96 protein-coding genes, 1 tRNA gene and 1 other RNA gene (2 of these 98 running past the window's edge) are annotated in these 115343 nt (G+C 50.7%); 48 read left to right on the top strand and 50 right to left on the bottom strand.

Features of this window, described 5'->3' with window-relative positions; translation table 11 throughout:
* The 4 genes from ACYVAM_RS01065 to metF all read left to right on the top strand — a co-directional run.
* Positions 1–309, top strand: the 3' portion of a protein-coding gene (locus ACYVAM_RS01065; protein ID WP_461063044.1) for a hypothetical protein. Its footprint begins 222 nt before the window's first position; only the last 309 of its 531 coding nucleotides appear in the window; the start codon falls outside the window, past its left edge; the stop codon is at positions 307–309.
* Between the two features lie 110 nt (positions 310–419).
* A complete protein-coding gene (locus ACYVAM_RS01060; protein WP_461063042.1) occupies positions 420–3764 on the top strand; it encodes a UvrD-helicase domain-containing protein in 3345 nt (1114 codons plus the stop codon).
* Between the two features lie 20 nt (positions 3765–3784).
* On the top strand, positions 3785–4645 hold the full coding sequence (locus tag ACYVAM_RS01055) for a phosphatase PAP2 family protein (RefSeq protein ID WP_461063040.1): 861 nt from the start codon (positions 3785–3787) through the stop codon (positions 4643–4645).
* 50 nt (positions 4646–4695) lie between these two features.
* On the top strand, positions 4696–5655 hold the full coding sequence (metF, locus tag ACYVAM_RS01050; protein WP_461063038.1) for a methylenetetrahydrofolate reductase [NAD(P)H]: 960 nt from the start codon (positions 4696–4698) through the stop codon (positions 5653–5655).
* Between the two features lie 80 nt (positions 5656–5735).
* Here the strand turns inward: metF and rhaT are convergent, their stop codons facing one another.
* Complete coding sequence (gene rhaT / locus ACYVAM_RS01045; RefSeq protein WP_461063036.1) at positions 5736–6773, bottom strand: L-rhamnose/proton symporter RhaT; 1038 nt, start codon at positions 6771–6773, stop codon at positions 5736–5738.
* A gap of 202 nt (positions 6774–6975) precedes the next feature.
* On the opposite strand from rhaT, the gene ACYVAM_RS01040 reads away from it, so the two are divergent.
* Positions 6976–9081, top strand: a complete 2106-nt coding sequence (locus ACYVAM_RS01040) for a bifunctional aldolase/short-chain dehydrogenase (RefSeq protein ID WP_461063034.1) — start codon at positions 6976–6978, stop codon at positions 9079–9081.
* 156 nt (positions 9082–9237) lie between these two features.
* On the opposite strand, the gene ACYVAM_RS01035 is transcribed toward ACYVAM_RS01040, so the two are convergent.
* Complete coding sequence (locus ACYVAM_RS01035) at positions 9238–9468, bottom strand: transposase (RefSeq protein ID WP_461063032.1); 231 nt, start codon at positions 9466–9468, stop codon at positions 9238–9240.
* A 26-nt stretch (positions 9469–9494) separates the two neighbouring features.
* Positions 9495–9677, bottom strand: a complete 183-nt coding sequence (locus tag ACYVAM_RS01030; RefSeq protein WP_461063030.1) for a transposase — start codon at positions 9675–9677, stop codon at positions 9495–9497.
* A 134-nt stretch (positions 9678–9811) separates the two neighbouring features.
* Between ACYVAM_RS01030 and ACYVAM_RS01025 the strand changes: the two genes are divergently transcribed.
* The 5 genes from ACYVAM_RS01025 (at position 9812) to ACYVAM_RS01005 (ending at position 15372) form a co-directional block, all read left to right on the top strand.
* Positions 9812–11086, top strand: coding sequence for a sugar isomerase (locus ACYVAM_RS01025; protein WP_461063029.1), 1275 nt, complete (start codon positions 9812–9814; stop codon positions 11084–11086).
* A gap of 77 nt (positions 11087–11163) precedes the next feature.
* Positions 11164–12588: an FGGY-family carbohydrate kinase gene (locus ACYVAM_RS01020; RefSeq protein ID WP_461063027.1), complete on the top strand. Its 1425-nt coding sequence runs from the start codon at positions 11164–11166 to the stop codon at positions 12586–12588.
* A 21-nt stretch (positions 12589–12609) separates the two neighbouring features.
* Positions 12610–13746, top strand: coding sequence for a glycoside hydrolase family 88/105 protein (locus ACYVAM_RS01015; protein WP_461063025.1), 1137 nt, complete (start codon positions 12610–12612; stop codon positions 13744–13746).
* A gap of 88 nt (positions 13747–13834) precedes the next feature.
* Positions 13835–14149: an L-rhamnose mutarotase gene (gene rhaM, locus ACYVAM_RS01010; RefSeq protein ID WP_461063023.1), complete on the top strand. Its 315-nt coding sequence runs from the start codon at positions 13835–13837 to the stop codon at positions 14147–14149.
* 179 nt (positions 14150–14328) lie between these two features.
* The gene (locus tag ACYVAM_RS01005; RefSeq protein WP_461063021.1) at positions 14329–15372 is read left to right on the top strand and encodes a sialidase family protein; all 1044 of its coding nucleotides are present in this window, start codon (positions 14329–14331) and stop codon (positions 15370–15372) included.
* 63 nt (positions 15373–15435) lie between these two features.
* Here ACYVAM_RS01005 and ACYVAM_RS01000 read toward each other — a convergent pair whose 3' ends face one another.
* Positions 15436–16380 (bottom strand): YihY/virulence factor BrkB family protein, encoded by a 945-nt coding sequence (locus ACYVAM_RS01000; RefSeq protein ID WP_461063019.1) that lies wholly within the window; start codon positions 16378–16380, stop codon positions 15436–15438.
* 218 nt (positions 16381–16598) lie between these two features.
* On the opposite strand from ACYVAM_RS01000, the gene ACYVAM_RS00995 reads away from it, so the two are divergent.
* Genes ACYVAM_RS00995 through ACYVAM_RS00985 form a run of 3 tightly spaced genes read left to right on the top strand, consistent with a single transcriptional unit; the run spans position 16599 to position 20412 of the window.
* Positions 16599–17138, top strand: coding sequence for a (2Fe-2S)-binding protein (locus tag ACYVAM_RS00995; protein WP_461063017.1), 540 nt, complete (start codon positions 16599–16601; stop codon positions 17136–17138).
* Positions 17135–18166: an FAD binding domain-containing protein gene (locus ACYVAM_RS00990; protein WP_461063015.1), complete on the top strand. Its 1032-nt coding sequence runs from the start codon at positions 17135–17137 to the stop codon at positions 18164–18166. The genes ACYVAM_RS00995 and ACYVAM_RS00990 overlap by 4 nt, the downstream gene beginning before the upstream one ends.
* Positions 18163–20412, top strand: coding sequence for a xanthine dehydrogenase family protein molybdopterin-binding subunit (locus tag ACYVAM_RS00985; protein ID WP_461063013.1), 2250 nt, complete (start codon positions 18163–18165; stop codon positions 20410–20412). The genes ACYVAM_RS00990 and ACYVAM_RS00985 overlap by 4 nt, the downstream gene beginning before the upstream one ends.
* A 79-nt stretch (positions 20413–20491) precedes the next feature.
* On the opposite strand, the gene ACYVAM_RS00980 is transcribed toward ACYVAM_RS00985, so the two are convergent.
* Positions 20492–22084, bottom strand: coding sequence for a serine hydrolase domain-containing protein (locus ACYVAM_RS00980; protein WP_461063012.1), 1593 nt, complete (start codon positions 22082–22084; stop codon positions 20492–20494).
* Between the two features lie 176 nt (positions 22085–22260).
* On the opposite strand from ACYVAM_RS00980, the gene ACYVAM_RS00975 reads away from it, so the two are divergent.
* A complete protein-coding gene (locus ACYVAM_RS00975; protein WP_461063011.1) occupies positions 22261–22761 on the top strand; it encodes a YybH family protein in 501 nt (166 codons plus the stop codon).
* Positions 22762–22933: 172 nt separating this feature from the next.
* On the opposite strand, the gene ACYVAM_RS00970 is transcribed toward ACYVAM_RS00975, so the two are convergent.
* Positions 22934–24661 carry a glutamine--tRNA ligase/YqeY domain fusion protein gene (locus ACYVAM_RS00970; protein WP_461063010.1) on the bottom strand — a complete coding sequence of 576 codons (1728 nt, stop codon included), beginning with the start codon at positions 24659–24661 and terminating at the stop codon, positions 22934–22936.
* 376 nt (positions 24662–25037) lie between these two features.
* Between ACYVAM_RS00970 and ACYVAM_RS00965 the strand changes: the two genes are divergently transcribed.
* From ACYVAM_RS00965 to ACYVAM_RS00930, 8 genes are all read left to right on the top strand, one after another.
* The gene (locus tag ACYVAM_RS00965; RefSeq protein ID WP_461063009.1) at positions 25038–26384 is read left to right on the top strand and encodes a TolC family protein; all 1347 of its coding nucleotides are present in this window, start codon (positions 25038–25040) and stop codon (positions 26382–26384) included.
* 113 nt (positions 26385–26497) lie between these two features.
* The gene (locus ACYVAM_RS00960; protein WP_461063008.1) at positions 26498–27661 is read left to right on the top strand and encodes an efflux RND transporter periplasmic adaptor subunit; all 1164 of its coding nucleotides are present in this window, start codon (positions 26498–26500) and stop codon (positions 27659–27661) included.
* A 90-nt stretch (positions 27662–27751) separates the two neighbouring features.
* Positions 27752–30973: an efflux RND transporter permease subunit gene (locus ACYVAM_RS00955; protein WP_461063006.1), complete on the top strand. Its 3222-nt coding sequence runs from the start codon at positions 27752–27754 to the stop codon at positions 30971–30973.
* 193 nt (positions 30974–31166) lie between these two features.
* Positions 31167–31502: a PadR family transcriptional regulator gene (locus ACYVAM_RS00950; RefSeq protein ID WP_461063004.1), complete on the top strand. Its 336-nt coding sequence runs from the start codon at positions 31167–31169 to the stop codon at positions 31500–31502.
* A gap of 12 nt (positions 31503–31514) precedes the next feature.
* Entirely contained in the window at positions 31515–34130 is a 2616-nt protein-coding gene (locus tag ACYVAM_RS00945; RefSeq protein WP_461063002.1) for an ABC transporter permease, read from the top strand.
* A gap of 12 nt (positions 34131–34142) precedes the next feature.
* Positions 34143–36872: an ABC transporter permease gene (locus ACYVAM_RS00940; protein ID WP_461063000.1), complete on the top strand. Its 2730-nt coding sequence runs from the start codon at positions 34143–34145 to the stop codon at positions 36870–36872.
* A gap of 168 nt (positions 36873–37040) precedes the next feature.
* Positions 37041–37454: a hypothetical protein gene (locus tag ACYVAM_RS00935; RefSeq protein WP_461062998.1), complete on the top strand. Its 414-nt coding sequence runs from the start codon at positions 37041–37043 to the stop codon at positions 37452–37454.
* 112 nt (positions 37455–37566) lie between these two features.
* The gene (locus ACYVAM_RS00930) at positions 37567–38490 is read left to right on the top strand and encodes a winged helix-turn-helix domain-containing protein (protein WP_461062996.1); all 924 of its coding nucleotides are present in this window, start codon (positions 37567–37569) and stop codon (positions 38488–38490) included.
* Between the two features lie 16 nt (positions 38491–38506).
* Here the strand turns inward: ACYVAM_RS00930 and ACYVAM_RS00925 are convergent, their stop codons facing one another.
* Genes ACYVAM_RS00925 through ACYVAM_RS00915 form a run of 3 tightly spaced genes read right to left on the bottom strand, consistent with a single transcriptional unit; the run spans position 38507 to position 41156 of the window.
* Complete coding sequence (locus tag ACYVAM_RS00925) at positions 38507–39643, bottom strand: hypothetical protein (RefSeq protein ID WP_461062994.1); 1137 nt, start codon at positions 39641–39643, stop codon at positions 38507–38509.
* Entirely contained in the window at positions 39640–40305 is a 666-nt protein-coding gene (locus ACYVAM_RS00920; RefSeq protein ID WP_461062992.1) for a hypothetical protein, read from the bottom strand. Before ACYVAM_RS00920 ends, ACYVAM_RS00925 begins: the two co-directional genes overlap by 4 nt.
* 11 nt (positions 40306–40316) lie before the next feature.
* Positions 40317–41156: an alpha/beta fold hydrolase gene (locus ACYVAM_RS00915; RefSeq protein WP_461062990.1), complete on the bottom strand. Its 840-nt coding sequence runs from the start codon at positions 41154–41156 to the stop codon at positions 40317–40319.
* A 136-nt stretch (positions 41157–41292) separates the two neighbouring features.
* Here ACYVAM_RS00915 and ACYVAM_RS00910 point away from each other — a divergent pair, with 136 nt between their 5' ends.
* Genes ACYVAM_RS00910 through ACYVAM_RS00900 form a run of 3 tightly spaced genes read left to right on the top strand, consistent with a single transcriptional unit; the run spans position 41293 to position 44780 of the window.
* On the top strand, positions 41293–42627 hold the full coding sequence (locus ACYVAM_RS00910; RefSeq protein ID WP_461062988.1) for a hypothetical protein: 1335 nt from the start codon (positions 41293–41295) through the stop codon (positions 42625–42627).
* A 30-nt stretch (positions 42628–42657) separates the two neighbouring features.
* On the top strand, positions 42658–43647 hold the full coding sequence (locus tag ACYVAM_RS00905) for an NADPH:quinone oxidoreductase family protein (RefSeq protein ID WP_461062986.1): 990 nt from the start codon (positions 42658–42660) through the stop codon (positions 43645–43647).
* 29 nt (positions 43648–43676) lie between these two features.
* Entirely contained in the window at positions 43677–44780 is a 1104-nt protein-coding gene (locus ACYVAM_RS00900; RefSeq protein WP_461062984.1) for a DUF4421 family protein, read from the top strand.
* A 40-nt stretch (positions 44781–44820) separates the two neighbouring features.
* Here ACYVAM_RS00900 and ACYVAM_RS00895 read toward each other — a convergent pair whose 3' ends face one another.
* The gene (locus ACYVAM_RS00895) at positions 44821–47106 is read right to left on the bottom strand and encodes a GH92 family glycosyl hydrolase (RefSeq protein WP_461064194.1); all 2286 of its coding nucleotides are present in this window, start codon (positions 47104–47106) and stop codon (positions 44821–44823) included.
* A 415-nt stretch (positions 47107–47521) separates the two neighbouring features.
* On the opposite strand from ACYVAM_RS00895, the gene ACYVAM_RS00890 reads away from it, so the two are divergent.
* From ACYVAM_RS00890 to ACYVAM_RS00855, 8 genes are all read left to right on the top strand, one after another.
* Positions 47522–48781: an efflux RND transporter periplasmic adaptor subunit gene (locus ACYVAM_RS00890; protein WP_461064192.1), complete on the top strand. Its 1260-nt coding sequence runs from the start codon at positions 47522–47524 to the stop codon at positions 48779–48781.
* A 12-nt stretch (positions 48782–48793) separates the two neighbouring features.
* The gene (locus tag ACYVAM_RS00885) at positions 48794–50260 is read left to right on the top strand and encodes a TolC family protein (RefSeq protein WP_461062982.1); all 1467 of its coding nucleotides are present in this window, start codon (positions 48794–48796) and stop codon (positions 50258–50260) included.
* Between the two features lie 2 nt (positions 50261–50262).
* The gene (locus ACYVAM_RS00880) at positions 50263–50925 is read left to right on the top strand and encodes an ABC transporter ATP-binding protein (RefSeq protein WP_461062980.1); all 663 of its coding nucleotides are present in this window, start codon (positions 50263–50265) and stop codon (positions 50923–50925) included.
* Positions 50926–51013: 88 nt separating this feature from the next.
* Positions 51014–52261 carry an ABC transporter permease gene (locus ACYVAM_RS00875; RefSeq protein WP_461062978.1) on the top strand — a complete coding sequence of 416 codons (1248 nt, stop codon included), beginning with the start codon at positions 51014–51016 and terminating at the stop codon, positions 52259–52261.
* Positions 52262–52356: 95 nt separating this feature from the next.
* Positions 52357–53511 carry an ABC transporter permease gene (locus tag ACYVAM_RS00870; protein WP_461062976.1) on the top strand — a complete coding sequence of 385 codons (1155 nt, stop codon included), beginning with the start codon at positions 52357–52359 and terminating at the stop codon, positions 53509–53511.
* 143 nt (positions 53512–53654) lie between these two features.
* On the top strand, positions 53655–55031 hold the full coding sequence (locus ACYVAM_RS00865) for a sigma-54-dependent transcriptional regulator (RefSeq protein ID WP_461062974.1): 1377 nt from the start codon (positions 53655–53657) through the stop codon (positions 55029–55031).
* Positions 55028–56308 (top strand): sensor histidine kinase, encoded by a 1281-nt coding sequence (locus ACYVAM_RS00860; protein ID WP_461062972.1) that lies wholly within the window; start codon positions 55028–55030, stop codon positions 56306–56308. The genes ACYVAM_RS00865 and ACYVAM_RS00860 overlap by 4 nt, the downstream gene beginning before the upstream one ends.
* Before the next feature lie 169 nt (positions 56309–56477).
* Positions 56478–57530, top strand: a complete 1053-nt coding sequence (locus ACYVAM_RS00855; protein WP_461062970.1) for a spore photoproduct lyase family protein — start codon at positions 56478–56480, stop codon at positions 57528–57530.
* Positions 57531–57767: 237 nt separating this feature from the next.
* On the opposite strand, the gene ACYVAM_RS00850 is transcribed toward ACYVAM_RS00855, so the two are convergent.
* The 5 genes from ACYVAM_RS00850 to ACYVAM_RS00830 form a co-directional block, all read right to left on the bottom strand.
* On the bottom strand, positions 57768–57962 hold the full coding sequence (locus tag ACYVAM_RS00850) for a hypothetical protein (protein WP_461062968.1): 195 nt from the start codon (positions 57960–57962) through the stop codon (positions 57768–57770).
* A 37-nt stretch (positions 57963–57999) separates the two neighbouring features.
* Positions 58000–58434, bottom strand: a complete 435-nt coding sequence (locus ACYVAM_RS00845; protein ID WP_461062966.1) for a DoxX family protein — start codon at positions 58432–58434, stop codon at positions 58000–58002.
* A gap of 189 nt (positions 58435–58623) precedes the next feature.
* Positions 58624–59019 carry a DUF779 domain-containing protein gene (locus tag ACYVAM_RS00840; RefSeq protein WP_461062964.1) on the bottom strand — a complete coding sequence of 132 codons (396 nt, stop codon included), beginning with the start codon at positions 59017–59019 and terminating at the stop codon, positions 58624–58626.
* Positions 59020–59042: 23 nt separating this feature from the next.
* On the bottom strand, positions 59043–59348 hold the full coding sequence (locus ACYVAM_RS00835) for an EthD family reductase (RefSeq protein ID WP_461062962.1): 306 nt from the start codon (positions 59346–59348) through the stop codon (positions 59043–59045).
* 144 nt (positions 59349–59492) lie between these two features.
* A complete protein-coding gene (locus ACYVAM_RS00830) occupies positions 59493–61007 on the bottom strand; it encodes an aldehyde dehydrogenase family protein (protein ID WP_461062960.1) in 1515 nt (504 codons plus the stop codon).
* 116 nt (positions 61008–61123) lie between these two features.
* Here ACYVAM_RS00830 and ACYVAM_RS00825 point away from each other — a divergent pair, with 116 nt between their 5' ends.
* From ACYVAM_RS00825 to ACYVAM_RS00815, 3 genes are all read left to right on the top strand, one after another.
* Positions 61124–62059, top strand: a complete 936-nt coding sequence (locus ACYVAM_RS00825) for a helix-turn-helix domain-containing protein (RefSeq protein WP_461062958.1) — start codon at positions 61124–61126, stop codon at positions 62057–62059.
* 123 nt (positions 62060–62182) lie between these two features.
* Positions 62183–62893, top strand: coding sequence for a DUF2461 domain-containing protein (locus ACYVAM_RS00820; RefSeq protein WP_461062956.1), 711 nt, complete (start codon positions 62183–62185; stop codon positions 62891–62893).
* 151 nt (positions 62894–63044) lie between these two features.
* Positions 63045–63335, top strand: a complete 291-nt coding sequence (locus ACYVAM_RS00815) for a hypothetical protein (RefSeq protein WP_461062954.1) — start codon at positions 63045–63047, stop codon at positions 63333–63335.
* A gap of 99 nt (positions 63336–63434) precedes the next feature.
* On the opposite strand, the gene ACYVAM_RS00810 is transcribed toward ACYVAM_RS00815, so the two are convergent.
* The 4 genes from ACYVAM_RS00810 to folP form a co-directional block, all read right to left on the bottom strand.
* A complete protein-coding gene (locus ACYVAM_RS00810; RefSeq protein WP_461062952.1) occupies positions 63435–64925 on the bottom strand; it encodes a glutamate synthase subunit beta in 1491 nt (496 codons plus the stop codon).
* Positions 64926–64940: 15 nt separating this feature from the next.
* On the bottom strand, positions 64941–69515 hold the full coding sequence (gltB, locus tag ACYVAM_RS00805; RefSeq protein WP_461062950.1) for a glutamate synthase large subunit: 4575 nt from the start codon (positions 69513–69515) through the stop codon (positions 64941–64943).
* Positions 69516–70026: 511 nt separating this feature from the next.
* Positions 70027–70099 (bottom strand) — tRNA-Lys (locus ACYVAM_RS00800).
* Between the two features lie 80 nt (positions 70100–70179).
* A complete protein-coding gene (gene folP / locus ACYVAM_RS00795; protein ID WP_461062948.1) occupies positions 70180–71022 on the bottom strand; it encodes a dihydropteroate synthase in 843 nt (280 codons plus the stop codon).
* Between the two features lie 86 nt (positions 71023–71108).
* Here folP and ACYVAM_RS00790 point away from each other — a divergent pair, with 86 nt between their 5' ends.
* From ACYVAM_RS00790 to ACYVAM_RS00780, 3 genes are all read left to right on the top strand, one after another.
* Complete coding sequence (locus tag ACYVAM_RS00790; protein ID WP_461062946.1) at positions 71109–71675, top strand: DUF1599 domain-containing protein; 567 nt, start codon at positions 71109–71111, stop codon at positions 71673–71675.
* Positions 71676–71743: 68 nt separating this feature from the next.
* Entirely contained in the window at positions 71744–72889 is a 1146-nt protein-coding gene (locus tag ACYVAM_RS00785) for a BT_3928 family protein (RefSeq protein ID WP_461062944.1), read from the top strand.
* 74 nt (positions 72890–72963) lie between these two features.
* Entirely contained in the window at positions 72964–73470 is a 507-nt protein-coding gene (locus tag ACYVAM_RS00780; protein WP_461062942.1) for a shikimate kinase, read from the top strand.
* Positions 73471–73520: 50 nt separating this feature from the next.
* Here ACYVAM_RS00780 and ACYVAM_RS00775 read toward each other — a convergent pair whose 3' ends face one another.
* A complete protein-coding gene (locus ACYVAM_RS00775) occupies positions 73521–75092 on the bottom strand; it encodes a hypothetical protein (RefSeq protein WP_461062940.1) in 1572 nt (523 codons plus the stop codon).
* Between the two features lie 173 nt (positions 75093–75265).
* On the bottom strand, positions 75266–76603 hold the full coding sequence (locus tag ACYVAM_RS00770; protein ID WP_461062938.1) for a hypothetical protein: 1338 nt from the start codon (positions 76601–76603) through the stop codon (positions 75266–75268).
* Between the two features lie 313 nt (positions 76604–76916).
* Between ACYVAM_RS00770 and proS the strand changes: the two genes are divergently transcribed.
* Positions 76917–78389: a proline--tRNA ligase gene (gene proS, locus ACYVAM_RS00765; RefSeq protein WP_461062936.1), complete on the top strand. Its 1473-nt coding sequence runs from the start codon at positions 76917–76919 to the stop codon at positions 78387–78389.
* A 107-nt stretch (positions 78390–78496) separates the two neighbouring features.
* Here proS and ACYVAM_RS00760 read toward each other — a convergent pair whose 3' ends face one another.
* On the bottom strand, positions 78497–79033 hold the full coding sequence (locus tag ACYVAM_RS00760) for a hypothetical protein (protein ID WP_461062934.1): 537 nt from the start codon (positions 79031–79033) through the stop codon (positions 78497–78499).
* Between the two features lie 37 nt (positions 79034–79070).
* The gene (locus tag ACYVAM_RS00755; protein WP_461062932.1) at positions 79071–79460 is read right to left on the bottom strand and encodes a PadR family transcriptional regulator; all 390 of its coding nucleotides are present in this window, start codon (positions 79458–79460) and stop codon (positions 79071–79073) included.
* Positions 79461–79876: 416 nt separating this feature from the next.
* On the opposite strand from ACYVAM_RS00755, the gene ACYVAM_RS00750 reads away from it, so the two are divergent.
* Positions 79877–80329: an FKBP-type peptidyl-prolyl cis-trans isomerase gene (locus ACYVAM_RS00750; RefSeq protein ID WP_461062930.1), complete on the top strand. Its 453-nt coding sequence runs from the start codon at positions 79877–79879 to the stop codon at positions 80327–80329.
* Between the two features lie 63 nt (positions 80330–80392).
* Here ACYVAM_RS00750 and ACYVAM_RS00745 read toward each other — a convergent pair whose 3' ends face one another.
* Entirely contained in the window at positions 80393–80785 is a 393-nt protein-coding gene (locus tag ACYVAM_RS00745; protein ID WP_461062928.1) for a hypothetical protein, read from the bottom strand.
* 154 nt (positions 80786–80939) lie between these two features.
* Between ACYVAM_RS00745 and uvsE the strand changes: the two genes are divergently transcribed.
* Complete coding sequence (uvsE, locus tag ACYVAM_RS00740) at positions 80940–81839, top strand: UV DNA damage repair endonuclease UvsE (RefSeq protein WP_461062926.1); 900 nt, start codon at positions 80940–80942, stop codon at positions 81837–81839.
* A gap of 85 nt (positions 81840–81924) precedes the next feature.
* On the opposite strand, the gene ACYVAM_RS00735 is transcribed toward uvsE, so the two are convergent.
* Both ACYVAM_RS00735 and ACYVAM_RS00730 read right to left on the bottom strand, forming a co-directional pair.
* Complete coding sequence (locus tag ACYVAM_RS00735) at positions 81925–82239, bottom strand: hypothetical protein (protein WP_461062924.1); 315 nt, start codon at positions 82237–82239, stop codon at positions 81925–81927.
* A 638-nt stretch (positions 82240–82877) separates the two neighbouring features.
* Positions 82878–83483, bottom strand: coding sequence for a T9SS C-terminal target domain-containing protein (locus ACYVAM_RS00730; RefSeq protein WP_461062922.1), 606 nt, complete (start codon positions 83481–83483; stop codon positions 82878–82880).
* A gap of 455 nt (positions 83484–83938) precedes the next feature.
* Between ACYVAM_RS00730 and ACYVAM_RS00725 the strand changes: the two genes are divergently transcribed.
* Entirely contained in the window at positions 83939–84748 is an 810-nt protein-coding gene (locus ACYVAM_RS00725; RefSeq protein ID WP_461062920.1) for an SDR family oxidoreductase, read from the top strand.
* Positions 84749–84859: 111 nt separating this feature from the next.
* A complete protein-coding gene (locus tag ACYVAM_RS00720; protein WP_461062918.1) occupies positions 84860–87502 on the top strand; it encodes an MGH1-like glycoside hydrolase domain-containing protein in 2643 nt (880 codons plus the stop codon).
* Positions 87503–87568: 66 nt separating this feature from the next.
* On the opposite strand, the gene ACYVAM_RS00715 is transcribed toward ACYVAM_RS00720, so the two are convergent.
* Positions 87569–88126: a DUF6580 family putative transport protein gene (locus tag ACYVAM_RS00715; protein WP_461062916.1), complete on the bottom strand. Its 558-nt coding sequence runs from the start codon at positions 88124–88126 to the stop codon at positions 87569–87571.
* Positions 88127–88316: 190 nt separating this feature from the next.
* Between ACYVAM_RS00715 and ACYVAM_RS00710 the strand changes: the two genes are divergently transcribed.
* Positions 88317–89297 (top strand): alpha/beta hydrolase family protein, encoded by a 981-nt coding sequence (locus tag ACYVAM_RS00710; protein WP_461062914.1) that lies wholly within the window; start codon positions 88317–88319, stop codon positions 89295–89297.
* Between the two features lie 14 nt (positions 89298–89311).
* On the opposite strand, the gene ACYVAM_RS00705 is transcribed toward ACYVAM_RS00710, so the two are convergent.
* Positions 89312–89953, bottom strand: a complete 642-nt coding sequence (locus ACYVAM_RS00705; protein ID WP_461062912.1) for a hypothetical protein — start codon at positions 89951–89953, stop codon at positions 89312–89314.
* Positions 89954–90128: 175 nt separating this feature from the next.
* Here ACYVAM_RS00705 and ssrA point away from each other — a divergent pair.
* Both ssrA and ACYVAM_RS00695 read left to right on the top strand, forming a co-directional pair.
* Positions 90129–90502, top strand: a transfer-messenger RNA (tmRNA) gene (gene ssrA, locus ACYVAM_RS00700).
* A 98-nt stretch (positions 90503–90600) separates the two neighbouring features.
* Positions 90601–91800 (top strand): tyrosine-type recombinase/integrase, encoded by a 1200-nt coding sequence (locus tag ACYVAM_RS00695; RefSeq protein WP_461062910.1) that lies wholly within the window; start codon positions 90601–90603, stop codon positions 91798–91800.
* Positions 91801–91857: 57 nt separating this feature from the next.
* Here the strand turns inward: ACYVAM_RS00695 and ACYVAM_RS00690 are convergent, their stop codons facing one another.
* The 17 genes from ACYVAM_RS00690 to ACYVAM_RS00610 all read right to left on the bottom strand — a co-directional run bounded on the left by ACYVAM_RS00690 (position 91858) and on the right by ACYVAM_RS00610 (position 111034).
* Complete coding sequence (locus ACYVAM_RS00690; protein WP_461062908.1) at positions 91858–92415, bottom strand: hypothetical protein; 558 nt, start codon at positions 92413–92415, stop codon at positions 91858–91860.
* A 126-nt stretch (positions 92416–92541) separates the two neighbouring features.
* Positions 92542–93951, bottom strand: a complete 1410-nt coding sequence (locus tag ACYVAM_RS00685; protein WP_461062906.1) for a hypothetical protein — start codon at positions 93949–93951, stop codon at positions 92542–92544.
* A gap of 1 nt (position 93952) precedes the next feature.
* Positions 93953–98980, bottom strand: coding sequence for a phage tail tape measure protein (locus tag ACYVAM_RS00680; protein ID WP_461062904.1), 5028 nt, complete (start codon positions 98978–98980; stop codon positions 93953–93955).
* Positions 98981–99095: 115 nt separating this feature from the next.
* Positions 99096–99485: a hypothetical protein gene (locus ACYVAM_RS00675; protein ID WP_461062902.1), complete on the bottom strand. Its 390-nt coding sequence runs from the start codon at positions 99483–99485 to the stop codon at positions 99096–99098.
* 27 nt (positions 99486–99512) lie between these two features.
* Entirely contained in the window at positions 99513–100076 is a 564-nt protein-coding gene (locus ACYVAM_RS00670) for a hypothetical protein (protein WP_461062900.1), read from the bottom strand.
* Between the two features lie 2 nt (positions 100077–100078).
* On the bottom strand, positions 100079–102154 hold the full coding sequence (locus ACYVAM_RS00665; protein WP_461062898.1) for a DUF5977 domain-containing protein: 2076 nt from the start codon (positions 102152–102154) through the stop codon (positions 100079–100081).
* 2 nt (positions 102155–102156) lie between these two features.
* On the bottom strand, positions 102157–102663 hold the full coding sequence (locus ACYVAM_RS00660; protein ID WP_461062897.1) for a hypothetical protein: 507 nt from the start codon (positions 102661–102663) through the stop codon (positions 102157–102159).
* Positions 102660–103493: a hypothetical protein gene (locus ACYVAM_RS00655; RefSeq protein ID WP_461062895.1), complete on the bottom strand. Its 834-nt coding sequence runs from the start codon at positions 103491–103493 to the stop codon at positions 102660–102662. Before ACYVAM_RS00655 ends, ACYVAM_RS00660 begins: the two co-directional genes overlap by 4 nt.
* A complete protein-coding gene (locus ACYVAM_RS00650; RefSeq protein WP_461062893.1) occupies positions 103490–103678 on the bottom strand; it encodes a hypothetical protein in 189 nt (62 codons plus the stop codon). Before ACYVAM_RS00650 ends, ACYVAM_RS00655 begins: the two co-directional genes overlap by 4 nt.
* Positions 103679–104027: 349 nt before the next feature.
* Complete coding sequence (locus ACYVAM_RS00645; RefSeq protein WP_461062891.1) at positions 104028–104456, bottom strand: hypothetical protein; 429 nt, start codon at positions 104454–104456, stop codon at positions 104028–104030.
* A gap of 237 nt (positions 104457–104693) precedes the next feature.
* Complete coding sequence (locus ACYVAM_RS00640; protein WP_461062889.1) at positions 104694–105155, bottom strand: C40 family peptidase; 462 nt, start codon at positions 105153–105155, stop codon at positions 104694–104696.
* Between the two features lie 26 nt (positions 105156–105181).
* Positions 105182–105997, bottom strand: a complete 816-nt coding sequence (locus ACYVAM_RS00635; RefSeq protein ID WP_461062887.1) for a hypothetical protein — start codon at positions 105995–105997, stop codon at positions 105182–105184.
* Positions 105998–106009: 12 nt separating this feature from the next.
* Entirely contained in the window at positions 106010–107011 is a 1002-nt protein-coding gene (locus ACYVAM_RS00630) for a DUF6712 family protein (RefSeq protein WP_461062885.1), read from the bottom strand.
* Complete coding sequence (locus ACYVAM_RS00625) at positions 107012–108340, bottom strand: hypothetical protein (RefSeq protein ID WP_461062883.1); 1329 nt, start codon at positions 108338–108340, stop codon at positions 107012–107014.
* A gap of 2 nt (positions 108341–108342) precedes the next feature.
* On the bottom strand, positions 108343–108843 hold the full coding sequence (locus ACYVAM_RS00620; RefSeq protein ID WP_461062881.1) for a hypothetical protein: 501 nt from the start codon (positions 108841–108843) through the stop codon (positions 108343–108345).
* Between the two features lie 114 nt (positions 108844–108957).
* Positions 108958–110517, bottom strand: a complete 1560-nt coding sequence (locus tag ACYVAM_RS00615) for a terminase large subunit domain-containing protein (protein WP_461062880.1) — start codon at positions 110515–110517, stop codon at positions 108958–108960.
* Complete coding sequence (locus tag ACYVAM_RS00610; protein WP_461062878.1) at positions 110510–111034, bottom strand: hypothetical protein; 525 nt, start codon at positions 111032–111034, stop codon at positions 110510–110512. Before ACYVAM_RS00610 ends, ACYVAM_RS00615 begins: the two co-directional genes overlap by 8 nt.
* A 96-nt stretch (positions 111035–111130) precedes the next feature.
* Here ACYVAM_RS00610 and ACYVAM_RS00605 point away from each other — a divergent pair, with 96 nt between their 5' ends.
* Positions 111131–112180, top strand: coding sequence for a DUF4062 domain-containing protein (locus ACYVAM_RS00605; RefSeq protein WP_461062876.1), 1050 nt, complete (start codon positions 111131–111133; stop codon positions 112178–112180).
* 63 nt (positions 112181–112243) lie between these two features.
* On the opposite strand, the gene ACYVAM_RS00600 is transcribed toward ACYVAM_RS00605, so the two are convergent.
* The 5 genes from ACYVAM_RS00600 to ACYVAM_RS00580 all read right to left on the bottom strand — a co-directional run.
* Complete coding sequence (locus ACYVAM_RS00600; RefSeq protein ID WP_461062874.1) at positions 112244–112816, bottom strand: AAA family ATPase; 573 nt, start codon at positions 112814–112816, stop codon at positions 112244–112246.
* Positions 112817–112917: 101 nt separating this feature from the next.
* Entirely contained in the window at positions 112918–113124 is a 207-nt protein-coding gene (locus ACYVAM_RS00595; RefSeq protein ID WP_461062872.1) for a hypothetical protein, read from the bottom strand.
* A 262-nt stretch (positions 113125–113386) separates the two neighbouring features.
* Positions 113387–114178 carry an N-6 DNA methylase gene (locus tag ACYVAM_RS00590; RefSeq protein WP_461062870.1) on the bottom strand — a complete coding sequence of 264 codons (792 nt, stop codon included), beginning with the start codon at positions 114176–114178 and terminating at the stop codon, positions 113387–113389.
* A 46-nt stretch (positions 114179–114224) separates the two neighbouring features.
* Complete coding sequence (locus ACYVAM_RS00585) at positions 114225–114908, bottom strand: hypothetical protein (RefSeq protein ID WP_461062868.1); 684 nt, start codon at positions 114906–114908, stop codon at positions 114225–114227.
* A 103-nt stretch (positions 114909–115011) separates the two neighbouring features.
* A protein-coding gene (locus ACYVAM_RS00580) for a hypothetical protein (RefSeq protein ID WP_461062866.1) crosses the window boundary here: on the bottom strand, positions 115012–115343 show its end. It continues 550 nt past the right edge of the window; the window shows 332 of its 882 coding nt (coding positions 551–882); its start codon lies off the right edge, out of view; its stop codon occupies positions 115012–115014.

Genomic DNA, 115343 nt, shown 5'->3' with positions numbered 1-115343 from the left:
TATAAAAGCGTTGGGCTGACCGTTCAGGGGCATTACCTCTGGCATACGGCTGTAACCAAGAGCGAGAGCATTCGTGCGTATTACGGATTTGGCGGGCAGATCAACAACCGCCGGACTTATCCGCTCCGGCTCAATGGTGAATACCAGAAAACACTCTCGCTGGGTGGTTCCGGTATTGGTGGCCTGGAGTTTTTTCCGGTTAACAAACCGTATTCTATCTTTCTGGAAACGGGTGCTTACGTTGAACTTTTACAATCCCCGTTTTTCCTGAGCCTGAACACGGGTATTGGACTGCGGTATAATTTTTAAAGGAGTTAAGAGTCAGTATTAGGCGTGAGGAGGTAGGAGGGCGGATGAGTCAGTAAAAAGTTATGCCGGTCCTACCTCCTCACGCCTAATACTGACTCCTCAAAACATCCATGTTTAAAATTTATAGCTCTTCGGCTGGGTCGGGGAAGACATACACGCTCACAAAAGAGTACCTCAAACTGGCCTTGCGGCCAGATGTGGAGGATGGCTATTTTCGGCGTATTCTGGCCGTAACGTTTACCAACGCAGCCGCCAACGAGATGAAAAACCGGATTCTGGAAAATCTGTCCGGTATCGCCGGAACGAAAGAATCTCCTTTGTTGACGGAACTGGTGGTTGAGCTGCATGGGGTACAACCCGGAACGGATTCGTTCGATCTGGCTAAACTAGAGTTACGAAAAAAAGCGTCCGGCGTTTTTCGAACCATTCTGCACCGCTACGCCGATTTCAGCGTAACCACCATCGACTCCTTCACCCAGCGTATTGTCATGGCGTTTACCGACGAGCTGGGCCTGCCTTACTCCTTTGAAGTAGAACTGGAAACGGACGAAGTGCTCGAAATGGCCATCGACAACCTGATTGAAAAAGCGGGCACTGATGAGATGGAGGAGATTACCACCATTTTGAGCGAGTACTACACCAATACGGCTGCCGAAGGTAAAAGCTGGAACCAACTTCCCGAACTGCTCAAGGAGTTTGGCCGCAACCTTACGTCTGACCAATTCTACGAGGCTGTTAACGCGGCTCAGGAACTGTCGCCAGGTGCTTTGCGCGTCATTCGGACCCAATTGCTTACCCATAATCAACAGGTTGAGACCGAGGTCGTTGCGCATGGGCAGCGAGCCTGGAAACGGATAACCGACGCGGGCCTGGACGAGAAAGATTTTAGCTACGGCGCCAGCGGAGTGGGCGGTTTTTTCAAAGCCATTGCTGAAGGCAACGCCCAGCGCGAAGCGGGAACCCGAGTGCACAATGCCCTAAACAACGGCGACTGGTATACCAAAAAAACACCCTTACCCGTTCAGGGTCTGATCGACGGGATGGCCAGCGAGTTGAGTGACTGTATTACCCAAATTCTGAGCGTCCGTGATGAACGTGGCTTGCAGGTCACCCTGTTCGATTGCCTGTTGCCTCATTTGCAGAAACTGGCCTTGCTGAAACAAATGCGGGTTGAATTCGATGAGTTACTGCGGAAAGATGGCCGGGTGCACATTTCCGAATTCAACAAAAAAATTCTAAATATTGTCGCGTCTGAACCCGTTCCGTTTCTGTATGAGCGGCTGGGTACCAAATACAACCACATCCTGATCGATGAATTTCAGGATACGTCTCGGCTTCAGTTTGCCAACCTGTTGCCCCTGATCGAAAACGCCCTTGGGGGTGATCACTTCAACCTGGCCGTTGGCGATGGGAAGCAGGCTATTTACCGGTTCCGGGGGGGCGATATGGACCAGATCGTTGCTCTGCATCGGAAAGACCTCGATACGCTCAAACAGGCGCATAATCCCGGCTCCTGGACGGCCGATCGTATTGATATGCTGGATGGTCATTTGCAGGAAGCCTTGCTCGATACCAACTGGCGAAGTGCGGAGCCGATTGTCCGGTTTAATAATGACTTCTTTGAGTTCACCGCTCGTAAGTTCGAAAGCCAGCATCCGAAATTAGCGGAGGTATTCGATCCCGAAAAGCAATTTCACCAGAAGGCCCAGCCGAATGCGCACGTTGCCGGTCACGTTCAGATCGACTTTGTGGCTAAAGATGCCGAGGCCGATAAAGATATTACTGCACAGATGCTCGGAAAAACCATGGAGCATCTGGACAAAGCGCTGGCTGACGGATATAAATTTGGGGACATTGCCATTTTGTGTCGGAAAAAATCCCACGCTAAAGTACTCGCCAATGAGCTGAATGCCCGGCGAATTCCGCTGGTATCGGCAGACTCCCTTTCGCTGGAATTCTCTGATCCCGTCAAATGGCTGGTGACGCTGATGCAACTCCTGCAACGACCTGATCAGAAGCTCCTTCGATACGAACTTCTCTACCTGTTTCATCGGGTGGTGCAGGGTATTTTTCCGGATGATGTGCTGACGGAGAAACTAAGTGCCATTGCCGAAAGCGATATCGACGCCACCTACGCGTACCTCGCCGACGAAGGGTATCCGCTGGACCCCTACGTGATGGGTCAACTTAACCCGTACGAACTGGCCGAGCGATTGACCGCCCAATTCGGCCTATTCAACCAGGCTGAGCATAACCCCTTTCTGTTCCGTTTTCTGGATGAGGTGCTGGCGTTCAACCATAAACGCAGTGGTCACCTTAGCGATTTTCTGTTATACTGGGAAGGCGTCAGGCAAAAGATTTCGGTGGAAGGAAACGCCCGGAATGCCGTCAGTATCCAGACCGTTCACCGATCAAAGGGGCTCGAATTTCCGGTAGTTATCATTCCATTTGCCAACTGGAAAGTGGAACCGATCAACGATAGCACGATCTGGCTCGACCTGTCAGCGATTCGAACCGATGCGCTTTCTCACGAAAACGGGGCGGGTCAGTTGACTCGGCTGTTGTCGGCTCCGGCCCATACGACCAGTAAACTGAGGGGTACGCCCAAGGTTATTGCCGATCAGTATGAAGAAGAATTCACCCGTACGTTTCTGGAAAACATGAACCTGCTCTATGTGGCCTTTACCCGACCAACAGACCGGCTCTATATAATCAGTGAAGCGAAAGAGTTCACCAAAGGGCAACAAAACACCATCAGCCACTGGCTGCATGCGTTCCTGAGGGATAGTGAGGTGGCCCGAAACTGCGGCTGCGCCTGGCAGGAGGGGCAATTGAGTTACCAGATCAGCCTGTGTGCCGACTCGTTTTCGCATCAGAAAGAAGAGGGGCCATTGGATGAGATTGTTCTGGAAGACATCGTGAGCGGCCATCGGGGTCAGGATATGCAACTGCGCCGACAGGCCGACCGTATGTTCGATGTCGCCACGTTTGAACGCACGCGCGAGCGGGACCGAAAACTCTGTGCAGCCCTGAGCCTGATAAAAGGTCCCGACAGCATCGACCTTGTGTTGCGCCAACTAGTGAGTGAGGGCCTTGTTCGCCAGGCCGAAAGGGCGGAATTAAAACAAAGTCTGCTAACTATTGTAACGCATCCCGCCCTGTCCTCTCTTTTTGATTCGTCGCTACGGATCGATACGGATCGGAGCATACTGAGCAATAAACGAGTGCATGGCGCCCCGCATCGGGTTGTGCATTATCCGGATGGGCATATCGTACTGGTTCAGTATGAGTCGGTGCCAGTCGTATCGGAGTTGAGTGATGCCCCTTCATTGGTGAAGAGCCCAACGGATTCGTTGAGGTACTTTACCAATTTATACCGGGAAATGGGCTTTCACGAGGTGGAAGGCCGTCTGGTTTATTTGTCAACTGAACCAGATGTGGTGAAAGTAATTTAAAATTGTATGATCGTTAACGCATGATAGATTCTCCAAAGTCGGTTACAGCCCGTACGTGTAGTACCCTTGTTTTTATTCTTAGTTCGCTTCTCTGTGTAAATGCTTCATTTGCGCAAACCTCCTCGCCTTACGAATTAAAGACGGGTCGGGAGATCACCTTGCTGGGTGTGGGGGCCGCCATACAGGGTGGTTTGTTTGCCATCAATTCAACGATCGATCCACTCACTCCGGCTGAAGTATCTGTCCTCAACCGGGCCGACGTCAACTCATTCGATCGGAAAGCCACTTACCACTGGTCTACGTCGGCCGACAAGCTGAGTGATGTTACGCTGGCGGGCAACGCGGCCGTTTTTGGCTTACTCGCGCTGGGTACCAAACCAATGCGGCAGGACATTAAAACGGTGGGAATCATGTTTGTGGAAACGATCGCCTTCGCCAATGGCCTCGAACGAGTGGTGAAAGCCGTCACACAGCGCCCCCGGCCCTTTGTGTACAATCCGACTGTGCCACTGGAAGAAAAACTGACGCGGGATGCCCGACAGTCGTTTTTTTCGGGACACGCCACCCATGCCTTCGCTACGGCCGTTTTTACGGGCGAAGTATTCCGGCATTATTTCCCGAATTCGCGGCTCAAACCCGTTGTCTGGGTAGGATCGCTTGGCCTGGCAACGGCCACCTGTTTGCTCCGATACGAAGCCGGGCTGCATTACCCCACCGATTTGATTGCCGGGGCGGCCGTTGGCTCCCTGGTAGGCTGGGGAATTCCAAAACTGCATGAGGTCAAAAACCACAGTGCGCTGGGTCGCCGGATGGATATACAGCCCTGGAGTACGGGTTCAGCTAATGGAATTTACATGCGGTTAGCGGTGTTTTCCCGTTAACTTTACCGCCCTGTTCGCTGGCTGATCAATCGGCTGGTGTTATCTGAATAATGACAAAAATTACCGACCATATCAAGGCTGCCAACAGCAAACCAATTTTCTCCATTGAAGTTATTCCGCCCATTAAAGGCGATAATCTGAAAAGTCTGCTCGATAATATTGAGCCGCTGATGGAGTTCAAGCCGCCATTTATTGACGTTACCTACCATCGGGAGGAGTACATCGAGCGGCCATTGCCCGATGGTACTATTCAGAAAATCGTGACCCGTAAACGGCCCGGCACCGTGGGTATTTGCTCGGCCATTATGCACCGCTTTGGCGTCGATCCGGTGCCGCATGTGCTTTGTGGTGGTTTCTCCCGCGAAGAAACGGAAGACTTCCTAATTGACCTCCATTATCTGGGTATCGATAACGCCCTCGTGCTGCGGGGCGATCCGGCCAAGCCGTTTACAACGTTCAAGGCAAAAGAAAATGGCTACATGTATGCCAGCGAACTGGTTGAGCAAGTGGCCAACATGAATAAAGGGATTTATCTGCACGAAGAAGATACAGCCCTGGCCCCCAGTAATTTCTGCATCGGTGTGGCCGCTTACCCCGAGAAGCATTTTGAGGCTGCTGATCACGACATCGATTTTCAATACCTGAAGCAGAAGATCGACAAAGGGGCAGATTATATTGTCACACAGATGTTCTTCGACAATACGAAGTTCATCGATTTTGTTGACCGCTGCCGGAAAGAAGGGATCAATGTGCCCATCATTCCGGGCCTCAAGCCACTCAGCACCCGTCGGCAACTTCAGGTATTACCCAAGCTATTCCACCTCGAATTACCAGCCGATCTGGTTCGGGCGGTTGAAGCCTGCGAAAACGACCAGCAGGCTCGGCAGGTCGGTATCGAATGGTGCATTCAGCAATGCCGCGAACTGATCGCTTATGGCTCACCGGTAATGCACTTCTATACCATGGGTAAATCCGACAATATTATGAAAGTTGCGAGGGAGATTTTTTAACCTACATCTTTACAGAAAAGCCGGGTCATTTTCGTTAGGAATGACCCGGCTTTTCTGTAAAGATGTAGGTCGTTTTCTACTTATTCGGCGAGGTAATTACCAATGCCAACAACAACCGTCGATAGGACAACCATCGTAATACCCAATGTAATGGTGCGCATGGTCGGCTTGTTGGCGCCCCGCCATTCGTGCAGATACAGGCCCCAGAAGCTACTGAAAGCAATGATGAAGGCCATGTGGAGCGTCCAGCCCGAGAACCGGTATTCGCCCATCTTGCTATCGCCCATACCGTAAAAGAAGAACTGGAAATACCAGGTAAAACCAGCCATGGCACAGAAAATAATGTTCTTTACGATAGGGGTCGAAATATTACTGTAGTCGGTATACGTGCGGTTGCGGATGTTCAGGTAGATCGTCCAGATGGCATTTGTTGTCAGTCCTCCCAGCAGAATAATTACCAGGGCGGCATTGTTCATATACAAAGGATCGGTCCCATTTTTGACGGCCAGATCGGCAATGGGTTGTCCGGCTGTGAGACCAAATGAAAAGCAGGCGCTCATAATCCCCGAGAAAACAGCCACCAGTAAACCTTTACGGATATCGAATTCGGCGATAACGGCTTTTTTCTGCTCATCCGACAGGGAGCGTTCCTTCATCATCCCGGCAATGCCGCAAATTGAGATTCCCAACACACATACGCCCAGCCCAAGCATAATGACCTGGCCAGACGTCGTGCTGATCAACTGGCCGAACTGGCCCTGCCAGATGGGTGGCACCAGCGTTCCGAAAACAGCGCACAGCCCCAGCGTCACGGCCATCCCGAGCGATAAGCCCAGATAGCGCATGGCCAGGCCAAACGTTAAGCCGCCAAAGCCCCACAAAACACCCCAAAAATAAGTCCACAGGATCGTTTCGCGAGGAATTTGGGCCAGAACGCCAAACAGGTTCGGCACGGTGAGTGAGCCTAATAACAGGGGTGCGGCTAACCAGGAAAATAAACCACCGACGAGCCAGTAGCTTTCCCAGGCCCATCCACGAACTTTCTGATACGGTATATAAAAACTGCCGGAGGCAAAGCCGCCCAGCGCATGAAAAAAGACACCCAGGAATACAGCCACGTTATCTACGTTTTTTCAAATTTATTCTTTGCATCGTCAAAAGCTTTCCTGTGCTCTCCTGTTTTAAAAAGTAAATTGAGCGATTAAAAGAGAACCTATTTTTTTAATAAGCTTAACAGGAGAGTACATGAAGCAGGAGAAAAGGAAAAAAGCTTACTTTGTCTAAAACACGATTTCTGAAGATACTACTTACTAAATATTTATGAATACGACGCAAGCGTTCAACTATGTGAGCTACCTCTGGGATGACAAAAAGGCGGCAGAACTGGCTGGTGACGAAGTCGCCCTCTTTATATACCGTTCCAATTTACTCGGCGCCGACCTGCGCTTAACGAACTATGCTGGCGGAAATACGTCAGTTAAGTTAATGGAAACCAATCCGTTAACTGGTGAGCCCGTTGAGGTTATGTGGGTAAAAGGATCGGGGGGGGATATTGGAACGCTGACCAAAAAAGGGTGTGCCAATCTCTACGTCGAGCGCTTGCATGCGTTGAAAAACCGCTACCGGGGACTTGCTTTCGAAGATGAGATGGTTGGCCTCTTCGATCACTGCCTCTTCGATCCCAAATGTGCTGCTCCCTCTATCGATACGCCGTTGCACGGATTATTGCCGTTCAAACATATTGATCACCTGCACCCCGATGCGCTGATTGCGATTGCGGCCAGCCGCGATGGCGAAGCAATCATGCACCAGATCTGGGGAGATCAGCTCGCCTGGTTACCTTGGCAGCGGCCTGGTTTCGACCTGGGCCTTAAACTGGAAGAAACCGTTCGGAATAACCCAAACCTGCGCGGGGTGATTCTGGGCGGACACGGGCTGTTTACCTGGGGCGATACATCGTATGAGTCGTATATCAATACACTGGAAGTGATCGAGCAGGCGTCTGAATACCTGGCGGCTAATTATGGAAAAAAACGGGCCGTCTTTGGCGGGCCTGCCCGGGAGAATACCGACGCCGATGCCCGTAAAAAACAGGCCGCTTCGTTGATGCCCGTTCTGCGTGGCCTGGCGTCGGGTCACCGGCGGATGGTGGGTCACTTCACCGACGACGAGCGTGTGCTGGAATTTGTGAATTCGCACGATTTGCCCCGGCTGGCTCGGCTGGGCACCAGTTGCCCCGACCATTTCCTGCGTACTAAAATTCGCCCGCTGGTGCTGGACCCCATTCAATTGTCATCGGCCGATAGCGAAGCGTATCTGGAAAAGGCATTTGCCGACTACCGCGACGATTATGCGGCCTACTACGAGCGTAACAAGCACGATAACAGCCCTGCCATTCGTGACCCGAATCCGGTGGTCATTCTTTGGCCAGCGGTGGGTATGTTTACCTTTGCCAAAGACAAGCAGACGGCCCGTGTGGCGGCTGAATTTTATACCAACGCCATCAATGTGATGAAAGGCGCCGAAGCGGTCTCGGACTATGTCGGTCTGCCCGAGCAGGAGGCTTTTGATATTGAATATTGGCTGCTGGAAGAAGCTAAATTACAGCGGATGCCGAAGCCAAAACCGCTGTCAGGGAAGGTGGCGCTCATTACGGGTAGTGCGGGCGGAATCGGTAAGGCCATTGCCAAAACGTTTCTGGCCGAAGGGGCCGTGGTCATTATCAACGACAATGACGCCGATCGATTAGCCTCTGCCAATGAGGAGTTTAAAAGTCAATACGGGAAAGATGCCTATACGGCAGTTCAGCTGGATGTGACGAACTCAGAAACCATTGCAAATGCCTACAGTGCCGCTGCGCTGGCCTTTGGTGGGGTCGATATCGTTGTCAACTGCGCGGGTTTGAGCATTTCCAAGCCCATTGAAGAGCATACTGAAAGCGACTGGGATTTGCTGTATGACGTGCTGGTAAAAGGTCAGTTTCTAGTTACCCAACAGGCCGTTGCGGTTATGCGCAAGCAAAAATTGGGTGGCGATGTTATCAATATTGTCAGCAAAAATGCCCTCGTATCGGGCCCCAACAATGCGGGATACGGGTCGGCGAAAGCGGCTCAATTACATCTGAGCCGACTGAATGCGACCGAACTGGGCAAAGACCATATCCGGGTCAATGTGGTGAATCCTGACGCGGTTATTTCCGATTCCAAAATCTGGGCCGGTGCCTGGGCTGAGGGCCGTGCCAAAGCGTATGGCGTCACGGTGGCCGAGTTGCCTGCCTACTATGCCAAGCGCACCTTGTTGAACGAAGTCATTTTGCCCGACGACATCGCAAATGCCTGTCTGGCGTTCGTAAGCGGATTGCTGGCCAAATCGACCGGTAACGTGCTGAATGTCGATGGAGGTGTCGCCATGGCCTTTGTCCGGTAGAAACAGGTTATGGGTTTGTGGTTTGTTGTTGGTGGCGCATATACATAGTTTCGTGCCCGCCAACCAGCAACCACAAATACTATCAGCCCACAAATTTATTTGTGGGTTCATCAAATCGACCGGTACATTTTTTAACCGTTTCAACGGTTTGCAGCGTCAATCAATATCATTATCTGGTAGTCCATAATGAATCATAAATCGGCGATACTCATCCGTGAATGACACTTTTCTATGGTGCTCTGCCTGATTCAAAATATAGGTACGAACACGTGACACATGCGATTCACTCACTGAAAAAGCGCCATAGCCAGTTTGCCAGGTAAAAGGCGTTACGGTTAATTTCGCCTGATTGAACGTATGCGAGCTGCTGCCTTTGATTTGTTTCAATACATCGGCAATTGACTTTTTTGGATTCAGTAAAAAAGATGTACATGGTCAGCCACACCGCCGATACACTCAACAAAGCATCCCGAATCGATGAGTTGCTTTCGTAGTTCGTCATGTATGGATGGCTGGATGTTGGGTTGAATAAGGGATTGCCGATTTTTCGTCGCGAAAACGGCATGTATCCAGATTTTTGATTTTGAGTGGCTCATTTTCGGTAAGTAAACCGTTAAAACGGTTGAGAAATGGTGACTAATTGGTTTTGTTGACCCACACATAAATGTGTGGGCTAATAGAAGAGATATGACGCAAATCCTGTGAAATGGATACATAAATAGTAGACTTAATGAAACTCGAACCCGAACATATTGCCGACTATAACCAGACACAGTTGGAAGGCCATCAACGGAAACTAGCCTACTGGACACAGGAGGTGGCGAAGGCTGAGCCGGTTATTGAGAAACTGATTGATTTTCAGATTGCTATTCCGAGTTGGGCGCTGGGAACGGGCGGCACCCGTTTCGGGCGGTTTCCGGGTGGGGGAGAGCCCCGCAGTCTGGAAGAGAAAATTGCCGATGTGGGCCTTCTACACGCCCTGAACCGCGCCAGTGGCGCGATCTCATTGCATATTCCCTGGGATATTCCGACCGATCCCAAAGCTATTAAGCAATTGGCAGCTCAACACGGCCTGCGGTTCGATGCGGTCAACTCCAATACATTTCAGGACCAGCCAGACGCCGAACAGAGTTATAAATTCGGGTCACTGCAGCATACCGATCCGTCCGTCCGTCGGCAGGCTATCGAGCACAACATCGAGGTGATCCGGCATGGCGTGGCCCTGGGTTCCGATGCACTGACCGTCTGGTTATCGGATGGGTCCTGCTTTCCCGGCCAGCTTAATTTTCGCAAAGCGTTCGACCGGACGCTGGCGAGTCTCGAAGAAATCTATGCGGCTTTGCCCAACGACTGGAAACTGTTCGTAGAGTATAAAGCCTTCGAGCCTAATTTTTATTCGATGACCGTGGGCGATTGGGGCAGCAGCTTCCTGTACGCTAACAAACTTGGACCAAAAGCCTATACCCTTGTTGACCTGGGTCACCATTTACCCAATGCCAACATCGAGCAGATCGTCGCGATTTTGTTGCATCAGGGAAAACTTGGAGGCTTCCATTTCAACGATTCCAAATACGGAGACGATGACCTGACGGCGGGCAGTATCAAACCATATCAGCTCTTTCTGATCTTCACCGAACTGGTCGATGGGCTCGACGCGCGGGGTATGAATCATGCAACCGACCTCGGCTGGATGATCGATGCTAGTCATAACGTGAAAGATCCGCTCGAAGACCTGCTCCAGTCGGTCGAAGCCATACAACTGGCGTACGCCCAGGCGCTCCTAGTCGACCGTGACGCGTTGGAAGATGCCCGCGAAGCCAACGACCCGGTTCGGGCACAGGAGATTTTGCAGGATGCTTTCCGGACTGATGTTCGGCCGCTGGTTGCCGAAGCCCGCCGTCGGGCTGGGGCTTCCCTGAATCCGCTGGATCTGTATCGGCAGTTGAACGTCCGTCAGCAACTCATCGGCGAACGGGGTGCTAAAACCGTGGCCACAGGACTGTAAAGTAATGATGATAGATGAATGATGAAATATGAATGAGCTTACCAGAGCCATATATTCATTGTCATTCATCATTAATCATGCATAATTCATCATTTATGAATGTCATTGCCATCTTCGATATTGGGAAGACCAATAAAAAGCTGTTCCTCTTCGATGAGGAGTACCGAATCGTTTGGGAGAAATCGGAGCAGTTCGTTGAAATTCCGGATGAAGACGGCGACCTGTGTGAAGACCTGAGTCGGTTAACGTCCTGGATAAGATCATCCCTGACGGAGGTACTGGCCCTACCTGACTTCTCTGTTCGAGCGGTTAACTTCTCAACGTATGGAGCTAGTCTGGTCCTGATTGATCGCGAAGGAAAGCCGTTATGTCCGCTCTACAATTATCTGAAAGCCTACCCACCGGCGTTGTTGCAGCAGTTTTTCAGTACATACGGACCTGAATCAGAAATCACCCGGCAAACGGCCTCACCCTCGCTGAGTAGCTTGAACTCGGGGCTTCAGCTATACCGATTCAAACACGAGCAGCCCGATTTGTTCGAACGACTGGCTTATGTACTCCACTTGCCGCAGTATGCCAGTTATTTGATCAGCCAATGGCCGGTTTCGGATCTGACCAGTATCGGATGTCATACTATGCTCTGGGATTTTGATCAGCAGGCGTATCATGCCTGGGTCGGCCAGGAGAAACTCGATGCGTATCTGGCTCCGGTTGTTCCATCTGACTCGGCCCGTCTGGTCACTGTCGATGGCAAATCCATTCAGGCCGGGGTTGGCCTTCACGATAGTTCGGCGGCTTTGATTCCCTATCTGGCGTCTTTTCAGGAGCCGTTTGTGCTGATCTCAACTGGGACCTGGTGCGTGAGCATGAACCCATTCAACAGCAGTCCGTTAACGCCGGAGGAACTTCAGTATGACTGTCTCAACTACATGCATTATAAAGGGCAGCCCGTTAAATCGGCCCGCCTGTTTGCTGGTTATGAACATGAGCAACAGGTAAAACGCCTGGCCGATCATTATCAGGTACCTGTTGATTCCTACGCTCGGGTAGCGTATGACCCTGGTCTTATTGAGCAGTTGCGTCAGCATTCGGGTCCGGTAACGACGGAAGAGGATGCTAGAGGAAAGCAATTATTATCCATGCAGGGGTCTTTATTCGGGCTGCGTGACCTGACGAATTTCGCATCGTACGAGGAAGGGTATCATCAGTTGATGCTGGACATTGTCGCCCAGCAATTGATTTCAACGAACCTCGTGCTCGCCGATACATCCGATAACCGGGTCGAGGTGAAACGGCTTTTTGTGGATGGCGGCTTTGGCAAAAATCCTATTTACATGAACCTGCTGGCGAAAGCCTTTCCCGACATCGACGTGTATGCCGCATCGGTAGCACAAGCCTCGGCTTTGGGAGCCGCCCTGGCCATTCATCCGTATTGGAATGTACATCCGCTGCCGAGCGATTGTGTCGAGCTTAAGCAGTACACGAATTCGGTTGCCGCCTGACAAGTTTTTGACCCTATCCAAATGATAGATAAATCGTTAGCTGGCCGCCTTGTCGCCCTTTTTCTGGCTTTTACCTTAGCCACACAGGCGCAGACACTTCCGGCCCGTAAGGATATTCTGGCAAAAATGACGTTGGCCAATGCGTACTTCAGGCAGGCCTGGCCCGACCCTGGCAAGGAAATCGTAACCAATAAAACGCGCCCCAGCAACATCTGGACACGGGCGGTTTATTACGAAGGACTAATGGCGCTTTATGGGGTTGACCCGCAAAAAGCCTATTACGACTACGCTGTCGATTGGGGCAGTAAGCACCAATGGGGTTTGCGGTCTGGTGTCAGCACCCGTAATGCCGACGACCAGTGCTGCGGTCAAACCTACATCGAGCTGTATGAGGTCGATCAAAAGCCGGAACGGTTGCACGATATTAAAGCGTCCATCGATGCAATGGTGGCGAGTGATAAAGTCGATGACTGGAACTGGGTCGATGCGCTGCAAATGGCAATGCCGGTGTTTGCTCAATTGGGCGTTCTTGAAAAGAGTCCGGCTTATTTCGAGAAGATGTATCAGATCTATTTGTACTCGAAAACCCGGCACGGGGGCAGTGGTCTCTATAATCCAACTGATGGGTTGTGGTGGCGGGATAAAGATTTTGTGCCTCCCTACAAAGAGCCGAACGGAAAAAACTGCTACTGGTCGCGGGGAAATGGCTGGGTCGTAGCGGCCCTGGTTCGGGTGCTGGACATTCTGCCGAAAGATGCTCCCCACCGGGACGAGTACCAGAAAACATACCTTGAGATGATGAATGCGCTGCCGCCTTTACAGCGTCCCGACGGCTACTGGAACGTTAGTCTGCACGACCCGACGAACTTCGGTGGGAAAGAACTCACCGGAACGGCTCTTTTTGTTTATGGCATGGCCTGGGGAGTCAACCGGGGCTTACTGGATGGGAAGGTATATAAGCCCACCATCACAAAAGCCTGGACCGCCATGGCTACCGAGTCCGTACACCCGAACGGTTTTCTGGGCTATGTACAGGGAACCGGCAAAGAACCGAAAGATGGTCAGCCGGTTACCTACGACAGTAAGCCGGATTTTGAGGATTACGGACTGGGTTGTTTTCTGCTGGCCGGCACGGAATTGTATAAAATGAAACGATGAGTGTTAGGGTTTGTAGTTTGTTGTTGGCTGACGCCTATATAGCTTCGCGCACCACACACTACAAACCACAAGCTGTAAACCCCAAACAATGGAAGAAGTAGCGTTTACGATGAAACTGAAACCGGGCGTGGCGGCTGAATACCAACGTCGGCACGATACGATCTGGCCGGAGTTAACCGCTGCCCTCAAGGAGGCAGGCATCCGGGATTATTCGATTTACCTCGACCACGCAACGGGAACATTGTTTGCCGTGCAGAAGCGTCTGCCAGACCATACCACCGAGGCATTGCCTGGATTGCCCATTATGCAGCGTTGGTGGGCCTATATGGCCGATTTGATGGAAACGAATCCCGATAATTCACCCGTTACCGTTTCCTTAACGCGGGTGTTTCATCAGGAGTAGTCTTATTTAATGGAGCATTCGAAAGGGAGCAGGCCAAATTTATACAGATAAGGCCTTGCACCTTACTCCTATGATCCTTTCTTTTGACATCGAGGAAACTGGGCACTTTTTTGGAAATGTTCAGTCATCTATCAGAACGTTGCTACGATTGGGCAACGAATTAACCACTAACTACATCCGTGAAAATCTTACCAGTCCTGCTCGTTCTCATTGCATTAGGCACAGGGAGTCAGGGGCTTTTTGCCCAGCCCGGTAATCCAGCCATTCTTCGCAGCGAACTAATTTACGAACAGCCTCCCACACCCGAATGTCATGCCTCTACCATTGCCGAAACGCCGAATGGACTGGTTGCGGCCTGGTTCGGGGGCGAGTATGAGCGGCACCCTAATGTGGGTATTTGGGTCAGTAGCCGAACAGATAAGAACTGGTCCACGCCGGTAGAAGTTGCGACGGGTGTGCAACCCGATGGCAAACACCTGCCGTGCTGGAACCCGGTTCTTTTTCAGATACCCAAGGGAGAATTGCTGCTGTTCTATAAAGTTGGCCCCAGCCCATCGACTTGGTGGGGGCTGCTGAAACGCTCCAAAGACGGCGGCAAAACCTGGTCAGAAGCCGAGCGACTTCCTGACGGCATTGTAGGACCGATCAAAAACAAGCCTGTTTTGCTGGCTTCCGGGGCTTTATTATGCCCCAGCAGTTCCGAAGATCATAACTGGCGCGTGCATTTTGAGAAGACCAGCGATTGGGGAAAAACGTGGCAGAAAACGGCCCCCATCAATGAGGGCGTTACGGATGGGGCGATTCAACCCAGCATCTTGTTTCATCCCAACGGCCAGTTGCAGGCCCTATGTCGTAGCCAGAAAGTTGGCTATATACTCGAAACCTGGTCAAAAGATGGAGGCAAAAGCTGGTCGCCATTGCAGAAAACGACCCTGCTGAATCCTAACTCGGGAACGGACGCGGTGACCCTCAAAGACGGTCGTCAGGTGCTGGTTTACAACCCGGTCGGGAATAAGGAAGGACGTGGCGGAGCCCGCACACCCCTCGACGTTGCCATTTCCGACGATGGGAAAACCTGGAAAACACTGGCTGTTCTCGAAAATGAACCCGGTGAATTTTCGTATCCGGCGGTCATTCAAACGGCGGATGGACTGGTCCACGTAACCTACACCTGGAAACGTAAACGCATCAAACACGTTGTGCTCGACCCGAAAAAGGCGTAGTGGACGTTGGTTGATCTGATTTATTTTCGCCGGATTTTTACCCGTCGAGAATAAAAATATCTCCTATTTTTTAGGCGGCAAAGCAGCCACATCGCGTTCCCGTTCGGTTTGTTCAACATAAACGGCGTAATCTGCCGGTTCAATTTTAATTCCGAAATGATTGGCGTATGCCTGGGTGAACTCAGCACCAAAATAGAGAATGGCGGCTGTATAATAGATCCACGTCAGAATGACGATCAGCGAGCCTGCTGCCCCATAGGCCGAACTGGTGCTGGTTGTTTCGATGTATAAACCAATCAGGTAACGCCCGAGCATAAAAAGTAGGGCAGTAAATAAAGCGCCCCAGCGGACATCTTTCCAGGCAATCTTCGCATCGGGGAGTACCTTGAAAATGATGGCGAAGAGCGCCGTTACCACCGCTGTACTGATCAGGAAATTGAGCGCCGTGATCAAAATGTAGCCTATGCCGGGTATATACCGGGTAATGATGTCACTCATGGCCAAAACAAGCCCGTTAATAATCAGAGACACCAACAATAAAAACCCTAGGCTGACCACCAGGGAGGAAGAGAGTAATCGGTCTTTCAGGAGCTTCAGCCAGCCCCGTTTTGGTTTGGCTTTTACCCGCCAGATCAGGTTCACCGAATCCTGAATCTCCACGAAAATACTGGTTGCTCCAACCACCAGCGTGATAATTCCGATGACCAGCGCTGTGTTGGTTTTGCCGGATAAACCGACGTTTTTGATCATATCCTGAATCTGCTTAGCGGCTTCATTACCTACTAATCCATTTAACTGGGAAAATATTTGCCCCTGAATGGCTTCCTGGCCCAGGAAAATACTGACGACGGAGATGATGAGTACCAGCAGGGGAGCCAGCGAGAAGACCGTGTAGTAAGCCAGAGCGGCACTTAACTTTAAACACCGGTCGTCCAGGAAACCGTTGAACGCATCCCGAATGACGATCCACAGGTCAGAGAAGAAAGATTTTATGCGCTTGGTTGCCATATACGATGAGTTGGCTTACGTGCTACTGCTAGTAGGATGACTGAGTTGTTGCATAAGGTATGTGTAGAGTCTAACTAAAATACACATGAGTTGTTGGCCATGCATCGGGTAAATCCAGCCTACAGGTCGATAAGTCCCTGTTCCCGTTGAAATGGATTTTAAACAACCACTGCTACATAAGGTTCTGAATTGAGTGGACAAATCTTACTCAATACGCTATGAACCCTGCTGTAGAGTCGTACCCGCCCAGCCAGCGGCTGCCATCGTTGCCCCCCATTCATTCCGTGCGGCTAACGGTTAATGGAAACGAAACAGAATTACAGATTGCCCCCTGGACAACCCTGCTCGACGCCCTGCGGGAATACATGGATCTGACGGGTACCAAGAAGGGCTGTGATCATGGCCAGTGTGGAGCCTGCACGGTATTGGTAAACGGCAAACGGATCAATTCCTGCCTTACGCTTGCCATTATGCAGGAAGATACTGAAATCACTACGATCGAGGGATTAGCGCAGCCGGATGGTAACCCGATAGGGCAACTCCACCCCCTTCAGCAGGCCTTTATTGAGCACGATGCTTTCCAGTGCGGCTATTGCACCCCCGGTCAAATCTGCTCGGCAGTGGGGCTTATCAATGAAGGGAAAGCCAAAACGACGGCCGATATACGCGAACTGATGAGCGGCAATATCTGCCGGTGTGGCGCTTATACGAACATCGTTGACGCGATTGAGGACGTCCTTAACCAGAAAACGGCATGAACAGCTTCACCTATACTCGAACCGATGCCGTAGACACCGCTGTACGCGAACGGGCATCCGAACAGACCGCCAAATTCGTGGCCGGGGGAACCAATCTCATTGATCTGATGAAGGAAAATGTAGAACGCCCCACGCGACTGATCGATATAACACGCCTTCCATTGGCAACCATATCCGACACGGTAAACGGGGGCTTGCGGCTCGGCGCGCTAATGACCAATGCCGATACGGCCTATGATGAGCAGGTTATTCAGCGGTATCCGTTACTATCGCAGGCCATTCTGGCTGGCGCGTCGCCCCAGTTGCGCAACATGGCCACGGATGGTGGCAACCTGCTGCAACGGACGCGCTGCTATTATTTCTACGATACCGCCACACCCTGCAACAAACGGGAGCCTGGCTCGGGCTGCTCGGCCATAAATGGGTACAACCGGATTCACGCGATACTGGGTACCACTGATGCGGGCCGTACCGGTGAGTCGACCTGCATCGCTACGCATCCGTCAGATATGTGTGTTGCCCTTGCGGCTCTGGAAGCGGAGGTGCGTGTGAAAGGCAGCAACGGGGAGCGCACCATTCCCTTCGCTGAGTTTCACCGGTTACCCGGCGACACCCCCCATATCGACAACACGCTGGAACCCGACGAACTGATCACCTCGATTGACTTGCCCGCACGTGGATTTCCCAAATTCCATACCTACCTGAAACTACGGGATCGGGCCTCGTATGCCTTTGCGCTGGTATCGGTAGCCGTTGGGTTAGAAATGGATCGGAGCGACGGTCGTGGTGATGTCATCACAACAGCCCGAATTGCACTCGGTGGCGTAGCGCACAAACCCTGGCGCAAACCCGAGGCCGAGGCTCTGCTGGTTGGAAAACCGGCAACGAAAGAAAATTTCCAGGCTGCCGCCGAATTGTTGCTGGCAGGCGCCCAGGGATTTGGTCATAATACATTTAAAATCGAACTGGCTAAACGCGCGATTATCCGGGCGTTGGGACAGGCCGCTAAACTCGAACCTACCGCATGAGTACGCCACCAGTTGTGACCCCATCAATAGGAAAACCGATCAGCCGCGTCGATGGCGTGGATAAGGTAACAGGTAAGGCGAAGTATGCCGCCGAATTCAACGTGCCGGATCTGGCCTATGGCGTTGTTGTGTCCAGTGCCATTGCCAAAGGTAAAATTAACCATATCGATACGAGCGATGCGCTGTCGCTCGATGGTGTTTTAGCTGTTTTTACGCACGAAAACCGGCCGAAACTGGCCTGGTTCGATATCAGCTATAAAGACCAGGATGCGCCACCGGGCTCGCCGTTCCGGCCGTTATACGACGCAACCATCAAATACAGCGGACAACCCATCGCGCTGGTTGTGGCCGAAACGTTTGAACTGGCCCGGTATGCAGCCACGCTGATTCGGGTCGATTATAAGGAGGTTTCCCACGAAACCAGTTTGGAAGCCAACCTGCACCAGGCTCGTAAACCAAAGTCGGGTATCGCATCGTTGCTGAAACCACCGCCACCTAAACCCCGGGGCGACTTCGAAAAGGCTTATACAGAGGCCCCTGTAGCCATGAATGGCCGGTATGTCCATGCGGCAGAACACCACAATCCGATGGAGCTATTCGCCACGACGGTTGCTTACGAAAAGGGTGGTAAGCTGACCATTTATGACAAAACACAGGGCGTAACGAACAGCATTCTGTACGTAACACAGGTATTTAACATTCCCTTCAAGGATGTTCGGGTGCTTTCGCCCTACATGGGTGGCGGGTTTGGGTCGGGTTTACGGCCTCAATACCAGTTGTTTATGGCCGTCATGGCGGCTCGTGAACTGAAGCGGTCCGTGCGGGTTTCGCTGACACGCCAGCAGATGTTCACTTTCGGTCACCGTCCCGCTACCGTCCAGAATGTTGCGCTGGGTGCCTTGGCCGATGGGACGATGAACGCGCTTTATCATGACGCCGTGGGCGAAACGTCGCAGTTTGAAGATTATACCGAAGTCGTTGTCAATTGGGGGGGCATGCTTTACCCCGCCGAAAATGTCAAGATGGACTACAAACTGGTGCCACTGGATGTGTACAGCCCCCTCGATATGCGGGCGCCGGGTGGGGTAACGGGCATGTCGGCTCTGGAAGAGGCCATGGATGAACTGGCGTACAATGTAGGGATGGACCCGCTGGAATTTCGGCTTAAAAACTATACCGATCTGGACCATAACCAGAAACTGCCCTATTCCAGTAAGGAGCTTAGGGAATGTTTCCGGCAGGGAGCCGAGCGGTTTGGCTGGTCGAGCCGTACGCCAGAACCCCGTTCCATGAAGAAAGACCATAACCTGATTGGCTGGGGCATGGCGACCGGTATCTGGGAAGCGAATCAGATGCCAGCTCGTGCCGAAGCCGTTTTGATGGTGAATGGAAAACTTCGGGTAAGCAGTGCCACGGCCGATATCGGTACGGGAACGTATACGATTATGACACAAATTGCTGCCGATACGCTCGGTCTGCCAGTCAGTGACGTGCTGTTTAAACTGGGCGATACCGATATGCCGATCGCGCCTATTTCGGGTGGTTCGTGGACGGCTGCCACAGTAGGCTCGGCGGTGCAGGCTGCCTGCCAGGCGGTAGGGAAAACGCTGCTTAAGCTCGCCAAGAAAATGCCCAATTCACCCTTCAAAGGGGTTAAATGGGACGACGTTACGTTCTTCGATAAGCACATGCGCCTGAAAAGTGACCCGTCCGTTTCGCTTTCGTTGCAAACGCTGGTTGACCTCAATGGCGGCAAAGCTGTTCGTGAAACGACGGGTGCTTTGCCCAATATGCTCAAGCAAAAGAACTACACGCGCAGCGCTCACTCGGCTGTTTTCGTCGAAGTCATGGTCGATGAAGAGTTGGGTACGGTGAAGGTGACCCGCGCGGTGAGTGCCATTGCGGGTGGTCGCATTCTGAATCCGAAGACCGCCCGTAGTCAGATATTGGGTGGTATGGTTTGGGGAATCAGTAAAGCCCTCGAAGAAGAAAGCGTCATGGACCACCAGTTCGGGCGTTTTATGAACCACAATCTGTCGGAATACCACGTGGCGGTGAACGCGGATATTCATGACCTTGATGTCATTTTCGTGGAAGAGCACGATGACATCGTGAACCCGCTGGGCGTAAAAGGCCTGGGTGAAATTGGCATTGTGGGCATGCCCGCAGCCATCGCCAACGCCGTTTTTCACGCAACAGGCCGCCGGGTTCGCGATCTGCCCATTACGCTAGATAAGTTGTTATAGTGTATACGAAAAACAGAGGGTCTAAGGGTATGAACCAGTTTTAGTTTGGTTCATACCCTTAAACCCCTGTCTTCTAGAATCAGGCTGTCATTTTTCCTTCCAGCACGGGTCGTTTGTCCTTCGTCTTATTGAGGGTGTTCAGACTACTTTGGAATTCGACCTGAACGCCATCTTTACCGAATTTGCAGGTAACGGTGTCGTAGTGAGCTGTTTCGATGAACCGCCAGATCATAACGAACGTGTTGGCATCCTGCCAACTGCCGCTGCCCGCTACTTTTCGGACGGGGCCGCCCGGCACAACCGTCGGGGTTAGTGAAAGCGGAGCGACCGAAAATGTGGTTGTGCTATCCCGGTAGCGGCCAACGCCACACAGCACCTGATGGTCGCCCTGGTCATCCTGAAGTTTGAAGATGCACCCATCTTTCCCGAACGTCAGCGAGACGTCTTTGACATGCAGGGAATTCTCGGCAACGGCAAACGTCTTGCCGCTTATCTGGCTCGCTACCGTTGAACTGGCTTGCGAACTAGGGGGCGTTAAGGCCAGTGTCGTCAGTTTTTGGGTCAGTGCGGCCTGCTTTATTTTGTCGGCAGGCAGCCCATTGCCCTGAAGCGCTGGTAAAATGTGATCCCAGACGGCATTGAGAATACCCTGCATATCTGCCGACTCGGATGTGATAGCCACAACGGCGTCCTCCTTGGGTAATACAATGCAAAACTGACCAAAGGCACCATCGCCCCGGTAGGCATCGTGGCGGCACCGCCAGAATTGATACCCATATCCCTGAATCCAGTCGTTAACACCGGCATCGCCTTTGCCGCCTTTGGAGTCCACTTCGGCGCGGGTGGCATCGGCAATCCAGGATGCAGAGATCAGTCGTTTGCCGTTCCAGACGCCTTTTTGCAGATAAAGCTGTCCAAACTTGGCAATGTCTTCGGTGCGCAGCCGAAGCCCCCAACCGCCGGTATTGATCCCATTTGGATCAACTTCCCAGTCTTCGCCTTCAATGCCCAGCGGCCCGAACAGGCGCGGTTTGAGGTATTCGATGACGGGCATACCGGTTAGCTTCTGCACGATAGCGGAAAGCATGTAGGTAGCTCCGCTGTTGTATACGAAGAATGTTCCGGGCTTATGGTCAACGGGTTGCGCCAGAAACGATTTTATCCAGTTGGTATCCGTGCCGCCCCGGAGCGATGGCGTTGTATCTTTATCATGCCCCGTCGACATGGTGAGTAAATCTTTCACCCGCATGGCTGCCAGGTTATCGCTGATCGTTGCCGGGACATCTTTCGGAAAGAACGAAACAACCTTATCTTCTACAGTCAGCCGTTTTTCGGCTATGGCCATGCCAACAGCCGTTGAGGTAAAGCTTTTACTCAACGAATACAGCGTGTGTTTAAGGTCGGGCGCATACGGAGCCCACCAGCCTTCGGCCACGACCTGCCCGTGCCGTAGCACCATGACACTATGCACATTGAGTTTTTTGGCTTCGATAGTATTGACAAAATCCAGCAGACCACCGGGCGCAACACCTTGTTTTTCAGGCAAGCTGCGAGATAATTTGCCTGATTTGGTCGGGGCTGTCCAGGCGCTTACGGGTAGGGTAGTGGCAATGCTCAGGCCAACGGATCCAAAGCCAAGTTGCCGAAGGAAGTCTCTGCGGTTGAGGTTCATTGGGTTCACAATGGGATTATACTGGCAAACGGTTGACCAACGCGATTGCGTGGCGTAGTTTTATCAAAAGTAGGAAGTAAGGTAGTAGCTACTACTCACTGGATGGAATTTAATCGATCGTCGATCGTAATCTTGATAAATAGCTACTGCCGTTTATTATACACTATCTTCATGTCATGAAGAAAATCGTGCTCGTGTATTTATTTCCGGTTCTATTTGTTGGGTTGGTGCCGCTTTATTCACTGGCTCAGGGCGGGGCTGAATCGAAAGCCGACGAGAGACTAATTCGTGCCTTGAGGTTGCAGTCGAATGAAGCCATTCAGGCGCGAAATCTTGCCGGATTTGGACAAACAATGCGAGCCGACATTGACGTAACCCGAGGAAGTGGTTCCCATGTGTCGGGCCGTGATTCGGTGCTGGCGTCGGTGTCCGTCCAGTTCAGGGACAAGTCGTTTCTTGGTTATGTGCGGATGACGGATAGCGTACAGGTGAGTACATCGGCTCCCCTCGCTGCTGAACAGGGGCATTGGGTCGGGCGTTTTCAGCGACCCGACGGGATTCAAACCATAACCGGTGTTTACCTGACCATGTGGCAAAAAGACAGTGAGGGCTGGCGAATTCGTTCTGAGCTATTTGTAAGTCTGGCCTGCTCGGGCAGTGCCGCCTGCGGAAAGTGATTGGCGATTTAATCAGTATAACCAGGAAGATTCTCTACATTCTGGGTGATTGTTCGTCATACCCAGGCCATGCAGAAAGCAGAAACCTTGTGCTTATAGATGGGTTAAATTCCGACAATGACTCAGAATTCTTAAGTCATTGCCGGAATTCATGTCAGAAATGGTACTGGCATTACCCCTTCTTCTGCTCTTTCGCCCAGGCGTCTTTCAGCGTGACGGTCCGGTTGAAAACGGGTCGATCGGCGGTAGAATCAGGGTCGCTGATGAAGTACCCTTTGCGCATAAACTGCACGTTCGTTGGCGAGCTCGATTGGATGGACGCAACCAGCGACGGCTCGACAAACGCCCGAACGACCGTTAACGAATTCGGGTTGAGCAATTCTTTAAAATCCCGATCGTCGGCGGCCGGGTTTTCGACCGAGAACAGGCGGTCGTACAGACGCACCTCAGCCTCGACGGCGTGGGGCACCGATACCCAGTGAATGGTACCTTTAACGTTGATGCCCGACGTATCGGAACCGCTCCGGCTCTCCGGAATGTAAGAGCAACGCAGTTCGATGATCTCGCCCGCATTATCTTTCACTACCTCGTCGCACTTAATAATGTAGGCCCCTTTAAGTCGAACCATACCGCCCGGAAACAGCCGGAAGAACTTCTTGGGAGGATTTTCCATGAAATCATCCCGTTCGATGTACACCTCCCGGCTAAACGGCACATCGCGTTCACCCGATGCCGGATCTTCCGGATTGTTCTCGATCCGCATGATTTCTTCCCGGCCAACTTCGTAATTGGTCAGGACGAGCTTGAGGGGTTTTTCGTCCAGAACGGCCATAACCCGATGAGTCGTTTTGTTCAGTTCTTCACGGATGCAGAACTCGAGCAGACCAACATCGATCAGGTTGTCCCGTTTGGCAATGCCGATCCGGTCAGCAAATTCACGGAGGCTGGCCGGTGTATAGCCCCGCCGACGAATGCCCGCGATGGTTGGCATACGCGGATCGTCCCAACCCGTTACGTGCCCTTCTTCCACCAATAGTTTCAGCTTACGTTTGCTCATGACCGTGTAGGTCAGGTTCAGTCGGGCAAATTCGATCTGGCGGGAAGGGAAAATGCTTAATTTATCAATAAACCATTCGTACAGAGGCCGGTGTACTTCAAACTCCAGCGTACACAACGAATGGGTAATATGTTCGATGGCGTCGGACTGCCCGTGGGCAAAATCGTACATGGGGTAAATGCACCAGGTATCGCCCGTGCGGTGGTGATGCGCGTGTTTGATGCGGTAAATGATAGGATCGCGCAACTGCATATTTGGCGATGCCATATCGACCTTCGCCCGGAGCACTTTCGCCCCATCGGGATACTCACCCGCCTTCATCTGCCGGAACAGATCGAGGTTCTCATCGACGCTCCGGTCGCGGTACTGGTTTATCTTTCCCGGTTCGGTCGGGGTTCCTTTTTGAGCCGCTATTTCCTCCGCAGTGGAATCGTCGACATACGCTAACCCTTTCTGGATCAGGGTTTCGGCAAACTGATAAATCTGATCGAAGTAGTCAGATGCGTAAAACTCATTTTCCCAGGTAAAGCCAAGCCAGCGGACATCGTTCTTGATGGAGTCGACGTATTCGGTATCCTCCGTAACGGGGTTTGTATCATCGAACCGGAGATTTGTTTGTCCGCCGTATTTGTCGGCCAGACCGAAGTTGAGACAAATCGACTTGGCGTGGCCAATGTGCAGATAGCCGTTTGGCTCGGGCGGAAAACGGGTATGCACCCGGCCACCGTTCTTGCCCGACGCTAAATCGTCTTCAACAATTTGTTCAATAAAATTCAAGGATCCTCCGGCGTTATTGCGGTCTGCCGCACTGTGTTCGTCGGAGTCTTTCGTTACTTCAGTCATGTCGCTTAATCGCTGCTGATAAAGCCCCGAAATTACGGGCTTTGAGCGGGTTTGACAAACCCGAGCCCAGTTGTTTTAAAATGAAAGCCTACTTACCGAAAAACCACTAGCTAAGTAAGCCGCGTACTCGTTGCGTTCATTTCCAACTTGCCGGCTGATCGGCAGTTTTCATTTTATAGATTCATTACTAATTGATAATCAGTAAGATATCAGTAAGAAATTTGCGTATTTTATTTGAAGAAAATTACTTAAGTAATCAAAGATCATTAATTAATTTATTATTACGAGTGAACAAAAGGGCAATCAGAAACAGTTGTTGGATAGTACACGTTGTTGACTAGTGTCATCAACGGATACGATTGCCACTCATTGATTTATGAAGAATTGTTGGTTTATCCTCCTCCTTGGAGTTATCAGCGCATGTTCGGGTTCGGTTTTCGCGCAAAAAACAGCAGACTCATTAGCCCGTCAGGCTTACCTGCCCGATTGTATTCAGTATGCTTTAGGCCACCAGCCTATTGTTCGCCAGTCATTTATTGATCAGGAAATTGCCGAACGGACGGTGCAAAGTGCGCTCGCAGCCTGGTATCCACAGATTGCCGCCGGTTACAACCTTATTCACAACATTAAGTTGCCGACGACGATCTTCCCTGATCCCACTACCGGCGAGAGTGTTCCCCGAACCATTGGCGCCAAAAACACGTCGACCGCTTCGTTATCCGTTACGCAAAGCATCTTCAACCGCGATGTGTTGCTGGCCAGCCGAACCGCCGATGCTTACCGTGTCCAGGCTTCCCAGAACACGGTCAGAAACAAGATCGATGTGGTTGTCAATGTCAGCAAAGCCTTCTACGATGTCGTTCTGACGCAGCGGCAGGTGGATATTCTAAGCGAAGACATTGCCCGGCTGCAACGGAGTCTGCAGGATGCGTCCAACCAGTACCAGGGGGGAATCGTTGACCGGACAGACCCGCAACGGGCACGGATTGCGCTCAACAACTCCCGTGCCCAGCAGAAGCAATACCGGGATCTGGTAGGGGCGAAGGTTCAAACGCTAAAGCAGCTCATGGGCTATCCGCCGAATGGCGTGCTTAATTTAACGTACGACACACTTCAACTGGCGAACGAGGTTATTTTGGATACAACTCTGCTGGCCAATCCCCAAAGCCGGATCGAATACCAGTTGCTGCAAACGCAGGGTCGCCTGCTGGCCGCTAATGTGCGCTATAACCGATGGGCTTATCTACCGTCCGTATCGGCTTTCGGTAATTATAATCTGCTGTATCAGAACAATGCCTTTGGTCAACTTTACAGTACATCGTTTCCTAATTCAGCCATAGGTTTAGCGGTTGCACTACCTATTTTTCAGGGGGGGCGACGAATACAACAGACGAAGATTGCGGAATTGCAGGTGCAGCGGTTGAACTGGGATCTGGCCGCGCTGACCAGCGCTGTCGACGCAGAGTATGCTCAGGCGCTGGCCAATTATAAGGGTAATCTGGCTAATTATCTGGCTCTCCGGGAAAACCAGGTACTCGCCGAAGATGTGTACCGAGTCATCAACCTTCAATACCGATCCGGTATAAAAACGTATCTGGACGTGACCATTGCCGAGGCTGATCTGAGAACCGCGCGGCTCAACGTATTCAATGCTTTATATCAGGTGTTAATCAGTAAGTTAGATGTTCAGCAGTCCCTGGGCGTTATTCAGTTTCAACAATAGCATACTACCTTAAAACGCAATGGTCGTTAGTCAGCGAACCCCCGGATCAATACCTGGTTCTTGTTAACAAACGGCCTATAGTAATTCGTACCGGCGACCCGGAACAATCATTTATGAAGCTTTTCAATCACCTACTTTTACTTACCGGAGGAGTGTTGCTAGCGGCTTGTGGCGGCAAAAAAGACGACCAGCAACAGGCTCCTCCGCCACCAACCGCCGTTTCTGCCGTGAAAGCCGAGCGGGAAAATGCAACCTATTACGATCAGTTCCCGGCCACCGTGACAGCCCTGGTCGAAGTGGAAATTCAACCGCAGGTATCGGGAAATATTACGGGTATTTTCTTTCAGGACGGGCAGCAGGTGCGCAAAGGGCAAAAGCTCTATACAATCGACCCGCAGCAATACCGGGCAGGCTACGACCAGGCAGTGGCGAACCTCAACGTTCAGAAAGCCAACCTAAACCGGGCGCAGAAAGACGCCGACCGCTATAATACCCTGGCGCAGCAGGACGCTGTTGCCAAACAACTGGTCGACAATGCCAATGCATCGCTGGAGGCTACCCGGATGCAGGTGGAAGCGGCTCAGGCTACGATTCGGCAGGTCGGTACGAATTTGAAATACACTACGATTTATGCCCCACTGGACGGTACAATTGGTATCTCGCAGGTGCGTCTTGGCGCGGCTGTAGCGCCGGGGTCGACACCCCTCAACACGATTTCGTCGGACAATCCGATTTCGGCCGATCTCCAGGTAGATGCTTCTGAAATACCGCGCTTTGTCAAGTTGCAGAATCAGAAAAATGCTGCCCGGGATTCGACCCTTCAGTTGGTGATGCCCGATGGGAGTACCTATAAATATCCCGGCTCTGTGCGCATCGTTGACCGCGCCGTCGACCCGCAAACGGGAACGTTACGCGTTCGGGTAGCCTTCCCGAATCCAGGTAAAGAACTGAAAGTAGGAATCAATGCCAATGTGCGGGTAAAAAACAGCACGGGTCAGCCTCAGTTGCTAATTCCTTACCAGGCCGTAATCGAGCAGATGAGCGAATACTTCGTTTTTGTCGTTGGCGACAGCAGCAAAGTAACTCAGAAAAAAGTGTCGCTGGGCGCCCGCATCAACGATAAAGTAATCGTTAAGAATGGCCTGAATGAAGGTGAAGTGGTGGTAACGGAAGGAACCCAGAAAGTACGTGAAGGCGCTAAAGTGCGGGTTACCTCTTCTGGTCAGGAAGGGAGCGCGAAGGGCGACTCCAGCAACAAACAAACAGCCGCAAAATAACTGAGCGAACGAATGAATGCGTGAACGAGCGGACTGACGCTCCGGCAAACATTCGCTCTTTCCTTCGTTCGCTCGTTCACTCTCTGACTTATGTTCGCAGAAATATTTATAAATCGGCCCGTCACCGCCATTGTCGCGTCTATCGTGATCGTTGTGATGGGCATACTGGCCCTGTTAAGCTTACCCGTCAGCCAGTACCCGGACATTACACCCCCAGTGGTGCAGGTGACCGGTACCTACACCGGAGCCGACGCCCAAACGGTGGAACAAACCGTTGCCACGCCGATTGAAACCCAGGTGAACGGTACGCCCGGTATGGACTATGTGCAGACCAATGCCACCAACGATGGCCGGATGACGATGAACGTTACCTTTAAAGTGGGCACCGATGTAAACATTGCCGCTCTCGACGTTCAGAACCGTGTTGGTATCGCCCAGCCGCAGTTGCCCCAGGAAGTTACCCGCCTTGGGGTCGTGGTTCGTAAACGGAATCCATCGCTGTTTATGCTGGTGGCCATGTACTCACCAAAAGGAACCCACAACGTGTCGTTCCTGGACAACTACACCAACATTTACATTCGGGATGCGCTGTTGCGGGTGCCGGGTGTGGGCGATATTTTCAGCCGGGCTGACGATTTCAGTATGCGGATCTGGCTCAAACCAGATCGCCTGGCGCAGTTGGGCCTGACACCCGATGATGTGGTCGCTGCATTACAGGAACAAAACCTGCAGGTAGCAGGCGGCTCGGTGGGGGCATCTCCACAGCCAGCGTCCCAGGCTTTTGAATATTCCGTTTTTACCAATAGCCGACTCAGCAAAGAAGATGACTTTCGTAAGATCATCGTCCGCAGCGATCCTGCCAAAGGCTCCCTGGTTTATCTGTCAGACGTAGCCCGGGTACAACTGGGCAAGTTCTCCTATGCCAGTAACTCGTTCGTTGATGGCAAACGCGCTTCGTATCTGCTCGTGTATCAGTTGCCGGGCAGTAACGCGCTTGAAACGGCAAAAGGCGTTTATCAGGCCATGGACAACCTGAAAAAGACCTTCCCCAAAGACGTTGAATACGTAGTTCCATTCGAATCGGTTTCGGTTATTCAGGTGTCCATTGGTGAGGTAGTCGAAACGCTTCTCGAAGCTTTAGTGCTGGTAATTCTGGTCGTTTTCCTGTTTCTTCAGAGCTGGCGGGCTACCTTGATTACCCTGCTGGCCATTCCGGTGTCTATCGTCGGTACATTCGCTCTGTTTGTGCCGCTTGGGTTTACAATCAACACATTAACTCTTTTTGCGTTCGTACTGGCCATCGGTATTGTGGTCGATGATGCCATTGTGGTGGTGGAGGCTGTTCAGGTGAACCTCGATAAAGGCATGACGCCGAAAGAGGCAACCCGAGAAGCCATGCGTGAGATTTCGGCGCCGGTAATTGCCATTGCTCTGATTCTGGCGGCTGTGTTCGTGCCGGTTGGTTTCATTCCGGGTATCGTTGGGCGGCTTTATCAGCAGTTTGCCATTACCATCGCCGTGTCTGTATTGATTTCGGCATTCGTCGCGCTATCCCTTACACCGGCTTTATGTACGCTACTCCTTCGTCCGATGCACATCGACGAGAAAGCTACGGGGCTGAACAAGTTTTTCTACAAATTCAACCAGTGGTTCGAACGGGTCACCAACGCCTATTCGAACGGCGTACAGCGACTGATCAAAGCAACTCCGCTGGTCATCGTTGGCCTCATCGTGGTGTATATCGGAACCGGATTATTATTCCGGGCAAAACCAACCGGGTTTATTCCGACGGAAGATGAAGGTCGTCTGATCGTTACGTACGAGATTCCCGAAGCCGCTTCGACAACCCGTAGCCTTGAAGTACTCAACAAAGTGATGAGTATTTTGAAACAGCAACCGTATGTGGCTCACTTCGCGGCCCTGGGGGGGCTGAACGCCATTACCTTCGCGTCTAAGTCGAACAGTGGTACGGTGTTCATGCAGCTGAAACCCTGGGAAGAACGGAAAGAACGGAATATGCAGGCCGACTCGCTGGTGGTGAAGCTACAGAAGGCATTGGCCGGTTTGAACGATGCTCGACCACAAGTGTTGCAGCCACCCGCTATTCCGGGGTTAGGTCAATCGTCCGGTTTTACCTTCGAGATCCAGCAGCGCGAATCCAACGACGATGTGCGGGCGTTTGACAACGTGGTGCAGAACTTCCTGGTTGAGGCCAATAAACGCCCCGAAATTTCGCGTGCCTTTACTTATTTCACCGCCAAATCGCCGGCCTATCGGGTGGATGTTGACCGGGATAAATGTAAGAAACTGGGCATCTCGGTTAGCTCCGTGTACACCACCATGCAGACGCTGCTGGGTAGCCAATATGTGAACGACTTTATCATTTACGGACGTAAGTTCCGCGTTGTAGCCCAGGCCGATACCATGTACCGGGCCGACATCAAGGCGCTCAATCAGTATTACGTTCGCAACGGAGCGGGCCAGCTGGTACCCATCAGTACGGTTATCAAAACCAGCGTCATTGAAAATGCTCCGCTGATTTCACACTTTAACCTGTTCCGTTCGGTCGAGCTGAACGGGGGCGCCAAACCAGGATATAGTACCAGCCAGGCCAACGATGCTCTGCGCGAAGTGGCAGCTAAGGTACTACCCGCCGGGTATGCCTATGATTTCGGCGGACTGAGCCGGGAAGAGATCAATGCGGGCAGCAGTTCCATTTATATTTTTATGCTGTCGATTGGCTTCGTATTCCTGTTCCTGGCGGCCCTGTATGAAAGCTGGTCTGTACCGTTTTCGGTACTGCTATCCGTACCGATCGGCGCTTTGGGAGCCATTACGGCGCTGATTATATTCCCGTATCTGACCAATAACGTCTATGCGCAGATTGGGTTGATTACCCTGATTGGTCTGGCAGCAAAAAATGCCATCCTGATTGTGGAGTTTGCCAAAGAGCGCGTCGACCGAGGGGAGGATTTACTGGAGTCGACCATTGAAGCGGTTCGCCTGCGCTTGCGCCCCATTCTGATGACATCGCTGGCATTCATTTTAGGGGTGTTCCCATTGGCGTTGGCTACAGGAGCGGGTGGCGTTGCCCGGGCAACCATTGGTCGGACGGTATTGGGCGGTATGCTGGCTGCTACTTCACTGGCTATTTTCGTCGTCCCCGTTTTGTATGTCGCTATCTCGAAGCTCGCTTATGGCAAAAAAGGACTTGAGAAATTAAAGGCGAATGCGAAGAAGGATGAACAGCCGCAGGATCCAGCCAGACCAGTTGTTCAGGCTGTGCCTGCCAACGGCCGGAATCACGAGTAACGTTGGTTGTACACCCCAATCCAACTGTCCAGAAACGTACGGATATTGTCCGTTTCTGGACGAAATAGCATCATCTAATTGTTCTGAAAAAGGCCACTTCTCAACGGAGTGGCCTTTTTTGTAGTTTGGCAAGGCATTTGACATACAGAAATAGAGGAAATAAGATGAAGACTATAATCCAACGGATAACCCCATGCGTCGGAGTGATTTAGGCGAATTTGAAGAGGTCGTTTTGCTGGCGGTGGCGGCACTTTCGCCTACGGCCTATTCGGTGGTCATTGCGGAAGAGCTGGAGCGCGAAACGGGCAACTCGGTCAGTACGGGAGCGGTTCATGCGGCCCTTCAGCGGCTGGAACAGAAAGGCTATCTGACCTCGCTGTTGGGTGACGCAACCGCTGAGCGGGGTGGGCGACGGAAACGCCTGTTCACCGTTACGCCCCTGGGCGGACGTGTTCTGAGTGAAGTACGCGCCGTTCGGAATCGGCTGTGGGATCGCATTATCCCGCAAACCATACTTAAATGGAGCTAGCCTTTCACCGGTATGGACCCTAACCAACAAACTACGCCACCCCCCGTGTGGCTTGACAAATTGCTCCGCAACCTGGTGGCGCCCCATCTGCGGGAGGAGGTAATGGGCGACCTGCACGAGCGTTATGCCTTGCGGGTCAGGCGGCTGGGCGAGCACAAAGCACGTGGGACCTACTGGCGCGAGGTGCTGGCGTATGTGAGGCCATCCATTATCAAACGAAAACCATCAACGTATTCAACCCCAAGACAGACAGCTATGCTACGGAATTACCTGAAAATCGCCTGGCGCAACCTACTTAAGCAAAAGGGCTATTCGTTTATCAACATTGCGGGTTTATCGGTTGGGATGGCGGTTGCCATGCTCATTGGCCTGTGGATACAGCATGAATATTCGTATGACAAATTTCTTCCGGACTATCAGCAGCTTTATCAGGTACGGCGAAATTTTAACAGTAATGGCGACACGCTCACCTTTACATCGACATCGTTGAAGTTAGCCAATGCCCTGCGTGACCAGATACCAGAGATTGAACACCTCGCCGAAAGCGATTTTATGGGATCGCATGGTCTCAAGGTCGGTGACAAAAAGCTATTCATGAGCGGTGTCCAGATTGGAGGTAACTTTCTGCAAATGTTTCAGTATCCGCTGGTCGAAGGAAAAGCTGGTACGGCTTTGGCAGATCCCTATTCGATTGTACTGACCGAATCGACAGCCAAAGCGCTTTTTGGAAGTGAGAGTGCAATGGGTAAAATCGTGCGATTCGATAATCAGAACGACTTAAAAGTAACAGGTATTCTGAAAGACCTACCCACCAACTCGTCGCTGCAGTTCAACTACCTCGTTCCGTTCAGTTATTACGAAGCAACGGTAAACGACGTGCGAATGGCCCGCAGCGGAAGCTTTGGCGATAACTCATATCAGCTCTTCGTCAAGCTCAAACCCGGCGTGTCCTACGCGCAGGTAGCCCCTAAAATCGCGCTGATTGAACACACGGAGAAGAATAACCTGAATGCCATGAATTCGGTGGTTATCCTGCAAGCGCTGCAAAATTGGCATCTGTACTCAACGTATACGAACGGGAAAGAAACGGGTGGATTCATTGAATACGTACGGATGTTTAGCCTCATTGGCGTTCTGGTCGTTCTGATTGCCTGCATCAATTTTATCAATCTGACCACCGCCCGTTCGGCCAAGCGAGCCAAAGAAGTGGGCATCCGGAAATCGGTTGGGTCGCAACGGCAGCAACTCATCAGCCAATTTCTGACCGAATCATTCCTGCTTACTGTAGTGGCCTTTCTGTTCTCCCTGCTCTTTGTACAGATCCTGCTCCCCGCCTTCAACGCACTGATCGAGTATCGACTTGCAATTCCTTACACAAGTGCCGGGTTCTGGATGGCGATGCTAAGCGGCCTCCTGATCACGGCCTTGCTGGCCGGTAGTTTACCCGCCTTTTATCTGTCCTCTTTCCAGCCCGTGAAGGTTCTGAAAGGCACGATGCAGGTTGGGCGAGCTGCTTCCTGGCCTCGTAAAGCGTTAGTTGTTGCGCAGTTTAGTTGCTCCATTGCCTTGATCCTGAGTGCCACTGTCGTTTTCAAACAAGTTCAACACGCCAAGAGCAGGCCGATGGGGTATAATGTTAACCGGCTGCTAATGACCAATATGAACAGTGAGTTAGGCCAGAGTTTCACCGTTCTCAAAGACGAGTTGATCAAAAGCGGGGTTGCTGAAAATGTGTCGCAGTCATCGAGCCCGGCTACGGAAATCTGGTGGCATTCCGATCTGGACAAATGGCCTGGCAAAAAGGCGGGCGAAACGGTAGAAATGGGCATCATACGGGTGGCCAACGACTACTTTAAAACGGTTGGGATGACCTTAGCGCAGGGGCGGGATTTCAACAGTGAAAACGACACAACCAGCGTTATCCTCAACGAAGCGGCCATCAGGCGGTTTCAATTGCTAACTCCCGTTGATCAGGTCATCACCTGGCAGGGTAGACAGTTGAGAATCGTCGGTGTCGTGAAAGACGCCCTCATGGAATCGCCCTTTGCCAAAGCCGACCCAACAATGTTCGTCTATACGCCTGGTCCCCTCAATGTTCTTTTATACCGGATTTCGCCCCGGCTGGCAACTCAGGATGCCCTCACGCAGATGACGACTCTGTTCAATAAATACAACCCGTCCTATGCCTACAGTTATAAATTTGCCGATCTGAGCTATGCAGCTAAGTTTAAACTGGAATCACTGATTGGTAAACTGGCAGGCCTCTTCGCGGGTCTGGCCATTTTTATCTCCTGTCTGGGTTTGTTTGGTCTGGCGTCGTTTATGGCCGAACGACGCACGAAGGAGATCGGGGTTCGCAAAGTGCTGGGCGCTTCGATACTTAATGTCTGGGGGCTGCTGTCCAAAGAATTTGTTTATCTGGTTGGTATTGCCTTTGTTCTGGCCACACCGATAGCCTACTACCTGCTTTCGAACTGGTTGCAGAAATACGAATACCGTACGGAGCTGTCGTGGTGGATCTTTGCCCTGACGGGCTTGGGCGCGCTGGTCGTTACGTTGCTTACGGTCAGTTTTCAAAGCATCAAAGCCGCCTTATTAGACCCGGTGAAGAGTTTGCGGATTGAGTAAGCTATCGACCCTATGAACCACGATCCGTCGCCCCATAACCACAGCGGCCCACCTGAATGGCTCGACAAACTGCTCAGCAACCTACTGGCTCCGCACTGTCGGGAGGAAGTGCTGGGCGACCTGCACGAGCGTTACGCCCTGCGGGTCAGGCGGTTGGGCGAGCGAAAAGCGCGTGGTACCTACTGGCGCGAAGTGCTGGCGTATGTAAGGCCTTCAACCATTCGACGTAAAACAGCCGATTCGGCATACCGGAAATATCCTCAACCAGCTATTACAGCCATGCTACGGAATTATTTGACAATTGCCTTCCGAACCCTGAGTCGGAATAAATTATACACCACACTCAATGTGGCTGGTTTGACCTTCGGTATTACTTGCTTTCTGCTGATCGGTCTCTATCTATTTGACGAACTTACCTTCGATCAGCAACACCGCAAGACAAACCGGATCTATCGGGCTATTCAGCATAAAAAAACGCCGACGGACGAGCTGACCATCGCAGCATCGAGCTACAAAGTGGCCGAAGAGTCGAAGAAACGGATTGGCGAAATTGAAAACTCAGCCCGGATTATCCGATTGGGAAGAGCCAATCTTTCAAACCCGCAAAACAAAAACACGTTTCAGGAGACAATCGCTCTTGGCTCGCCGACCTTGTTAAACATATTCGATTTTGACGTTATCGACGGCGATGGCAAATCGGCCTTAAACGAACCAAATTCCATTATAATCGTGGAAGAATTAGCCCAGCGGCTGTTCAATACGACCCAGGTTGTGGGTAAAACCGTTGATTTTGAATTCGGATTGGGTAAACCATTGACAATCAAGGCGGTCCTGAAAAATCACCCCCGCAATTCGAGTTTCGATTTCAACCTGATCGTTTCGGAAGCCACCATTAGTAGTGACGACGAATTTGCCGATTGGATATCCGACTGGGATTCTCAGAATTTCACGACGTTTTTTCTCCTGAAAGAAAACGCCGATCCCGACGTTGCGGCTACGAAAATTACCAACTTGCTGAATGCCAATGCCAGACTGGAGCCGGGTACCTCGATCAGCTATACGCTGCAGCCCCTGGCGGACGTTCACTTGTATTCCGAGAATATTGTCGATGGGGCCCGAAATGGAAACGTTGAGGCCATGAGCCAGGGAGTTCTGCTGTACATCAACATCTTTGCGGTTGTCGCGCTGTTTGTCTTGCTCATTGCCTGCATCAATTACATGAACCTGGCCACGGCCCGGGCCTCCAACCGGTCGAAAGAAATTGGCGTTCGCAAAGCCAGCGGGGCGTTTCAGAGTCATCTTATCTATCAGTTTTTGACCGAATCATTTGTCGTAACGATTATTTCTTTCTGTTTGGCCCTGGTGCTGGTCAATGTACTGCTTCCGGCGTTCAATGAATTTACCCATAAAGAACTTTCGCTTGGTATTTATAGCGACTATAGAATTTGGCTATTTATTCTGCTGGCTCTGGTTGCGACGGGTTTATTGTCAGGTAGTTATCCGGCTTTTCTGTTGTCCAGATTCAGCCCTCTACTGTTGCTGAAGAATCTGAAAATTCAAAATAAAGGTGATTTTTCGTTGCGGAAAGGATTGGTCGTTTTTCAGTTTACGATTTCGATCGTTATGATGATCGCCACCATCGTGCTTTTCCAGCAAGTCCGGTTTGCGAATACGAAGAATCTAGGATTCAATAAAGAATTATTGCTGGTCGTCGACATCAACAGCGGTAAAGTGCGAAGTGGGGCCGAAACGATCAAAGCCGAGTTTGGCCGGATTGCAACCGTCAAAGGGGTGTCGGTTACCTCGCGGGTTCCGGGTGAATGGAAGATCATTCCGACCGTCAAAATAAGGCCCGAGGGAAATAGCGATGAACACAAAGTCGCTTACCTGATTGGCGCTGATGAGAACTTCACCAGAACCTTTGAGGTGCAGTTGATGAATGGCCGGAATTTTGGGGGTGTGAGCGATTCGACGTCCGTGATCCTCAACGAAACAGCCGCCAAGTTACTCGGCATCACCGAAGCCTCATCACAACGGGTTGACATACCTTCCCGAGCGATGGGCGGCAGTTATAGACCCCTTAACGAGGCCAATCAGCCTTTTCGCGCCAGGGTTATCGGCATTGTGAAGGATTTCCATTTTCAATCGCTGCGCGAAAAAATTGCCCCCATGGTGCTGGCTTATCAGAAAAATCAGGTGCATGCCATTGATTACTTCACGGTGCGGATCGAGGGCAAGGATATTCCGGCCACGTTGGCTGAAATGAGGGACGTGTTAGCAAAAATAGACCCTACGCATCTGCTGGAGTATCATTTTCTGGACGAGCAGCTGGCTCGTTTCTACGCCGAAGATCAACGCCGTCAAACCCTGCTGATTTGGGTTGCCCTGGCCACCATCTTCATCGCCTGTCTGGGACTTTTCGGCTTGGCCACCTATGCCGCCGAGCAACGTGTTAAGGAAGTTGGTGTACGCAAAGTGCTGGGAGCAAGCGTAATGAACCTCACCGCCTTATTGTCGAAAGATTTCCTGCGACTGGTCCTGATGGCCAACGGCATCGCCTTTCCGCTGGCCTGGTGGGCAATCAATCAATGGTTGCAGGAGTTTGCGTATCACATCGACGTGGAATGGTGGGTATTTGCAGTTTCCGGGGTTGCGGCCCTCGCCATCGCTCTGGCAACCGTTAGCTACCAGGCGATAAAAGCAGCTTTGATGAATCCGGTGAAAAGCTTACGAAGTGAGTAAAACGGGGGCGAAGACGTGCCGTTCCTGCGAGATGTCAGAGTGAGCGTGAACGAACGTCGGGTTATGACGTACTTTTACATTTCCTTTACATTGTTTTACAGGCATTTAACAAGCGAATTTTTATTGGCTGATAGCTTTGCTTCCTCACTAAACACAAAAGCAAACGCCATGAAACACGTAATGAAAAAAAGCCTGATTGCCGCTTTTTGCAGTCTTTGCACGATGAGTTTCGCTCAGCAGCAGCCGTTTTCGAATTGTTCGGCCGCTTTTATCGGCAGTAGAATGATCGCCAATTTTCTCCAGCCAACGGGTCAGTGCTGCCTGTCGCCTACGGCAAAAGGGGAGTTGACGGTAAAGACGGTCGCATTGACGTCAACAGAAAGCAAACCCCTGAACAGGGTTCCCTTCACGGTGGCCATCCGCGACAAAGCGACGAATACGCTGCATATGTACTCCCGCAGGCCCGTGTGTCAGGTTCCCGTGCAACGGGTGTTAGCCAATTGCAAAAAAGGCGATAATATTGTGCTGCTGACAATAGATAAGCGCTATGCACTGCCTCAAAATGAAATTCTTGTGAAGTGAATAGTCGACTAACCGAGTCAGTATCAGATAAATGATTGGGCCAGGCAGGTAATAAAGCGAAAATCAAGTACCTTTCTTCCACTGGGTCATTTCTAAAAAAAGGTCATCGTGTATGCGGGTATATTCAGGCTTATCAACGGTTTTCAGGCTGATGATTATCAGCGGGTTTCTCCTGTTGATAAGCCTGTTATTTGTCCAGTTTGTGGAATCTGCACCTGTAACCAGTAAGGCTTATACACCCGAAAACGTCAACCTGGCCCTCCGACGAACGGTCCACCTCCTGTTTCGTGCGGCTGGCGATTCAACGTCCCGGATTCCGGCCGTAGAGCAACGTGATCCGCACATGTTTCGTATCCAGTTGAACCACGCCTTCGACTATGACAGGCTTCCTGCTCTCCTTCAGGCATCCTTCCAGATCCATAAGGTTAGGGCGGAGTACACTGTTGCCGTCCTGGATTGCGCTAAGGGAGAATTACAACTAGGATACTCCGTCAGGGATGTATTGGAGAACGAGCGCGTACCTTGCAAAGGCCGATCCATCGCGGCCGGGTGCTATACATTACAAGTCACCTTCGACGCTATTGCCGAACCAGCCAAACCGTTCCCCTTCTGGCCAGCGCTCTCCATTGGCGGGCTGATCGTGAGTTTACTCATCGTGGGCTGGCGCCGAAACGAGCGAATGAGTGAACCAAACCAACAAACTCCCGTGAAAACGGCTTCCACATCCTTACTCCAGTTTGGTCGTTCCAGCCTCGATGTGAACAACCAAATGCTCACTACAGAAACCAGTCAGCACAACTTGACCTACCGCGAAACCAAGCTGTTGCGCCTGCTGGTGAGCCATCCCAATCAGGTTCTGGAGCGTGATTTGATTTTGAAACTGGTTTGGGAAGATGAGGGCATTATCGTTGGCCGAAGCCTGGACGTGTTTATTTCTCGTTTACGTAAGCTTTTACAACCTGATTCCACCATTAAAATTGCGGCTGTGCACGGCGTTGGTTACCGGCTGGAAGTACAGGAAACAAGCAAACGTTGACAACCCTTCTGAAAAATCAACGGATGACGGTTAGTCCGGTTTGATCCGGAATCATGGCCTGAATACCCCAGCCGCCAAACGTCTCTGAAATAGCAATCCAGACATCGTTTGGCCCTTTTTTCAAATCAAGGTAAACTGCATCAAAGTAGCCCATCGTGCCCAGGAACCGGTAGTCGCGGGAGCCAAATTCATCATGACCCGCATACACCAAACGCCCATTCACATACACTTTAGCGCGGTCGCTGAATCCCAGTTGCAACTTCCTGATCTGCGGCTTATCCGAAACGATCATCAGCTTTGCAAAGACCGTATTGCCGTCTGCGCTGAGTTTACTGATGGTGGCTAAGTTGAGTTTACCCGAACGCTCGGCGGTTACTTTCTGCCAGGTCAGGCGATTAGCTACTGTTTGCGGGATAGAATAATCGGTTTGCAGATGCTTTTCGTCGAATGGGCTGGACACCTGCCAGGTCAGAATTGTGCCCGGTTGAGGGTCCGGCTCTGGTTTAAAGGTGCCCGCCAGCGGTGTCGTATCCGATTTGGTGTATCGGAAATTGGCAAAGCGTGTCATGAACGGCGAGTCATTGTTCAGGCTAACCTGGCCGGGTTTTATGGGTCGTTTAAGGTGGTGAATGACCAGGGCGGGCTTCGTTGGATTCCCGATGTATACTTCAGCCTGCGTGTTCTGCACCAATAGTTTAACGTGAATCCACGCATTCAGAGGATAAACGACGGCTGTCGAATAGCCGTCGCCGTAGTAGAGTTGCCAGGCTTCCTGCCCATTAAAAACAGGCATGTATTGAATCGCATCCGGGTTGCCCAGTTGATGTGGCCGTAGATAAACCTGCTCAAAATTGGCTTTATCGTGAATCCTGAAACCAAAACCAGGGAAATAGCGCTCTTTCGTAAGTGTCATATCGAATTCGATACTGCCGTTTGTAAAGGTGCTGTCTCTGAGGTAAATGGTGCCCTCGGTCAGGGAAATCCCGGTTTTGCCCTGAAACGTTTCCGGAGTCACCTTTCCGGCGAAAATCCAGGCGGAAGAATCAAAAGGAACCACAGTCTGGCCGAAGGCGTACACGCTTGTGAGCAGCAGAAAGGCAATCAATCGGGCGTTCATGGTGAAATTGAATGGAAATGGGGTAGACGAGCTCATCGCATTGATTTGGTAGTTGAGAGAACGGCCCGAGTCACACTGAAATTAGCGAAATAACCTTCAGGGGTGTTTCCGAGCCAAATGCCAACCGAACCTTTGGAACTTCCCCGAGCCAGGTTTTTGACCTCATAAACCTGTTTCCCATCTACAAAAACAGTAGCCATACAACCGGCAACGGTTATGCTGACATGAAACCACTGTTGGGTTTTGCAGATGGGAGAGCCCTGGAAGACAGCCGCCTGATAGTCTGGCCAATTAATGAGCCCGTTGTTGACGGGCATGTATTGCATGGCACCCGATTTGCCCGACATGAACGGCCTGAAATAAAAACACTCGTAGCGTGATTTGTTGGCCACTTTATTCAGCCGAAATAGAACACCTAAAAAAGAAACGGTTGAGGCTGGCAATGGCGTGGTAATATCCAGGTCGATACGCCCGTCGGTAAACGTGTGCTTGGTCAGGTAAGCGATGGTCGCTCCTAATGCATTCTCATTACCACGAATAAGTTTCAGGCAGGATTTTCCCAGATAAGTGGTGTTGACGTGTTTTCCTTCGAACGTCCATTGCGCCGGAGAAAAGTCGCCGAACGTCTCAACGACAGGTTGAGCCGCTGCTTTGTAGGATGTCAGTCCAAGGAGTGATATCAGGAGTAAGGTCTTCATGTTACTAGGGTTTATTTAAGAAAAGGAGAAATGGATTCCCAGACAGCGGGGAAGTTGCAGTAGAGGACCACATGCCCACATCCAGGAATAATGGAAAGGGTACCATGTGGCAGTAAACGAGCTGTTTCGAGTGCTTTTTCCGTCTTGAAATACGGGTCTTTATCGCCCACCATGAGCAGGGCCGGGCATTTTATCCGACGAATGGCCTCGTCAGAAATAAAGCTGGGCTGATTCCACATCGTGTCAAGTTTGTCCAGAAATTCAGTCCACCGATTCGGATCCGGCATCAGCAGCTTTCTGGTTTTTACAAAATCGGGCGCCAGTGTGTCCAGCCGTTCGGCGGTCATTTTGCCTTCTTCCTCAACAGGCAAAACACGATCCGTAGGACGCCTTGGTGCGCCAATGGCGATAAACTTTCGAACCCGTTCCGGGTGCGTAGCCGCGAGGGTGTAGCCCGTAATGCCGCCGTCGCTGAAGCCAATGACAAGGACACTATCCGTCGTTAAACTCCTGATAACCTGGTAGGCATCATCGGCTAGCTGCTGGTAGGAATAGGGTTTTGTCCCGATCTCCGATTTTCCGTGCCCCCGCGTTCCGATGGCTATAACCTGGTAGGTCTGAGCCAGTTTAGGAATCAGAAATTCGTACTCGTCGATGTAGCCAAACAAACCACCATGAAGCAGGACAACCGGTTTTCCCTTTCCGTAAAGCTCATAGTAGATTTTAGCATCACCAACGTTGTTGTAATGACCGGTCTTTGGATTGTTGCCATACGGGATGCTAGTCTGTGCCAGAACGAGATTGGCCGTCGCCGTGAACCAGACCAACTGAATGAACAAGCGTTTAATCATCGTAGGTTTCTGTACATTTGGTTGAAAAGTCGTGAACGGCAGCAAACATGCAGCGCCTGCCGAAAAAGAGCTATTCAGCGCCGTTCAACTTCTGTTCAAGTTTATTCAATAGGATAAGTAGCTGACCGACAGGTAAATGATTTCGCAACAGGAAGATAAAGAACTCGCCCGCTGCCGTCAGTTGATTGAGGAAAAAACGGGCTGGGGGAGTAGCGATAGCTGGTCGACGCAGGATTTTGACCGGTTGAGTGAGCTGATTGCCGAGCAGACAAATGTCTCATTAAGCGTGACCACCCTGAAGCGGGTATGGGGGCGGGTTCGTTATGATTCGGCACCCACGGCCACCACCCTCAACACGCTGGTTCAATTTATAGGCTATGAAAACTGGCCGACCTTTAAACAAGCCATTCAAGAAGCGGAGCCAAAGAACAAGCCCGTTCCACAATCCATAATGGGGAAGGATAAGTTGGCGGAAGCTCCTAAATCAGCGCAACCGATGCGGTCATTCGGTTATAAGCGCTGGTGGATTGGGGGCGGATTGCTGGTTGGAGTGATCGGGACTCTGGCGTTTTTCATGAATTATTCGTCGCGGGAGCCGCTCGCACCGGCTGATTTCTCATTTAGTAGCCAACCCCTTACAAAGGGCTTGCCCAACTCGGTCGTCTTTCACTACGATGCGACCGCGTCGCCCACCGATTCCGTGTTCATTCAACAATCCTGGGACCCCAGCCGACGTGAGCTGGTCCCTAAAAACGGGCACCAGTATACATCTATTTATTATCATCCGGGCTATTACAGGGCCAAATTGGTGGTAGGAAAACAGATCATGAAGGAACACAACCTGTTGATCCCGTCGGATGGCTGGCATATCGCTGTTATCCATGAACCTGTTCCGGTCTATTTTAAGCCCAGGGAGGTCATTCACGACGGTGTACTTAGCCTGACGACAACGGCCATCGAGAAGGTTAATATTCCCATGCAGCCTCGCCCGCCAACGGTTCAGTACCGTTATGTACAGGAATTTGACCGGTTAAGGGGCGATAATTTTGACTTTGATACCCGTCTGAAGAACGACTTTAAACAGGGTTCCTCGGCTTGTCAATATGTACGGGTCTCTATTCTCTGTAAAAACGAATATTTTTCATTTACCCTTTCGGCAAAAGGGTGCGTGGCGAATCTGGATCTTTACCTGGCCGGGCATGAAGCGCAGGCCAGGAATACGGACTTGACAGCATTTGGCGCTGATCTGTCGAAATGGGTCAATCTGCGCTGTGCTGTTCGCAACAAACGGGTGCAACTTTTTGTCGATGGTAAAAAAGCTTACGAAGCTGTCGCCCCCCATGCCGTTAAGGATATTGTGGGCGTCAGTTATGAGTTTGAAGGTACGGGCTCCGTCGACTATGTCCGCTTTAAACGACCTAATGGAACAATTGCTTTTGAAGACAGTTTTGACAGTCATCGCCTGCCCTGACGCATAATCCACTACGCTCACCACTACAAAATGAAAGCCATTCTCTGCAAAGCCTTCGGGCTGCCCGATACACTGACCCTTGAGGAGGTTCCTTCACCGGTTCCGGGTCCGGGCGAGGTGTTGACGCAGGTGAAAGCCTGTAGTTTGAACTTCCCGGATACGCTCACTATCCGAAACATGTATCAGTTTAAACCGCCGTTGCCCTTTTCGCCGGGGAGCGAATCGTCGGGAATTGTGATCGCCGTTGGCGAGGGCGTCACGCACATCAAACCCGGCGACCGGGTCTTTACGTTTGGGTCGCACGGCGGACTGGCCGAAGAACGAATTTCGGATGCGCGCGCGACCATTCGCCTGCCAGATGGCATGGACTTTATAACCGGGGCATCGACGATGTATGCGTATGGAACGTCTTATCATGCTCTGAAAGATCGGGGTCAGCTCAATGACAGCGGTGGCAGTGAACCGGAGACCCTGCTGGTACTTGGAGCTGCCGGTGGGGTAGGGCTGGCCGCTGTTGAGTTGGGGAAACTGATGGGCGCCACCGTCATCGCAGCCGCATCGACCAACGAAAAGCTGGCAATCTGCCGGGAGAAGGGCGCCACGCATCTGATCAATTACACAACCGCAGACATACGTGAACAACTTAAAGAAATCACAAACGGCAAGGGTGTCGATGTGGTTTTTGACCCCGTGGGTGATCAATGGGCAGAACTCGCCATTCGGTCGATGGCTTGGCGGGGACGGTATCTGGTCGTGGGATTTGCCGGTGGCGAGATACCAAAGATTCCCCTCAATCTGGCCTTGCTTAAAGGCAGCTCCATTGTGGGCGTGTTCTGGGGAGCGTTCACGCAGAAAGAAGCCGACCTTAGCCGGAAGAACATGCAACAGATTGCTACCTGGGCCATGGAGGGTAAGATTTCGCCCTATATCTCCAGACACTATTCATTAGCCGACGCCCCACAGGCGCTCACCGATATGATGGAACGGCGGGTGGTAGGCAAGGCGGTTGTGGTGTTATAGAGAAGGACAGGCGTTATATGGGGAGGGTGATGAGGAAATTTACGAGTCTGGCAAAGGTGGAGATACGCGCAAACACGTGGATCGTGTGTGGGTTATTCCTGCTGTTGCCGCTTATTGGCAACGGGCAGGGCTTTGGGTTCCTCGGCATTCCTCTGGATACGTTATTGAAAACCAGAACGCCCCGTGTTGACCGGGCCTACATAACGACCTACTATCGGCAGTTGCACCTGTACGCGGTCAGTGATCGCCAGGAGTATAGTATGCAGGTTTTGGGAAAAGCCTACTCACTGAACTATAAACCGAATTTGCCCTGGTCGCTGGGGCACGGCGTCAACTATAAATGGATTGGCACCGAACTAACCATTAAGCTGCCCTTTTTTGGCTATACCCCCGAACGGCGAGGGAAAACAAAGCCGTTCGGCGTTACGATCAATGTAAACAACCGTCGATTCTGGTTTTCCACGCAGTATCAGTTTTATCGGGGCTTTTACCTCAGTAACCCCGATGTTCTGAAAGCCGACTGGTTCGAGCATTCGTCGGCTTATCCCTACCGGAATGATATTCGCAGTCAGACCGTAACGAGTCGGTTGCTGTACCAATTCAATCCGTTACGGCTTTCAATTCCGGCTACCTTGCTTCAGCGCGAAGAGCAGCGCAAGGGAGCACGGACCTGGAATATTGGCGGATCGTTCGCCTACCAATACATTCGGGCCGATTCGTCCCTGGTTCCCTCCGCATTAGCCGCTGATTTTCGTCCTGAATCCCGTTTGTTAAGCCTGCAATCGGTGTCGCTTGGGGTCGATGTGGGGTATACGCAGACGGTTATTTTTCACAAGCGATACTTTGTCAGTTTCACGGCACGACCAGGTTTAACCGTTCTATTACAGCAGACGAAGACGGAGTCGAACGAGTCAGAAAACCACCTACAGGCTGGCTGGCAGGGAATCGCATCGGTAACGTTAGGCTACAGCTCGGCCAGCTATTATGGCGGCATTTATGCATCAACCACAAAAGTCAATCGCACCTTTTCCAAGGGTTTGATCAATACGGATACGGACTATATCAAACTGGTTTTTGGCAAGCGGATTCGCTACCGGCCCAAAGGGATCATAAAGCAAGTGCCTGGTTTGTAGTGTTTTAGGAGAGGTCGCCAGCCGACCTCTCCTAAAACACTCATTTCTTCGTCGGTTTGGCGCTCATGTAAAAGGTCAGCGTGCCACCTTTGAGAATGTCTGAATGGGTGATGACCGGTTGAGTCAACTGCTTACCGTTCAGCAGGACTTTCTGCACATACACATTCTTGTCGCTCTGGTTAATGGCTTCGATGGTAAACGTCTTGCCGTTTTCGAGGGCGAGCCGGGCATGTTTAACCGAGGGACTTCCTAGTGAATAGTCTTCCGAACCAGGAGCGACCGGGTAAAAGCCCATGGAGGAGAACATGTACCAGGCGCTCATCTGACCGCAGTCGTCGTTGCCACCTAATCCGTCGGGAGTGGGTTTGTACTGCATATTGAGAATCATGCGCACGCGTTCTTGTGTCTTCCAGGGCTGGTCAGTCCAGTTGTAGAGGTAAGCGATGTGGTGCGCCGGTTCATTGCCGTGAATGTAGCCGCCAATGATTCCTTCACGGGTAATGTCTTCGGTTTCGGCAAAAAACTCGTCGGGTAAGTGCATCGAAAAAAGCGTGTCGAGCCGGGCGGCAAACGTCTTGGGGCCGCCCATGTACTGAATCAACCCCGCCGGATTCTGAGGGACGAAAAAGCTGAAATTCCAGGAGTTACCTTCGATGAAGCCTTGCCCGTCTGTTTTATAAACGTCGAATTCTTTCTTGAACGAGCCATCAGCCAATCGGGGTCGCATAAAACCAATTGATTTATCGAAAACATTCTGCCAGTTCTGAGACCGTTTCAAGTAGGTTTCATAGATGTCGGACCGATTCAGCTTCTTGGCCAGTTGGGCAATACACCAGTCGTCGTAGGCGTATTCCAGCGTGTTCGACACCGACGTGCCGTTGCTGGCCGCAGGAACATACCCCTTGTCGATGTACTCGCCAATTCCCTCATAAGGGCGGTGGTTGGACGTGGCGATGCAGGCCTCCAGTGCTTTCTGGGCATCGCCTTTGAATACACCTTTGATCACCGCATCGGCCAGCACCGACACACTATGGTAACCGCTCATGCACCAGTTCTCATTGGCGTAGTGCGACCAGACGGGCAGCATCTTTAGCGTACTCTGGTCGTAGTGATTCAGCATGGATTGCACCATGTCGTTGTTACGGCCGGGCTGAATGAGGTTGAAAAATGGGTGAAGCGCCCGGTAGGTATCCCACAGCGAGAAGGTCGTGTAATTCGTAAAGCCAGTAGCGGAATGAATACCCTGGTCCAGTCCTTTATACTGACCATTGACGTCCATATAGGTCGTTGGGTTAACAAAGGAATGATACAGCGCCGTATAAAAATTTACTTTGTTGGGTTCGGATGCGTCGATCTGGATCTTATTTAACTCCCGGTTCCAGTCGGCCTGTGCCTTGGTTTTGGTTTGGTCAAAATTCCAGTGAGGGACTTCGGCCTGCATGTTGGCCAGCGCATTTTCCTGGCTAACCGGCGACAGGGCCATTTTTAGTTTCACTTTTTCGCCCGCTTCGGTATCGAAATCAAAATACATTCGGATACGTTTACCCGCTATTTCCGGGAAATTTTTGGTTTGGTCGAATTTTCGCCAGAATCCTCTGTAAACCTGCGCTTTATCCAGATTCTTTTGCCCGTAGGCTTTAAACGGCTTGGAAAATGACAGGGCAAAATACACCGTTCGGGTGCGGGCCCAGCCATTGGTTTGCCGGAACCCCGTGATCAGTGTATCGTTGACGACCCGAACAAAGGTCCAGACAACCTTATCGTCGTAGTTATAAATACCATGCGCCAAATCCAGGATGATGTGCGACTGGTCCGATTTTGGGAAGGTATATTGGTGAAAGCCCACTCGGTCAGACGCCGTCATTTCGGCCAGGATACCCTCGTCATCGAGTTTGACTTTGTAATACCCCGCTTCGGCCACTTCATTGGCGTGCGAAAACGCTGACCGGTAACCCGTTTTCGGATTCGATGCTATACCCGGATTGAGCTGTAACGTCCCCTGCGTCGGCATAATCAGGAAATCACCTAAATCGGAATGGCCCGTTCCGCTAAAATGGGTATGGCTAAACCCAACAATTGTTTTGTCTTCGTATTTATAGCCCGCGCAGTAGTTGTAGACCTTGCCATTGTACTTGCCGTTGAGCTCGTAAGACAGCGTATCGGTATCGGGGCTCAACTGAACGGACCCGAACGGAACGGTAGCCCCCGGATAGGTATGCCCCATTTTTTCGGTGCCGATTAACGGGTGTACATAAGGAACAAGGTTTTGTTGGGCGTAGGAGAGGAGAAAGAGGAACTGAAAAAGAACTGTAAAAAATAGTTTCATCATTTTTGATTGGGTTGCTTCAGCGGATTAAGATAAAGGGTAAAAAGGTACGAAAAGCTTTCCGAAGCGCCTGCCTGTGGGGCTATTTTCTTCCGTGTATTGTCAGTAGGGATTGCCGTTATCTGGTCTCTATCCAGTATTTGTGCTGGAAGCTATACCGATAAGCATCTACGAAACGAGTACTTGCTTAGGCGAGGCTTTGAGAAACCTCGCGTGTGGGTTGCTTATAACCAACAGTACAGCGATGGTGTGGCAGAATAGCCCATTACCAGCAAATGTACTTGTGCGAAACCGCAAAAAGCGGTGCGAAATCGCACAGATTATTTCCTGTATAAATCTACATATTTCTGAAAATCAAGTGTTTATCGGTTGGCATGTTGTTTGGCTATCTCTAGGTAAGATTGTAAACAAGATGATGGATAAAGAACTTGCCCCGGAAATAGCCAATCGTAATCGAAACCGAAGCCTGTTGATCGGGGTGGTGGTTGTGATTGGCTTAGCGATTGCCATTACCTGGCTGCGGGATGCCGTGAAAACGTCGGTCGAGGCTGAGCGAATTCGTATGGCAACGGCCGAAATTGGCCCGGTCGAGAATTCGCTCAACGCAACCGGTGAAGTGATTCCGGCTTATGAACAAATCTACACCAGCCCAATTCGGGCCAGTATTCGGCGCGTATTACTCACACCCGGAACGGCCGTAAAACCCGGTCAACCTATTCTGGACCTCGATAAATCGTTAACGGAAATTGAACTGGAGAAACTGAACGATCAACTTTCACTGAAACGAAACGGCATCGATCAGTTGCGGATGAAACTCAATAAAAGTTTGTACGATGCCGAGGTGAACGATCAGATCAAGTTATTGAACATAAATGGGTTACGGGCAGAGCTGGAGGGTTCACGGCGCTTACAGAAAGTAGGCGGGAGCACGGGCGAAGAGGTTACCCGCGCTGAAAATGCCCTGCGTGTGGCTGAACTGGAGAAGAAGCAGTTAGAAAACGATCTGGCCTACAACCGGCAATCGATGGGAGCCAGCCTTCGGGAAACGACGTTGCAAGCCCAGATCGAGGAGAAAAACCTCAAAGAGTTAACCCATAAATTGAAACAGGCCGACATTATAGCCGACCGGCCGGGCGTGCTGACCTGGGTAAATGAAAATATTGGTTCAGCCGTAAACGAAGGAGAGATGCTGGCTAAGCTGGCCGATCTGGCTAGTTTTCGGATCGAAGGGTCGTGCTCTGATGTCTATGCCGAGCAGGTAAAAGTGGGCCTGCCGGTGATCGTTAAAGTCAACGAAACAAACCTGCGCGGACTAATTACGCAGGTGAAACCCGCCGTAAAAAATGGCATTGTCCAGTTCGTCATTCAATTGGAGAACAGCCACCACGCGTCGCTACGTCCGAATATGAAAGTGGAAGTCTTCGTGATCACTGACCGGGTGGCGAAGGCGGTACGCGTAGCAAACGGGCCGGCCTTTAAAGGTAAACGGAAACAGTTTGTCTATGTATTGCCTAAAGGGAGCAACGTTGCGCATCGTCGGGAAGTCGCCCTTGGCCTGTCAAACTTTGATTATGTCGAAGTGAAATCGGGACTACAGGCGGGCGAACAGGTTATTTTGACCGATCTGAGTGCGTATGAGCATCTGGACGAAATCACGATTGACCCGAAACGATAACGCCAGATCACGATGAACCCTACTTATTTACTTAGTTTCTTTACTGTCCTCTTCCTTAGTCAGCCGCTTTGTGCTCAGCCCCAAACGACTACCTTGACGGAGGTTGTTCAACTGGCCCAGGCGCAGTCGGTAGCGGCAAAACGGGCCAATACCCAGCAACGAACGAACCATTGGCAATACCGTTCCTTTCTGGCGCAGTTTAAGCCGCAGCTGAGCCTGGACGGATCATTGCCCAACTTCACGCGGTCGTATGTACAGGTGACGCAGCCGGATGGCAATATCCGCTTTGAGCCCGTATCCTACAATAACTCCATCCTAAACCTGTCGCTGAGTCAAACCATTTCGCCCACGGGCGGGACTATTTTTGTCCAGCAGCAACTCCAGCGATTCGATAATTTTATTCAGAACAACACCTTATACAATGGTATACCGTTTGGGTTCGGGATAACGCAACCGCTGTTTCAATTTAACCAGATGCGCTGGGACCGGAAGATACAGCCGCTCTTGTATGCCGAAGGGAATCAGCAACTTATCGAGTCGCTGGAACAAGTTTCACTAACGGCGTCCAACCTGTATTTCGATCTGCTGGTGGCCCAGGTAAACCTGCAAATTGCCGAGACCAACCGCGCCAACAATGACACCCTCTACCGAATTGCGCTGCACAAACTGGATATGGGTAAGATTTCGCAGAACGACCTTCTGCAGCTTCAGTTGAGTGTGCTGAATGCTGAAAAAGATCTGGCATCAGCCCGGCAAACGGCGGCAGTCGCGTCATTGAAATTAAAAACGTTTGTGGGCTACCGTGAAGAAAGCGCCGGTCAACTGCGCCCGCTGGAACTGGCTATTCCAAATCAGATTCCTGACCTGATCGTGGATGTAAAGCGAGCCTTCGATGAGGCTGTTGCCAACCGGGCGGGGTCGATTGGGTTCCGGCGACGAATGCTGGAAGCCGAGCGGGATCTGGAAAAAGCCCGTAAGAACAACGGCCTGAATGCTACCCTGACGGCAGGTTATGGGCTGTCGAACCAGGGGCCAAATCTGGTCGATGTCTATGTTCGTCCCCAGAACCGCGAATACGTCACCCTACAATTTACACTACCCATTATGACCTGGGGCCGGGCGCAGGCGATTGTTGAAACTGCCAAGGCGAACCGGGAATTGGCGCAGCAAACCGTCGAGCAGGACAAACTAACGTTTGAGCAGGAAATCTTTACGCAGGTAACGCTACTCCAGATGTTGAAACAACAAGTAACATTGACGGCCAAAGCGGATCAGATTGGGCAAAATCGCTACCAGATTGCGCAGGACCGGTTTAAGCTGAGCGATCTTAGTGTGACCGATCTAGGCATTGCTACGCAGGAAAAGGACCGTGCCCGTCGGGATGCCATTCTGGCCCTGCGCGACTACTGGCAGGCGTTCTACACACTTCGCTTATTGACCTTATTTGATTTTGAAACGAACCAGAAAATAAAGTACTAACCATGATCAGCCTACAAAACATCGAAAAAGTTTACCGAACCAGCACGATCGAAACGCTGGCGCTCAACAACATTAACCTCGACATTAAGAAAGGGGAGTTCGTTTCCATCATGGGGCCGTCGGGTTGCGGCAAGAGCACACTGCTGAACGTAATGGGCCTGCTGGATGAGCCCTCCAAAGGAACGGTTCAGCTTGATGGGCAGTCTGTCACGAAGTACGGTGATAAGGAACTGGCCAAACTGCGCAACCAGAAAATCGGCTTCATTTTCCAGAGCTTTCATCTGATCAACGACCTGACGGTGTTGGACAATGTCGAGATTCCACTGCTTTACCGATCGACCAATGGCAAGCCGCGTCAGGAATACGCCAAAGATGCCCTGACAAAAGTGGGCCTGAGCAACCGCATGAAGCACTTTCCCAAGCAGTTGTCGGGCGGGCAAAAACAACGCGTGGCCATCGCCCGTGCCATTGTGGGCCAGCCAGACATTATTCTGGCCGATGAACCAACCGGCAACCTGGACAGTGCCATGGGCAACGAAATCATGAACATTCTGCAGCAGCTCAACGACGATGGAGCCACCATCGTCATGGTCACGCACGATGAACAGATGGCCAAACGCACCCACCGGCTCATTCGACTTTTCGACGGAACCCAGGTTTTATAAATGAATAGTGAATGAGCGAACATACGAGCCAACTATTCGTTCGCTTCGGCGGTCCGATTTCATTCATTTACACTTTCGCGCTTTACTTATGCTACTGAACTATATCAAAATCGCCTGGAAGGTGTTGCTGCGGCATCCGTTCTACACCTTCATCACTCTTTTTGGGATTAGCCTGACGCTAACCGTATTGATGGTATTGACCTCTTTTCTGGATCACCTGATTGGGAGCCATTACCCTGAAAATAAACGGGATCGATCGCTTTATATCATGCAGATGCGATTGAATGATTCCAGCCGAACATCCCGGCAGTCGGGCCCAATGAGTTTTAAATTTCTGACGGACTATGCCAAATCGTTGAAAACCCCCGAACGGGTAACGATTTGTACCCTCATCAACAGCTCGAATGCGTATGTGGGATCGCAGAAGATAAAGCTGAATACTAAATTCACCGATGCTGATTTCTGGCGGGTAGCCGACTTCGAATTTCTGGAGGGCAAGCCCTACAATGAGCAAACTATTGCCAGTGGAGAAAACGTGGCCGTGATTACCGACGACCTGAAAAAACACTATTTCGAAAATTCGTCTGAATCCGTTTTGGGTAAAGATATTGAAATAGAAACGATTCATTATAAGGTAATTGGTGTGGTAAAAGGGAGCCCCGTTACGCGCCCATTTACCTATGCCGACGTCTATTTTCCGTATACAGCCCCTAAAAGTAATTATCAGCGAAACGACATGCGCGGTGGTTACGTCGCCATTATTCTGGCTAAAAATGAATCGGACCGGAAAGAAATTCAGGACGAATTTCAGAGCCACATAGATCGAATTCCATTTCCGGGTATTCAGGATGGATTCAAGTATGCGACATTGGAAGTAAAAAGTGAACCCTATCTGGAAAATTTTATGGGGCCCCTTTTAGAGGGTAACGCAGGTATAAAAACGATTTTTTTCGGTATTGTAGCGTTTATTTTATTCATGCTGATGGGCCTTCCGGCGATCAACTTAGTGAACGTGAATATCAGCCGGATCATGGAAAGAGCCTCGGAAATCGGCATTCGAAAAGCCTTTGGAGCCCCCATCCGCACGCTCATGTGGCAGTTTATTGTCGAGAACATCTTCATTACGCTGATCGGCGGAATCATCGCTCTGATTCTGACCGTCATTGTCATTCATTTGATCAATACGAGTGGCTGGATTGCCTACGCTGATCTGACAATCAACCTCAATGTGTTCCTGATCAGTCTGTTCGTGAGTTTGATCTTTGGCTTGTTATCCGGCGTGTTACCCGCGCTACGAATGTCGAAACTAAACATAGCTGAAGCGCTTAGGGGGTAAAACCAATGGGTAAACGAGTAAATCAGCAATAACTGGCGCATCGACTACCCGTTCACCCATCTACTGTTCGCTTGTTCACCTTTTCACTAATCGTCATGATCTCTCATCTGCTTAAATTAATCTGGAATAAAAAGAAAGCGCACGCCTTGCTGATTGTCGAAATCTGGGCTTCGTTTATGGTCCTTTTTGGGCTGGCAACCTTGATCGTCGTCAACGTGCGCAACTACAGGGAGCCTTTGGGCTTCACGTACGAGAACGTCTGGGCAATCGGTCTGAAAAGTAATCAGGATACAACCGATCTGGCGAATAAACTCCAACGGGTGCAGCAGCGGCTAAAGGCATATCCCGACGTGGAGTCGGTGTCCCGAATGAGTAATAACTTTCCCTTTTCGGCGAACTCGACGAATAACGGAATCGAATATAAAAAGCGCAAAGTGCTCGCGGATTTTTATGCAACTGATGATGCGTTTGCTAAAACGCTCGACATTGCGGTACCGGCGGGCCGTTGGTATCGCAATGCGGATAGTGTAGGCAAATACACGCCGGTGGTTATCAACCAGAAAACGAAAGACGAGTTGTTCGGTGACGAGAATCCGCTGGGAAAAGTAATCGGCGAACGTTTCAAAGTGGTTGGTCTGATCGATAATTTCAAGGCAAAAGGCGAATTTATGTCGAATAAACCGGCCGTATTTGAGTTAATGAAGGCCGATGCGATCTGGAACGATACGATGTTGATCAAGGTGAAGCCCGGCACCGATGCTGTTTTCGAAGCTAAGATTGTGAAGGATATTGCTTCTATGGTGACCGGCTGGAACGTTGAAGTCGATTACCTGACGGATTCACGAAAAAATCAGCACAATCTTGTTCTGGTGCCTATTATCATTGCGCTCATCGTTTGCAGCTTTCTATTGATCAATGTGGCGTTGGGCCTGTTTGGAGTGTTGAACCTGAGCATTGCCAAACGCCGGGGGGAAATTGGGCTGCGCCGGGCGCTGGGAGCCACCGGCGGGGGAATCTCTACCCAATTTATTGGTGAAATATGGGTCCTGGCTACCTTTGCCATGCTGATTGGTTTGCTGTTTGCCGCTCAGTTTCCACTGCTGAATGTATTTGACTTACAGGCAGGCATTTACATAGCAGCCATTGGTATTTCGATTCTGATTATTTATGTGCTCGTTACATTATGCGCCCTTTTTCCAAGTCGGCAGGCAGCCATGATCCAACCAGCTACTGCCTTGCACGAAGAGTAGAGACGCATATTTGCGTCTCCTGTTAACCGGATGGTTTTGCTGATGCACGAAGAGTAAAGACGCAAATCTGCGTCTCCTGTTGACCGGATGGTTTTGCTGATTCATAGGAATAGAGACGCAAATATGCGTCTCTACACAAAAATATGATCCTCATTATTGACGACGATATTGCCATTCAAACTTCTCTTTCCCTATTGTTCAGGAAAGAAGGGTTCACGGTGCGCGTGGCCGACGGGCCATTTGAAACGCTTGAGATACTGGCCGAAGAAACGCCTGAGCTGATCCTGCTCGACATGAATTTTTCGGTCGATACCTCCGGCGATGATGGCCTTCGCCTGTTGCGCCGGATTCGGGAGCAGTGGCCTGCACTGCCGGTTATTCTCATCACGGGCTGGGGGAGTATCGACCTCGCGGTGGAGGGAATGAAGTCGGGTGCCCGGGATTTTATTACCAAACCCTGGCAGAATGATCACCTGGTTCAGTCGGTGCGAACGGTCCTGAATTTGGCGCAGGCAACACCCGCGTCACCCAACCGGCGTAAACTCGACCAGCAGTTTAAATTTGATAATATTGTTGGCGAAGATCCAAACCTGCTGGCCATACTGACGACCATCGGGCGGGTAGCGCCAACCGATGCGCCCGTTTTGATCACTGGTGAGAGCGGTACCGGTAAAGAACTCATCGCTGAGGCCATTCATCAGAACAGCCGTCGCCATCGCCAGCCGTTCGTGAAAGTTAATTTGGGGGGCATCTCGTCCACCCTGTTCGAGAGCGAGTTGTTCGGGCATGTGCGGGGAGCGTTTACCGATGCAAAAACGGATCGTGCCGGACGATTCGAACTCGCCAACAAAGGGTCTATTTTTCTGGACGAAATTGGCGATCTCGACCCGGCAAGCCAAGTGAAGCTGTTGCGCGTCTTGCAGGATCGAACGTTTGAGCCGCTGGGAAGTAGTAAATCCCGGACGGTCGATGTGCGGGTAATCTGCGCCACCAACCGAAATCTGGAGGAAATGGTCCGTAAGGGCCAGTTTCGGGAGGATTTATTCTACCGAATTAACCTGATTTCTGTTCGGCTGCCCGCCCTGCGCGAACGCCCCGGCGATATACCGCTGCTGGTTGCGTATTTTGTCGATAACCTGAAAGTTATTTACGGACGGCCCGATTTACAGGTCAGTGCATCGGCGCAGAAATGGCTTAAAAATCTGGCGTTGCCCGGCAATATCCGCCAGCTTAAGAACCTCGTGGAGCGGACAGTTCTCCTCTCTTCGGGTAATGAATTGCAGGTCGATGACTTCGAACGGAACCTGACGCCCAACGCCACGTCGATAGCCACGGCAGCCAGTTCGTTGCCACCGGTTGGGAGCATGACGCTGGAAGAGATGGAGTATCAGATGATTCACCGGGCAATGGCATTCCACCAGAACCGGGTAGTTAAAGTAGCGCGTGCGTTGGGCATCACCCGTTTTGCGCTCTACCGCCGATTAGAGAAATTTGGCATTCCCTACACAACCGAGGAATGAACCTACCCCTGCGCACTCGTTTCCTGATTTATATCATTGCTGTTCATCTCGCGCTGATTGGGTTGACCTGGTGGGTATTGCGCGAGAATAAACTTGTCTTCATTGCGTCGGAATTGCTTATTCTGCTTTCGATCCTTGTCGCCGTTCGATTGTATCAGGCATTTAGGCAACCATCCGAGTTTATCGCATCGGGTATCGAAGCTATTCAGGATAAGGACTTTACGGTTAAGTTTGTGCCAACCGGCAACCAGGAAGTGGATGATCTTATTTCGGTGTATAACCTCATGATCGACCAGCTTCGGCATGAGCGGACCCGGCAGGTAGAACAGCAGTTCTTCCTGAACAAATTAATCGACGCGGCACCCATTGCCATTTTGATCTTTGACTTCGACGACCGCATTGCCTCCGTCAATCCCAGGGCCAGCCAATTGCTGGGAATGCAGCCATACGAAATAATCGCCAAACAACTATCTGAACTGGGCTATTCGCTACTGGCTCAGGTCGCCGATCTGGCCGATGGCGAAGCGCGCATCATGAAGCCGAACGGCATCGAGACGTATAAAGTGCTGCGTTCCTATTTTATGGATCGGGGATTTCGGCGGTCGTTTCTCATCATCGAAGAACTGACACCGGAGATTCTTGCTACTGAAAAGAAGTCGTACAGCAAGGTTATCCGAATGATGGCGCACGAGGTCAATAACTCGATTGGTGCCGTAAATTCCATTCTCGATAGCACGCAATCCTATGTCAATGAGCCCGATGTAAAACATGCCATTCGGGTGGCTATCGAGCGGAATGACCGGCTCAATCGCTTTATGAGCCGCTTTTCCGACGTTGTTCGACTGCCACCGCCCCAAATACGGCCCGTTGATTTGGGCGAACTCGTTCGTAATGTGGTTCAGTTGATGCAGCCGCAAGCTGCCGGGCGGGGCGTTTCGCTGGCGGCTATTGCTACCGAAAAAAACATAAAGCAAGTTGATGCTGACCAGATGGAACAGGTCTTGATCAATGTTGTTAAAAACGCGCTTGAAGTCTGTCGGGAAGGCCAGTGCATAGAGGTTATCAGCGCTACTCGTTACCTGCTCATTCGGGATAATGGCGACCCGATTCCTGATGAGATTACGGCTAACCTGTTCAATCCTTTTTTCAGTACTAAACCGGAAGGGCAAGGCATTGGCCTGACACTTACCCGCGAAATTCTGCTCAATCATAAACTGTCTTTTTCCCTTCGGACGGAGGTCAGCGGCTGGACGGAGTTTCAAATCCTACTGGAGTAAGTAGTATGTAACACGGGTCGATCAAAGCATCAGAACTATGTGTCTGGATAAGTTATTTTGTTTAATGTTATAACTTAAAAACTTGATTGTCAGTGATTTGTGTATTGAGTTTATTGAACAATAACTATTTATTTACTGTTATCTACATACGAACTCTTACCGGTATTTCATGCCTGATTTCAATCCATCAATCATTCTTTATACGGCCGATGCCCTCAACGAACGGGGCGAAGCTGTGCTGGCCCAGTTCCCGAATGCGGAAACGCTGGAAGTGAAGCAGCACAATCGCCTGCCGGAATTGGGGTTGAATCATTTTAAGGTTAAGTCCGATGTGCTGGTGTTGGGACGGCTCAAAACCCAGGATATTAAGTGGAGCGGTCGAAGTTCAGACTACATCGCGCCAAGTCTGGCCAATGGCTGTTTTGGTGCCTGTACTTATTGTTATGTCGACCGGCACAAGACTGTCAACCCCATTACGCTTTTTACGAATATTGATGAAAACCTGGCGAGTATCGACAAGCATGTTAACTCGCTGGCCTGGCCCAAGCCAGCCAACCAAACAGACGCCACATACTGGACGTATGACATTGGCTGTAATTCCGATATTTCAGTAGATTATGGATTGACGGATGGTATTCAGCAGGTGTTCGAATTTTACCGAGATCATCCGCGTGCTAAAGCGACTTTTGCAACCAAGTTTGTCAATCCGCTCTTGCTGGACTTCGATCCGAAGCGAAAAATCCGTATCCGGTTCAGTCTGATGCCCAGCCATGTCAGCAAACTGGTTGATGTTCGCACGGACAGTATTGAAAAACGGATTGCCGCTATCAATGACTTTTATGATGCCGGGTACGAGGTACACGTTAATTTCTCGCCCGTGATCGTTTACAGTGGTCCCGATGGCGATAAAAAAGCGTGGCGGAATGACTACCGCGAGTTATTCCAACAGCTTGACGCGACCCTTCGCCCCGAGGTTCGGCAGCAGCTTAGGTGCGAAGTTATTTTTCTAACGCACAACCAATGGCAGCACCAGGCTAATTTGGCCATCAATCCAAAGGCGGAGGAACTGCTATGGGTACCCGAATTGCAGGAGAGTAAAGTGAGTCAGTTTGGGGGTTGGAATATCCGTTACAATCACCAGCTGAAGCGAAAAATGATTGCTATTTTTGAGGATATGGTCCGCGAGGAAATCCCGTGGTGCGAAATCCGTTACATATTTTAACGCAAAAGGCCCGTTATCGAACGGGCCTTTTGTTCCAGGTTAACCAACGCTGTTGGCGTTCTTTTTGGTATCCTCTTTATCGAAATCGCTCTTCTCGGTTGTCTTCTTTGTTGAGCGCTGGTGGCTGCCATCCTTCCCAGCTTTTCCTTCTTTTTTCTGATTTTTGGTATTATTGGCCCCACCAATCTGTGGCGAATACTACTTGATAAACAGGTTCATAGCTCAGCGAATTTGCGGTTAGCTTGTCTTGCTGCCGCCTTTGCTACCACCCGTTGATCCACCCGCACTTCGGCTGCCTTTATGGGAGCTTTTGTGCGCTGTTGAACTCCGGCCGTTTCCTTTTTGTCCGTGGCCCGTACCGTTGTCCTGGTTGTCGGTAATCCGCTGACCTTCGTACGATTCTTCGACTTTTTCTAGGGTTTTGTCTGCCATAACGCTGTTGAGTTAAGTTGATTAACCCCTTAACTGATCAGCGGGCGTGTTGTTTTACATACTCATCCATTGAAAACCGTCCGGACCCAAGCACCAGAAACAGGAGCAATAACAGCAGTACGATAACCGACAGCCACAATTCCGAATTCATTGGTGAGAACCCTTGGCGAATATTGACAAAGAAGAGCGCGCCAACCAGAATTGGCAACTGGATCAATACCATCAGTCGGGTCAGGCAACCAACCGCAATGAGAAATCCGCCCATTAAATGAGCAAAGGCGACGTAGTGGACCAAGATAACCGGGAAAAGGCCGAAATGAAGGCCACCCACTAACCGGGTCAGATAGGCCGTGTCACTGATAAAACTGACACCTTTCAGGACAAGAATGATGCCCAGCACAATGCGAAGGGCATCTGTCCACGCCGGATGATGCGTGTCGCCCCAGTTTTCAACGCGATTCAGAATATTCATATCTGTTATTGGTTTAGTGAAAACTAACCGAATGTACAGAAAGGAAAATTGAAAATCAATCTGAGGGTCAGGGAGTTAGTTTTTGGTTTGTAGTTTGTGGTTTGTTGTTGCCGGCGCGAAGCTATTCATGCGTCAGCCAACCGTAAACTACAAACCACTAGCTACAAACCGTATACCACAAACCAAAAACTACACCTCCTCCAACGGACCAACGTGTACAGGAGCCATGTGCGCCAGTTCGTCGGGGTTAAACATCCGGGAGCGGATCAAAAACCGGACGCCCATGGGGATTTCGAGCGAGAAACTCGCTCCGCGTCCGGGCGTTACGTCGATGGTGAGGTGCGTATGTTGCCAGTACTCAAACTGATCGCTCGACATCCAGAAGTCGCAGCCGTCAATCTGCCCCAGCAAAATATCGGACTGGCCAATTCTGAACTCACCTTTGGCAAAGCACATGGGTGAGGAGCCGTCGCAACAGCCCCCGCTCTGGTGAAACATCAGGGGGCCATGCTCTGCCCGAACTTTATTGATCACCTCAGCGGCTGCTGGGGTGACATCAACACGGGAAGTGGTTAGCGTCGTCATAAATGAACGTGGTTGGCAAGTTTTTAAAGCACCCGACACACCTGAGTCTGGGGTTCTACATCCGTAAAGTTAGGAATGTCACCCAGTAGTTCTCCACCATGGGTGCCCATGCCTTTGTTCAGTTCGTCGGTGGTGTTAAAGGCCAGGAAGGTAATCATGGCATAGGGCGGGAGCGCGTCGCCCGCGTCCAAGCCTTCATTCATGTCGACCCCCGTGAGGCCAAACGGAGTTAACCGCTCTTTCACCAAAGGAATGTGTTTTTCCAGGTAATAGGTCAGATCGAACTGACTGGTTTCTGTTTTCGGGTAAAGAACGGTTAGACGAACCATAATGGAAAATTAGTGAGTAAATAAGTAAAAGAATGAACGAACGTGCGAAATCGGACCGCAAAAGTGGAACGAGCGAGTGAATGAGCGAAAGTCAGGTATGGGCCTGCTTTTTGCTCATTCACTCGCTCGTTCGTTCACTCGCTATCAGAAAAAGCCTAATTTATTCTTACTGTAAGAGATCAGCAGGTTTTTAACCTGGCGATAATGGTTCAGCATCATCAGGTGGTTCTCACGACCGAAGCCTGATTTTTTGTAGCCACCAAACGGCGCATGAGCCGGGTAATCGTGGTAGCAGTTGACCCAGACACGGCCCGCCTGAATCTGCCGGGGAATGGTATACAGTTCGTGGGCATCCCTCGACCAGAAACCGGCCCCAAGTCCATACAGGGTGTCATTGGCAATGGCTACGGCTTCGTCGGCATCTTTAAAGGTCGTTACTGACAATACGGGTCCGAAAATTTCTTCCTGGAAGATCCGCATCTTGTTGTTGCCTTTGAAAATAGTCGGCTGGATGTAGAAACCGCCTTCGACGCTATTGGCCGGGCCACCGCCCGTCAACACCTCCGCGCCTTCCTGTTTGCCAATGTCGATGTACGACAGAATTTTCTCGTATTGATCGTTGCTGGCCTGCGCACCCATCATGGTTTCCGGATCGAGCGGATGCCCAAGTTTAATGGCTTTGGTGCGCTCGATAACCCGCTCCATAAACTTGTCATAGATGTCCTCATGCACCAGCAGGCGGGAAGGGCAGGTGCAAATTTCGCCCTGGTTGAGCGCAAACATGACGGCGCCTTCTACGCACTTATCGAAGAATTCATCGTCCTGATCCGCGACGGATTTCATAAAAATATTCGGCGATTTGCCGCCCAGCTCCATCGTGACAGGAATCAGGTTTTCGGAGGCATACTGCATAATCAGCCGTCCGGTCGTGGTTTCGCCCGTAAACGCGACCTTATTAATGCGTTTGTGCTGGGCGAGGGGCTTGCCCGCTTCCGGACCAAATCCCTGGATGATATTGACCACGCCAGCGGGCACGATTCCTTCCAGCAACTCAAACAGAACGGCCAGCGACGTAGGCGTTTGCTCGGCCGGTTTGATCACGACGCAGCAACCAGCCGCCAGAGCCGGAGCCAGTTTCCAGGTCGCCATCAGCAGGGGGAAATTCCAGGGAATGATCTGACCGACAACGCCGATCGGTTCCTTAATAATCAGGGATAGCGTATCGGCGTTGAGTTCGGTTGCCGATCCTTCTTCCGCCCGAATGACGCCGGCAAAATAGCGGAAGTGATCGACTACCAAAGGCATGTCGGCCGCCATTGTTTCGCGGAGGGCTTTTCCATTTTCGACCGTTTCGACACGGGCCAGAAATTCCAGATTCTGTTCGATGACATCGGCAATCTGGAGGAGTACTTTGCTGCGTTCGGTTACTGACGTTTTTCCCCAGGTTTCAAACGCCTTATGGGCTGCCTCAACGGCTAAATCGACATCGGCCGCTTTTGACCGGGGCATTTTAGCAATCAGGCTGCCATCGACCGGCGATTCGTTGTTAAAATATTCACCGCCAACGGGTGGCACCCATTTTCCACCAATATAATTTTCGTACTGAGTTTTGAATATTGGCCGAGGCATAATCTTGCTCGGTGCTTCTGCAGTTTGCATGGCTGAAAAAGGTTTTTTGTGATTAATTAGCTTCTTCACAAATTTTGCCGAAATTGTCCAAGTTTAGTTGCGTTATCCTCTCATAAACTTACGAAATACTACCATCGGCTGATTGTATGGGACATCCTGGAAAAGTAGTGAAGAAAGAAGCTATCAGCGCCTGGGGCAACCGGTTAGACACGTTGGTCGAAAATAAGCTGACCCTAAGCCACGATTCGGCCGAATTACATTTGTATGAGACGTTTCAACCCGCTCAGTTGATTCAGCTGCGATTCAATGCCCCCGTGATGACGAGCATGCTGAGCGGACGCAAAGTGATGCATCTGCGCGAGATGGAGCCGTTCAATTATCAGCCCGGCGAGTCGTTGTTGCTGCCATCCGATCGGCTGATGCAGATTGATTTTCCCGATGCCACCACCGATGAGCCGACGCGTTGTCTGGCCCTGACAATCTCCGATGAGTTTATTCGGGAAACGATTGCCGAGCTCAATGAGCAGGTTCCCCGGGTTGAAACCGTCAATGAATGGCAATTGGATATTGACAATTACCTCCTGCAAAACGATCCTGAAATTAGCTCGCTCACCGACAAACTCATTCGGCTGTTTCGGGAAAATAACCCATTCAAGCCCTTCTTTATCAAGAACACGCTTCGTGAACTTATAGTCCGGCTCTCGCAAACCCAGGTCCGAACGGGCCTGCTTCGCCAGACAAGTCAACACATCAATACCAACCGGCTGGCGTATGTCGTGGCCTATATCCGGGAAAATCTAACGCGGGCCTTATCGGTCGAAGATTTGAGTGACAAGGCCTGCCTGTCAAAATCACACTTTTTCCGGCTTTTCAAAAGTGAACTTGGTATTTCGCCTGCTCAATTTATTTTAACTGAGCGCATCCAGTTATCAAAAGCTATTTTAAGCAATCCAACCAAGACGATAAGTGATGCCTGCTACGAATCGGGTTTCAATAGCTTGACACACTTCAGCAATACCTTTCGCTCCATTGAGCACATCTGCCCCCGGCAATTTAAACGGCAACTTTTTGGCGTAAACTAAAGTGGACAAGGAGTTTACGGTATTCGGTTTATGGTATATGGTTGGCTGACGCATGCCTATCAGGCGCGTCAGCCAACCATATACCATAAACCGAATACCATTTTTGCCTATCTTTGGTTAGTTATGACAACTAAGACTTCTTCAAAAGCGGCCTTTACGGCGCCTACTCTGGAGTTCATGCGCGAACTCGTTCAAAACAACAATCGGGAGTGGTTTCAGGCTAATCGATCTCGCTATGATGCGGCTAAAGCCGAACTTTGTGGCGTCGTTGAGCGAGTGCTGGCTGGATTGAGCCCATTCGAACCCTTAGCCAACACGGCCGTTAAGGACTGCATTTTTCGGATCAACCGGGATATTCGCTTCTCAAAAGATAAGGCCCCCTACAAATCCAATCTGGCATTTGCCATTGGCCCCGGTGGTCGGCATTCGGGCCGGATCGATTACTACGTACACATTCAGCCGGGCAACCAATCATTTTTGGGTGCGGGAATGTGGCAGCCAACACCCGCTAATCTCGCCAAGTTTCGACAGGAGGTCGATTATAATGTTGATGAACTGAAGACGATCATTGAGGCAGATGAATTCAAAGCCTACTTTCCGGAGGCATCGGGTGAGATCATGAAAACTACCCCCAAAGGATACCCCGCCGACCATCCCGAAATCGAATTACTACGCCGGAAGGAATTGTTCTTCATGCATCGATTTACGGATAAGGAAGTGCTGAAACCTAACTTTGCCGATGAAATTGTCCGCGGCTCGCGCATCATAAAACCCTACTGTGATTTGCTCAACTACCTGTTTTTCGACGAAAAAGAAGAGTCGGTAACGTTATAAACCGTAGCGATAAGTCGATTTCACCAGACAAATCCCGGCTGAATTTTGTGGCGAATGGTCATGCGAAAAATCTTTCGCGCATTTACTTTGAAATACAAAGTACTTTATATTTCTTTGTTCCATGAACTTTTTACTATAAAGAACCATGGTTATGCTTAGTCAAAACAGAAGGCTGGTTGGCATTGTGCTCACAGTAGCGCTTCTCTTGTCCGTACCACTAATCGCGATGCAATTTACCCATGAGGTGAACTGGAGTCCTGTCGATTTTATAGTCGCTGGTGTTTTGCTGCTCGGCACGGGACTGGCCTGTGAGTTTGTGTTGAGAAGTGTAACCAGAATGAACTACCGACTGGCCATCTGTGGAGCGCTTCTGCTGCTCCTTCTGCTCATTTGGATCGAACTGGCTGTCGGCATCTTCGGTTCACCCCTGGCTGGTAGCTAGGGTTAGCCGGGGCAAGTCGACCTTTCCAAACCCAACTTGGATTCTATAAAAAAAGCCCGGAGTCGTCAGACGCCGGGCTTTTTTATTTTTATCATTCGACTACTCCACCGCAATCATCGATACCGCTTTAGCCTCGAGTCTGGTTTCGCCCATCAGGTAGCAGTCGGCGGCACGGGCGGCTTCGCGGCCTTCCGAGATGGCCCACACCACCAGGGATTGACCCCGACGCATATCGCCAGCGGCAAACACTTTAGGATTGCTTAAGGATTGATAATTGGTTGCTTTTACATTGCCCCGCTCGTCATATTCCAGACCAAGATCATCGAGCAGACCGTTGTGTTGCGGATGCAGGAAACCTGCGGCCAGGAGAGCTAATTCGCAGGGAATTTCGCGTTCCGAACCGGGTAACTCGACCATCTGCATGCGGCCGTTCTCGTTTTTCCAGGTCAGATCGACAATTCGCAGTGCTTTCAGGTTACCTTGCTCATCGCCAACAAATTCTTTCGTATTGATGGACCAGTGGCGGTCGCAGCCTTCCTCATGGGAGGTGCTGGTGCGGAGCATCATTGGCCAGTTCGGCCAGGGTGTGTTTTCCGCCCGCTCTTTGGGAGGCATTGGCATCAGCTCAATTTGTGTCACGCTTGTGGCTCCGTGCCGGTTCGACGTACCAACACAGTCGGAGCCCGTGTCGCCACCACCAATAACGACGACATTTTTACCAGTTGCCAGCAATTCGCCGTCAGCATATTTCTGGCCCTGGTGATCCACGTCAACCGGCAGATTCGCATTGCGCTTATTCTGCTGGCTCAAAAATTCCATGGCCGGGTAAATGCCTTTCAGGTTTCGACCGGGAATGGGTAAATCGCGCGGCACGGTCGAACCACCCGTTAGCATGACCAGATCGAATTGGTCCAGCAAATCGTTGGCTTTCAAAGTTACCCCAACGTTAACGCCGGTTTTAAACGTAATGCCTTCGGCTTCCATAACCGCTAAACGACGGTCAATGGTCCATTTCTCCAGCTTGAAATCAGGAATGCCATAGCGTAGCAGACCACCAATTTGATCGGCCCGTTCGAAAACGGTTACGGTATGGCCGGCTTTATTTAACTGAGCAGCAGCCGCCAGCCCGGCAGGACCGGAACCCACAACAGCGATCTGTTTTCCCGTCCGCTCTTTGGGCGGTTTTGGTGTGACATAGCCGCGCTCGAAGGCCACTTCAGCTATTGATTTCTCAATGAACTCAATGGCAACGGGTGGTTTGTTGATGCCTAATACGCACGACGCTTCGCAGGGGGCTGGACAAATACGCCCGGTAAACTCCGGGAAGTTGTTGGTCGTCGCCAGAATCTCGTAGGCATAAGCCCAGTTCTGTTCGTAGACCGCGTCGTTGAACTCAGGAATAATGTTGCCCAGTGGGCAACCGCTATGACAGAAAGGAGTACCGCAGTCCATACAGCGCGCAGCCTGACGCTGCGAGTCCTGTTCTGAAAACTGAACTTCAATTTCCTTGTAGTCATGAATCCGCTGCTGCGGGTCGCGCTTTTTGGGTAGTTCGCGCGTAAATTCTAAAAATCCGGTAGGTTTTCCCATAGTAATATTTCGCCGTTACCCGTGCGTCACATCAACCGTTATATCCTGATAAACAATGCTTTTGTCGCGAATCTGATCGGCCAGCGAGATACCCCGTCCGGCCAGTGCCTTCTTGAAATCGGTAGGCATTACCTTCACGAACCGCTGAATCTGCTCGTCCCAGTTCTCCAGCAGAGCCAGGGCAACATTACTGGTCGTGTACTGGAAATGCTTCTCGACATATTCGCGGATGATGCCCTGGTCTTCGTCGGTGAGGCTTTCCAGGTTAACCATTTCCGGGTTGACCTTCGAAGCGAAAGTGCCGTCCTGATCGAAGACGTAAGCCACACCGCCCGACATCCCAGCGGCAAAGTTGCGGCCCGTTTGGCCCAGAATGATGGCCAGACCACCCGTCATGTATTCGAGTCCGTGGTCGCCCACGCCTTCCACCACGACTTTAGCACCGGAATTTCGTACGCAGAACCGTTCGCCCGCCATGCCCCGAATGAAGGCTTCGCCCGAGGTGGCTCCGTAGAATGTCACGTTCCCGACGATACTGTTTTCTTCCGGTTTGAACTGGGCCGTTCTGTCAGGATACACGATCAGCTGAGCCCCACAAAGTCCCTTACCGAAGTAGTCATTGGCATCACCTTCGAGTTCCAGTTTGATACCGGCAGTCGCGAACGCACCAAAACTCTGACCGGCTGTTCCGCGCAGTTTGATATGAATCGTACTGTCGGGTAATCCGGGGCCACCATACACTTTCGAGATCTCATTGGACAACATGGTGCCAATACTGCGGTCGATATTTTGTACGGTAAACTCACCATATACCGATTCGGCGGAGGCCAGTGCCGGTTGCGCTACCTCAATCAGTTTCCGGTCGAGAACGTCGTCCAGATAGTGATTCTGTTCTTCCTGTTTGTAGAGGGCTACATCGAGGTTCGTGGGTTCCTTGTAAAGCAGGGCGCTAAGGTTGACTTTCTTGTATTTCCAGTGCGGAAGATTATCGCGTAGTTCGAGCATTTGCGCCTGACCAACCATTTCGTTGATCGTACGGAAGCCGAGTTCGGCCATAATTTCCCGCAGTTCCATGGCCAGGAACGTGAACATGTTGACCACGTGCTCGGGCTTACCCGTAAAGAGCGCGCGTAGTTCCTTGTTCTGCGTAGCCACACCCACCGGACAGGTGTTCAAATGGCATTTGCGCATCATGATGCAACCTGTGGCCACCAGGGCGGCCGTGGCGACGCCAAATTCTTCGGCACCAAGCAGGGCGGCAATAGCCAGGTCACGGCCGGTCCGCATTTGTCCATCGGCCTGCACCGTTACGCGACCACGCAGCTTGTTCCGCACGAGTGTCTGGTGCGCTTCGGCCAGCCCCAGTTCCCAGGGCAGACCCGCGTGACGAATCGACGACAGGGGAGAGGCTCCCGTACCACCATCGTGACCCGAGATCAGGATATGATCGGCATGGGCTTTGGCAACGCCGGCGGCAATGGTCCCAACCCCGGCTTCCGACACCAGTTTGACACTGATTCGGGCGGCCCGGTTGGCATTTTTGAGATCAGAGATAAGCTGCGCTAGATCCTCGATCGAATAAATATCGTGGTGAGGAGGGGGCGAAATTAAGCCAACACCGGGCGTAGAGTGACGCGTCCGGCCGATCCAGTCATCGACTTTGAAGCCGGGCAATTGACCGCCTTCGCCGGGCTTGGCCCCCTGCGCCATTTTAATTTGTAACTCACGGGCGTTGGTCAGGTAGTAACTCGTTACACCAAAACGCCCCGAGGCAACCTGCTTAATCCCCGAGTTCATGCTGTCGCCATTAGCCAGGGGCGTGTACCGAAGCTCATCTTCGCCACCCTCGCCCGAATTGCTCTTGCCGCCAATGCGGTTCATGGCAATGGCCAGGGTTGTATGCGCTTCCCACGAGATAGACCCGAAGGACATGGCACCCGTCGCAAAGCGTTTGAAAATGCTTTCGATGGGCTCAACTTCTTCCAGCGGAACGGAGGCTCCTTTCTTGAACTTCAACAGACCGCGCAGGGTAATGGCTTTCTGCGACTGATCGTCGATCAGTTTAGAGTATTTTTTGAAAATAGAGTAATCGTTCTTCTGCGTCGATTGCTGAAGCAGGTGAATGGTATCCGGGTTGAAAATGTGCTTTTCGCCCCGTTGTTTCCATTGGTAAATACCGCCTACTTCCAGTCGGGGGGCCGACACGGGCATATCCGGGAACGCCACACAGTGACGAACCAGAATCTCGCGCGCAATTTCATCCAGACTCATGCCGCCGATCCGCGACACCGTACCCGTAAAGTAGCGACTAACGACATCCTCATTCAGGCCAAGGCACTCGAAGATCATGGCGCCCTGGTACGATTGCAGGGTCGAGATCCCCATCTTCGAGAAGATTTTGAGCAATTCGCCGTTCACTGCCTTGATATAATTCTTGTAGAGTTTGTCCAGGTCATAATCCACCTGGAGCAATCCCTTTTCCTTCATATTCGCGATCGTCTCGAATGCCATATAAGGGTTCACGCCCGATGCGCCATACCCGATGAGGGTAGCCACATGGTGCGTTTCCCAAACGTCACCTGCTTCCACGACAATACCAACTTTACCCCGTAATCCCTGACGAATGAGGTAATGGTGGATGGCGGATGTCGACAATAGCGACGGTATCGGCGCATGACTGGAGTCGATGGCGCGGTCTGATAGCACCAGAATCGAATATCCGTCCTGAATAGCATCTTCGGCATACCGGCAAATACGGTCAAGGGCGCGTTCCAGTGATTTACCCTCGCCATCAGCTGTAAACAGGCAGTTGATGGTTTTGGCCTGGAAGTTTGGCTTATCGATAAACCGGAGCTTATCAAACTCTTTTGTGGTCAGGACAGGTTGATCCAGTTCAACCTGACGGCAATGCTTGGGCGACTCGCTCAGGAGGTTATACGTGGCGCCAACAAATGAAATCAACGACATGATCGACCGCTCGCGAATCGAGTCAATCGGCGGATTGGTCACCTGGGCGAACAACTGCTTGAAGTAGTGGCTCATGTGCTGGCTCTGTTCCGATAGTACCGCCAGCGGTACGTCGGTGCCCATGGAGCCGAGCGCTTCTTTGCCCGTTTCAACCATCGGAGCCAGGATCATACGCAGGTCTTCTGACGTGAAACCGAAGGCCTGCTGCATCCGCAGTAACTTGGCCGGGTCGTAGTTGCTATACGTCCGTATGGGCGATTCCAGATCCTGAATTCGCACTTTATTATCGTCCAGCCATGCCTGATACGGCTTTCGGGACGATATTTCTTCTTTTATTTCTTCGTCCGAAACGATCCGGCCCTGTTCCATATCGACCAGGAACATTTTGCCGGGTTGTAGACGGCCCTTAGAAACTACTTTCGCGGGATCAATATCTAAAACGCCGACCTCTGAGGCCATAATGACGATGTCATCATCGGTAACCCAGAAGCGTGATGGACGAAGGCCATTGCGGTCGAGGGTAGCGCCAACGATGCGGCCATCCGTAAAGGAAATCGACGCCGGCCCATCCCAGGGCTCAATAAGCGCTGCGTGGAATTCATAGAACGCCTTTCGGACGGGGTCCATGTGATCGTTGCCATCCCAGGCTTCAGGAACGAGCATCATCATCACGTGTGGCAATGACCGTCCGCTCATCACGAGGAGCTCAATCGCATTATCGAGGTTAGCCGAGTCGGACTGACGCTGATCGCAAATGGGCAACAGCATGTCCATCTCATCTTTCGTAAACTTGGCAGATTCAAGAAGGCCTTCAGCGGCTTTCATCCAGTTTACGTTACCGCGTACGGTATTGATCTCGCCATTATGGGCAATATACCGGAAAGGCTGAGCCAGTTTCCAGGATGGGAACGTATTGGTCGAAAAGCGCGAATGGACAACGCCAAGGGCCGAAACAACCTCTTCATTCTGGAGATCCGGGAAATAGGGCTCCAGTTGAAGGGTGGTTAACTGACCTTTATACGTAATCGTGCGGCACGAAAGTGACGAAAAGTAGAAGGTATCTACACCGGCAATGGTTTCATTGATGATGCGCGTACTGTAGTTACGAAGGATGTAGAGTTTCCGCTCAAAGTCTTCAGCGTTGGTAATGTCGGCCGGGCGTTTGATAAACACCTGCTCCATCTGAGGTTCTGCCGAGTGGGACCCGTTGCCGAGGTCACTGTTATTGACGGGTACGATCCGGTAGCAAAGAAGCTCCAGACCGAGCATTTTCATCTTCCGGTTAAGCACCGCCCGGCATTCCTCACGGAGCCAGACGTCTTTCGGAAAATACACCATACCCACACCATATTCGAGGGCGGGAGGTAGGTGAACGCCCAGCTTACGGGTTTCGTCAATGAAAAATTCGTGCGGAATCTGGATAAGCAGCCCCGCGCCGTCGCCAGAATTTGGCTCGGACCCAACGGCACCCCGGTGCTCCATACGCCGAAGCATCTGGAGGGCATCCGCAACAATTTTGTGAGACTTGCGGCCTTTAATATGGGCCACAAAGCCGATACCGCAGTTATCGTGTTCAAACTCGGGGCGGTAGAGTCCCGCCATTTTGTCAACCTGATCAGACATGGTCGTAACAGTGTTGGGTAAGGTCGCTGTTTTTCGATTCTGATTGCCAAAATCGTAAAAAACAGGGACGATTATTGAGAAAAGCTAAATTAAAAGGTAGCCCGGACTATAAATTAAATCAGAAGATGGTAGCCGGACTGACGGGCGTTTGTGACAAAGTCATGCAATATACTACTAAAAAAATTTGGCAAAAATCGCTTTTGCCGGAATTTAATAGTAAACGGTCTTAATTGTGATTTTGATTATAATTGTTCTTGGAATATATCAATTATACCAGTGAGTATGTCAGAATGAGTACAGCTAAATGTCAATAACTATTTTCATAGGTTACTAGTCATTCAATAAGCTTCAGTGAAATTTGATTATGTACGTCAACAGGGGGCGAAGACATCGTTGTTCGCTGGATTGATAACCCATGGCACGGATAGGACCAATTAAACGAAAAATGGGCAGATAAACTAGTATTGGAGGCATAAAAAAAGCCGCTCTATTGAGCGGCTTTAGCCTTTTGTGATCCGGCTGGGATTCGAACCCAGGACCCATACATTAAAAGTGTATTGCTCTACCAGCTGAGCTACCAGATCGGTACCCGCTTCAACAAACCAGCTGTTCGTCGTTTGGGAATGCAAAAGTAGGGTTTTGTTTTTGTAAGCGCAAGCAAATGTTAAAAAAAAGTTAATTGCTGGGTGAGTTTTACCGCTTCTACAGCCTCCCGAACGTCGTGAACCCGTAGTATGGACGCCCCTTTCAAGAGAGCCGCCGTGTTTAAGACGGTTGTCCCGTTCAGGGCATCTTCTGCTTTGATTTTCAGCGTTTTCCAGATCGTCGTTTTGCGGGATAATCCCACCAGAATGGGTTCGTCAAAGAGCTTGAAATCGGCCAGATGATGCAGGAGTTCAAAATTTTGATTTGGTGTCTTTGCAAACCCAAATCCGGGGTCCAGAATGATATCTTTATGGCCCAAAGACCGGAGTTCGATCAGGCGGATGGCCAACTCATCGATGACCTCAGTTGTCACATTTTTGTAAACGGCCATCGATTGCATGGATTGGGGCGTGCCACGCGTGTGCATGAGTATATAAGGAACGCCCAGCCCGGCAACAGTGCTAAATATGGCAGAGTCCAGCGTGCCGCCAGCAATGTCGTTGACCAGAGCTGCCCCCGACCTAACCGCCTGTCGTGCTACCGAGGCTCTGAACGTGTCGATCGAAATCAGGGTCTCGGGAAAAGCCGCCAGGATAGCCTCGATAATGGGTAACACCCGGTCGGCCTCTTCAGAAGGGCTTACCTCAGCTGCGCCGGGCCGGGTCGAATAGCCGCCGATATCCAGAAAAGTAGCCCCTTCCTGTAGCATGCGTTCGGCCGTAATAACGGTGTTGTCGAGTGACACGCGACTATCCGCAAAGAACGAATCGGGGGTTATATTCAGGATTCCCATGACGGCGGGCTGGGTCAAATCGACAAGGCGCCCCCGGCAGTTCAGCGTTTTTTTCGTAACTTTCGGCATTGTATAGTTTGTGGTTGTGTCGAACCGCCGGGAGGTTTGTCGTTCGTGGTTAACCACAAACTGTATACTACAAACTACGGACCCGAATGTCTCAAACCGAATCCGAATATCGGCAGGTTATCCAACGCTGCAAAGATTTATTTTTGAAAAAGAACCAGGACTATGGCACAGCCTGGCGAATTCTGCGTTTGCCAAGTATCACCGACCAGATTTTTATTAAGGCGCAACGCATTCGGACCTTGCAGGAAACGGGCGTTAGTCGCGTGGGAGAGGGCATCGAGCCTGAATTTGTGGGGATCATTAATTACTGCGTAATGGCGCTGATCCAGATTCAGTTGGCTGGTAATACGACTGTCCCTGTGGGAAACGATATTCCGACGGATGAACTTGAAAAGCTGTACGATGCTGAAATTGGCCGGGTTATTGATCTGTTATTTGCCAAAAATCATGATTATGGTGAAGCCTGGCGTGATATGCGGGTCAGTTCCATGACGGATATTATTCTAATGAAACTTCTGCGAACGAAGCAGATCGAGGATAACCAGGGGGCGACATTAGTTTCGGAAGGCGTAGAGGCCAACTATATGGATATGATCAATTACGCCGTTTTTTGTTTGATTAAAATGACAAATGAGTTGAGAATAGAGCGGTAAGAATAGTGTGTTTAGGGTAAACCACTCCCTATTCTTCATACTTGACACTTCATTCTTAACTGTACACTATGAATCCGACAACATCGCAACCTAAAGTTAAGACCGGCACACCACCCATGTTGATTGCCGCCCGTATCGCCCGAATTCTGGTCGGTATCGTTTTTATTTTTTCGGGACTTATCAAACTCAATGATCCGGTTGGCACGCAGATCAAGTTTGAAGAATATTTCGAAGTTTTCGCGCAGGATTTACCCTTCATGCACGACTTCTTTATGGCGCTGGTGCCCTTCACACTGGCCATGTCGGTGCTGTTTTGCGCGGCCGAAATCATTCTGGGCGTAGCCCTGCTGGCCTCCTACAAACCTAAAGTAACGGTTTGGCTGTTGTTTTTCCTGATCACGTTCTTTACGTTCCTGACGTTTTATTCCGCTTATTTCGACCGCGTAACCGACTGCGGTTGCTTTGGTGATGCCATCAAACTCAAACCCTGGACTTCCTTTGGGAAAGACATCGTGCTGATGGTATTGATCCTGTTTATCATTGGTCATCGAAACCGCCTGCGGTCCCGCAATACGGGCTGGCTGGTTGGGTTAACGATCGTGTTCACACTGGGGCTTGGTATTTATGCCGTTCAGTTTTTGCCGCCCATCGATATGTTGCCCTATGCCGTGGGTAAGAACATTCCGGCCCAGATGAAGCCATCGGAGCCACTGCGCTACAAGTATTTAATGGAAAAAGGTGGTAAAACAACCGAGTTTGAGCAGTACCCGACCGACCAGAGCTATACTTTTAAGGAAATGGTTTTGGTGAACCCGAATGCCAAACCCAAAATAACCGATTACCGCATCTGGAATGACGAGGGGGACTTCACGCAGGAAACGTTTGCCGGCAACAAGCTCTTTATTATCGTTAAAAACATCAAGGATATCGATGCGGGTAGTCTGCCCGCTATCCGCTCACTGGTAGAGGGACTGCAGGGCTCGTCAGTAAAGCCTTACATTCTGACCTCAACGAGTGACGACGAAATTAAGGCATTCCGGAAAGAATTTCAGTTGGAGTCAGTGCCCTATTACAAAGCCGATGCTACGGTTCTGAAAACGATCATGCGCTCGAATCCGGGCACCTGGTTGTTGAGCAATGGAACGGTACGGGGTAAATGGCACTTTAATTCAACGCCGGATGCGGCAGAAATCAAGAAAATTGTGACTGATTGAGTGATAGACTGATTGACTAGTTAAATAAGAAAGTTATTCAATCAGTCTATCACTCAATCAGTCACTCATTGTGAATGAAAAACATCTTCCTGATCGGGATGCCATCCTCTGGCAAAAGTACACTGGGTAAGCGAGTCGCCGATGCCCTGCATTACCGTTTTGTCGATACGGATAAACTCATAATCAGGGAAGAAGGAAGGTCCATCGCCGATATTTTTGCTGAATCGGGCGAAGCGTATTTTCGGGAGGCAGAACGACGGGTGCTGCGAACCATTAAACCGGGTGGAAGTCTGGTGGTATCAACGGGGGGCGGGATGCCTTGTTTTCACGAGAACATGGCGTATATCAACGCCACGGGTATATCCGTTTTTCTGGATGTTCCGGTGGAGATTCTGGTGAAACGTATGCTGGTGCATGCCCAGGACGATCGCCCGCTCCACAGTCCGACCGATCCCGAATTGCTGGCGAACTTAAGGCAACGCTATATCACCAGACTTCCTATTTATAGTCAGGCGACTATAGTTGTGTCCGGCGAAACGACAGGGGATGAAATTCTGCAACGGATAGGTAAGCTGCTATAAAGTAAAATGGCGTCCCCAGGGGACGCCATTTTACTTTATATTTTGGGTTTCTAGAAAAACACTCCGACGGATAGCATCACGCTCGTGCTCCGATTCGTGCTGGCAATGGTTGGTGTATCAACGGCGTTGGGAAGTTCGAACGGAGTAAAGCCCGATTTGTAAGTCAGGTAAGTACCTGCCAGGTCGGCAAAGAAACGGTCGTTACGAATGCCTAAACCAGCCGACAACTGAATTTTGTCCCGGTCTGATTTTGCGATGCGGTCGAGGTCGATCTTATAGGCACTAGGCAAATACGCAACACCGGCCCGCAGCCGCAACAAGCCTGCCCGAATTTCGGCCCCTGCCCGAACGTTCACCACATTCTGGTACGTCTCCTTCACAAAGCCAGTTACGTCATTTTTGAAATCGACGTTGTCCTGCTGATTGGTAAACGAGGATGTCCGAACGCGCATTCCCTGGTAGCCAACGTATTCGGCCGTTGCGGTAATAAACCCGATTTTGCCGCTACCCAAAAAATAAGTAGCGCCACCAGACGCCCGCAAAGGCGTTTGAAGCGAATACTCAAAGTTATTGGATGGGTCGAGCACATCGACGCTGTTTGTTTTCAATTGTAGGTTCGGGTCCTTAGCAACCGCCGTCAGCGTTTGCCCAAACACTTCGTTGGCACTGCTAAACGTTGGTGTTACGACCGTTGCTCCTACCTGCAATTGTGGACTCAATCTATACATCAAGCCAAGTGAAGCGTTTATGCCATTTCCTGTAACATTGAAGGTGTTTATTTGCCCATAATTGGAAAAGGTGACTCCCCCAACCGGACTTTCCAGAAAATTATATTCAGATGAATACTTCAACCGGGTTAGCGCAATAGACCCACCGATGTATAACTTATCATCTAAGTTACCAGCATACGAAATCGACCATTGAGAGTGTGCTCCTGAACGAGTGAGCGTTGCCCGCTGGTCTTTTTGCCTGGTGGCATCGAAACGGGTGTAAGGGGGGCCTGAACCGTTGGTGCCTAAATCAGTGGGATTAATAAGAAACAAACCATAGGCCGCTGCTTCTCTGAAGTCGGCACTGCGGTCGCCGGGAAAGAACGCGTCCGCTAGTTCCGCTTCACTATATTTAGCATTATTGGCCGCGTTCACATAGGTCTGAGCAATGGACGAATTGGGGTTATTGTTCAGCCCGCGTGCATCCGTATAATTATAAAAATTTGCGGATTGGGAATAGGAAATACCAAAAGCGGTCCGGCGCCAGCGTCGGTTGTTATCTGATCTTCCGGCCAGCACAAGACTTAGTTGACCAATGCTGAGTTTACCCCCCGTACTGTTCGTTTGCTGCCCCAGAAACGAATTCTGGTTGTTGACGGACGTATAAGTGGGGCTAATGCTTAACTCAGACCGATTGTAGAAGGCCAGACCAGCTGCATTACCAAACAGGTTACTGGCGTCGCCACCCAGGGCGGCATGGTTTCCGCCAAGAGCCCGAAAACGGGCCGTGCCCGTTTGCGTAAAATCAGAATAGCGGAAAGCGTCATCAGCATAGTCGAAAGCCGCTCCCTGGCCAAAGGCCAGCGGAGATAGTAGCACGAGGGCTACCGATAAGGAGAGCTGTTTATTCATGTTTTTAATACGATTGGTGGCGTGTGCTACGGGTTTTAGGACTTAGAACGAATTAAGAACTGAACGTTTAATTGGTATCTGACAATTGCGTAGCTAGCACGACACATACAAAACGAAAATCCCCGCTAATTGTCCTAATCAGCGGGGATTTTTTCGAAAAATAATTTAGCGTACTAGCGTGGACCACGTCCGCCACCTGAGTGACCACCACCGCCACCCGAGGAAACTCCTCCGCCACCGCCACTGTAACTTGGGGCGCTGTAGCTCCGGCTAGGCGCACTGTAGCTTGGCTGCTGATAGCTGGGTTGTGACTGTTGATAGCTACCCCGGCTCTGGCTTTGATACGATGGCTGCTGATAGCTTGGCTGAGACTGCTGGTAACCGCTACGGCCGCCACCGCTATACCCACTGTTTCCAGTAGAAGGTGTATAACTGCCCCGGCTGCTTTCGCGTGGCCGTGCGTAATAAGTGTTACCTGAATTGCTGTTGTAGGCAGGTGCTGTAGCCGGTGAACTACTGGCAGACCGGCCATTGCCGCTGGCGCTGTTGTCGTAGTAATAGGAACCCCGGCTGCTGCCGTTGCTTGGGCGGGCATAATACCCGTCGCTATTACTGCGGGTAGCACTGCTAGCTGATCCTGTGTTGGCGCTACGGCCTCCGTTCGGATTATACGTGCGGGCTGAGTTATCGAATGGTGCGTTGAAACGACCTGCCGAACGATCAGCTGTGCGGCTGTAAGTACGATTCCGGTATGGATCGGCACCAGCTACATAAACATTGTTTACGTAGACAGGACTGCCGTAGTAACCACTGTAGCCACCATAGCCAAAGGGGGAATAGAACGGACTGCCGAAGCCACCATATCCGTAGGGGCTGTAGAACGAATCGAATCCACCATAGCCGAAGGGTGAGTAACCAAATGGCGAATAGGCAAACGAGTTTCCGTAGAAAGGCGAGTAGAACGGACTGCCGAAGCCCATGCCGAAGCTATTGTAGCCGCCGTAGCCCCCAAACGCACCTAAGCCCAGGCCAAGACCCAATCCACTGTAAAAACCAGTGTTGTTGAAGCCCCAGCGATTCCAGCTATAAGCCGATGTGGTAGCCGAATTATAACCGTTGACAAAACCTGAGTTGTATGCGTTTGTACCTGTGTCATTCCAACCCGGATCGGGAGAAAGACCACGGTTAAGTTTGCGGGCACTCAGATCGGCATAATACTCATCCGTGTTGCTGCTTCCGTTCGAATTGTACTGCTGGTCATCAACATAATCGGGATTCGCATTACGCGAGCGTTGCTGTTGCCGCTCAAGGCGTTGCTGCTGACGGGATGTCTGCGGAGCAACCGAAGAATAGTCAGATGAGTTGCTGGCATAGACGGCAGCATTGCCGGAATTGCCGTATAAATCATCTATCTCTCCAGCATTCTGAGCTGTTTGCTTACTGGAGCTACAACTCCAGATGCCCATCAGCGCGGCCAGAGACAGGTAGCGATATAAGGGTTGCGTTTTCATTTGGCCAAGGAATTGAAGTAATAAAGGCTCATATTGAGAACTCTTTCAATATATAACACAGGAATGACCTGTTTGATTACAAAAATAGACTAAAAACCTATCTTTGCAAGTTCTTGTACATTAGATTCCATTTTGTTACTAAAGGTTTAATTCTATTTAAAATAAAGTTAGAAATAGTCGTTGGAGATCTGGAAAGAACCAGGGCGAGCCATAGCCAGCAGCAAGTAGTGAAGGATTCGTTCCGGAAGCCTGCAAAATGTGACCACTCATCGTTTTATCCATCTATTTACGACTCCTTCTAATCCGTTCACGCATGGCAAAAGCGCTTCCGTCCCGTAGTGAAAACTACTCCGAGTGGTATAACGAATTGATTAAAAAAGCTGACCTGGCCGAAAACTCGGCGGTGCGGGGATGTATGGTCATCAAGCCCTATGGGTTTGCGATCTGGGAAAAAATGCAGCGGGCTCTCGACGATATGTTCAAAGAGACTGGTCACCAGAATGCTTATTTCCCATTGTTCATCCCCAAATCCTTTTTGAGTAAAGAAGCCTCGCACGTTGAAGGCTTCGCCAAAGAGTGTGCGGTCGTGACGCATTACCGGCTCAAAAATGCCGAGGATGGTTCGGGCGTAATCGTTGATCCTGAGGCCAAACTAGAAGAGGAACTCATTGTCCGGCCAACGTCGGAAACTGTAATCTGGAGTACCTATAAGAACTGGATTCAGTCGTACCGCGACCTGCCGTTGCTAATCAACCAGTGGGCTAACGTCGTGCGATGGGAAATGCGTACCCGTATTTTCCTGCGCACCACCGAGTTTTTATGGCAGGAAGGCCACACGGCCCATGCCACCTCCGAAGAAGCTCAGTTTGAAACGCGTCAGATGCTCGACATTTACGCCCAGTTTGCCGAAGAGTGGATGGCCCTGCCCGTTATTAAAGGCACAAAAACGGCTAACGAGCGGTTTGCCGGAGCCGACGATACACTCTGTATCGAAGCCATGATGCAGGACGGAAAAGCACTTCAGGCGGGCACGTCGCACTTTTTGGGGCAGAATTTTGCCAAAGCCTTTGAGGTGCAGTTTCTGAACAAACAGAACCAGCTGGACTATGTGTGGGGAACCTCCTGGGGGGTGTCGACACGGCTCATGGGCGCACTGATCATGGCCCACTCCGACGATGATGGGCTGGTATTGCCACCCAAACTGGCACCTATTCAGGTCGTAATCGTGCCCATTTACCGGAGCGAAGAACAACTGGAGTTACTGTCTGCTAAAATCAAGCCCCTGGTACAGGAGTTGAAAAAGGCTGGCATCTCGGTAAAATACGACGATTCTGACGCCAATAAGCCCGGCTGGAAATTTGCCGAATATGAACTTCGGGGCGTTCCCGTCCGGCTGGCTATGGGTGGCCGTGACTTAGAAAATGGAACCGTTGAGATTGCTCGTCGCGACCTGAAAACTAAGGAAACGGTCCCCTTCGATGGGCTGACCGAGCATATCAAAAACCTGCTCGAATCAATTCAGGAAACCATCTATGCCAAAGCCAGAGCGTTCCGTCAGGAGAACACCTTTACCGTCGATACATTTGAACAGTTTCAAGAGCAGCTCGAAAAGGGCGGGTTCATACTGGCGCACTGGGATGGGACGAGCGAAACAGAAGAGGCTATAAAAGAGGCAACTAAAGCCACTATACGTTGCATTCCGTTCGATCAGGAAGCCGAAGACGGCGTGGATGTTTTTTCTGGTAAACCCTCGAAGGGGCGCGTCGTATTTGCCCGGGCTTATTAGAACGCTATTTGTTAATTGCCCAGTTTGTACCTACAGGCTTAGTCCGTAATTCGCTTTGCTTGATAAACGAACTACGGACTAAAGCCCGTAGGTACATTCCAATCAATTTACTGTAGCTCTCTGTGCATAGACAGTTGTTGTTGACGCGTGCTTTGCAGGTACCAGCTCACGACGGCGAACGTTACGCCACTCAGCCCGGTAAGCCAGACAATGCCACTCAGGCTCATGTATGACCAGGCATGGCGGCTGATTCCATCCATAATGGCCATCAGCATCATACATAAACCAAGGGCCATGATAAAGGCGTTTCGTAACGTAGTCGGGTAGGCCTGGCGCAAGTCGTACGCCCCGTAGGCTTTGTTTCGAAATTCAAAAACTATATCGTCCAGGCTGGCTTGTTTCAGTTGATCGGCGGTCATGGCAAGCTCAATCTGATAGGTTTCGCGTAAATGCCGTACGGCTTTCACATTAGCCTGTTCCAGCACGGCGTCCAGCGCCTTGTCGAAAGGGAGCCCCAGCCAGAGATACTGTTCTACTTCACAGGCGAGGTGATCAAGCAGTTCGTCAACCAGAACATCCGTTGAGCCGCTGCGAATTAAGTGATTGTGTAAAGTCGCTAGTTGTTGAGGGCTGAGTTTTTTCATGACACTATCTCAGTTTAAACTCGTGAAAAAAGCTGTTTTAATGGCTTGTTGCTAAGTTGACCGGTAATTGCAGTAAGGTACGCATGGTGTCCATAAAGCGCTCAAAGTCAGATAATTTTTGGGCTGCAGCATGGGTGCCCTGTGGCGTCAACGCATAGTATTTTCGCAGACGTCCTTCTACTTCCTCCGTTTCTGTTGTCAGTAATCCTTCTTGTTCCAGCTTATGCAGCACTGGATACAAAGCACCAAAGGTCAGGGTTATCTCGCCATGTGTTCGTTCTTTTACCGCCTGCGTAATTTCATACCCATACATACGCCCCTGCCGGGCGGACGTCTGGCCAGCGGGGTCAGTTTTTTGTTCAGACAGTAATTTCAGGATGATTGTTTTTAGAGTTCCCCGTAGAAACTCATTACCCGATGATTCCATATCGGAAAAAGGAAGTTTTTTGACTTATCTACTGTAAATATATATAAGATTCTAATATATGAAAATCAGTACTTACTTTTTTTGTCTGCTGATCGCGGGTAAGTAGCCTGAAGTGGAGGACGCCTTATCAATGTAGGCGAGTCATCCTTTAATCCGAAATTTTCTGGAAAGGGGACATTCGTTGCTTCGAAATATAGTGGAATCGAGCCTAGTTTTAATCAGAAATGCGCCAGAAATAGAGCCAGAAAATACCCGTCAGGCCATAATTTTAGCGGGCAAATACCAGACGTTGCTGGATAAAATTTGAACTTTTGCCCCTGGACGGTAGTTCGTCAAAAGTTAGCGTACAGCTCAAACTTTGCCGGAAGTTCCGGTATTTTTATGGCGACGTTATTTACCACAAACAACATAACAATATGGCACAAGCAAAATCTGGCGATACCGTTCAAGTCCACTACACCGGAACCCTGAGCGACGGAACCGTATTCGATTCATCAGAAGGCCGATCGCCCCTGGAGTTCACTGTTGGCAGTGGTCAGGTTATTAAAGGGTTCGATGATGGCATAACGGGCATGAACCAGGGGGAGAAGAAAACCATCAATATCCCCGTGGAAGATGCGTATGGGCCAGCCAATGAAGATATGATTTTTACCCTGGAACGTTCCGATATTCCAGCTGATATTCCACTTGAGTTGGGCATGACACTCAACATGCATGAAGATGGTAACCCAAGGCCTATTCCGGTTATCATCCGTTCGTTAACCGACACACACGTTACACTCGATGCCAACCATCCGCTGGCCGGCCAGGATCTGACGTTTGCTATTGAATTAGTGGGCGTGAAATCACCATCAGGATTGATTCTGTAAAGTAGCGGGGATTTCAATAAAAGGGCGGGGACACGTAACTATGTTTCCCCGCCCTTTTTATCGTTAAGGCTTGGTCAACTCGTCAAGTTCGCGGAGGGCTAACTCAATACCCCGGGCATTGGCGCGGGCGGCATAGGCTGCAAGCGCCACGGTAATAGCGCCGACATTGATCGCAACCGGCAGATCGTCGAGTTGTTGCAGACTCGTTCTGGCTTTATACGTGCCTTCCAGAATACGCCCTGTCATCTGATCCGCATTCGTAAACGCGGGGCGGGTCGTGCGCATTTGAATTGCCTGAGCGCGGTCCAGCAAACTGTTTTGATAGGCATTCAGGTCCAGTTGCTGTTCATGCGTCAGTTGTGACCAATGGATAACCTGAAATTCGTTTAACGAACGAGCCATGTCACAATAGGCGGATGCAAGCTCATTGATTTGTTCAAGGGTAAGGTCTTCCATACGCTTTTCTGACCTGAATCAGCTTTTACAATGGCAGTCTGACTCGATCATTGAAGATAAGTCACTTCCTGCTTTTTTTATTTCTACTGGGCCGACTTTTGAACAAACGGTCAAAAAACCAAAACCGGTAGACGGGCATTTCAGTTAAGTCAACATGGAAGAAATACCACTGAACGCCGGATATGCTTGTATTAATCTGAGCCTGCAGGCTGATAAAATTACCAGCAATCGGGGCATGATCAAGAAGACGTTTACCGAAAGAGGCACCGCGTATGCCTCGGAACTGGCGTTGAAAAATGTTCAGGATTTGCTGAAAATTGTTGACTGGAATCTGGAAAATGGATTTCGAATCTTTCGCATCTCCTCCGACTTATTTCCCTGGTCGTCGGAGTACCGGTTTACGGAATTACCTGACTATGTCGACATCCGGGAGACCCTGGAAGCGATTGGGAGCAGACCTATTCGGTTAACGGCCCATCCGGGCCCGTTTAATCAACTGGCTGGTCAGGGGAGGGTATTGGATAATACGATAAAAGATCTCGAAACACAATCGGAAGTATTTGACCTGATGGGACTCCGGCCGTCGCACTGGAATAAAATCAACTTCCATGTTGGCGGAACCTATGGTGACAAAACGGCGACACTGGCACGGTTTGTCAGGAATTTTGCCTTGTTATCGGAAAATCTCCGGGCTCGCCTGACAATCGAAAATGATGATCGGGTAAACCTGTATTCTGTTGAGGATCTGGCTTATCTGCACGAAGCGATTGGCATTCCCATCGTTTTCGATTATTTCCATCACGCGCTCAATCCGGGGCAACTGACCGAAGAAGAAGCATTTATGATTGCCTACAATACCTGGGATGTCAGACCTGTTTTTCATTTCTCCAATTCGCGTCGGGAATATGAAGACCCGACCGCCCGTCGGGAAGCCCATGCCGATTGGATTTATACACCCGTGAATACGTATGGCAAAGAGCTGGATGTTGTCTTTGAATGTAAAATGAAGGAACTGGCTGTATTACGAATGAAAAATGGCAGTCTGGCTGTATAGCACATGGCGTCGGAAGTTACCGACAAGGCAAAAAAATACCCCACGCTTACCAGGTGGGGTATGTATTATCGATAAGGGCTTACACTTAATTGTCACTGTCTATCGGCTTCACCGGCCTGTTTATTGGTGAATGGACCTGACGCCCACGAAGTTGTCGAGCCGAAGAACCGGATTTGCCGAGTTCTCGTAAAGGAGGTCCCTCACCCCGTAACAGGTACTCCGCAGAAATTCTGGGTTCAGCTTGGCAAAGCCTTTCTAATATTTCTAAACCGGGTTTAGTTCTTCCACCAACTATGTTATAAATCGTCATTCGATTAAATTGATGGTCAATTAGAAATTTATGAGGAGTTGTTTTTAGAGCAATAAAAATTGCTTTAAGTTTTTCATTTATGGGTATCATGGGTGTATTGTTTATAGAATTTCTCAAATATACAGTCCCATGGGAGGTATGGAATACATTTGTTCAAAAAAAGTGTATAATATCGGCCTAAGTGTATATATCTATTTTATTTAGGCCCATAGAGTTTTTTGAATCGAGATTTTGTAAATAAAAACGGCTTATTACATGATCAATACTCAATATAAGTCGGTTTTATTTAATAAAGATGTCTAAACTCTGAACCAGAATGAATGGAGTGTAAATAAAGAATAAAGTAGTTTAGCTATGCGTAAACTTACCTGAACTGAAAGCTTTCAACTTGTCTTTTGGGTTACTCGTGGCTTCGTTATCTATCATTCATTTTATGGAATACGTATAAAGGTCATACTGGTTACTGATAAGTAAAATTAGTCTCGTAGCGATCTATGAACTCAGCGGGCCACGTTTGTCACGAGCATGCCGAGCCTACGACACTTACTGATCCGGTACTCCAATCCATGATTCACTTTAATTATGGACACAAAAAAAGCCCGCTGCATTTCGTAAGAAAGCAGCGGGCTGGAATTTAGTGGTGACTAGCTTGTCCGAAAAGACTAGTCACGTGTGTTGAGAAAGTGTATTGAATTATAGGAAGGTGGATGCTTTATACCACAGAATGGTTAGTGTTGAATCGCCACGCGAGAGATGAACTTCTTCTCATTGGGGCCAACAACAAATGTGTAGGCGCCATCAGGAAGAGCTGACAAATCGAACCGACGAACCGAACCTTTGAACGTGTCCGTCTGCACCAGAACATTTTGTGCATCGTAGATCGCTACGTTTGCTTCCTTGATGTTTTTCGCAGGCAGAACCACTTCAATTTTATTCTTCTCGTAAGCGGTCAGGGTTGGTTCGGTCATTTGTTGCAGGCCGCGTTCGTCTACATTGAGCGCATTTGCTTTGATCGTTAACCCCTGCGACATCCACCAGGCGTTGTTGCTGGCCGTCAGGAAATACTGACCATCCGGCAAATTGTTCAGGTTGAACGAAGTAGCCCGCTTGGCATTTTTAGAAATAAATCCCCGATAGAGAACGTTGCCGTCTGCGTCAATGATCGCCACGTCAACCGATGCTCCCGGCTGTGTATAAATGCGTACTTTCTTTTGCTCGGACTTCTCAACTTTCACACCACTCATTCCTGATCCTGTGTCTGCTTTGGCATCTCCCATGCCTGCCAGACTGATTGCTGATAAAAGGACAGCTACTGTTAAACGGAATTTTTTCATTGGTTTGAAATTTTTGTTTTACCGGGACAAAGGTGTGGCCTTAGCCCTATCTTATGCAATAGGGCTACCGCTGAAAACCAGTCTTTTACGAAACATTCATTTTTTAATTATATTCCTTCTGAGCAAATTAGGGCGTTTATTAGAAAAGTACAACAAGTCCATATTTTTTGCGTATCAATTGTATTTTTCTAATAATTCTAATTTTTAGGACTATATACGTTTGTGGGTCTAATTTGTATCCTTAAAATCCAATTTGTCAAAAATAGTACAAATTTGAAGCAGCCGGTAAGGGCCGTTTTTCCGCGCGATTATTGGATTAACAGTTGATTAATTTGTTGGATGGCCGCTGGCTCCGCTGTACGTTTGCTACCTGAATTGTGGAAGCGATGACTTCTGAATTGTCCTTAACAAAAGCAGGCGAAAGGCGCTTATAGACTAAACCTATTAAGAAATTCATGGAGCAGGTATTAAAAGGACAGGTTGCCATAATCACCGGAGCAAGTAGTGGTATAGGGGCGGGTGTCGCAAAATCACTGGCACTTGCCGGCGCTACGGTTGTTGTCAATTACCCCAGCGAGAGTAGTAAGGATACTGCCGATGCCGTACTGAGTGAAATAACCAACGAAGGAGGTAAAGGTATCGTTGCTCAGTGCGATGTCACGAAGGAAGACCAGGTGAGTAAACTGTTTGCCGATGTTGTCGCCCAGTTTGGCACGGTCGATATTTTGATCAATAACGCGGGTTTACAGCGGGATGCAAAATTTCACGAAATGACTCTGGAGCAGTGGAACACAGTCATTAGCGTTAACCTGACGGGCCAGTTCCTGTGTGCCCGCGAGGCCATTCGGGAATTTTTGCGTCGCGGCCCACGGCCCGAGGTGTCGGCAGCAACCGGAAAAATCATTTGCATGAGTTCAGTTCACGAACTCATCCCCTGGGGCGGACACGTTAATTACGCTACCTCGAAAGGTGGCGTTAAAATGTTGATGCAGTCGCTGGCGCAGGAATATGGCGATCGACGGATTCGGGTTAACAGCATATGCCCTGGAGCCATTCAAACACCCATTAACAAGTCAGCCTGGGAAACACCCCAGGCGCTGAACAGCCTGATGACCTTGATTCCCTACAATCGGATCGGGCAGCCTGCCGATATCGGTAATCTGGCGGTTTTTCTGGCTTCGGATCAATCGGACTACATCACGGGCGCCAGTATCTTTATCGACGGCGGCATGACCGTTTTTGAAGGCTTCGCATCAAATGGATAGGCAGGAAGCGGTATGATCTAGGGGCTAGGATATATTATACAGACTGTATGATTTCCCGAAACCATAGATCATACAGCCTGTATAATATACCCTACATACTCGTAACATCGCTTGACTACCGAACACCATCGTTTAGAAGATCCTGCCTGGCGGCAGTGGGGTCCCTACGTCTCCGACCGCCAATGGGGGACCGTGCGTGAAGATTACAGCTCGAACGGAGATGCCTGGAATTACACAACGCACGATATGGCCCGGAGCTATACCTTCCGGTGGGGTGAGGAGGGCATCGCGGGTATATCCGACGACAAGCAGCAGCTTTGTCTGGCGCTGGTGCTCTGGAATGGGAAAGACCCGATTCTGAAAGAGCGGTATTTCGGGTTGACCAATGCCGAAGGTAACCACGGAGAAGATGTTAAAGAGCTCTATTACTACCTGGATAACACCCCGACGCATGCCTACCAGCGAATGCTGTACAAATACCCGCAGGCGGCTTACCCCTATGAACAGCTTTTAAACGAGAATCGACGCAGGGGCAGGCTGGACCCTGAGTTTGAATTGCTGGACACGGGCCTGTTCGATGCCGACCGGTATTTTGATGTCTTTGTCGAGTATGCCAAAGCCGGGCCGCAGGACATTCTGATGACGATTACGGTGCATAACCGCGGGCCGGAAACGGCTATGTTGCATGTGCTGCCAACGCTCTGGTTTCGGAACACCTGGATATTTGGCGATGATTCGGATGGTGTGCCCAACTACCGGCCGTCGCTCATTCTGCAACCTGACAAGACAGTATCCGTTGAAGACTCCGCCCTGGGACGTTACATTCTACACGCCGACGGTGATCCGGAATGGTTGTTTTGCGAAAACGAAACCAATATGGCCCGTCTGTATGATACTCATACGGGTTCGCCCTATCCCAAAGATGGCATCCACGACCATGTACTTTATGGAGCCAACACGGTTAATCCGGCTCATACGGGCACCAAGGCCGCTGCCCATTATCAGGTAACGGTAGCAGCGGGCGGCTCGGCTGTGGTTCGGCTTCGGCTCGAAGCAACGGGCCAGACCGGCACGGGCCTGACGACACCGTTTGCTGATTTTGATTCGATTTTCGCCAGGCGGCAAGAAGAAGCTGACGAGTTTTATGCCCAGGTTCACCCGAACGAAGCAACCCCCGACGAGCGGCTGGTGCAGCGGCAGGCGTTTGCCGGTATGCTCTGGAGCAAACAGTATTACTATTATGACGTGTCGCGCTGGCTTGCTGGTGATGAGAACAGCCCACCACCACCCCCTGAACGGTCGCATGGTCGCAATCATACCTGGCTGCAGTTGATCAATGCCGGGGTCATATCCATGCCCGACAAATGGGAGTATCCCTGGTATGCGGCCTGGGACTGGGCCTTTCATTGTGTCACTCTTTCCCTGATCGACCCTGGTCTTGCCAAGCAGCAGTTGATGATGCTCACCAATGAGTGGTTTATGCACCCCAACGGCCAACTGCCTGCCTATGAGTGGAATTTCTCGGACGTGAACCCGCCCGTGCAGGCATGGGCGGCCTGGCGCATCTACCACCTGGAACTGGAACGGAAGCCGCCCGGAGAGGAGGACTTAACGTTTCTGCGGGGCATCTTTCATAAACTGATGCTCAATTTTACCTGGTGGGTGAATCGGAAGGATCAGTCAGGGAATAACATTTTCGAGGGTGGGTTTTTAGGTCTCGACAACATCGGGGTTTTTGATCGGAATACGATCTTTCCCGGTAACAGCCATCTGGAGCAGGCCGACGGCACCAGCTGGATGGCTATGTATGCCCTCAATATGATGCGGATCGCCCTTGAACTGGCCCGCCACGACTCGGTTTATGACGAAATGGCGACCAAGTTCTTTGATCATTTTCTATACATAGCCGGGGCTATTACCAACATTGGCCATAGCAACATCGGGCTTTGGGATGAGGAGGATGCTTTCTTCTACGACCAGTTGCGCATGGATGATGGCACTGTGGAACGAATGCGGGTGCGCACGCTGGTTGGCCTGATTCCAATGTTTGCGGTCGAGGTGCTCGATGATGAACTATTACAGGCGAACCCCGCCTTTGTCCAGCGAATGGTCTGGTTTCAGGGCCACCGCCCTGATTTGTATAATCAGGTATCACGCTATACGGAAAAAGGAGTCGACGAAAAACGATTACTTAGCCTGTTGCGTGGATTCCGCCTGAAAGCGCTCCTGTCAAAGGCATTGGACGAGCGGGAGTTCCTGAGTCCGCACGGCATTCGGGCTGTTTCAAAAGTCTATAAGGACAATCCCTATGAGTTTACCCTGGAGGGTACGACCTTCCGGCTAACCTATACGCCAGCCGAAAGCGATAGTGGTATGTTCGGGGGAAACAGCAACTGGAGGGGGCCGGTCTGGATGCCCGTAAATTACCTGTTAGTCGAAAGTCTGGATCGGTTCTACCACTATTTTGGCGATAGTTTTACCGTTGAATACCCGGTTGGGTCTGGCCGACAGATTACACTTAAGCAGGTAGCCCACGAATTGACTAACCGACTCATTAGCTTGTTCACCCTTGATGCCGATGGAAAACGTCCGGTCTATGGGCAGCATCCGAAATACCAGGACCCTCATTTCCGCGACTATGTCCTGTTCTACGAATATTTCGACGGCGACAATGGCCGCGGGGTAGGAGCCAGTCACCAAACCGGCTGGACGGGTCTGGTTGCCGAGTTGATCAATCGGAAGTACCGAAAATAAATGTGCCACGGTTTCTTTACGAGACCGTGGCATGTTTGTAATCAGAGAATAGCGAACCGCCGGATACTACCGGCGTGCGGGCCGAAGTACCAAAAACCGCTGTTGGAGCAGGTAATAACTTCCGAAGAGCAGGCCATTGAAGAATAAATCACCTACCAGACCATTCAGGAAGAAATTGGAGCCGTTATAAAAAGCCAGTCCAGCCGCATAACTGATCATCAGACCGGCCGCCGTTTGTGGGTAAAACGTGCTGCCGTACCAGACCGAAAAGTTCGTGATCAGAAAAAACAGGATCGAAGAGGCAATCGAGGCAGCCGCGATGCGACCAACTGATGGCTGTTGCAACGCTGTCTGGCGAACTGCCCACAGGCCCAATAGCCAGGTCATCGCAAAACTGAAATAGACCGCCCCCATGCTCCCGTGAAAACCAATCAGCGCATCGCTCAGCAGCATGGCTGCCATCGGAACCGCCAGGCCCAGCCATTTCCGCTCGAACGTGGCAGCCCCAAATAAGGCCAGAGCCGCAATGGGCGTGAAGTTCGGCCAGTGCGGCACCAGGCGAAACAGAGCAGTCGCCAGAACAAGGACGGTAAGGGTGGTTAAGCGGATTTGAAGGGGCTTCATGATAAAATCAACAGTTATTGTCTTAACGAGTGTAAAGTAGCCAACTCAGAACAAGGTTGGGAAACTTTCCGTAAAATCAGGTAAGTTGCTAAACGGTTAACAAAGGTAACGCCATAAATAGACACAGCAAAGCCAAATTTATGGCCTATGTGCCGGTCAATGTAATTCCATAAACTTTTTATTCCCTCCTATGAACCACCTTTCCGCGCTTATCCTCCTCCTGTCGATCTGTCTCAAATCGTTTGCGCAAACGGAAGAACCGATGCATTACCGCGTTACGGTGCCTGCCGGGACCGAATTAACGCTCGAAGGTACGCTGACACTGCCAGGCCAGCTAAAAAAAGCCGTGCCGGTAGTATTGCTCATTGCTGGTTCCGGTCCAACCGACCGGGATTGTAACAATCCATACGGCCTGAAAACGAACGCGTTCAGGATGATGGCCGATAGCCTGGCCACGAAAGGAATTGCCGTTGCCCGCTATGACAAGCGTGGTTCCGGCACGAACCTGAAAACCGCCCAGATGGTCATTAAGCCGGAAGAGTTCGTCTTCGGGCATTATGTATCAGATGCCGTTGGTTTTATTCGTCAGCTCCAGGCCGACAAACGGTTTTCGAAGGTCATTGTGGCCGGGCATTCGGAAGGGGCTTTGGTGGGTATGCTCGCGGCCGAGGAAACGAAGGCAAACGGGTTCGTATCGATTGCCGGGGCGGGGAGAAATATTACCGATGTGATGAAAGAGCAGGGACGCATGGCGGGCAACCCGCAAGCGCTACAGGCCGAGGTGGACGGCGCGCTGGACTCGTTGCGGAATGGCCAGACGGTGCATCCCAAAAATCTGATTTTGAAAGCCCAACTGTCGCCAAAAGCGCAGCCGGGACTCATTTCGTGGATGAAATACGATCCGGCAGTTGTCATCAAAGCGTTCAAAGGTCCGGTCCTGCTTATTCAGGGCAAAAAAGATTTACAGGTAGCCGTCACCGATGCTGACTTACTCAAAGCGGCCCGACCCGATGCGACCCTGATGCTGTTCGACCAGATGAACCACATCCTCAAAAATGTGGACGGAAGCGACAAGACGGAAAATATCAAAACATACAACAAGCCCGAGCTGCCGATCACCCCCGGTCTGGCTACGGCCATTGAGCAGTTTGTGATCCGGAAGCGTTCCTGAAAAATAGCTACGGGTCAATTGGCGGAGTAATGCCGTAGAAAAGCGATCAATCGTTCGAAGCGAATTTGCTCGTAAGGGTTTTGCGTTTGTTGAATAAACACCTGGCGGTAGGTATCGATCAGTTCAGCGACATGCCGGTTGTGGTTCAGGCTGGCCGAAATAAGTCCCTTATAGCAGCGATGCATTTGATTCTGTAAAAACGGACAGGGCTGTTCGGGTTGTCCATTGAGCAGCCGATCAATGGCGGGCAGGGCACAGGAGGCTGTCAGGAAATCGAAGCCAACCGAAACAAAAAACTGCCCGATCTGGTCACAGACCGAGAGAAGCTCTTTTTCCGAATGGATGCTGAAACGAACCGATGTGTAATCAGCAAACTGAGTAAGAAAAGCAGTGAGCGTGTTCGCATCCGGACGGCTGATGGCCTGACTGGACTGGAACTGTTGCGCGATTTGTTCAACCTGGTCATTCCGACAGCCAAGCTGAATGTCGAGCAGGGTTTGATGATCGTAAAACGTTGGCAGCAGCGTTACGGTCTGAAAGCCTTCATCGGTTAGTTTTCGGTACTGTCGCTTTTCGGGCAATAATTGAAACTGATGCCGCTGGAACAAAGGCGTCAGGTGCTGATACAGAAGGGTTTCAAAAGAGGTAGACGTCATGAACGTATCGCCATAACGGCATATTTAGTACATCCGGTGCCTATATAACTGTTTTGAGGTGGATAAGTTTGGCTGATTGGCTTAAAAAAATGTGTGATTAATGAGCCTGAACAGCGAACCAAAGCCGTGGTAAACAAGTTAGGATAATGCAGAAACGCGGAAGCGCTTCAGTTTTGGGGACGACCGGAATTGACAGCTTGCTGAGGTCGCGTGTAAGCATGCCGGGAGTTGACGGTATTTCCCGCCCAAACAAATCGTCAAAACAATAACTGGCGAATATAACTACGCCATGGCTGCCTAATCCGGAGGATTAAGCAATAGCCATTGTCTCCCCGGCCTACGTGCTGCTGGCTGGATCAGGAGGCATCGACTCGCAGCGCTGGCTCGGTTTATGGTGTTAACGGCCGAGTAAGACACAAGCACCTACGGATGAAGCTTGGTTTGGTACACACCGGGCCGATTCCCGACAATCCTAAGTGTACCTAAGCATGTAGAAGGCACGACGGGTTCCTTGACTGGACGAGAGTTCGAATCTCTCCGTCTCCACTTTGCAAAGCCCTGTAAGTCAAGCGCTTACGGGGCTTATTTTTGTCATAGGGTCAATAATGGCAAGAAAATGGCAAAGAAATATCTATCAAACATTCAGAATGCCAGCCAACAATAGCGCTGAATACCCCTATAAAGAACCCTTCCTGTCGAAGCCGGATGATAATGACTTGGCCAAGCAATGGGTTGTTGAGTATGGCGTTTGGTCGGAGAAGCATCGTAAGATAAAGCGGAAACGAGTCGTACTTTCGGGTAAGACGGTCGAGGCCCGGTTGGCTGATGCTAAACAGGTAATAAAGGAGGTCAAAAAACTGCTTAAAGAGGGGCACGTAGTAGACCCGGAGGAACCCGTAAAGCCAGTGGTATCTCCAGTACAAAAAGTGGCTACCCTCAATGATATTGCGATTACTGATGCTATCGAGCAATACCTGGTATTCGTTAAGCAAGCTTTATCGGGTAACTCGCTGAAGACTTACACCACCGCACTTAGGCTGTTAAAGCGTTATCTGATCAGGCATAAACCAAAAAAATACCGACTAACTCAATTCAGTACGGTCGATGCTCAGGAATTCCTTGATGAACTGATCACCGTTGAGAAGTTGAGCAATCGTACCAGAAACAATACAAGGGGGTCAGTAACTACTTTTTTCAAGTTTTTCATTAAACGGGATAAGACCAAAAAGTTTAAAGATAACCCGTTCGAAGATTCAAGTAAGCTGCCCCAAAACAACCACAAGCATAAAGCATTCAGCGATCGCCAGCGTGAAGCCTTTCGGAAATATTGTGAAGAGCATGGGTATGAGCAATTAATGCTGTTCTGTCAGTTCATTTATTACACCTTCTTCCGACCTGGTGAAGAAGTCCGACGGATGAAGATTGGCGATATCCGAAAAACGGCTGTATTCATACCTGCTGAACACGCCAAAAATGACGATGCGGAGTATGTAGAAATTCCACAGGTTTTTGAGCGGATCATTAAGCAGCATAAGATAAGGGAGTTTCCGGAGACTCATTATGTCTTTAGCTACGATGATCAGCCAGGGCCTGACTTGTTAGGGCCGAAGTACATTTACCGGCGTCACGTCGAAGTACTGAAGGCGATCGGCTTGGAGGCAACCGGTCATGACCTGTACAGCTGGAAACATACGGGAGCCATAGCCCTTTGGGAAGCAACTCAGGATATTGACCTGATCAAACGCCAATGCCGGCACTCGGATATAAAGCAGACGATTGTATATCTACGGGATTTAGGGATTCGGATTGACAATTCAGACCAGATTCATAAGTTTCCCGATTTTTAAAAAATAAGTGACCTCCTTGAATTTTTCAAGGAGGTCACCCGCGCGTAAGGCTGATCGCTACTTAAACAGATAGGTAAGTCCTATCAGAGGCAGGCCAACTAACTGGGTATTATGTGTCTGAATAAGCCACTCGAATCGATAACTGAGGTCAAAACGTAAAAATTTTATTGTCTCTATACTCAAGCCAGGACCAAGTTGCATTGTTTGCATAGGTATACCCGAATATCTTACGCCAGCCACATCATTCGAACTTCGCCTACCTATCTGATATGAAACTTCAACAAATGGAGAGATCCAGGTATTTACAAATTGGTAACGTATGTAGGGGCCTACTGAGACATCTTTGAAGCTAAGGTCGTCAATCCATTCATTAGACAAAGTTGTACTTATGCCTACAGCTAGTTGCTTAATTGGAAAATAGCCTGCATGAAGTTGAAAGCTGTTTCTATTTTTTAGCAAATTTCCTCGACCGTATCCCGCTTTTGCGCCTACTTGCCAACTGCCAGAATGAAACGTGGTTTGAGGTTGATCGGAGACTATTTTTTGAGCGTAAACCTGCTGGAACGGCAGGTTCATTAAAAGGGCCAGAAGGTATAAGTATAAGCTAGTTTTCATATAAAACGTTTTTACTTGGAAACGTTTTATATGAACTATCAAGTATTTAGGTGACCGATTAATCAATTTGTAGCCGTTATGCTAGTATCAGCGGTAAACTTTAAGATTTCTTGTACTTTCCCGCGATCAGGCTCTTAAAAGTTGTACCTCTGTAGGAATGGACTGTCGGTCGTTCCCCAAGCTGGCTTTCATCGAGCCAACAATGTAGTTGACTCCTTTGATGTGGACTTTCTTCCGGAACGAGAACAAGGCCAGATCGGGGGGGCTAAGGTTCACCAGTTTGGTCAGGTTGAACGCATTGCCTTTGAAGGCCTCAAACCGACGATACCCGCCATCGACGAGGTTATTCGGACCATGCCAATTCAATGACCGGTTACCATGAGCGGAGGTGGCCAGCGGTTGGCCATTCACCACCCCATGCCAGAACAGGAATTTTGGGGTCGTATTATTCTTACTGTCTTTGTTGTTGGGGGATATACCGGCCTGCTGGGTCATTGCTCGCCCGGTCAACGGATCGGTTGTCAGGGTCGAAAAACGGGATTTTATAGGCAGAGTGGTGCCCCCTTCGTTAATGGTCGTTTCGGCGGTGGTGTAGATATCCATCGCGGGCGGTACCGGTTTCATCAGCGCATCGTTGCTGTCGATATCATACGACAGCTCCAGCCGGTTAACCAGGTCAGGCGCTTTGACGTGTCTGGGGTCCGCCTTGTCGGTCCAGTCCACAATATCACCACTGGCGATCACGTCGGCCCCAAAATCCATTGTACAGATATTACGTCGTACGTCGAACTCCAGATACAAGTTAAACAGCTTCCGCAGGTCGATCAGCACGTTAGTCAGCGTCAGGTCGGGCAGGTGATTATTGCTATTGATGGTTGACTGACCATCGAGCGAGAACAGGTTGTAAAAAATCAGTCGACACAAATCGGGATCTTGCCAGAACTGCCCCGTAAAGGTCCAACCTGTGAGGTTACCGAACTGTTGAAACACCCATTTTATGAAGGGCATAGGCACCCTCGCATTTAGGCTGTAGCCGGTAGCGAGGGTGTATTCATTAACTAAGCCGGTGAATCCGTCCACGACCTGATTTCCGTAAAATGACGTATTCTGGACGGTTGGAAAGCAGTACCGGTCGGTCAGGTGGTTGGCGCTAGCTAGTGGGGCGATCACATCGTTGCCCAGGCTCAGCTGCGAAAGCAGTAACGTTTGGCTGTCGCCAAAAATTTTCCCTAAATCCTGAGTAAAAAATAGACTAAAGCCGGTTGACTTCACTTCGTGAATCAAGATGAAGCCCTGCTCGATGAGTTGCCCGTACACGTACTTCTCACAGCGAAATACGCGGGTTTGGTAGCCTACCTGGTCCTGATAAAAATAACCCAATAGCCGGCGGTTGGTCGGTGTATCGGGCAGGTCGAACCCGTACACGCGTGAACCCTGAATGGTTTCGAAGTCGAGCAGGGGGTTAAACCGCTCCAGCGTGAGGGTGGTGGTCGGTAGCAGGTCTGCCGACTCGCCATCGATGCGAATGTCAATCATGTTATTTTAAGTTTGATCGGTCGGCTACGACGTCGATCTGGTTGAATACGTTTACAAACGTCTGCACAGATACAGACAAATCTTTATTGGCGATTCGGTTCAGTAAACCCGTGTGGTAGCCTTGCTCCGAGCGACTTGAATTTAGAATGGCCTGTACACCCTGAAGTTCAGTTTTATTCGAGGTGGCCAGGTTCGACAAGTCCTGATGGGTTTTGGTCTGCAACTCATCCATCGTAGCTTTTAGCGCATCAATCAGGTCAACGAAATCCTTGTGCGTCTGGGTGCGGAGCGTCAGGGCCTGGAGGGCCTGCGCCAGCTGCATCGCATTCAAATCGGTATGCACGTTCAGACCCAACAACTTCAGTTCCTGCTGGAGAAGTTTTTCCATTGCCAACGAATCGAGGTGACTGGTTTTTTCCAGACTATTCACCTCCGTTTTGGTCGTCGTCGTGAGTTTAACCAAATCATCATGCACCGTTTTTTGCAGATCGGTCAATCCGGTTTTGGTCACCTCTTTCAGGCTCAGCACATCGGTGTTGATGCCTGTCCGGAGTGACAACAGACCCAGCGCCAGCGTGGTCCGCAAACTCACAAACTCCTGGGTCAAATCCTGACCCAAACTAGGCAGTTCAAATTTTAGGGTGCTTTGCAGGGTGGCCAAATCTTTGCTGAACGACTCCCGAGTCGCCAGATGTTGCAGGGCAAATGCGATCGTTTGGTTCATCAACCCATTCACCAGTTCGCTCCGCAGGCCCATCATCATGGTCTGGTGGGTACCCGAATCGGTTTTTACCTGCTGCTGAATATCAGCCAGGCTAGTCATCACCAGTTTCAGTGTATCGACGGTGGCCAGGGTGTTGGCCGCAATGGCTTCCTGTACTTTTTGGCTTTCGTCGATTTGCCCCTGCAGGTCGGCGGTGCTTTCACTGCTCATGCCCCCGCTACTATCACCACCACCCCCGTCGCCACCACCCGGACTGCCAGCATCGTTGTTGTTGATCTCATCCATCCAGCCGCCATCCGCGAATAGGCGCACACCACCCTTCCGAAGTGAGTCACCATACGAGCCCCCATCGGAGCCGAATATACCGCCGTTCAACATGATTGGGGCACCATTGCGGTGCAGCGATGAATGTAAAAGCCGATCCACTACGCCCCGGTTATTGCTGTAAGTGTTGCGGGATAACACCATAATAGGCTCGCCCCCTTCCATTTCAGCCACTTCTTCGCCCGTATCCCGACGCGTGATGCTCAGGCCCGAATCGCCATAGCTGGAGCCATGACGTGGACCAGAAGGCACACCAGCGTTCCGAATCTGCCCCCCTTTAGTCAGGCTGGGCGGCTGCTGTTTTTTGATCATCGCGATCTGCACAGCGGTTGTCGCTACCGCACCGGCTACGGCAATCAGACCCAGTGGCCAGCCAAGCATGGCGAGGGACTTCAACGAAGCCTGGGCGCCGTTGATGACGGCCATCGCAATGTCGAGTTTCTGCTGACGCTTGAAAGCCTCCAACTGGGCGACCTTCGTTTTCTGGTCAGCTTCTTTGTTGATTTCAGCAACCTTATTTTCGTACTCCTCCTTACTGATTTGGCCCTTATCGTATTTTTCTTTCCACGACGCGATCTGGGTATCTTTCTCCTTTTTGATGTTCGCCAGTTCTTTGTCGAGCGCCATCTGGGAGAGTTTTTGTAGGGCCTGTACGGCCATCACCGTATACTCACCCACCTTATCAATTTTCTCAACGTTTGCTTTCTGACTATCGGTCAGCTGCTTGGTTTCGCCCGATAATTTCTTGGTCAGAATACTGGTGAAAGCCGTAAAATCACCATCCATCAGCGATTTGATAGCCGAGAAATACTGCTGCTGGTTGGCCCTCCGGGCTTCGGTTTTCTCGACCGTCAGGGTCGTTTTATCGGTTTCGTACTTAATGTCGATGGCCGTTTTGTCGGCCGCCAGTTTTTCATCGATGGCTTTATTGGCCGCTGCCCGACGATCCGCATCTTTGATCGACTCGTTATTCCGGGCTTTTTCCTCGTTAGCTTCATTGAACAGCTTCTGCCGGTTGTAGTTATACTCGGCATCGAGCATCGACTTTTTGATAGTAAAGATGGCCTGCGCGTTAGAGCCAGCCAGCGATAACCGGTTCTGGGCATCGGTCTGCGTGGCCCCAAACTGGGCATCAATAAGGGCTTGGGTCTGCTGGGCATTCTTCCGACGATACTCTTCTTCGACCCGCTCTTTATCCTTGATCAGATTATCGTTAATCTGTTTGAGCATGGTCGCCTTATCGGTATCCAGCTTGATATCCTTTTCAACCTGGGCACGTTGGGCCGTGGCTACATCCTCCAGTTTTTGCAGCTTGTCCGCTTTTTCATCCCCCGACAGTTTGACCTTCAGGTCGAGGATGCGTTTGGCCGTTTCCCCATCTTCCTTCTCTTTTTTCTTCAGATGGTCCGCTTCGGCTTTCTCAATGTCCCGGATCATCTGATCGTTGAGCGCTTTTTCGAACACCGCTTTCACTTCGGAACTGGCCTTGCTAGCCATCATGGCTTCAACTTCAGCATCTCGTTTCTGCCGAATCTTGGCGATTTCACGCTGCAAGTCATCTTTGATACCCGCAACCCGGGCATCCTCAATTTTTTTCAAGGCCTCGTTATTGGCCTTCATGGCTTCATCGTTTACTTTCTTCTCATGGTCAGCCTGTTTTTTGGCCTCCGATGCCCGGTGTTTTTCGTTCTGAGCAGCTTTTTTATCGAGGGCTTTTTGCTCCGAATCCGTTACGATGGTAACTAACTCATTAGCAGATTTTGCCCCAGCTGCTTTTTTATCATCGAGCATCTTCTGGTTCGATGCCAATATTTTGGGTTTACCTTCATCCAGCTTTTCTCCGTAGCCTTTGTTGAACGCTTCACCGATCTGGCCAGCAGCTGTTTTTACTGTTTTGACAATATCATCGACGTGCAGAAACGAGCCGATAGCTGAGCCAACGGACTTGATCTTCGTGACTGTGGCATCCATCATGTTACCAAAGCTGGCCAGTGCCTGACGTACTGGCTCCAGCGCACTACTCATCCGGTTCAGGCCACCACTGATAAACTGACCAGTGGCCGTGGTCAGATCACCCAGCCAGGAAGCGGCCTGCTGAACGATACCAAAAACGGTTTTCAGCCAGTTACCCAGTGTTTCCAGAGCAGGCCGGGCGGGCTCCAGTCCTTCTTTGATCCAGTTGACGCATAGTTTAGTTAAGTCACCCAGTAACCCGACACCTGTTTTCATCGCTTCCCAGGTACCTGAAATAATGCCCCGGAGCGTTTCAGAATTGTTGTACAACGCCGTAAAGCCAGCCACCAGCAGGGCTACAGCGGTGACCATCATGGCAATTGGGTTGGCCATAATAGCCGTATTCAGGAGCCATTGAGCAGCCGTAGCGGAATTGGTCCACACCAGGCGGGCTTTTTCCTGAGCGGCATGGGCAATGCTGGAGGCTGTAGCGACAATCAGATTACCATTGAAAGCCAGTACCGCCACGCCCAGAGCCGCAAAACTGGTCTTGTTTTCACTGACGAATTCGGGTACGGCCCGAATGATATTGACGAAAGCAACCATGCCTTGCGTACCCTTAACGATTGCTGGTAGCAGGGCCTGACCAATTTCTGTTGCGATCAATGCAACTGCTTTTTGGGCTTTATCGTACAGAGCAGCGGCATTGTTGTTGACCGTGTTGAATTCGTTTTGCAGGCTGGTACCATCGGCCATTGCCTTATTAGCCAGCTGCTGTTTTTCACGAACTAAATCAGTTTGATCCTTCAACAACGACATGACTTTGCGGGCCTCATCGGATCGGATGCCCAAATCATACATCCTACCGGCAAGTTCATCGGCTGGAACCCCCTTGAGACTATCCGCCAACTTCAGCAACATTTCGTTGGGATTAGTCCGAATTAGTTTCTTAAAGGCTTCTTCACTCATGCCAATTTGCTGAGCGAATAAACCCGTTGCCATAGCCGCATTGTTGAGTATATTACTCAAACCACTCGCTGAAATCTCAGCGGTTAACCCCAATTCCTGGAAAGCGGCCCCCAACCCCATCGTCTGGCTAATCTCGGGTGCTAGATCACCTAGCTGACCAATGCGCGCGGTGAACTCAGCAATAACAGGACCAGTAGCTGATCCTGATGCCCCTAGTTCATTGATGGCGGAGCCAATTTGATTGATGGCTTCGCCAGCCTGGAGGTCTTTTGTCTCTTTAAACAGTTTTTGCAGACCACCCAATTTTGAACTAACCTCTTCGGCCCCACCCGAAAACTCGTCCCCTAGGGCAACGTTGGCCATATCGACCGACTTGACAAAACCCAGCAGTTCAGTGTTGGCTACGCCCAACTGACCCCCGATCTGGGCAATATCCATCAGGCTTTCCTTACTGGATCGCGTATCTATTTTATCTAGCTCCTGCGACAGTTGCTGTACTTCTTCCGTACTCTGACCCGTGGCCTTAGCCACACCGGCCATCATATCCGACAGTGCGAGTGCTTTTTTAATGCCATCCTGAACGAAGCTAAATGCCCGCTCCAGCATTTCGGTAGCGCCGAACGCAGCCATGTAGCCAACTGCGGTCGATTTGGCCCGCTCCCAGAGCGACGGCTGTTTCTCGATTTCTTCGTTGACGCCCCGGACGGTCTGCCGGTGCGTAGATAGAGCGGTATTGACCTCCGTTATTTGGCCCGCTTTTTTAATGTAAGCATCCGTGCCGGGGGTCAAATCTTTGATTTCCCGATTGAGTTGTCGGTAGTAGGTCTCAAGCTGCTGAACCGTCATACCCGACACGCCCATCTCTTCACGCACAGCTTTTAAGGCGGCTTCGAGTTTTTTGATGTCTTCCTTATTGTCGGCCCATTCTTTCGTCCCCCGTTCTACTGATTTCTGCGCTTCCTTAACCTCCTGGAGTCTTTTTTCAATTTCTCCCAACTCATTGATGACGGGCTTACCGTCAAATTTGAGCGTAAACAGGGCTTCCTCTTTGAGTTGCATAGTGCTGGTGGATTTTACCAACAGCGAAGAAATACCCTACAAATGCCAGTGGGTAGGACACAAAAAAGCCCTACCAATACTGACAGGGCTTATTATTGTACCACACAAATAAGGTCTATTTACACTCTTCGAATCCATAGGCGTTCACCAATGGCCGCATAGATACTGGCAGATTAGCCTTGGCGCAGTACGCATTCCACTTCTGATCCCGAATTTGTTCCAGTTTGGCTATCCGGTCAGCGATATTCATGTCAGGATGCTTTGTTTCAATATCCTTCCGGGTTTTTGCTTCCATCTCTGATATCCAGTTGTAGGCTTTACACAACGTAACATCACTTTTGCCTAATGCATCATCCAGCACTTCCCGATTAGATATTTTTGTCACTGTTTTTTCTGGTGCTGACTTTTGTTCCGGTTTCGCAGGACCTGACAAATAGCCAATCAGACCCAAAATCAGAATTACACTCAGGAAAATACCACCAATCCACTTTAAAACTTTCTTCATAAATAGTAGGGTTTATTTCTCCCAAACTTACGAAGACTGCTCAAAATACTGCTTCATGGCCTTCAAAATGGGTTCGGGCATCGACGCCAGTAGTTTATCACCCGTTTCGTAGATCAGCTTCCCACGCGTCGGGTTGTAAAACGCTTTACCCTTGCTCTGCTTCACCCCATACTTCATAATATTGACCGAAATACCCCACGCGATCCGGTTAATGGCTCGACTGTCCGGAATGTGCAGCACTCGGTATTTGGCCCCCAACAGATAGCCGGGCACGTACTTGTACTTATCCAGACCAATGTGCCGAACGTATTCCTCCATCACTTCGACCGGGGGCAGCTTGCCATAGAGCAGCTTCTTCATGTCCTTGAAGCGCCCATAGCCCGAAAAGCCGATGCTGAACTCGGCATACAACTCTCGCCCAACGATCACCTGCTGGTGACGAAGGGAGTTCATCAGCTCGCCCGTCATCACCAGACCAGCCGCCTGCAATTTGCGTTGCATGACAATCGAGGCTTCCCCTACGATGCGCCCGATCACGTCAGCCGCCACCCGCTCAAACTGCTCCTGAGATAAATTTACCGCGAATCCCATCCCTATAAGTCGATTAGTTGCATGTACAGCCGGTCGCCACTCGCAAACGAGTTGTAGCCCGTTCCGCCGTTCGATTCTTTCCCAAACAGGCTGTAATACTCGTATCCATCCCGGTTGAAGGTGAATGTGTCATCCCGGTACAGCAGCCCATTTTTGTACAGCCGGAGCCGGGCCTGTTTGTAGGCCGTGCCGTACACGAAGAACCGCCATTGGTAGGCATCGAAGTTAGAAATGGAGAAATCCAGATCGTTGCTGCCCACCCCAAACGTGTACTGACTGCGGCCCTGCATGGTCCAGGCGTTGCCCTGATAGGGCGCATCCGCGGTTTCGATCCCGATCCGGCTGGGGGTGTTACTGCGGTAGTGGAAAAAGCCATCCGGAACAGCGTAGGCATAGCCAGCCGGATTCGCCAGGCATGAGCCATACAGGTTTGCATTATCCTGAGTGTCCATCGCTTTCAGGGCCGCATCGATGCGGCTCTGTAGCTGCTCGGCAGTTTCAGCCCCGAAGGTACCAGCGGCAATGGTCAGCGTGGCCACGGTGGCTTCCTGATCGGCACCACAGTTGCTGCGTCGGTAGCTACCGGGTTTCTGAATAAGGGCGTTCCGGAACGGCGTGGTGGCCGGCGCGCACGAGGCCGACAACACCGGTATGGTGTAGCCTTCCGTGCCGGCCACGTTGGGCTTGCTCCGGAGCGGTTTGACCAGGCTCCCATCATCACTGTAGCGAAGCTCCAGTTTGGCCGCGCCCATATAGCCGGTGCGTACCCCGTTGTCGTCGATCTGGCAATAGGCGTTGGCCGGAACCCAGCGCGTGGGGCGGCTGGCCACGGTGGGTGCTGACGGGAGGCTACTGAAGCCGATCTCGTTTTTACCGTACTGAAACGTCATCAACCGACCCGCTAAGTCTTCATCATCCTGGCGCAATTCCAGGGTGGTGTCGCCACTGGTGGGCAGGGTCAGGGCCACAAACCCTTCCTGCGTGACCACAAACACATCTTCCGACAGTACCAGGTCGGATAGGTAATCCAGCTGATCGCCATCCTTCAGACCCGTAGCTACGGTCAAATACCGCTCGCCAGTACGGTTTTTACGGAACAGTTCGGCGCTGCTGGGCAGGTAGGTAGGATTGAGCGCGCGCTGCACGTCGGTCCCCTTCACGGTGATTCGTTTGCTGCTCTGACCCGTACAACGCAGGGTATCGTACCCACCCAGCGAATTGGCAAACAATAAATACAGCACGTTCGCTTCGTAGTCCCGATTGACCAGGTAGGTTCGCACTTCACTCAGCCGGGCGTTGACTTCATTCGACAACCATACCTGGTACTTCAGCACCGCTTTGCCGGTGGCGGCTTCACGCTCTGGCAGACCCAGCGCCACGAAGCCGGTCGGCACGCTGTAAACGGTGTACTGGCTTACCGATGCGGTGGTCAAGGGCGTCATGCTCTCGATGCTGCCATCCTGATAGGTCACGTCCATCCGCAAACGAAGCTCAGCGGGTTTGGGGGTGAAATTGACCAGGTAGTAGAGAAATTCGGGTTGGTTGGTTTCCACCCATTTGTGGCGGGGCTGCCAGGTTAAAAACTGACGGCTCTGACTGAGGTAGGTGGTAAAAAACTGATCCCGCCAGCCCGCGAACTGCTCGACCGACAAGGCCCCCTTCAGCGCATACTCCAGCGGTAGCGTCAGGTCAGTACCAGCCAGTAATACGCCAGCATTTTCCACGCGAGTTTGGGTCAGGTAGGGCGTGATCATGTCCGCACAAGCCACAAAACCGATCTGCGCGGGCGTGGGTGGGGTGCGGGCCAGAAAGTCATCCAGAAACACGCTCACGTCGAACTGAGCGCCCGGATAGACCGTAGCCCCCAACTCCGCGCGCGGGGGAAATTCCCGACCGGGCAGAGTAATGAGCGTGTTGTATTCACCCGATCCGTAGGCTTTGGGCTTTTTGAGCCGGAGCAGGTACGACAGATTTTGCCGATCGGCCACCGAGTCCGGAGCGGCATCGATGGTGTAGGCAACGGGGTTACGCGAAAAGCGCAGGGGCAAAAACGATAAGGCTTGTAGTAGAGCGTCCATAATCAGGGATATAAGAGGTGACTGGCCGGGATCGTGACATCGATGTCGATGTAGTAGCCCTCCAGATTGGCGTTGGCCAGCTGCCCGATTGGAAACATCCGTTCCGATGGCGCCACACTGAATTCGTAGCTTTCGCCTTCATCTTCCAACTCCTCGATGCTGGCATCGACCGCCAGTTCGATCTTGCCCAGCATCGCCAGGATTAGTTTCTGCGTCTGATCCCGGGCAATCAGGCCCGCGCGCGCACCAACACCCGTTGGTTTTTGGGCGACCGTTAGCGAACACATGAATACGAGTGACTCCACACCCGAACCGTTGCTTTTTCGGCCACTTTCGGCAATCTGGAGAAAGGCGGTGGCCCCTTTGTAGTTGTTGTCGTAATAGACTTCTATCTCATCAATGGCTTTTTCGCCGTTGCTGAGGGCAAGAAAAAAGTCGATACCGGGCGTATCGTTAGCGATCCCTTCCAGAAAATCGGTCAGGGTAATCAGGTCAGTAATTTTTGTCATTGGACAGGTTGGTTATCGGATTTAAACTGGGCTTCCTGACTGTCGAGCATATCATCGAGCAGGGAGGCAAACAGTAAATGCGCGGGGGTGCTGCACACCTTATCGAAATCACCGAAATGGCCTTCCTTCGCCACATTTTTGAGCAGCATCACCCAGCCACGACCGTCGCCATAGCGGGGTTCCCGCTTACCCCCGAACAACTCACCGTAATTTTCCAGAAAGCCGTTATTAGACCGCTCGAAGTAATCCAGAATCACCAGCTTCATACTCATATCGAGCGAATTCAGGGCTTTCGCGTGCTCGATCATGCGGGGTTCGGAGAAGGGTTCGCGCACGTCGCCATTCCAATCACGCGATTTTTGAAACTTGCGCAGATCATCCCGACGTGGCCGGCACAGAATAGCGATCAGCCGGTCGAGCGCTTCGGGTTCGGGTTGCTCCGGATTGGCGAACGCCACGTAGGCCATGTTGGCGTAGGATAGCTCGATGGCGGTGGTATCGGCAAAATCCATTGCGGGCAGATGATAATTGGCACCCTTATGGAAAAACGTATCAATGGGTGGTTTGCCCTGGGGCACCGTTGTAAACAACCAGCTAAACTGCTGGCGCAGCTGGCCCCACTGCCAATTGGATAAAACTAGTTCCGCCCATACTTTGGGGCTCATGCCCAGCCATACCCGGCAGGCCGCAGCTTCGTTCTCCAGTGTTTCGTAAGAGCCATCGGCTTTGAGTCGAGGGCACATGATCAGCTGAATGTACTGCTCCTTTGTTAGTTCGCTCCAGTTCTCAGCGCCCTTGTAGGTCTTTGGGCCAAATTGAATTGTCTTCATTTGCGATTGTCTAAGCCAAATTCTTTGCGCATCTCGTCCCGATTTTCGAGCCGATGTACCCGACGATCCACGTCGTCGATCTTCTCCAGCTTCTTTTGAATATACTGCCAAAAGAAAGCGGCCAGGCCGAAAGAGACAGCCTGGCCAGCCAGTGTAGTAATGATGTTGGTGAGCGTTTGCGACATCAGGCCCGGGATTTTACTAGTTCCAAATTACGAAAGGCCAAAAGTAATTTGCTTCGATAACTGGGACTAGGACAAAACCTGCGTTGGATATGATCCAAATAGTCAGCCCTTGATTTGAGGTTATACTTCTTAATGACATATTTTTCATAGTCAGCATAGTCAGCTAAAGAAGCGTGCTCATTATCGTAAAAACAGTAACCTGATTTGGTAATGTACGCGTAGTAAGGTCGGCGGCTACTTTTCTTCATGCCGAATAGATTATCTCCTGCTGGTGGCGTCCACCAATACCCTGTCTCGACCGCTGAGATGGCAAAGGCTATGTCCGGGTAGACATAGCCTTTGCTCTGAATCAACCGCCAATAAGCCGGAACCTTAACACTAGGTAGGTCACTGCTGCGATTCGAACGGCCCAGTTTTCCAACCTGGCTGCGCGCAAATTCTTCCGGTAGTTGTCGGCCCGCTCGTTGGCTTTCACTAATTCGTCGGTTTTTGCCTGCTGACGGTTGTTGAGCTGCGTAATCGTTTGGTTCTGGACAGTTATGGCCTGGCTCTGCTGAGTAAGCAACGTATCCTTGGCTTTCACCACGTCGAGCAGCATGATCAGATCGGCTTTGTCCTTCAGCACCTGACGCGCGCCCGCTTCGGTTAGCCGGATCGGCTTGGGGTCCATCACCTGAACCGGCCCTACTCGTCGGCTGCTGTCGGCCTGGGCGGTTGTTGTACTGGCGATCGATTTCAGACTGGAGAGCATCACCAGACAGAGAATCAATATGGGCATGACGTACCTTGCGTTTTTTATCCAGCGATCGTAAGCGTTCTTCATGGGCTTGTGTCTGTTCATATAAGCGCATATTTAATTTGCCCTGGCCCTCCAGAAACTTGTAATACTGGGTCGAATCCAGGCTCCAGCCTTTGGGTTGGTGATTGGACCACAACAGCCGCGCACAAAGAACAGCCAGCACCAGCTGGGCAACGATGGCGGCTATGAATAGCCAGGCGGGAATGGATAACTTGTTCATGATTCGGGGACAAAGCGGACGATGTTTCGGACATAATTTTTGGGTCTTGGAATGTTGGTATACACGCCCTGCATGTTGTTACCTGCCGTGGTGTTGCCACCGGTCGCGAAAAAGACCCGGATGCGTGGATCGAGTGGCCACTGCGATACGAACTCGACGTGGCTCCAGGGCCGGAAGGTTACCACGTCGCCCGGAATCGCATTGCTGCCCGCTGGTAGGCGTAGTTTCTTCATCGCGTTGTAACTGGCCACGGATGCCAGGTTGGCCCCCTTCGGCGTGGGAATACCGCATTGCTTCAGTACCCACCCGACGAAGGCCCCACACCAGGGCTTGGCTCCAGCTGACACCCGTTCCGGATGCGCCCAGCCAATCGCTTTGAAATACAGATCAATCTGCGGGTGATCATTGCGGTTTGTCTTTTCCCTGACGTGGGCCTGACTGGACGCTGTTTCCAGCAAACAGATGCGCTTTTTGTTGAGCGAGTCTAGGCGTAGAGAGCCTGGTAGAAGCTGGCAAAAAGCTGCATGAACATAAAGAGTAAGCCAAATAAGCAGGCCAAAACTGCCCAGGCGGGCGACTCGTTGATTAGAGATTCCAGCGTTCGCTCGGAATCGACTCGATTGTGCCATAAGCGGTAGAATTGGGGGAAAGCAACACGTAAGAAAAAGACACCGACCAGAAACGACAGGAAGGTCAGGCAAAAGGCGAGCAGTCCCCGGATGGGGGCGTTAGCGATCATACTCTGGCCCATCGAGTTCATGGGGTTAGCCGCTATAGATGAGCCAAAAAAGCAGGTTAAGCCCAGAAAGACGACGAACAATCCTACGATCAGCGACAGGGCCTTATTCGTGGACAGGGGAGCCAGCAATGCCTTGCCCGTCGTTGGCGTTAGGGGGGCGGGGTCATTCAGATTCAGTTCGGCTCCCAGCTGGGTGGCTTCGAACTCGGCATCCTTTGCTTTGCGGAAGAAGTCTTTCGCCCGAGTGGCATCGGTACTGGTCTGGGCAATTTCTCGCCAGTCAGCCGCATCCTCGAGCAAACTAGTGCGTTTCTCCAGTTTCTCTCTGCGGACGGCTTCAGCGGCCTGTGCCTTCTTGGCTGCGATCTGCTGTTTTCGTTCCTCCAGACCCTGCTGAACAGCATTCAGTTCGGCTTCTTCGGCATCCACTTCCTGCACCAACGTATCAGCGTCAGGCCCTTCTGGTTGGGCTTGTGGGTCATCATTGCGATGGACTTCCCGGAAAGAATTACGGGGTGGCTCTTGTCTTACGGTCATGTTCGTTTTGTCTTTAGTCTTCATGAAAATTTGAGGTTAACGCATCCGATAGACGCTTCTGTAGTTGGAGTTGTCGGGGAAAGCATTGGGGCCCTTAGCCTGGTAGCGATCGCTGTTTTTGTACAGCGGATAGTCGTCAGCGTGGGCGTTGAGAAACGATTTAAGCGTGTTCAGGCTGGCAGACGCTTCGCCATCGGCCATGCGCTGAGCCTCCGACAGGTCGTGACCCGTTACCGCTTTCTGGTTGTAGATACCGTCGAAGTCGGACAGCACGCGCAACTGACCACCGGGGGTCTGAATCACGTTCAAATGGTACAGGGCCTGGGCGTAGGCGCAGGTAGCCACGACCTGGCAAACTTTATCCAGCAATAGCAGGGTGGCTCCCGTCTGGAGTGTGGTGCTTAACCGGGCAGTCTTCAGGGCGCTGTACTGTTCAGCACCAACCAGGGGCAACAGATCGGTGCGCTCGACGGTGGATAGGAACGGCTTGATCGAGACAAACAGGCGGTAGCTGTTAGCAGCTTGGGGAACGTACTGCGTGAGTTCCAAGCCCGAAGCAATGAACAGGCCACGGGTCGATTTGTAGGCCGGTGAATTGCTCCAGGTGGGGTACTTGTCCGGAAATGAGAACAGGTGCAGCAGGACCGATTCAATCGCTTTGGCGGCATTCTCGGCCGTTTCCCGACGTCTAACGTCCAGCACCCCCATGCGGACGGGTTTGGAACTGTCGGTACCCTGCTCCTGCAAGCCTTTATCCCCATCATTGCCCAGACTATAGGGCAAATACTTTTGGTACGTATAGAAGGCCAGGGCGCGTTGGACCAACTGCAGCAATCCCCGATTCACAGACGTGAGCGCGGTCGGATCAGTGCTGTTGGCCTGGGTATCGAGTTCGGTCAACATTTCCGGGCCGATGGCGGGCAGAATAAATTCATCCTGGGCCAGCTGAATGTAAGGCGAGATAAAATCCAGCGTCGAGGCACTGTTGATCGCCCGGCCCAGATGGGCTTTGAGTTGGTCAATCGTTGAAAGAAGCATCTACTTTTTGGTTGCGGTGGTGGTTTCTTTACCGGTTTGGTTGGTGTCGCTGGCTGCGCCACCCGAGCCAGTTGATTTCTGGGAAGAGCCAGACTTTTCCTTGTCGAGCGTTTCGAGCAGGATGTTATTGAAGCCGAAATACACGTCGTCTGGAATACCGATCTGTGGTTTGATCTGGCGATTCCAGTAGCTTTCCACGGCCTGGCGGTCGCGGGGGGTACGGTAAAACTGCTGGTATTCGGCCGACACGCGCAGTTCAGAACCCGAACCACCCAGTGTTTTGCCATCACTCACGCCCGCCAGGCCCGATAGGATGCCAGACGCATTAGCGAAGGCGGTTACGGCCATCTGGTAGAGTTCGGTGTACTCCTTGCCGGTGAGCTGCGTTTTGATGTCCTGGAACTCAATGAAGGGTACCATTTTACCATCCGTTCCAATCACGCATTCGTCGAAGATGACCCGTCGTTGGCCTTCCCCGCCGAACAGCAGCCCGTCGATGCTGGTGTAAAACTCATCCCGGAACTTGTCTTTCGATTCGTCGGTATCACCCCCGAACTTATTGATATAGTCTTCGGCTACCCGGCAGATGCGTGACGCATTATACTCGGTATCGAGGCCATTATTGTGGAATGTAGGCACCCGGTTAGCCAGCCGAATCCATTCGGCAGCCGCCCACCAGATAGCAAAGCCATAGTAGAACTGACCCGACTGCTTCCGCTTGATCTGGTAAAGCGTGTCGGGGGCATCTTTGGTGTCGAGCGTCAGACTCGGCACAGCGACGATGTTACCCGCCTTTGGTTGGCTCCAGTCCGGAGCCAATAGCCACGTATCAACAAAGCCCTTTGTGGCTACCACGGCCCGCACCGTCAACGAATCGCGCATCGACAGCAGCAATTGCCCGCTTTCTTTACTTTGATTCACGAACGCATTCCCCGTTTCGACCAGGTAAGTCAACTGCGTGTTGACCAGCTCCTGCATGTCGTTGTCGAGGTCAAAGTTCTTGACCTTGTTGTCGGTGTAGGGTTCGCGGATCAGGGTTTTGCCATCGAACCGATGCTTGAACCAGCCACAACCGGCCCCGAACAGAAAGTCAGCGCGCGTTTGGACCAGGTTCATCACGTCGCCATTGGAACGGTACAACTCGACCATCTCATTGGGCAACTTGTTATTTTGGCCCCAGGGATAAATCTTATAGTTGGTTCCCTGAACAGTGCGTTTCATCGTACCCTTCACGGAATTACCATCCTGCTGATCGGTTTTGTTGATGGCCGTGGCGGAGGGAACAGCGTGGCTCAAGAAGGCCATACGCCCATTTTTTGTCAGACTCATAGTTAAAAGCGGTGGTCGATGGTTTTCCCGTTGAATTTTTCCAGTAGCGGGATGTGCAACTCAAATTGGTAGCCGGTCGAATCAACCAGGTACAGCTTGCCCGCCTGGCGACTTTCGTGCATGATGCTGACAAGGTCTTTTTTGCCACCCGGATTCAAACCCGCCCGGCGACAAACGCTGGTTTTACTACCCCAGACGCCTTCGGCTTTGCGGTAGGTCAGATCGAAGTACGGTGAGTGGCTGGATAGCCCACTGGCGCGGTAAGCCGCCAGCACTGCTGACAAATAAATCATGGAGATTGCCCCGTTTTGATGGGACAATGTTCGCCAGATCACCACGCGCATGGTAGGACGGAACTCAAACGGGGTCGATTCCAGGCTTTTTCCGGTGGACGCGAAAACCGACTGGGTGACCATCAGACCATTAGGCCAAAAACGGGGGGCAAATTTTCCGGTTGACTGAAAGCCGATTGCCCGCGCTATATCGAAACTGGCGGTCGCCAAAACGAAAAAATGAATATATGCGCGGCTTTTTCGTGCGACTTTTTCAAATCGCTTCGCGCGGGCGGGCCGAGCGGGCGCGAAGGCGATTTGAAAAATCAGATTGAAACGAATGCGTTAACGGATTGCGATGCCGCCAGAGCGGGAGTAGCCACTGGTGACGTGTTGGCCGAACTTCTTATACAGAAGATAGTCGAAGCAGTCGGTCAAGTGCGTTGCGTATTCCTGAGGCAACGATTTATCACTTTCAGACTTCTTAATCTTCTCATAGGTTGTGCCATCGACAGGCGCAGTCTGAAGGGCAATGAGCAAGGCTTTGCATGCTTGTTCATTGATGCGAATAACGGGCAAACGCTTGTTGGTCTCTTGAAGCAATGAGTTGATGACGCGATAACGAACAGGATAAGGCGGATAAGAAGTCTGAACTTGATTGTTGATTGTCCAGCCTGATTTCTTAAGGGTATCCTGTATGATTTGAAAGTAGGTGCGGTTTCGGCCAGGGTCTTTTTTATGGGCTCCATTATCGCCATACACGTTTAACACCTTCTTTTTATGATCCTTGTATTTGTCCGCAAAATCAGTGGCTAACTTCTCCACAAGGGTCTCGGTAGCGGTCTTAACGAACAGCACGTCAATAAACCGGTATTCAGCGTGGGCCTCCTGACCCACCAGCATGGAGGTAAATACCGCGTTAAAATCCCAGCTAGAATCGAGTGATTTGTTAGGGTCATAATCGGTTCGCTCCGAGACATAAAGCCGCTTTTCATCATCGTATTGATAGCCAAAGCCCTGACTGTAGACGTGCTTATTCGAGTCCAGACTGTGGTAGAATCCGCCCGCGATCTTGCTTAGGCGCTGATTCAGGATCTCCATGTTAAACGTCAGCTCGTCGCCACAAGCCTCCCGCTGGTCGTCGATAAACGAACCCGGTAAAAAGTCCAGATTATCGTAGGCGGTCGCCTGTTGAAAATAGTAGCGACTGGGTTTCTCTTTCTGGAGGTCCTCGGTTTTGAATATCCAGTTACCCTGGGGTGTCCAGGGTACGGACGTAAAATCCGCGATTAACCAGTGTAGGGGGTGATTTAGCCCCTTTCGTCCTGGGCGGAGGTCTTTATAAATGGACTTATTCGCCCGCACGGTGGGACGCAGTACCTTGTTGTAAAACTCCTCTTTGATGGTGGCCGATTCGTCAATAAATAATTGATCAAAGTTGGCACCCCGAATCGTTTCGGGCCGATCGGCCGAAATGAACTGGCAGGTGTAACCATTCGCGAAGACCAGGCAGTTATCATAAGTCCGGACCGTGTTCAGCGCCGATCGCCAGTGCTCAGGGGGGCGACGGTTGATCACGTACTGACCTACCCCTGTTTTGGAGTTGTATTCGCTCAGGCCGTGTTCTTCGAATACGGAGCTGCTTTGGCTCAAAATAATATCCTGTACCTGGCGAAACGTAAGGCCGGCCAAACCGGCTTTTGCCCTGGGGAGTTGGAACGCCGATTCAGCCAGTAGGTGAATCAGGGTGCGGGATTTACCCGAACCCCGGCCACCCTGGAACGTAGCCCGCAAACCGCCCTGGTAGGCGCGCCCATCTTTGACAAAATCAGCCTGGTTGCTGGTGACGGTCTGGTGAAACAGCAGCTGCTTGGGATTGAGGGTAATAATGGCCTCCTTACTCACTGGGTTGGCCCTCCGTGCCGTAATTGTTCACTGTGACGTTATTCTGCACGTATTTGGCCACACGAGCGGGCATCAACTCATCCACCGACAGGGGTACCTGGTCATCGTTGAGTTTAGCGAGTCGGGCAATTTCGCGGGTGGCCGCAATGATGGCTTCGGCATTTTTATCCTTCACGGCAATGCTCATGGCCACGTAGAGCGTTTCGATCAGAATTTTAGTCGTACCTGCTTTATCGAGGTCTTCGACTTTGCCGTACAACTTGGTTGATTCCATCATGATCTGGTACGCCTGAGAATATTTCAGGTTGTATTCCTGCATGAGCATATTGACGCACTGCTGGGGTGAAAACAGCTTCCCCCGCCAGGCAAAGCACTTTCGGTATTTATCCAGCATTGCGTGCTCCGAGGGCTTGAGCGGAACGCGGTGTAACAGGTGATCCCGAAACTTGTCGAGCTTTTCAGCCCGTTTTTGTTCGGGGGACTTGTCAGATGTTTGAGGTAGTGAATTGGAGGACATGAGAATGCAAAAAGCTACCCACAACGTTAGTAGGTAGCTTTTTGGTGTGGTAGGACAGATTTAGTAGATTGAGCACCATTTAACTTGATTCCATGCATGGCACAAAGAAGAAAACTACAAGTGTTTGTCTCATCTACTTATACTGATATGATAGAAGAGCGCCAAGCTGCTGTTGAGGCAGTTTTGCAAGCTGGACACATACCAGCTGGAATGGAGTTGTTTGCTGGTGCCAATGAAGATCAGATGTATATTATAAAAAGATGGATTGACGATTCAGATATATTTTTGCTTTTGCTAAGTGGTAGGTATGGAAGCATCGAACTGAAGAGTAAGAAAAGCTATACGCATTTAGAATTTGAATACGCTAAGAAGAAAAAGAAAAAAATTATTGTGGCTGTGGCCTCGGACTCTTACTTACATAAAAAAGAGGCTGATGTTAAGGGTAAAAATAGCGTCTTCGAAATGGATAATCTAATTTCTTATAAAAATTTCAAGGATAACGTTACATCTAAATATGCAAGGTCATGGGACAGTGTAGATGCATTAAAATTGTTAACAATTAATTCTATCAGGGCCTTAGAGGATAATACCTCTTTGATAGGATGGATACCTGGGGACCAAGGTACGAACTCAGCAGAAATAGCAAATCAATTAGCAATTTTGATAAAAGAGAACAAAGAATTAAGACTTTTGACTCAAGATAAAAAAGATACTGGGGACTTATTTAATGGCCTTGAATTTAGGGAAGTCAATAGGCTATTATCAAGTACACCCTTTGATGTTGCTTTGATAGAACAATCATATAGAAGAGATTTTATGAATTGTATATCTAGTATTGACCCTCACAATAGCCACCCTAACTTATTGAGTTTTACTGTTCTATGGTATTTGACTAGTCCTCAAGGAAAAGTTCAAGTTGATCATAACCACAAATTATATAAACTAATTGAAATACTACTTGAAGTTGGCTTATTTGAAAAATTATCCTACAATCTAAGGGGTAATACAAGACCTTTAGATAAATATCGATTATCTGATCTTGGTAAAAGATATGCTCTCAAATTTAGAACTCAATTAAAAGCGGATACCGTAGATAAAATAAAAGATACGCTAAAGGATAGAATGACAGATATTTTTATTGTATGATGCTGACTTCCTATCATTACCATTAGGCGTTTAGCATCATACAATAAAATTTTAATCAAATATTTAATCAAACAACCCGGCTCCCGATGGGTTGCTGATGGCTTTCATGGCCTGCATCCGCATATCGCGTTCGCCTTCGACATCATGATGTGGGTGAAGGATGGTGCCCTCGTCGAAAAAATGCGCCCAACTGCGTTTTAGCATCCGACCCCGCTCGTTATGCTTGTCGTAGGCAAAATCAGGTATGACCAGCTTTTTGAACGGGTGCGTGAGCCAGTGAAACAGTAGGCTCCAGTCGATCATGCGCGATTTGCGCGCTCGGCACAGGAGCAGAACAGCATGAGTCATAAACAATCGCTGTGGCTCATTCTTATCCTCTTTCTTTTTAGCCTGTTCCTGGAACATTCGGTACAGCGCCCAGATGTTGGCGGGCATCATTGGCTCAGCCAAACCCACATCTTCGCTACTCATAATGCGCATGCGCTTCCAGACATATTCAGAAAAACCACTGTCGTACAGTTCAACGGCCCAGAACATAGCCTGGTCTTCGTGACCACGGCGAATGCACTTTTGCATGGCGCTGGAGACTTCAAAGAAATCGTACCCTTTTTTGGTCTTTATATCGTATCTACTCATGATTTCGATTTTTAGCGTACATTTGTCGCTGTCTGATTAAGAGTTGAACATCCTTGCTTTGGACACGAAGGCCGCAGCTCTAACTGCGGCCTTCACTCATTTTAGAACAGGCTCACCTGAGCCACGTTTATCTGCTTCCGTCGCAGGCCCGTCCGGACGTTCATCCAGGCATCCCGAACACATTCACCGAAGAATAGCCAGATACCCTTTTTCCAGAGCCGGTGCGCTTCTTTCATGACCATCTTCAGCAGATTTTTCTTTTTGGTCATTTTAGGGTTTTCGAACTTCGTGGGCTTGCGGATGTACATTACAGGGGCAGGTTTAGGGTTAGACGAATAGCAGCGACCGGGTAGCCGGGGAATTCGCTGGAAAAAGACTGGAGCGCTGTGTTCTCACAAGCGGCTTGGACGAGGGCAGTCGCGCTAACGAGGCCCTCGAATAAATGGATCTGGTACGTGAACATTTTGCTTTGATAATCAGGGATTTGTTTGGCTGACTACTCTGTAATATTCTCCCAGCAGAACGGATATACAATTCGTCAATTCTGATTTATTTTTCGTTTTTTTCTGCTTAAAAAAGGCTCATTTGGCCCATTTTGGCCGCTTTTGCCATGCGGGGCGTTGGTGGGGGTAGGTCCGGTTCTTTCTGTTTTTTCTCGGCCCATTCGGCCTTTTCCTTCTGCCAGAGGTTCCAGCTGTGGCACTCTTCCTTGCCCGTCATTGGCTCAATCGTGGGGCCACCACTACACCCTAGCCGGCGGTTGATGTGGTAGCCGAATCGCCAGTCGTCCGGATTCAGCGAATCCATGCAAACAGCCTGGCCAACGCAGCCATGCATGCACATATTCAAGGCCGTCATTTTCGCGCAGATGGCATCCAGATCGGCACCGAACTGATAGTTACCGGGCGCTTTGGCGTGGAACGACAGCAGCATGCGACCACTGCCCGAGCAGGGATCATTCACTAGCTGGCCTTTGCCGGTTAGGCTTTCGTCGGCTCCCTGAATAGCACTCATGAAGTCCACCACGCAGGGGGGCGTAAAGAACTGACCCATGCTCTGGCGTTTGCCCTGGCTGGCCAGCACTTCGTAATAGGTGCCCAGGGCATCGTACCAATCTCGGTCGCCAACAATCATTTTGTCCTGGAGCCTGACCCACTCATGCGTCATCCGGACGAACCAATCCAGGTCTTTATGTTTTTTCTTTAATTGCTCGTAAATGCCCTGACGGACGGGCATAAACGATTCGGTCAGGAAGTCGATCCAGTCGCGGAACGAGTCGCTGTAATCCCATTTGTAATCTTTTTCAGAAAATAGCTTATTGAGTGGCCGCAGCTCGTGCGGCACGTCGGTTGACTTGGGCATATCGATAAAATGAAAAACCCCGCTCAGATCGAGCGGGGCGGGTGAATCAGAAAGGAACTTCGTCGGTCGATGCGGAGTGGACCAGCATCGACGATCGCATCAGGTGCTCGGCGTAATAATCTTTAATCCGGAAGGTGGTCACCTCCTTGAAGCGCTCCTCGATGCGCTCCAGCATCTCCTGCATGGGCGATTTATAGGCGCCAGGCTTACAAGTCCGGACGAAGGCGATAACATCATCCATTGTAATCCGGATCGGGGCTACCTCGTTGATTTCGTCCACCTGAACATCCAGATTGACGCCCGATTTTTTGAACCATGACTTGTGCACGTCGCTCAGGCAGTTGACATCGCCCCAACGCTCAAAATCACCTTTTGGGAATGGGTTCAGGTATTCGGCCAGTACTGACTCGACAGACACGTACATGCGGGCTTCGGAACGATAGGTCTTCCAGAGCCGGGCCAGTTCATAGGGGTTTTCCGAATGCTCCAGTAGGTGTTCATCGATCTGCTGTTCATCCCACATGATTTCGGGGATGCGGGTGGGCAACTGGGGAAGGTGGGCGACGGTGTAGATACCGAGTTTGGCGCAAATGATACGGTCGAGCGTATTGATGTGCATCTGCTTACCCACCTGGGTAGCCCATTCCTGGTACTCTTTTTCGGTTTTGCCGGTGGCGGCTTTGTAGCGGTCTAAATTACGCGATTTTGGGGTTGCTGTGAGAGCGTCCATTTGGAGATTGTTAGAGTTGAACATCCCCTGTATATTCTCCCAGCAAAACGGATATAAAAAGCGTTTTAATTAATAAATTTTGAGATCAAATCTTAGAAGTGTATTAAGCATTTGTCCATTTGAAATCACTTTGATCTTTACCTAAATCAATTGCCATTTTTACAACTTCAGCAACTGGTTCCTCTGAATATTGCCGTTCACAGACGCATAGATATACACTTTCTAATTTCAAGTACTTATCCACTGCATCAGGAAGTAGTGCTACATTTTGCCCAATATATCTAGCTTTTACGCTAGGGTATGTTACCCCTAGGCAATCCGTTTCTTGCCAAATATAATTAGAATATGCTGCTGATATTTTATAATCCTCAGGGCTTTCAATATCATTCCTTGCAAATTCATTGCTAAAGAATTTCCCTTGCTCAACGAGGTGGT

It is taken from the genome of Spirosoma horti, from assembly GCF_054776595.1.
The sequence above is the reverse complement of the archived record's forward strand: the minus strand, read 5'-3'. Positions and strand labels throughout refer to the sequence as shown.

Bases quoted from the DNA above. Each gene is read 5' to 3' on its own strand.
- ACYVAM_RS01060 (WP_461063042.1), top strand. From the start codon at position 420: ATGTTTAAAATTTATAGCTCTTCGGCTGGGTCGGGGAAGACATACACG.
- ACYVAM_RS01055 (WP_461063040.1), top strand. From the start codon at position 3,785: ATGATAGATTCTCCAAAGTCGGTTACAGCCCGTACGTGTAGTACCCTT.
- metF (WP_461063038.1), top strand. From the start codon at position 4,696: ATGACAAAAATTACCGACCATATCAAGGCTGCCAACAGCAAACCAATT.
- ACYVAM_RS01040 (WP_461063034.1), top strand. From the start codon at position 6,976: ATGAATACGACGCAAGCGTTCAACTATGTGAGCTACCTCTGGGATGAC.
- ACYVAM_RS01030 (WP_461063030.1), bottom strand. From the start codon at position 9,677: ATGAGCCACTCAAAATCAAAAATCTGGATACATGCCGTTTTCGCGACG.
- ACYVAM_RS01025 (WP_461063029.1), top strand. From the start codon at position 9,812: ATGAAACTCGAACCCGAACATATTGCCGACTATAACCAGACACAGTTG.
- ACYVAM_RS01020 (WP_461063027.1), top strand. From the start codon at position 11,164: ATGCATAATTCATCATTTATGAATGTCATTGCCATCTTCGATATTGGG.
- ACYVAM_RS01015 (WP_461063025.1), top strand. From the start codon at position 12,610: ATGATAGATAAATCGTTAGCTGGCCGCCTTGTCGCCCTTTTTCTGGCT.
- rhaM (WP_461063023.1), top strand. From the start codon at position 13,835: ATGGAAGAAGTAGCGTTTACGATGAAACTGAAACCGGGCGTGGCGGCT.
- ACYVAM_RS01000 (WP_461063019.1), bottom strand. From the start codon at position 16,380: ATGGCAACCAAGCGCATAAAATCTTTCTTCTCTGACCTGTGGATCGTC.
- ACYVAM_RS00995 (WP_461063017.1), top strand. From the start codon at position 16,599: ATGAACCCTGCTGTAGAGTCGTACCCGCCCAGCCAGCGGCTGCCATCG.
- ACYVAM_RS00990 (WP_461063015.1), top strand. From the start codon at position 17,135: ATGAACAGCTTCACCTATACTCGAACCGATGCCGTAGACACCGCTGTA.
- ACYVAM_RS00985 (WP_461063013.1), top strand. From the start codon at position 18,163: ATGAGTACGCCACCAGTTGTGACCCCATCAATAGGAAAACCGATCAGC.
- ACYVAM_RS00980 (WP_461063012.1), bottom strand. From the start codon at position 22,084: ATGAACCTCAACCGCAGAGACTTCCTTCGGCAACTTGGCTTTGGATCC.
- ACYVAM_RS00975 (WP_461063011.1), top strand. From the start codon at position 22,261: ATGAAGAAAATCGTGCTCGTGTATTTATTTCCGGTTCTATTTGTTGGG.
- ACYVAM_RS00970 (WP_461063010.1), bottom strand. From the start codon at position 24,661: ATGACTGAAGTAACGAAAGACTCCGACGAACACAGTGCGGCAGACCGC.
- ACYVAM_RS00965 (WP_461063009.1), top strand. From the start codon at position 25,038: ATGAAGAATTGTTGGTTTATCCTCCTCCTTGGAGTTATCAGCGCATGT.
- ACYVAM_RS00960 (WP_461063008.1), top strand. From the start codon at position 26,498: ATGAAGCTTTTCAATCACCTACTTTTACTTACCGGAGGAGTGTTGCTA.
- ACYVAM_RS00955 (WP_461063006.1), top strand. From the start codon at position 27,752: ATGTTCGCAGAAATATTTATAAATCGGCCCGTCACCGCCATTGTCGCG.
- ACYVAM_RS00950 (WP_461063004.1), top strand. From the start codon at position 31,167: ATGCGTCGGAGTGATTTAGGCGAATTTGAAGAGGTCGTTTTGCTGGCG.
- ACYVAM_RS00945 (WP_461063002.1), top strand. From the start codon at position 31,515: ATGGACCCTAACCAACAAACTACGCCACCCCCCGTGTGGCTTGACAAA.
- ACYVAM_RS00940 (WP_461063000.1), top strand. From the start codon at position 34,143: ATGAACCACGATCCGTCGCCCCATAACCACAGCGGCCCACCTGAATGG.
- ACYVAM_RS00935 (WP_461062998.1), top strand. From the start codon at position 37,041: ATGAAACACGTAATGAAAAAAAGCCTGATTGCCGCTTTTTGCAGTCTT.
- ACYVAM_RS00930 (WP_461062996.1), top strand. From the start codon at position 37,567: ATGCGGGTATATTCAGGCTTATCAACGGTTTTCAGGCTGATGATTATC.
- ACYVAM_RS00925 (WP_461062994.1), bottom strand. From the start codon at position 39,643: ATGAGCTCGTCTACCCCATTTCCATTCAATTTCACCATGAACGCCCGA.
- ACYVAM_RS00920 (WP_461062992.1), bottom strand. From the start codon at position 40,305: ATGAAGACCTTACTCCTGATATCACTCCTTGGACTGACATCCTACAAA.
- ACYVAM_RS00915 (WP_461062990.1), bottom strand. From the start codon at position 41,156: ATGATTAAACGCTTGTTCATTCAGTTGGTCTGGTTCACGGCGACGGCC.
- ACYVAM_RS00910 (WP_461062988.1), top strand. From the start codon at position 41,293: ATGATTTCGCAACAGGAAGATAAAGAACTCGCCCGCTGCCGTCAGTTG.
- ACYVAM_RS00905 (WP_461062986.1), top strand. From the start codon at position 42,658: ATGAAAGCCATTCTCTGCAAAGCCTTCGGGCTGCCCGATACACTGACC.
- ACYVAM_RS00900 (WP_461062984.1), top strand. From the start codon at position 43,677: ATGAGGAAATTTACGAGTCTGGCAAAGGTGGAGATACGCGCAAACACG.
- ACYVAM_RS00895 (WP_461064194.1), bottom strand. From the start codon at position 47,106: ATGAAACTATTTTTTACAGTTCTTTTTCAGTTCCTCTTTCTCCTCTCC.
- ACYVAM_RS00890 (WP_461064192.1), top strand. From the start codon at position 47,522: ATGGATAAAGAACTTGCCCCGGAAATAGCCAATCGTAATCGAAACCGA.
- ACYVAM_RS00885 (WP_461062982.1), top strand. From the start codon at position 48,794: ATGAACCCTACTTATTTACTTAGTTTCTTTACTGTCCTCTTCCTTAGT.
- ACYVAM_RS00880 (WP_461062980.1), top strand. From the start codon at position 50,263: ATGATCAGCCTACAAAACATCGAAAAAGTTTACCGAACCAGCACGATC.
- ACYVAM_RS00875 (WP_461062978.1), top strand. From the start codon at position 51,014: ATGCTACTGAACTATATCAAAATCGCCTGGAAGGTGTTGCTGCGGCAT.
- ACYVAM_RS00870 (WP_461062976.1), top strand. From the start codon at position 52,357: ATGATCTCTCATCTGCTTAAATTAATCTGGAATAAAAAGAAAGCGCAC.
- ACYVAM_RS00865 (WP_461062974.1), top strand. From the start codon at position 53,655: ATGATCCTCATTATTGACGACGATATTGCCATTCAAACTTCTCTTTCC.
- ACYVAM_RS00860 (WP_461062972.1), top strand. From the start codon at position 55,028: ATGAACCTACCCCTGCGCACTCGTTTCCTGATTTATATCATTGCTGTT.
- ACYVAM_RS00855 (WP_461062970.1), top strand. From the start codon at position 56,478: ATGCCTGATTTCAATCCATCAATCATTCTTTATACGGCCGATGCCCTC.
- ACYVAM_RS00850 (WP_461062968.1), bottom strand. From the start codon at position 57,962: ATGGCAGACAAAACCCTAGAAAAAGTCGAAGAATCGTACGAAGGTCAG.
- ACYVAM_RS00845 (WP_461062966.1), bottom strand. From the start codon at position 58,434: ATGAATATTCTGAATCGCGTTGAAAACTGGGGCGACACGCATCATCCG.
- ACYVAM_RS00840 (WP_461062964.1), bottom strand. From the start codon at position 59,019: ATGACGACGCTAACCACTTCCCGTGTTGATGTCACCCCAGCAGCCGCT.
- ACYVAM_RS00835 (WP_461062962.1), bottom strand. From the start codon at position 59,348: ATGGTTCGTCTAACCGTTCTTTACCCGAAAACAGAAACCAGTCAGTTC.
- ACYVAM_RS00830 (WP_461062960.1), bottom strand. From the start codon at position 61,007: ATGCAAACTGCAGAAGCACCGAGCAAGATTATGCCTCGGCCAATATTC.
- ACYVAM_RS00825 (WP_461062958.1), top strand. From the start codon at position 61,124: ATGGGACATCCTGGAAAAGTAGTGAAGAAAGAAGCTATCAGCGCCTGG.
- ACYVAM_RS00820 (WP_461062956.1), top strand. From the start codon at position 62,183: ATGACAACTAAGACTTCTTCAAAAGCGGCCTTTACGGCGCCTACTCTG.
- ACYVAM_RS00815 (WP_461062954.1), top strand. From the start codon at position 63,045: ATGCTTAGTCAAAACAGAAGGCTGGTTGGCATTGTGCTCACAGTAGCG.
- ACYVAM_RS00810 (WP_461062952.1), bottom strand. From the start codon at position 64,925: ATGGGAAAACCTACCGGATTTTTAGAATTTACGCGCGAACTACCCAAA.
- gltB (WP_461062950.1), bottom strand. From the start codon at position 69,515: ATGTCTGATCAGGTTGACAAAATGGCGGGACTCTACCGCCCCGAGTTT.
- folP (WP_461062948.1), bottom strand. From the start codon at position 71,022: ATGCCGAAAGTTACGAAAAAAACGCTGAACTGCCGGGGGCGCCTTGTC.
- ACYVAM_RS00790 (WP_461062946.1), top strand. From the start codon at position 71,109: ATGTCTCAAACCGAATCCGAATATCGGCAGGTTATCCAACGCTGCAAA.
- ACYVAM_RS00785 (WP_461062944.1), top strand. From the start codon at position 71,744: ATGAATCCGACAACATCGCAACCTAAAGTTAAGACCGGCACACCACCC.
- ACYVAM_RS00780 (WP_461062942.1), top strand. From the start codon at position 72,964: ATGAAAAACATCTTCCTGATCGGGATGCCATCCTCTGGCAAAAGTACA.
- ACYVAM_RS00775 (WP_461062940.1), bottom strand. From the start codon at position 75,092: ATGAATAAACAGCTCTCCTTATCGGTAGCCCTCGTGCTACTATCTCCG.
- ACYVAM_RS00770 (WP_461062938.1), bottom strand. From the start codon at position 76,603: ATGAAAACGCAACCCTTATATCGCTACCTGTCTCTGGCCGCGCTGATG.
- proS (WP_461062936.1), top strand. From the start codon at position 76,917: ATGGCAAAAGCGCTTCCGTCCCGTAGTGAAAACTACTCCGAGTGGTAT.
- ACYVAM_RS00760 (WP_461062934.1), bottom strand. From the start codon at position 79,033: ATGAAAAAACTCAGCCCTCAACAACTAGCGACTTTACACAATCACTTA.
- ACYVAM_RS00755 (WP_461062932.1), bottom strand. From the start codon at position 79,460: ATGGAATCATCGGGTAATGAGTTTCTACGGGGAACTCTAAAAACAATC.
- ACYVAM_RS00750 (WP_461062930.1), top strand. From the start codon at position 79,877: ATGGCACAAGCAAAATCTGGCGATACCGTTCAAGTCCACTACACCGGA.
- ACYVAM_RS00745 (WP_461062928.1), bottom strand. From the start codon at position 80,785: ATGGAAGACCTTACCCTTGAACAAATCAATGAGCTTGCATCCGCCTAT.
- uvsE (WP_461062926.1), top strand. From the start codon at position 80,940: ATGGAAGAAATACCACTGAACGCCGGATATGCTTGTATTAATCTGAGC.
- ACYVAM_RS00735 (WP_461062924.1), bottom strand. From the start codon at position 82,239: ATGATACCCATAAATGAAAAACTTAAAGCAATTTTTATTGCTCTAAAA.
- ACYVAM_RS00730 (WP_461062922.1), bottom strand. From the start codon at position 83,483: ATGAAAAAATTCCGTTTAACAGTAGCTGTCCTTTTATCAGCAATCAGT.
- ACYVAM_RS00725 (WP_461062920.1), top strand. From the start codon at position 83,939: ATGGAGCAGGTATTAAAAGGACAGGTTGCCATAATCACCGGAGCAAGT.
- ACYVAM_RS00715 (WP_461062916.1), bottom strand. From the start codon at position 88,126: ATGAAGCCCCTTCAAATCCGCTTAACCACCCTTACCGTCCTTGTTCTG.
- ACYVAM_RS00710 (WP_461062914.1), top strand. From the start codon at position 88,317: ATGAACCACCTTTCCGCGCTTATCCTCCTCCTGTCGATCTGTCTCAAA.
- ACYVAM_RS00705 (WP_461062912.1), bottom strand. From the start codon at position 89,953: ATGACGTCTACCTCTTTTGAAACCCTTCTGTATCAGCACCTGACGCCT.
- ACYVAM_RS00695 (WP_461062910.1), top strand. From the start codon at position 90,601: ATGCCAGCCAACAATAGCGCTGAATACCCCTATAAAGAACCCTTCCTG.
- ACYVAM_RS00690 (WP_461062908.1), bottom strand. From the start codon at position 92,415: ATGAAAACTAGCTTATACTTATACCTTCTGGCCCTTTTAATGAACCTG.
- ACYVAM_RS00685 (WP_461062906.1), bottom strand. From the start codon at position 93,951: ATGATTGACATTCGCATCGATGGCGAGTCGGCAGACCTGCTACCGACC.
- ACYVAM_RS00680 (WP_461062904.1), bottom strand. From the start codon at position 98,980: ATGCAACTCAAAGAGGAAGCCCTGTTTACGCTCAAATTTGACGGTAAG.
- ACYVAM_RS00675 (WP_461062902.1), bottom strand. From the start codon at position 99,485: ATGAAGAAAGTTTTAAAGTGGATTGGTGGTATTTTCCTGAGTGTAATT.
- ACYVAM_RS00670 (WP_461062900.1), bottom strand. From the start codon at position 100,076: ATGGGATTCGCGGTAAATTTATCTCAGGAGCAGTTTGAGCGGGTGGCG.
- ACYVAM_RS00665 (WP_461062898.1), bottom strand. From the start codon at position 102,154: ATGGACGCTCTACTACAAGCCTTATCGTTTTTGCCCCTGCGCTTTTCG.
- ACYVAM_RS00660 (WP_461062897.1), bottom strand. From the start codon at position 102,663: ATGACAAAAATTACTGACCTGATTACCCTGACCGATTTTCTGGAAGGG.
- ACYVAM_RS00655 (WP_461062895.1), bottom strand. From the start codon at position 103,493: ATGAAGACAATTCAATTTGGCCCAAAGACCTACAAGGGCGCTGAGAAC.
- ACYVAM_RS00650 (WP_461062893.1), bottom strand. From the start codon at position 103,678: ATGTCGCAAACGCTCACCAACATCATTACTACACTGGCTGGCCAGGCT.
- ACYVAM_RS00645 (WP_461062891.1), bottom strand. From the start codon at position 104,456: ATGCCCATATTGATTCTCTGTCTGGTGATGCTCTCCAGTCTGAAATCG.
- ACYVAM_RS00635 (WP_461062887.1), bottom strand. From the start codon at position 105,997: ATGAAGACTAAAGACAAAACGAACATGACCGTAAGACAAGAGCCACCC.
- ACYVAM_RS00630 (WP_461062885.1), bottom strand. From the start codon at position 107,011: ATGCTTCTTTCAACGATTGACCAACTCAAAGCCCATCTGGGCCGGGCG.
- ACYVAM_RS00625 (WP_461062883.1), bottom strand. From the start codon at position 108,340: ATGAGTCTGACAAAAAATGGGCGTATGGCCTTCTTGAGCCACGCTGTT.
- ACYVAM_RS00610 (WP_461062878.1), bottom strand. From the start codon at position 111,034: ATGTCCTCCAATTCACTACCTCAAACATCTGACAAGTCCCCCGAACAA.
- ACYVAM_RS00605 (WP_461062876.1), top strand. From the start codon at position 111,131: ATGGCACAAAGAAGAAAACTACAAGTGTTTGTCTCATCTACTTATACT.
- ACYVAM_RS00600 (WP_461062874.1), bottom strand. From the start codon at position 112,816: ATGAGTAGATACGATATAAAGACCAAAAAAGGGTACGATTTCTTTGAA.
- ACYVAM_RS00595 (WP_461062872.1), bottom strand. From the start codon at position 113,124: ATGTACATCCGCAAGCCCACGAAGTTCGAAAACCCTAAAATGACCAAA.
- ACYVAM_RS00590 (WP_461062870.1), bottom strand. From the start codon at position 114,178: ATGCCCAAGTCAACCGACGTGCCGCACGAGCTGCGGCCACTCAATAAG.
- ACYVAM_RS00585 (WP_461062868.1), bottom strand. From the start codon at position 114,908: ATGGACGCTCTCACAGCAACCCCAAAATCGCGTAATTTAGACCGCTAC.